Annotated in this window: 81 protein-coding genes; 48 read left to right on the top strand and 33 right to left on the bottom strand. The window is 63.3% G+C overall.

The features are described from left to right. The 5 genes from AC5IJH_RS08555 to AC5IJH_RS08535 all read left to right on the top strand — a co-directional run. A partial coding sequence (locus tag AC5IJH_RS08555) for an aldehyde dehydrogenase family protein (RefSeq protein ID WP_491902397.1) occupies window positions 1–1,186 on the top strand: 1,186 nt, incomplete at its 5' end. 3 nt (window positions 1,187–1,189) lie between these two features. Continuing rightward, window positions 1,190–2,743, top strand: a complete 1,554-nt coding sequence (locus AC5IJH_RS08550) for a phytoene desaturase family protein (protein ID WP_491902396.1) — start codon at window positions 1,190–1,192, stop codon at window positions 2,741–2,743. 1 nt (window position 2,744) lies between these two features. Continuing rightward, window positions 2,745–3,590 carry a lysophospholipid acyltransferase family protein gene (locus tag AC5IJH_RS08545; RefSeq protein ID WP_491902395.1) on the top strand — a complete coding sequence of 282 codons (846 nt, stop codon included), beginning with the start codon at window positions 2,745–2,747 and terminating at the stop codon, window positions 3,588–3,590. Continuing rightward, window positions 3,587–4,723, top strand: coding sequence for a glycosyltransferase (locus AC5IJH_RS08540; RefSeq protein ID WP_491902394.1), 1,137 nt, complete (start codon window positions 3,587–3,589; stop codon window positions 4,721–4,723). The genes AC5IJH_RS08545 and AC5IJH_RS08540 overlap by 4 nt, the downstream gene beginning before the upstream one ends. Before the next feature lie 88 nt (window positions 4,724–4,811). Next, window positions 4,812–5,378, top strand: a complete 567-nt coding sequence (locus tag AC5IJH_RS08535) for a hypothetical protein (protein WP_491902393.1) — start codon at window positions 4,812–4,814, stop codon at window positions 5,376–5,378. A gap of 8 nt (window positions 5,379–5,386) precedes the next feature. Here the strand turns inward: AC5IJH_RS08535 and AC5IJH_RS08530 are convergent, their stop codons facing one another. Further along, window positions 5,387–5,560 (bottom strand): hypothetical protein, encoded by a 174-nt coding sequence (locus AC5IJH_RS08530; protein ID WP_491902392.1) that lies wholly within the window; start codon window positions 5,558–5,560, stop codon window positions 5,387–5,389. 126 nt (window positions 5,561–5,686) lie between these two features. Between AC5IJH_RS08530 and AC5IJH_RS08525 the strand changes: the two genes are divergently transcribed. Next, entirely contained in the window at window positions 5,687–5,908 is a 222-nt protein-coding gene (locus tag AC5IJH_RS08525) for a hypothetical protein (RefSeq protein ID WP_491902391.1), read from the top strand. Between the two features lie 85 nt (window positions 5,909–5,993). On the opposite strand, the gene AC5IJH_RS08520 is transcribed toward AC5IJH_RS08525, so the two are convergent. Further along, window positions 5,994–7,040 (bottom strand): NAD(P)-dependent alcohol dehydrogenase, encoded by a 1,047-nt coding sequence (locus AC5IJH_RS08520; protein ID WP_491902390.1) that lies wholly within the window; start codon window positions 7,038–7,040, stop codon window positions 5,994–5,996. A 159-nt stretch (window positions 7,041–7,199) separates the two neighbouring features. Between AC5IJH_RS08520 and AC5IJH_RS08515 the strand changes: the two genes are divergently transcribed. Together AC5IJH_RS08515 and AC5IJH_RS08510 are read left to right on the top strand one after the other, a co-directional pair. After that, entirely contained in the window at window positions 7,200–7,478 is a 279-nt protein-coding gene (locus AC5IJH_RS08515) for a hypothetical protein (protein WP_491902389.1), read from the top strand. A 94-nt stretch (window positions 7,479–7,572) separates the two neighbouring features. After that, window positions 7,573–9,006 carry an aspartate ammonia-lyase gene (locus AC5IJH_RS08510; RefSeq protein ID WP_491902388.1) on the top strand — a complete coding sequence of 478 codons (1,434 nt, stop codon included), beginning with the start codon at window positions 7,573–7,575 and terminating at the stop codon, window positions 9,004–9,006. 80 nt (window positions 9,007–9,086) lie between these two features. Here the strand turns inward: AC5IJH_RS08510 and AC5IJH_RS08505 are convergent, their stop codons facing one another. Further along, a complete protein-coding gene (locus tag AC5IJH_RS08505; RefSeq protein WP_491902387.1) occupies window positions 9,087–9,884 on the bottom strand; it encodes a hypothetical protein in 798 nt (265 codons plus the stop codon). Window positions 9,885–10,078: 194 nt separating this feature from the next. On the opposite strand from AC5IJH_RS08505, the gene AC5IJH_RS08500 reads away from it, so the two are divergent. After that, window positions 10,079–10,612: a c-type cytochrome gene (locus AC5IJH_RS08500; protein ID WP_491902386.1), complete on the top strand. Its 534-nt coding sequence runs from the start codon at window positions 10,079–10,081 to the stop codon at window positions 10,610–10,612. Window positions 10,613–10,620: 8 nt separating this feature from the next. Here the strand turns inward: AC5IJH_RS08500 and AC5IJH_RS08495 are convergent, their stop codons facing one another. Then, complete coding sequence (locus AC5IJH_RS08495) at window positions 10,621–11,832, bottom strand: DUF481 domain-containing protein (protein ID WP_491902385.1); 1,212 nt, start codon at window positions 11,830–11,832, stop codon at window positions 10,621–10,623. A 103-nt stretch (window positions 11,833–11,935) separates the two neighbouring features. Here AC5IJH_RS08495 and AC5IJH_RS08490 point away from each other — a divergent pair, with 103 nt between their 5' ends. The 5 genes from AC5IJH_RS08490 (at window position 11,936) to AC5IJH_RS08470 (ending at window position 16,719) form a co-directional block, all read left to right on the top strand. Further along, window positions 11,936–12,811 (top strand): hypothetical protein, encoded by an 876-nt coding sequence (locus AC5IJH_RS08490; protein WP_491902384.1) that lies wholly within the window; start codon window positions 11,936–11,938, stop codon window positions 12,809–12,811. Window positions 12,812–12,864: 53 nt separating this feature from the next. Continuing rightward, window positions 12,865–14,520, top strand: a complete 1,656-nt coding sequence (locus AC5IJH_RS08485) for a cellulose synthase family protein (protein ID WP_491902398.1) — start codon at window positions 12,865–12,867, stop codon at window positions 14,518–14,520. A 111-nt stretch (window positions 14,521–14,631) separates the two neighbouring features. Next, a complete protein-coding gene (locus tag AC5IJH_RS08480) occupies window positions 14,632–14,889 on the top strand; it encodes a GlsB/YeaQ/YmgE family stress response membrane protein (RefSeq protein WP_491902383.1) in 258 nt (85 codons plus the stop codon). Window positions 14,890–14,958: 69 nt separating this feature from the next. Then, window positions 14,959–16,302, top strand: a complete 1,344-nt coding sequence (locus tag AC5IJH_RS08475) for an aminopeptidase P N-terminal domain-containing protein (protein ID WP_491902382.1) — start codon at window positions 14,959–14,961, stop codon at window positions 16,300–16,302. Window positions 16,303–16,305: 3 nt separating this feature from the next. Then, a complete protein-coding gene (locus AC5IJH_RS08470) occupies window positions 16,306–16,719 on the top strand; it encodes a hypothetical protein (protein WP_491902381.1) in 414 nt (137 codons plus the stop codon). Between the two features lie 7 nt (window positions 16,720–16,726). Here the strand turns inward: AC5IJH_RS08470 and AC5IJH_RS08465 are convergent, their stop codons facing one another. From AC5IJH_RS08465 to AC5IJH_RS08430, 8 genes are all read right to left on the bottom strand, one after another. After that, window positions 16,727–17,545, bottom strand: coding sequence for a hypothetical protein (locus tag AC5IJH_RS08465; protein ID WP_491902380.1), 819 nt, complete (start codon window positions 17,543–17,545; stop codon window positions 16,727–16,729). Between the two features lie 212 nt (window positions 17,546–17,757). After that, entirely contained in the window at window positions 17,758–20,937 is a 3,180-nt protein-coding gene (locus tag AC5IJH_RS08460; RefSeq protein ID WP_491902379.1) for an Rne/Rng family ribonuclease, read from the bottom strand. 390 nt (window positions 20,938–21,327) lie between these two features. Further along, a complete protein-coding gene (rodA, locus tag AC5IJH_RS08455; RefSeq protein WP_491902378.1) occupies window positions 21,328–22,419 on the bottom strand; it encodes a rod shape-determining protein RodA in 1,092 nt (363 codons plus the stop codon). Between the two features lies 1 nt (window position 22,420). Further along, on the bottom strand, window positions 22,421–24,511 hold the full coding sequence (mrdA, locus tag AC5IJH_RS08450; RefSeq protein WP_491902377.1) for a penicillin-binding protein 2: 2,091 nt from the start codon (window positions 24,509–24,511) through the stop codon (window positions 22,421–22,423). A gap of 13 nt (window positions 24,512–24,524) precedes the next feature. Further along, window positions 24,525–25,034, bottom strand: coding sequence for a rod shape-determining protein MreD (gene mreD / locus AC5IJH_RS08445; protein WP_491902376.1), 510 nt, complete (start codon window positions 25,032–25,034; stop codon window positions 24,525–24,527). 11 nt (window positions 25,035–25,045) lie between these two features. Continuing rightward, the gene (gene mreC / locus AC5IJH_RS08440; RefSeq protein WP_491902375.1) at window positions 25,046–26,428 is read right to left on the bottom strand and encodes a rod shape-determining protein MreC; all 1,383 of its coding nucleotides are present in this window, start codon (window positions 26,426–26,428) and stop codon (window positions 25,046–25,048) included. An 80-nt stretch (window positions 26,429–26,508) separates the two neighbouring features. Continuing rightward, entirely contained in the window at window positions 26,509–27,573 is a 1,065-nt protein-coding gene (locus AC5IJH_RS08435; protein ID WP_491902374.1) for a rod shape-determining protein, read from the bottom strand. Window positions 27,574–27,933: 360 nt separating this feature from the next. Continuing rightward, window positions 27,934–28,287 (bottom strand): hypothetical protein, encoded by a 354-nt coding sequence (locus AC5IJH_RS08430; RefSeq protein ID WP_491902373.1) that lies wholly within the window; start codon window positions 28,285–28,287, stop codon window positions 27,934–27,936. A gap of 240 nt (window positions 28,288–28,527) precedes the next feature. Between AC5IJH_RS08430 and AC5IJH_RS08425 the strand changes: the two genes are divergently transcribed. After that, window positions 28,528–29,310 (top strand): glycosyl hydrolase 2 galactose-binding domain-containing protein, encoded by a 783-nt coding sequence (locus AC5IJH_RS08425; RefSeq protein WP_491902372.1) that lies wholly within the window; start codon window positions 28,528–28,530, stop codon window positions 29,308–29,310. Next, window positions 29,253–31,154: a beta-mannosidase gene (locus AC5IJH_RS08420; protein ID WP_491902371.1), complete on the top strand. Its 1,902-nt coding sequence runs from the start codon at window positions 29,253–29,255 to the stop codon at window positions 31,152–31,154. Before AC5IJH_RS08425 ends, AC5IJH_RS08420 begins: the two co-directional genes overlap by 58 nt. A gap of 70 nt (window positions 31,155–31,224) precedes the next feature. Here AC5IJH_RS08420 and AC5IJH_RS08415 read toward each other — a convergent pair whose 3' ends face one another. Both AC5IJH_RS08415 and AC5IJH_RS08410 read right to left on the bottom strand, forming a co-directional pair. Further along, a complete protein-coding gene (locus AC5IJH_RS08415) occupies window positions 31,225–31,935 on the bottom strand; it encodes a general stress protein (protein WP_491902370.1) in 711 nt (236 codons plus the stop codon). A 33-nt stretch (window positions 31,936–31,968) separates the two neighbouring features. Continuing rightward, a complete protein-coding gene (locus tag AC5IJH_RS08410) occupies window positions 31,969–32,298 on the bottom strand; it encodes a BON domain-containing protein (protein WP_491902369.1) in 330 nt (109 codons plus the stop codon). 330 nt (window positions 32,299–32,628) lie between these two features. Between AC5IJH_RS08410 and ypfJ the strand changes: the two genes are divergently transcribed. Continuing rightward, window positions 32,629–33,471: a KPN_02809 family neutral zinc metallopeptidase gene (gene ypfJ, locus AC5IJH_RS08405; protein ID WP_491902368.1), complete on the top strand. Its 843-nt coding sequence runs from the start codon at window positions 32,629–32,631 to the stop codon at window positions 33,469–33,471. Window positions 33,472–33,478: 7 nt separating this feature from the next. On the opposite strand, the gene AC5IJH_RS08400 is transcribed toward ypfJ, so the two are convergent. Continuing rightward, window positions 33,479–33,646, bottom strand: coding sequence for a hypothetical protein (locus tag AC5IJH_RS08400; RefSeq protein ID WP_491902367.1), 168 nt, complete (start codon window positions 33,644–33,646; stop codon window positions 33,479–33,481). A gap of 226 nt (window positions 33,647–33,872) precedes the next feature. On the opposite strand from AC5IJH_RS08400, the gene AC5IJH_RS08395 reads away from it, so the two are divergent. Further along, the gene (locus tag AC5IJH_RS08395; RefSeq protein ID WP_491902366.1) at window positions 33,873–35,369 is read left to right on the top strand and encodes an aldehyde dehydrogenase family protein; all 1,497 of its coding nucleotides are present in this window, start codon (window positions 33,873–33,875) and stop codon (window positions 35,367–35,369) included. Between the two features lie 47 nt (window positions 35,370–35,416). Continuing rightward, window positions 35,417–36,532 carry an alanine dehydrogenase gene (ald, locus tag AC5IJH_RS08390; protein WP_491902365.1) on the top strand — a complete coding sequence of 372 codons (1,116 nt, stop codon included), beginning with the start codon at window positions 35,417–35,419 and terminating at the stop codon, window positions 36,530–36,532. 68 nt (window positions 36,533–36,600) lie between these two features. Here ald and AC5IJH_RS08385 read toward each other — a convergent pair whose 3' ends face one another. Further along, window positions 36,601–37,347 (bottom strand): hypothetical protein, encoded by a 747-nt coding sequence (locus AC5IJH_RS08385; RefSeq protein WP_491902364.1) that lies wholly within the window; start codon window positions 37,345–37,347, stop codon window positions 36,601–36,603. A gap of 207 nt (window positions 37,348–37,554) precedes the next feature. Here AC5IJH_RS08385 and AC5IJH_RS08380 point away from each other — a divergent pair, with 207 nt between their 5' ends. Both AC5IJH_RS08380 and AC5IJH_RS08375 read left to right on the top strand, forming a co-directional pair. Then, the gene (locus tag AC5IJH_RS08380; RefSeq protein ID WP_491902363.1) at window positions 37,555–39,846 is read left to right on the top strand and encodes a sensor histidine kinase; all 2,292 of its coding nucleotides are present in this window, start codon (window positions 37,555–37,557) and stop codon (window positions 39,844–39,846) included. Then, on the top strand, window positions 39,843–41,198 hold the full coding sequence (locus tag AC5IJH_RS08375; RefSeq protein ID WP_491902362.1) for a sigma-54-dependent transcriptional regulator: 1,356 nt from the start codon (window positions 39,843–39,845) through the stop codon (window positions 41,196–41,198). Before AC5IJH_RS08380 ends, AC5IJH_RS08375 begins: the two co-directional genes overlap by 4 nt. 6 nt (window positions 41,199–41,204) lie before the next feature. On the opposite strand, the gene era is transcribed toward AC5IJH_RS08375, so the two are convergent. From era to AC5IJH_RS08355, 4 genes are all read right to left on the bottom strand, one after another. After that, entirely contained in the window at window positions 41,205–42,257 is a 1,053-nt protein-coding gene (gene era, locus AC5IJH_RS08370; RefSeq protein WP_491902361.1) for a GTPase Era, read from the bottom strand. A gap of 24 nt (window positions 42,258–42,281) precedes the next feature. Further along, window positions 42,282–43,568 carry a hemolysin family protein gene (locus AC5IJH_RS08365; protein WP_491902360.1) on the bottom strand — a complete coding sequence of 429 codons (1,287 nt, stop codon included), beginning with the start codon at window positions 43,566–43,568 and terminating at the stop codon, window positions 42,282–42,284. Continuing rightward, window positions 43,565–44,047 (bottom strand): rRNA maturation RNase YbeY, encoded by a 483-nt coding sequence (ybeY, locus tag AC5IJH_RS08360; RefSeq protein WP_491902359.1) that lies wholly within the window; start codon window positions 44,045–44,047, stop codon window positions 43,565–43,567. Before ybeY ends, AC5IJH_RS08365 begins: the two co-directional genes overlap by 4 nt. Before the next feature lie 109 nt (window positions 44,048–44,156). Next, window positions 44,157–45,170, bottom strand: coding sequence for a PhoH family protein (locus AC5IJH_RS08355; protein WP_491902358.1), 1,014 nt, complete (start codon window positions 45,168–45,170; stop codon window positions 44,157–44,159). Between the two features lie 489 nt (window positions 45,171–45,659). Here AC5IJH_RS08355 and rpsT point away from each other — a divergent pair, with 489 nt between their 5' ends. Then, window positions 45,660–45,935 (top strand): 30S ribosomal protein S20, encoded by a 276-nt coding sequence (gene rpsT, locus AC5IJH_RS08350; RefSeq protein WP_491902357.1) that lies wholly within the window; start codon window positions 45,660–45,662, stop codon window positions 45,933–45,935. A gap of 59 nt (window positions 45,936–45,994) precedes the next feature. Here the strand turns inward: rpsT and AC5IJH_RS08345 are convergent, their stop codons facing one another. Next, window positions 45,995–47,248: a hypothetical protein gene (locus AC5IJH_RS08345; RefSeq protein ID WP_491902356.1), complete on the bottom strand. Its 1,254-nt coding sequence runs from the start codon at window positions 47,246–47,248 to the stop codon at window positions 45,995–45,997. A gap of 146 nt (window positions 47,249–47,394) precedes the next feature. Here AC5IJH_RS08345 and AC5IJH_RS08340 point away from each other — a divergent pair, with 146 nt between their 5' ends. The 5 genes from AC5IJH_RS08340 (at window position 47,395) to AC5IJH_RS08320 (ending at window position 54,255) form a co-directional block, all read left to right on the top strand. After that, on the top strand, window positions 47,395–49,467 hold the full coding sequence (locus AC5IJH_RS08340; RefSeq protein WP_491902355.1) for a M13 family metallopeptidase: 2,073 nt from the start codon (window positions 47,395–47,397) through the stop codon (window positions 49,465–49,467). Between the two features lie 35 nt (window positions 49,468–49,502). Beyond that, entirely contained in the window at window positions 49,503–51,572 is a 2,070-nt protein-coding gene (locus AC5IJH_RS08335; RefSeq protein ID WP_491902354.1) for a M13 family metallopeptidase, read from the top strand. Between the two features lie 135 nt (window positions 51,573–51,707). Then, complete coding sequence (locus AC5IJH_RS08330) at window positions 51,708–52,655, top strand: YeiH family protein (protein WP_491902353.1); 948 nt, start codon at window positions 51,708–51,710, stop codon at window positions 52,653–52,655. Between the two features lie 46 nt (window positions 52,656–52,701). After that, the gene (locus tag AC5IJH_RS08325) at window positions 52,702–53,643 is read left to right on the top strand and encodes a DMT family transporter (protein ID WP_491902352.1); all 942 of its coding nucleotides are present in this window, start codon (window positions 52,702–52,704) and stop codon (window positions 53,641–53,643) included. A gap of 177 nt (window positions 53,644–53,820) precedes the next feature. After that, window positions 53,821–54,255: a hypothetical protein gene (locus AC5IJH_RS08320; protein WP_491902351.1), complete on the top strand. Its 435-nt coding sequence runs from the start codon at window positions 53,821–53,823 to the stop codon at window positions 54,253–54,255. 66 nt (window positions 54,256–54,321) lie between these two features. Here the strand turns inward: AC5IJH_RS08320 and AC5IJH_RS08315 are convergent, their stop codons facing one another. From AC5IJH_RS08315 to AC5IJH_RS08300, 4 genes are all read right to left on the bottom strand, one after another. Then, entirely contained in the window at window positions 54,322–55,326 is a 1,005-nt protein-coding gene (locus AC5IJH_RS08315; protein WP_491902350.1) for a metallophosphoesterase family protein, read from the bottom strand. Window positions 55,327–55,389: 63 nt separating this feature from the next. After that, window positions 55,390–56,562, bottom strand: coding sequence for a DNA polymerase III subunit delta (gene holA, locus AC5IJH_RS08310; protein WP_491902349.1), 1,173 nt, complete (start codon window positions 56,560–56,562; stop codon window positions 55,390–55,392). Window positions 56,563–56,607: 45 nt separating this feature from the next. Next, entirely contained in the window at window positions 56,608–57,153 is a 546-nt protein-coding gene (gene lptE, locus AC5IJH_RS08305; protein WP_491902348.1) for an LPS assembly lipoprotein LptE, read from the bottom strand. Between the two features lie 131 nt (window positions 57,154–57,284). Further along, complete coding sequence (locus AC5IJH_RS08300) at window positions 57,285–58,160, bottom strand: NmrA family NAD(P)-binding protein (protein ID WP_491902347.1); 876 nt, start codon at window positions 58,158–58,160, stop codon at window positions 57,285–57,287. Between the two features lie 97 nt (window positions 58,161–58,257). Between AC5IJH_RS08300 and AC5IJH_RS08295 the strand changes: the two genes are divergently transcribed. Beyond that, window positions 58,258–59,037 carry a TetR/AcrR family transcriptional regulator gene (locus AC5IJH_RS08295; RefSeq protein ID WP_491902346.1) on the top strand — a complete coding sequence of 260 codons (780 nt, stop codon included), beginning with the start codon at window positions 58,258–58,260 and terminating at the stop codon, window positions 59,035–59,037. 134 nt (window positions 59,038–59,171) lie between these two features. On the opposite strand, the gene ftsH is transcribed toward AC5IJH_RS08295, so the two are convergent. Continuing rightward, window positions 59,172–61,091 (bottom strand): ATP-dependent zinc metalloprotease FtsH, encoded by a 1,920-nt coding sequence (gene ftsH, locus AC5IJH_RS08290; RefSeq protein ID WP_491902345.1) that lies wholly within the window; start codon window positions 61,089–61,091, stop codon window positions 59,172–59,174. Between the two features lie 278 nt (window positions 61,092–61,369). Continuing rightward, complete coding sequence (gene tilS / locus AC5IJH_RS08285; RefSeq protein WP_491902344.1) at window positions 61,370–62,824, bottom strand: tRNA lysidine(34) synthetase TilS; 1,455 nt, start codon at window positions 62,822–62,824, stop codon at window positions 61,370–61,372. 74 nt (window positions 62,825–62,898) lie between these two features. Between tilS and AC5IJH_RS08280 the strand changes: the two genes are divergently transcribed. Beyond that, the gene (locus AC5IJH_RS08280) at window positions 62,899–63,372 is read left to right on the top strand and encodes a GNAT family N-acetyltransferase (protein ID WP_491902343.1); all 474 of its coding nucleotides are present in this window, start codon (window positions 62,899–62,901) and stop codon (window positions 63,370–63,372) included. Between the two features lie 7 nt (window positions 63,373–63,379). Here the strand turns inward: AC5IJH_RS08280 and AC5IJH_RS08275 are convergent, their stop codons facing one another. Beyond that, entirely contained in the window at window positions 63,380–64,021 is a 642-nt protein-coding gene (locus AC5IJH_RS08275; protein WP_491902342.1) for a TetR/AcrR family transcriptional regulator, read from the bottom strand. A 115-nt stretch (window positions 64,022–64,136) separates the two neighbouring features. On the opposite strand from AC5IJH_RS08275, the gene AC5IJH_RS08270 reads away from it, so the two are divergent. Both AC5IJH_RS08270 and AC5IJH_RS08265 read left to right on the top strand, forming a co-directional pair. Further along, window positions 64,137–64,757, top strand: a complete 621-nt coding sequence (locus AC5IJH_RS08270; protein ID WP_491902341.1) for an FMN-dependent NADH-azoreductase — start codon at window positions 64,137–64,139, stop codon at window positions 64,755–64,757. Between the two features lie 67 nt (window positions 64,758–64,824). Next, window positions 64,825–65,202 carry a hypothetical protein gene (locus tag AC5IJH_RS08265; protein ID WP_491902340.1) on the top strand — a complete coding sequence of 126 codons (378 nt, stop codon included), beginning with the start codon at window positions 64,825–64,827 and terminating at the stop codon, window positions 65,200–65,202. Between the two features lie 57 nt (window positions 65,203–65,259). Here the strand turns inward: AC5IJH_RS08265 and AC5IJH_RS08260 are convergent, their stop codons facing one another. Beyond that, window positions 65,260–65,772 (bottom strand): DUF1440 domain-containing protein, encoded by a 513-nt coding sequence (locus AC5IJH_RS08260; protein WP_491902339.1) that lies wholly within the window; start codon window positions 65,770–65,772, stop codon window positions 65,260–65,262. Window positions 65,773–66,007: 235 nt separating this feature from the next. Between AC5IJH_RS08260 and ispD the strand changes: the two genes are divergently transcribed. The 12 genes from ispD to AC5IJH_RS08200 all read left to right on the top strand — a co-directional run bounded on the left by ispD (window position 66,008) and on the right by AC5IJH_RS08200 (window position 77,602). Further along, window positions 66,008–66,727 carry a 2-C-methyl-D-erythritol 4-phosphate cytidylyltransferase gene (ispD, locus tag AC5IJH_RS08255; protein ID WP_491902338.1) on the top strand — a complete coding sequence of 240 codons (720 nt, stop codon included), beginning with the start codon at window positions 66,008–66,010 and terminating at the stop codon, window positions 66,725–66,727. Between the two features lie 25 nt (window positions 66,728–66,752). Then, window positions 66,753–67,373, top strand: coding sequence for a 2-C-methyl-D-erythritol 2,4-cyclodiphosphate synthase (gene ispF, locus AC5IJH_RS08250; protein ID WP_491902337.1), 621 nt, complete (start codon window positions 66,753–66,755; stop codon window positions 67,371–67,373). A gap of 42 nt (window positions 67,374–67,415) precedes the next feature. Next, window positions 67,416–69,248 carry a M14 family metallopeptidase gene (locus AC5IJH_RS08245; RefSeq protein ID WP_491902336.1) on the top strand — a complete coding sequence of 611 codons (1,833 nt, stop codon included), beginning with the start codon at window positions 67,416–67,418 and terminating at the stop codon, window positions 69,246–69,248. 114 nt (window positions 69,249–69,362) lie between these two features. Then, window positions 69,363–70,004, top strand: a complete 642-nt coding sequence (locus tag AC5IJH_RS08240; RefSeq protein ID WP_491902335.1) for a helix-turn-helix domain-containing protein — start codon at window positions 69,363–69,365, stop codon at window positions 70,002–70,004. Continuing rightward, a complete protein-coding gene (locus AC5IJH_RS08235) occupies window positions 70,001–70,627 on the top strand; it encodes an NfeD family membrane protein (RefSeq protein WP_491902334.1) in 627 nt (208 codons plus the stop codon). Before AC5IJH_RS08240 ends, AC5IJH_RS08235 begins: the two co-directional genes overlap by 4 nt. A gap of 119 nt (window positions 70,628–70,746) precedes the next feature. Continuing rightward, entirely contained in the window at window positions 70,747–72,168 is a 1,422-nt protein-coding gene (locus tag AC5IJH_RS08230) for a flotillin family protein (RefSeq protein WP_491902333.1), read from the top strand. A gap of 66 nt (window positions 72,169–72,234) precedes the next feature. Continuing rightward, window positions 72,235–72,930: a PspA/IM30 family protein gene (locus tag AC5IJH_RS08225; RefSeq protein ID WP_491902332.1), complete on the top strand. Its 696-nt coding sequence runs from the start codon at window positions 72,235–72,237 to the stop codon at window positions 72,928–72,930. 104 nt (window positions 72,931–73,034) lie between these two features. Beyond that, on the top strand, window positions 73,035–73,514 hold the full coding sequence (locus AC5IJH_RS08220) for a Panacea domain-containing protein (protein ID WP_491902331.1): 480 nt from the start codon (window positions 73,035–73,037) through the stop codon (window positions 73,512–73,514). Beyond that, the gene (locus tag AC5IJH_RS08215; protein WP_491902330.1) at window positions 73,511–73,888 is read left to right on the top strand and encodes a hypothetical protein; all 378 of its coding nucleotides are present in this window, start codon (window positions 73,511–73,513) and stop codon (window positions 73,886–73,888) included. Before AC5IJH_RS08220 ends, AC5IJH_RS08215 begins: the two co-directional genes overlap by 4 nt. A gap of 17 nt (window positions 73,889–73,905) precedes the next feature. Continuing rightward, on the top strand, window positions 73,906–74,265 hold the full coding sequence (locus AC5IJH_RS08210; RefSeq protein ID WP_491902329.1) for a DUF805 domain-containing protein: 360 nt from the start codon (window positions 73,906–73,908) through the stop codon (window positions 74,263–74,265). Between the two features lie 56 nt (window positions 74,266–74,321). After that, on the top strand, window positions 74,322–75,806 hold the full coding sequence (gene gltX, locus AC5IJH_RS08205) for a glutamate--tRNA ligase (protein WP_491902328.1): 1,485 nt from the start codon (window positions 74,322–74,324) through the stop codon (window positions 75,804–75,806). An 11-nt stretch (window positions 75,807–75,817) separates the two neighbouring features. Then, the gene (locus AC5IJH_RS08200) at window positions 75,818–77,602 is read left to right on the top strand and encodes a MutS-related protein (RefSeq protein ID WP_491902327.1); all 1,785 of its coding nucleotides are present in this window, start codon (window positions 75,818–75,820) and stop codon (window positions 77,600–77,602) included. 1 nt (window position 77,603) lies between these two features. Here the strand turns inward: AC5IJH_RS08200 and AC5IJH_RS08195 are convergent, their stop codons facing one another. Genes AC5IJH_RS08195 through AC5IJH_RS08185 form a run of 3 tightly spaced genes read right to left on the bottom strand, consistent with a single transcriptional unit; the run spans window position 77,604 to window position 80,245 of the window. Beyond that, window positions 77,604–79,088 (bottom strand): M20/M25/M40 family metallo-hydrolase, encoded by a 1,485-nt coding sequence (locus AC5IJH_RS08195; protein WP_491902326.1) that lies wholly within the window; start codon window positions 79,086–79,088, stop codon window positions 77,604–77,606. Between the two features lie 42 nt (window positions 79,089–79,130). Then, window positions 79,131–79,637, bottom strand: a complete 507-nt coding sequence (locus AC5IJH_RS08190) for a protein-disulfide reductase DsbD N-terminal domain-containing protein (protein WP_491902325.1) — start codon at window positions 79,635–79,637, stop codon at window positions 79,131–79,133. Further along, window positions 79,634–80,245: a TlpA family protein disulfide reductase gene (locus AC5IJH_RS08185; protein ID WP_491902324.1), complete on the bottom strand. Its 612-nt coding sequence runs from the start codon at window positions 80,243–80,245 to the stop codon at window positions 79,634–79,636. Before AC5IJH_RS08185 ends, AC5IJH_RS08190 begins: the two co-directional genes overlap by 4 nt. A gap of 78 nt (window positions 80,246–80,323) precedes the next feature. Here AC5IJH_RS08185 and AC5IJH_RS08180 point away from each other — a divergent pair, with 78 nt between their 5' ends. The 3 genes from AC5IJH_RS08180 (at window position 80,324) to AC5IJH_RS08170 (ending at window position 84,621) form a co-directional block, all read left to right on the top strand. Continuing rightward, window positions 80,324–81,325 (top strand): KpsF/GutQ family sugar-phosphate isomerase, encoded by a 1,002-nt coding sequence (locus tag AC5IJH_RS08180; protein ID WP_491902323.1) that lies wholly within the window; start codon window positions 80,324–80,326, stop codon window positions 81,323–81,325. A 68-nt stretch (window positions 81,326–81,393) separates the two neighbouring features. Continuing rightward, window positions 81,394–82,305: a hypothetical protein gene (locus AC5IJH_RS08175; RefSeq protein WP_491902322.1), complete on the top strand. Its 912-nt coding sequence runs from the start codon at window positions 81,394–81,396 to the stop codon at window positions 82,303–82,305. Window positions 82,306–82,347: 42 nt separating this feature from the next. Then, a complete protein-coding gene (locus tag AC5IJH_RS08170; RefSeq protein ID WP_491902321.1) occupies window positions 82,348–84,621 on the top strand; it encodes an FG-GAP-like repeat-containing protein in 2,274 nt (757 codons plus the stop codon). Between the two features lie 13 nt (window positions 84,622–84,634). Here the strand turns inward: AC5IJH_RS08170 and AC5IJH_RS08165 are convergent, their stop codons facing one another. After that, window positions 84,635–85,063 carry a hypothetical protein gene (locus AC5IJH_RS08165; RefSeq protein WP_491902320.1) on the bottom strand — a complete coding sequence of 143 codons (429 nt, stop codon included), beginning with the start codon at window positions 85,061–85,063 and terminating at the stop codon, window positions 84,635–84,637. A 272-nt stretch (window positions 85,064–85,335) separates the two neighbouring features. Between AC5IJH_RS08165 and AC5IJH_RS08160 the strand changes: the two genes are divergently transcribed. Together AC5IJH_RS08160 and AC5IJH_RS08155 are read left to right on the top strand one after the other, a co-directional pair. Next, window positions 85,336–87,078: a proline--tRNA ligase gene (locus AC5IJH_RS08160; protein ID WP_491902319.1), complete on the top strand. Its 1,743-nt coding sequence runs from the start codon at window positions 85,336–85,338 to the stop codon at window positions 87,076–87,078. Window positions 87,079–87,358: 280 nt separating this feature from the next. Then, window positions 87,359–88,688: transglycosylase domain-containing protein (locus tag AC5IJH_RS08155; protein ID WP_491902318.1), on the top strand; the 1,330-nt coding region annotated here is incomplete at its 3' end.

The raw sequence follows: 88,688 nt of genomic DNA, 5'->3' as shown, positions 1-88,688 counted from the left end.
TTTTTTTCAGCGGCATGTGGAGGCGACCGTCGAGCGCGTGCCGCTCGGTGTGGTTCTGATTCTGGGACCCGGAAACTACCCGCTGTTCCTGCCGGGTGTGCAGGCATTGCAGGCGATCGTTGCCGGCAACGCGGTGCTATGGAAGCCGGCGCACACTGGAGTCGAATGCGCGCATGAAGTTGGCAAGATGCTTGAACGAGCCGGCATGCCTCCAGATCTGCTGACCGTTCTTGACTCGAGTGTCGAAGCAGGACGCGCCGCGCTTGATGCTGGCGTCGACAAAGTTGTGCTAACGGGGCATGTCGCGACCGGCCGCGCGGTTCTCGCGCGACTCGCGGAGACTGTAACGCCTGCTGTGATGGAACTCTCCGGCTGCGATGCGGTCTTTGTCCTGCCCGGAGCAGACCTTCTCCACGTCACCGAAGCCCTTGCATTTGCAGTGCGCTTGAACGGCTCGGCCACCTGCATGGCTCCGCGACGTCTCTTCGTTGCGGCGAGCGAGTTGGAGCCTCTGCGCACAGCGCTGCTGGATCGCTTGCGGAGCATGCCTCCCATTCCGCTCTCTCCTGCTGCTGCACGCGAGCTGGCTGCCATCGTGCAGGATGCACAGCATGCCGGTGCCGTTGTGAATCGAGCGGCTCCGGACACCGCGGCGGGCACGTCTGCCATCCTCATCGACAAGGCACAGCCCGAGATGCTCGCCATGCAATCCGATATCGCCGCGCCCCTGTTGAGCTTGATGGCGTTCGATGAAGTCGAACAGGCGCGTATTGCGCATCGCATGTGCCCGTACGCACTGACCGCCAGCGTGTTCGGGCCGGAGCGCGAGGCGCGCGCGCTGGCCGCACAGCTTCAGGCGGGCACCGTCATGATCAATGATTGCGTTGTGCCCACGGCCGATCCGCGGTTGCCCTTCGGGGGACGACGGCAGAGCGGGTTCGGCATCACTCGCGGTGCGGAAGGGCTGCTCGAGTTCACAGCAGTCCGCACATTGGCTGTGCAGAAGGGTGCCGACCGGCGCGCGTATCAGCCAACCGGCGACATGCATGTGCCCTTCTTCTCCACCTACATCGCTGCCGCGCACGCTGCCACGTGGGGCGGCCGACTGAAGGCGATGCGCCGCTTTGTTGCGGCCGCGCGGAGGGTGTCGAGTGCGGCTCAACAAGAAAAGCAACACGAGGAGTAACACATGAAGATTGCAGTCATTGGCTCGGGGCTCGGCGGATTATCCGCCGCTTGCACACTTGCCGCGCGTGGCTACGATGTCGAGGTCTTCGAGAAGAACCCCTGGCTGGGCGGCAAGGCTGCCGTGTTGCGGGAGCAGGGCTTCCGCTTCGACATGGGACCGACCATCCTCATCATGCCCTCGGTCCTCGAGCGCGTGTTCCGTGAGGCAGGCCGCAACATGGCGGACTACCTCACCCTGCTCCGGTTGGACCCGCAGTGGCGCTGCTTTTTCGAGGACGGAACGATTCTGGACCTTCGCGACGACGCACGCGCCATGCGCGATGCGCTCAACGCGAACGAGCCCGGCATGGGCGACCGCTACCTCGAGTTCCTGAACATGTCGGAGCAGTTGCACGGCATCTCCGATCGTTTCTTCTTCTGGCGTTCGATCGGCTCCATGCGGGACACCTTTGACTTCGGCGGCGCGATGAACGTCGCCGTGCTCAAGGACGTGATGCGCATGCGCCTGGGCCAGACGGTGGGCAGCACGATTCGCTCGTTTATCAAGGATCCGCGCGTAGCGCAGATGCTCGACCATTACGTGCAGTATGTCGGATCGGCGCCAGACGCATCACCAGCGATCCTTTGCTCAATCGGCCATATGCAGGCTGAGGAGGGCGTCTGGTATCCGATGGGTGGCACGCGCGCTGTGCCCGAGGCGCTGGTCAAGCTTGGCGGTGAACTCGGCATTCGCTTTCACACGTCGACCGAGATCGAGCGAGTCCTCCTGAATCAGGGCAAGGTCGCAGGACTCACCACGACGACTGGTGAGCGTTACGAGTTTGACGCTGTCGTCTCCAACGAAGACAGCGTGCGCACCTATCGTGAGCTGATCGGCGGCCCTGTGGCTTCAGCGTTTGACAAGCGGCGCACCTACGAACCTGCCTGCTCCGGTGTGGTGCTGTATCTTGGCCTGAACCGTCGCTACGAGCACCTGGCGCACCACGACTTTGTCTTCTCGCGCGACCCGCAGGAAGAGTTCCACCACATCTACGATCTGGGCGAGCCCGCGCCCGACCCAACCTGCTATCTCGCGTCTACGTCACAGACCGAGCCCGCAACTGCTCCCGACGGCGGAGACGCGCTCTACGTGCTTGTGCACACGCCGTATTTGCGGCCCAAGCACGACTGGTCGAAGATGTTTCCTGCCTATCGACAGACGATTCTCGATAAGCTGAAGCGCACTGCCGGTCTCACCGACATCGAAGACCGCATCGTGTTCGAGCGCGCCCTCACCCCGGTCGACATTCATAACCGCTACAAGGTGCTGAACGGCGCAATTTACGGGCTCTCCAGCCACGGCCGCATGACTGGCGCGTTCAAGCCAGCGAATGCCAGCTCCGAGGTTCCGGGCTTATTCCTCGCCGGCGGCGCGGCCCACCCCGGTCCGGGCATGCCGATGGTGCTGATGAGCGGCTGGATCGCGGCAGACACGCTCGATCAGCAATATCGCGGAGTGGACACCGCGCATAGTGCGCGCATCCGGGCTGACGCCTCGCTCGCACACACAGGCTGACATGACACGACTCGGGGCAGCAGGCCAGTCGAATTCTGACCTCCCCCTGCCCTCGCTTGGGCTGCTCGCGTACTTCCGTCGCTATCTGCGGTGGTATGTGCCGCGTGCATTCCATGCGGTACGCCTGGCGCACGCTGAACGTTTTCCGGCGCTGGCACCCCACACCCACACCATCATTTGTCTCAATCACGCATCATGGTGGGACCCGCTGATCGCGCTCCTGCTGGCGCAACACCTCATGCCGCGCGCTCATCACTACGCGCCCATGGAAGCCGCCGCCCTACGCCGATACAGTTTCTTCCGGCGAATTGGCATGTTCCCCGTGGACACGCAGTCGTCGCGCGCAGCCGCGGCCTTCCTGCGCACTGCGGAGGGGATTCTTTCGCGTCCCAACACTACATTGTGGATGACGCCGGAGGGTCAGTTCACGGATGTGCGTCAGCGGCCGGTGGTGTGGCGCCCTGGCCTCGCCGCGTTGGTCGCGCGCCTGCCGCACTGCACGGTCATTCCCATCGCGCTGGAATATACGTTCTGGGACGAGCGGCTGCCCGAGGCCCTCGCGCTCATCGGCACACCACTGCACATCGCGGATGGGGCGCGATTCGATCGAGACCATTGGCAGAGCATTCTGACCGCTGCAATGACCCAAGCGCAGAACGAGCTAGCAACCCTGGCGATCGCCCGCAGCCCTGACAACTTCACCACCATGCTGCGCGGTCGAAGCGGCATCGCATTCATCTACGACGCGTGGAGCCGCATGTCGGCGCGCTTGCGTGGACGGCGTTTCCATCCGGAGCACAGCAGCGTCACGCGCCCGCGTATCGAGCCGAGAAGGGCGCCGCGATGAACTGGTCCACACTGGTCCACCTCTCGTTCTGGTGCGCGCTTATGCCAGCCGTGCTCTTCTGCTGGAACCTCGCGCTGTTCCGTCGGCCTCCTCTCGCGAAAGGCTCGCTGCCGGCGGTTTCAATTCTCATCCCGGCGCGCGATGAAGAAGAAAACATTGCAGCGGCGCTCGAAGGGGCACTCAGCACGTCCGGAATAGTGTTTGAGGTGGTGGTGCTCGATGACGGGTCCACCGATCAGACCGCAACGATCGTGGAGGGTTTCGCAGCCCGTGATCCGCGCGTTCGACTCGAGCACGGGCCGCAACTGCCCGCAGGCTGGGCGGGTAAGGCACATGCCGCGCATGTGCTCTCGACGCGCGCGCGCTACGACCTGCTCTGCTTCGTCGATGCGGATGTGCGGCTCACGTCGGACGCAATATCGCGCATGGCGGCACTGCTGGTGGAGCGCAGTGCGGGCCTGGTCAGCGGATTTCCCGAGCAGGAGACGCTTACCACGCTCGAGTGGCTCCTGCTGCCGCTGATCCACTTCCTTCTTCTGGCGTATCTGCCGCTCGCTGGATTGCGCTACACGCGCCTGCCCGGCTTCGGCGCGGGCTGCGGACAATTCCTGCTAGTGCGCCGCGACGCATACCAGGCGGCGGGCGGGTACGCAGCCATCCCAGCCACGATGCATGATGGCCTGCGCATGCCAGCGCTGCTGCGCAGGCACGGATACCGCACCGACATCGCCGACCTGACCGCCCTGGCACGCTGCCGGATGTACCGCAGTTCGCACGCGACGTGGAACGGTCTGCTGAAGAATGCGACGGAGGGGTTGGCCGCACCGGCCCGCATTGTGCCGTTCACCATCCTCTTACTTGCCGGGCAAGTGCTGCCCTGGTTGCTGCTGATTACTCAGCTACTACGTCCCGCAGCCTGGAGCTCGCGCGATGTCACCCTCACGATGCTGGCCTGCGCGTTGTCTCTGCTGCCCAGGGTGATTGCGATCCCGCGCTTTCATCAGCGGCTCAGTGGTGCGGCTTTTCACCCGGTGTCGATCGTCTTACTCCTAGTCCTGCAATGGTGGGCGCTCGTGCGCCGCATCCTTGGTGTGAAGGTTCAGTGGAAGGAGCGCGCATTCCGTGTTGGTTAATGCACATCTTCTGTTACGTATGAGGCGAGCCTGCGCGATGTTCGCAATGGCTGCGGCCGTTTGCAGCACACTGCATGCGGGTGCTGACATGGCTGCCAGGGGCGACTTCCAGCAGCAGTTCGAGAGAGCGCGCGTCGAGTACTTCAACGGCGTGGAAGGCGACAGCGACGCTACTGATCGTGCAGAGCAGGCGTTCGCCTCACTTGAACAGGCGCATCCCGAAAACCCGACCGTGATGGCCTACAGCGGCAGTCTGGAGTTGCTAGAAGCAGCCCGAACATGGGCTGTATGGAACAAGCACAGGCTCGCAACCGACGGTCTATCCAAGCTGGATCGCTCGCTCCAATTGGCTCCCGACAACCTCGAGGTGCGCTACATCCATGGCGAGACCAGCTGGCACCTGCCGTTCTTCTATCATCGCAAGCAGAATGCCGAGCAGGACTTCGCGTTCATCGCACCGCGAGCAGAAGATGCGGCGCACAGCGGCGTGTTAAAGCCTGAGTTGGCCGCCGCAGCGCTTGACCGGTATGGGCACATTCTCGCCGAGCGGAACGACGATGCTGGCGCGCGTCACGCCTTCGAAGCTGCGGTCCGCATCGATCGCGCCAGCCCGGGCGGCCGCGATGCCTCGAAGCGGCTGAAACCACCGAGCTAACTGCGGATCTACTCTTCCTTGCGCAGCAGATCCGCCAGCGTCTCTTTGTGGCGGCGCGCCTGGCGAGACTGCTCCGGTTCCGGAACGATCACCTTCTCCGGCCGCGGCTGCCCTACGCGATCGCGGGCATTGCGTTTCACCGCCTTGGTGACAGAGAACGTGCTCTTTTTCTTCTTCGTCATCTCATTCGCTCCCACTGGCCGCCACGCGACACGTATGGAATACTTCCAAGGTTAGGCGGAGAAGAAAGGCCCTGTATGGAAGAGCGAGAATTTTTTGATGAGCGACCGGAGCAGCGGACCCACAGCTTGACCTGCCCGCACTGTGGCACGCCCGACGAGTATCCGGTGAGTTGGCTGGTCCGGCGCAAGAAGGCGTCGCCGCCCCGCCACGCGGATGAACGCGATCGTGCGCGCTTTGCAAAGGCTCAGTCGTACATGGTGCGACGGGACGATATGGTGGCTTGCAAGAACATCCGTTGCCGCAAGCGCTTCGAGATCACATCGGTGCAGTCGGTCGCGTTCCTCTAAGGCCGACTCCGACCTTCGTTGCAGCAAAGCATGAGCGCAGAAGGGGGCTGCCCGGGCATCCATCCCATGGCAGCCCTCCGTGGGCTTACTTCGTGTTCAGCGTGGCCATGTCAATCACGAACCGGTACTTCACATCGCTCTTCAGCACGCGCTCGAAGGCTTCGTTGATCTGCTGAATTGCGACCTCCTCAATATCGGAGACGATGTTCTTCTCCGCGCAGTAGTCCAGCATCTCCTGCGTCTCGGGCACGCCGCCGATCGCCGAGCCGGCAACAGAACGACGCGGGATGACCATGTTGAACAGCGGGAGGGCCATCGGCTTCTCCGGCAGACCCACCATCACCAGCGTGCCATCCAGTTTCAGCATGCCGAGGTACGGTGCAAGATCGTGCTGCGCTGAGACGGTGTCAAGAATCATGTCGAAGCTGCGCAGGTGTTTGGCCACCTGATTGGCATCGCTCGATAAGACAACTTCGTCCGCCCCGAGGCGCCGCGCGTCCTCGGCCTTGTTCATGGAAGTCGTGAACTGCACTGTGTGTGCGCCGAGGCTGTGCGCGAACTTCAGTCCCATGTGACCCAAACCACCCAGGCCTACGATGCCGACCTTCTTGCCCGGCCCTGCGCCCCAATGCTTCAGCGGCGAGTACGTTGTAATGCCCGCGCAAAGCAGCGGGGCCACGGCGGCCTTGTTCAGCTTGGGAGAGATGCCGTACACAAAATGTTCGTCGGTGACGATCACATCCGAGTAGCCGCCATACGTGATCTGACCGTGGCGATCCGTCGCGCCGTAGGTGCCGACCATCCCCTTCTCGCAGTAGACCTCGAGCCCGCTCTTGCAGGCGGAGCATGTGCGGCAGCTATCAACCATGACACCGACAGCCGCAGTGTCGCCCAGCTTGAAACGGGTGACCTCTTTGCCAACGGCGCGGACGGTGCCGACGATCTCGTGGCCTGGCACCATCGGGAAAATGGACCCGCCCCATTCATCGCGCACCTGGTGGATGTCGGAGTGACAGACGCCGCAGTATTCGATGTCGATAACAACATCGCGCGGCCCCGGATTGCGCCGGGTGAAGGCGTAAGGCTGCATGGGCGTGGTGGGCGACTGGGCTGCGTATCCGTTGGCGTTCATAGGTGCAGTGATGCTCCCTCCGAATGGGTGACTCTCCCAGCATATCTGCTTCGCGGCAGCCGACTGAGACGGTGCTATGCCGGGTTTCAGCCATGCACAGGATCGTGGTTAAATGGTGTCGGGCTGCTGGTCTCCCGCAGCCGCCAGAGGATCACGACGATGCCGAACATGAGCCTGCCCCCCGAAGAGCGCAACCTCACTCCAGCCCAGGTGGAGTCGCTCGATATGCGTCGCCGCCGCGGGACGGTGCTGCTCACCATCGCAGGCATGTTCTCTGTTATCGCGCTGCTGCTGACCCTGTGGGTAGGTCAGGATCTGACCTACTCGCCCGGTGCGTCGCGGCCGATGACCTACTACTTCATCGTTGCGTGCGGCATTATCGCGGTGGCCGGCCTGTCTGGACTGTACCTGCGTCGCGGCACCCCAGAACTTCAGTAGGCGAGCGGCTCGCTCCTCCAGAGATAGCAGGCACAAGGCTGCCCTATACTGATCGGTTGACTTACCCTCACCCGATTAGCAAGGAGCACGCCTGATGTCCGCTGTCCGCAAGGAAAAAGACTCCCTCGGCTTTGTCGAAGTGCCCGAGCGCGCCTACTACGGCGCACAGACCGCGCGCGCGGTTGAGAACTATCCCATCTCTGGCATGCGAGCACATCCCTTGCTCATCCGCGCCTTCGGCATGGTGAAGCGCGCCGCCGCGGAAGCGAACAAATCACTCGGCCTCATCTCTGACAGGCGCGCGGATGCAATCGTGAAGGCAGCGCAGGAGGTGATCGAGGGCAAGTGGAATGACGAGTTCGTCGTCGACGTCTTCCAGGCCGGCGCCGGTGTGTCCTTCCACATGAACACCAACGAAGTGATCGCGAACCGCGCCAACGAGATGCTGGGCGGCAAGCTGGGCGAGTACAACGAAGTACACCCCAACGATCACGTCAATTACGGGCAGTCGACGAACGATGTCTTTCCCACGGGCATGCGCGTCGGCGCACTGCTGGTCCTCGAGACGCTCTATCCCGTGCTCGACACGCTGGCGACCACCTTCCGTAGTAAGGCTGCGGAGTTTGACGGCATCCTCAAGTCGGGCCGCACCCACATGCAGGACGCCGTGCCGATCCGTCTGGGCCAAGAGTTCGCCGCCTATGGCATCGCCATCGAGAAATCGAAACGCAGCCTGCTCCTTGCCAGCGACTCTCTCCGCGAGCTCGGCCTCGGCGGCAGCGCCGTCGGCACCGGCATCAACACGCATCCCGACTACCGCGACTTGGCAGTCACCAACCTCGCCCGCATCTCCCGCGAAGAGCTGAGACCCGCAGCCGATATGCGTTGGGCGATGCAGTCGAATGCGTCGATGGGCGAGGTCAGCGCCGCGCTGCGCGGCGTTGCGCTTGAGGTGATCCGCATCTCGAACGACCTTCGTCTGCTATCTTCGGGGCCCAATACCGGCTTCGCGGAAATCTATTTGCCCAGTCTGCAGCCAGGCTCCTCGATCATGCCGGGCAAGATCAACCCGGTCATGCCGGAGTTGGCCGCGATGGTCTGTTTTCAGGTCATCGGCAATGACACCGCCGTCGCACTCGCCGTGCAGGGCGGTCAGCTCGAGCTGAATGTCATGATGCCGACCATGGCCTATAGCGTGATGCAGAGCGCCACGATCCTCGCCAACATGCTGCGCCAGTTCAACGACCGCTGCGTGGCCGGGATCACGGCGAATAAAGACCGGTGCGACTTCTACGCGCAGAGCACGGTGTCGCTCGCAACGGCGCTCAACCCCTACATCGGTTACGCCCAGGCAGCCGATATCGTGAAGGAGTCGGTCTCGACAGGCGAGTCGATCATCAAGATAGCCCGCGCGAAGAAGCTCCTCAGCGAGGACGAGATCAGCGCGATTCTCGACCCGGTCAGCATGACGGAGCCGCAGTATCCGCGCGAATCCGCTAAGGGGCGTGACCAGCGAGTGAAAGCTTAGCGCACCACGAAGCCACAGCAAGAAAGCGGGCCGCAACTCCAGGGTTGCGGCCCGCGTCTGTTTGCACATCAGGAAGTGAGCTAGTGGCCGAAACGGTAACTCAGACCCGCTGTGAAGCCGACGTTGTGCTGCTGATCGCCGCCGAAGGTCGTCAGGTTGTAGCTCGGCGCGATCCGCACGGCCAGCCCGGGTCCCAGGTTGATGTCCACTGGCAGGTTAGCGGAAACATCAAGCCGCGTCTGGTTAGGGTAGAGCCCGACATAGACACCCGTCAGTCCAGCCGAGTTGGTATAGAAGAGGTTGCGCGTCACACCGGCGAGCACATTTGCGCTCACTGCGTAGTTCTTGCGCTTGCGCAGGTAGTATTGGGGTCCTGCCATCACGGAGTAGTTGCTGATGAAGGGTTTGAAGCCGCCCTGGTAAGTGCCGCCCGTAGGAAGCTGGGGACGCACGTGGCCCGTGAACGCGTTCGAGTAGTAGCCACGCAGATCGACCGTGATGCCGAGCTTGGAGTTCAAGTAGCGCGTGACGCCAGCATCCCACCCGTACTCCGTCGTGTGCTGCAGAGAGTGGCCGGGGCGGAAGCGCAGATAGGCGTATCCGAAGTAGATGTCGTACTTGTGACTGTAGGTGTCGTTGATGACAGCCTGGGTGCGCGCCGCGCGTCGCGCCCGTACACGGTCCTGCGCCTCACGCGCAAGCCGGGCCCGCTCCTGCTCGTTCGGATAATTTGGCTGTGCCTGCGAAGAACTCGCGGCAGGCGCAGGGCTCTGCGTCTGCGGCGTGGCATCCGGTGCCTGCTGCGCGGGCGGATTCGCGGTGTCCGCGGCGCCGCCGGGGGTCTGCGCCGCAAGCGAGAAGCCGGCGCAAAGGGTCAAGATGAGAAGCGAATACGCAAGGTATCCGGCACGGCTACTGCATTGCATGTACGGTGGTGCCTCCACTACTCTGCTGCAAACTGGCAACGGGTGCTCACTGTATTAAAACATCCCTGCGCTTCGGACCCCTCTCCGGCGCTGCTCCTGGCATCTGTTTTAGCGAATTGCTTTCAACTGTCTTTGGGAGGATCTGCATGCGCTTTCTTCTTGGGCTGATCATCGGTGTGGTGCTTGCGCCGGTGGCTATCTATGCGTATCTGAACTACGGGCCAGTCCCGGTCGCTGTGACCGACGAGCCGTTCCCGTTGGAGCGCTCGATTGCGCACCACGCCCTCGATGCACGCATCCAGCGCGAAGCGCCGAAGACCGCACCGATTGAGCCCAGCCCCACCAATCTGCTGATCGGCGCCCAAATCTATCGCGACAACTGCTCCGGCTGCCATGGCTACTACGGCCAGGCGTCGCCGTTTGCCAAGCAGATCTTCCCGCGTGCGCCGCAACTCTGGGCGCCACACGGCCGCGGCGTCGTCGGCGTCAGCGATGATCCCGTCGGCGAAACTTATTGGAAGGTGAAGAACGGCATTCGCCTGAGCGGCATGCCTGCCTATCAGACGCTGCTCAACGATACGCAGATGTGGCAGGTCTCGATCCTGATGGCCTCTGCAGACAAGCCGCTGCCCGCCGAGGTGATCCAGACTGTCAAGCCGGGCGCCACGCCCGCTCCGTAAGCCACGGCTCACTTCAGCGAATACGTCACACCGGCGGTGAACTGGAACGTGTTTTTCTTGTAACCCGCCGGTGGATTGTTGATGAAGTTGTCCTGCGTTCCGAGCGAGAACCCCAGGTTCTTGTAGACGGGAAACAGGAGCGCTGCCAGCACCTGTGCGGTGTACGCAGATGGACTGTTCGCGGGCGTGTTGAACGCTGGCTGAATCTGCCCGCTCTCCGTGAACACGAGGCTCCGTGGCAGCTTCTGCAGCAATGACTCAGCGATCGTCGCGCCAACCAGGTTGAGTGTGCGCCCGCGCGGAAAGGCAGTCGATGCGTAGAAATCTTGCTTCTCGTAGTGAATGTCGCCCTTGACGTCAAACAGACGCTGCTTGGTCTTAACCAGCGTTGCGCCCACACCGGCACCGTAATCCTGCTGCAGTTGCAGGCCGGAGCCGATGTTGTGATCCGCGCTCGCGTCAAACAGGTAGTACAACCGCGACGTGACGTACTGATCCCGTTCCAGATCGCCGTGCAGGATGCTGGTCTTCGCACTCGACGCGCTCTGCACGCCCGGGATGAACGGCTCGCGTGTAAGTCCGTAGGCTGCGCTTGCATCGAACAGTGTCTTGTCGCGCAGTCGCAGCCAGTCCACCGTCGGAACGGTGCGGACCAGCGCGATGGCTCCCGTGAACGTCTCGCTCGTCTGCGTGGCTTCCACCAGAGTCGCGCCCAGTGTGAGCGGACCCGTCCAGCCGTGCAGCAGACCGGGTTCACGCGCGATGGCGGACGAGAACTGATCCGCCGGCACGAAGTAAGCCGCTTCTTTCATCGGAATGGTTTTCTCACCCGATGAGCTGGAGACATTAACCATGTCTGGCGAGACGGCGAGCGGACCGATCGGAATCTGCGGCGCAGGCTTGCCGATTCTGAGCACCTCTCCCGAGCGGATTACAGCGAAGCTGCCGGTCGTGCGCAGCGACTGAACCTTGTCCAGGCTGATCTTCACGTCACCCGACATATCGCTGTGAAAGACGACAGTACCGTCGCCCTCGCTCACCAGCGTGCCCGTCAGGTGATCGCCATTGATGAAAGTGAGTACATCGGTTCCCGTCTTCGCATCTGCAGCCCTCAGGACGGGGGCCGACACACACAGCGCGATGGCAAGCCAACCTCGGTACGGTAGGCCACTCTCGCGGGCCACGCGCATCGCACTTCGCAGCAGATGAAGGAGCTTCATGTCGAATCCTCTTTCGTCCCACCGTAACCCACCGGCGTGAATCGACAAAGCACGATCTGCCACACCCGCCTCTACGTCGAGCCACGTTGTTACGATATGAAGCATGAAGCGTGACGAAGCACTGAGCCTTCTCCGGGATGGCGATCTGTTGGAGTTGGGGATGCAGGCCGATCGGGTGCGACAGCGGCTCCACCCTGATGACGCGGTGACCTACGTGCTCTCCGCACCTTCCGGGCTGAGCCTGCAGAACGCTCTCCGCAGTGCTACCCTGCACGGCGGCACGCATGTCTGCCTGTCGGCAGTGGCAGAAGCCGACACACTAAGCTTGTCGCTGCTTGAAAATACACTGGCCGGCGACGCGTCTCGTGCCGCGATCATCTTCTCCGACCTGCCCATCGCGGCTCACGACAGCCAACGTGTGAGCGAGCTTGCCGCATACCGCCGCGCGGGTGTGCACTCGGTCCTGCTCTCGTTCGATACAGCCGACGCGCGGCATGACTCCGCACTGGGTCATGCACTCGAGTCCGCGCGCTCTCTCGATCTGACGATCCGCGCCTCCATCAGCATAAAAAGTGGGGAGCCTTTGGAGCAGCGTGTCGACGGGCTGCTCGCGCTGCGCGCACTCTCCGCCGATCCGGTAGATGCCCTCGAGTTGAAGGTGGACCACCCCAGCGGCCCGGATGCGAGACGCGAAGACGAGGCGACTGCCGCCGACTACCTGAAGACGCTCGCCGTCGCGCGATTTCTGCTCGATGACGTGCCCCACCTGCAGGCCTCGTGGAGCGTGCAGGGACCGAAGGTACTCGAGTTGGCATTGCGCTTCGGCGCAGACGATGCAGGCAGCGTTCCCTGGACGCAGGCGGGTAGCGCGGAGCCTTCTCACCACGGCGGCGAATCTGAACTGCGGCGCATCATTCGCGACGCAGGCTACCGGCCAGTGGAGCGCGATCCCCTCTTCCGCGCGAGTTTGCTGCACTAGCGACGCAGCAACCACGTACAATCGGCGTGGGCCCGCGTGGCTCCGACGACCGGATGCACAACCTCCTTGAGTATGCTGCCGCCCACATCGGACTCTGGCTCCTCTCCCAAAGAGGCCTGAGCCACTATCTCCGCACGCATTACAGCAATGATCCAGTCAACAATCCGTTCCGCTATCTCTACCGCTGGAACCTGTTCGACACGACGCTCCTGATTCCCTACTTCGTAGTCATGATCGTGCTGGCGTTTTATGGCCTGCATCGGTACCAGCTCGTCTATCTCTATTACAAGCACCGCAAAAATGCTGTTCGAGAGCCGCGGCAGCACTTTGCCGAGCTGCCGCAAGTCACCGTGCAACTGCCAATCTTCAATGAGCAGTACGTGATCGACCGCCTGATCGAGGCCTGTTGCCGGCTTGATTATCCGGCGGACCGGCTGCACATCCAGGTGCTCGATGACTCGACCGACGAGACACAACAGGTCGCCAGCGAGCTTGTGGATCGTTATCGCGCACTGGGCCACGACATCGTGTATCTGCATCGCACAGACCGATACGGCTACAAGGCAGGCGCGCTCGACGCCGGCCTGATGCGGGCAAAGGGCGATCTGGTCGCCATCTTCGATGCCGACTTCGTGCCCCCACCCGAGTGGCTGCAGCAGGTGGTGCATCACTTCGCTGAGCCGCATATCGGCATGGTGCAGACGCGGTGGACCCATCTCAATCGTGACTACAGCTTCCTCACGCAGGTCGAAGCGATTCTGCTGGACGGTCACTTCGTGCTCGAGCACGGCGGCCGTTCGCGCGCTGGCGTGTACTTCAACTTCAACGGCACTGCTGGCATGTGGCGGCGCTCCGCCATCGACGAGGCAGGCGGATGGCAGCACGACACACTCACGGAAGACACGGACCTGAGTTATCGCGCACAGATGAAGGGTTGGCAGTTCCGCTATTTGCAGGATGTCGTCTGTCCCGCCGAAGTGCCGATCGAGATGACAGCGTTCAAGACGCAGCAGGCCCGCTGGGCCAAGGGACTCATCCAGACCTCAAAGAAAATCCTGCCCCGCATCCTCAAAACAGACGCTCCACTCCACACAAAAATCGAGGCCATCTATCACCTGACGGCGAACATCAGCTATCCGTTGATGGTGATCCTCTCGCTGTTGCTAATGCCGGCAATGGTCATTCGCTTCTATCAGGGTTGGTTCCAGATGCTGCTGATCGACGTTCCGCTATTTATGGCATCGACATTTTCCATCTCTTCCTTCTATCTCGTCTCGCAGAAAGAGCTTTTTCCTCGTAGCTGGCCGAAGACCCTGATTTATCTGCCGTTCCTCATGGCGCTCGGCATCGGCCTGACTGTCACCAACACGCGGGCAGTGCTTGAGGCTCTGTTCGGCATCCAGAGCTCATTCAAGCGCACGCCGAAATATCGTGTGGAGAAGAAGGGTGAACGCTCGCAAGCCGCGAAGTACCGCAAGCGCCTCGGTATCGTGCCCTGGATCGAGTTGCTCATCGGCTGCTATTTCGCATTGACCATCGCGTACGCGATCAGCAACGAGAACTACTTCACGATCCCCTTCCTGTTACTCTTTGTCGTCGGCTACTGGTACACCGGGTTGCTTTCGCTGTTGCAAGGCCGGTTCGATCGCTGGCGAACTGGGGCGAATCTGGATGAGTCTTCGCCGAAGCCCTTCCCTGTCGGGATCTGAGACAACGCGGCCCGCTCGTCGACCCATCTGATCGGACGTACTCACAGGCAGGGCCAAGGCAATTCATTGCCTCCCGGCCGCCTGATTTACGAGCGAAAGGTTGGGGGAGTTATGGCACACGGATTCATCTGGTGGATTCTCGTAGGACTGATCGCCGGTTTTCTCACCGGTAAGTTAATGCGCGGCAGCGGCTACGGCGCGCTCGGCGACATCATCGTCGGCATCATCGGCGCAGTAGTCGGCGGCTTCATTATGCAGGCACTCGGACACACGGGCAGCGGTGGCTTGATCTACACCATCGTTGTGGCGGTCATCGGTGCAGTGCTGCTCACCTGGATCCTGCGGCTAATCAGCGGACGACGAGCCTGATCTTGATCCTCGGCAGACTGGCTGTGGTGGCGCGCGGCTGCCAGTCTGCCATGCTCTACACTGGGGCGCATGCGCGCCGCCCTCTCTGCAGCTCTCGCCCTGTTACTTACAATTGCCGCACCCTCGCTTTCCGCACTCGAACGCCAGCCTGAAAGCGTCTATCAGGGCCGCCGAGCTGCCCTCGCGTATGAACTCCACGGCGGCGTCGCCATCCTCTTCGGCAACTATGAGCCGGCGATGGAGTACCAGGACTATCGCCAGGATGAGGACTTCTACTACCTCACCGGTTGGAATGAGCCCGGCGCGGCGCTCCTGATCGCGGATGCAGCGCCAGCCCGCGGCAGCAGGCCCGCACACGCTTACCGCGAGATCCTTCTACTGCCGGAGCGCAACCTGCGCCAGGAGCTCTACACCGGTCCCAAGCTCGATGCTGCCTCTCCGGATGCTGTCGCGAAGACCGGCGTTCGCGAGGTACGTCAGGTGCGCGAGCTGCCATTGCTCATGCACGAGATGATGAGTACAGACGTCTGGACCCAGCTCGATAGCGATTCGGCGAAGTCCGCACTCGCCTTCGTCGCGAGCAGCTTCGGAACCGATCAGGTGCCGGCCGCGAAGGACGTGCGCGAGCTCACCAAGAAGCTCCGCTGGATCAAAGATGCAGGAGAGATTGAGCTGCTGCGCAAGGCTGCCGACGCTTCGGTGAAGGCGCAAATCGCAGCTATCCAGGCCATTCACCCCGGCGTGAATGAGCGCGCTGTCTCGGGGGTGATCACCGGCACACTGCTCGCAAACGGTTGCGAACGCCCGTCCTATCCATCCATTGTCGGCAGCGGCAGAAATTCGACTGTACTGCACTACTCCGCAGATGACGCGATCATGGAGAGCGGCGATGTGGTGGTGATGGATGCGGCTGGCGAGTACTCGATGTACGCCTCAGACGTGACACGCACAATGCCCGTGAATGGCCATTTCACGGACAGGCAGCGCGAGATTTACAACATCGTCCTCGGCGCACAGCGCGCGGCCGCAGAGGCGTTCGCGGTTGGCAAATCGAAGCTCTACGATACGGAGCACCCGGAGAACTCACTGGACGGCGTCGCGCGACAGTACATCCGTACACATGGCAAGGATCTCCATGGACAGCCTCTGGATAAGTACTTCATCCACGGGCTCAGTCACCCTGTTGGCATAGACGTGCACGATCCCTTCGATCGCAGTGCCGTGCTCGATCGGGGAACGGTCTTTACGATCGAACCGGGCATCTACATACCCGAGGAAAAGATCGGCGTGCGCATCGAAGATACGTACTACGTCGACCAGAACGGCAAGCTGCAGGACTACATCGCCGGGCTGCCGCACACTCCCGAAGAGGTGGAAGCGTTGATGCAGCATGGCAAAGCGACTGCACGTTGACGCATGCTGATACGTTCGCTGATCGCGGTCGCAGCGGGCTTCGCCATGATCGCCGGACTGACTGCCGTCACGACGCTGCTCACACGATGGCTCATTCCCAGCTGGACGCGCATGCCGCCCTCGCGGGATGCGCGCATCTTCAATCTGGCGGCAAGCTGCCTCTATAGCGGCATTGGCGGCACGGTCGTGGCCCGGCTCGCGCCTGTCAGTCCGCTCGTCCACTCACTCATCCTTGCGCTGATCGTGCTGCTTCTCTCATTCCTCGCAGTGAGCGAACTGCACGCGCCTGCGGAGGATGCCCCGGATTCGGAGAAGACCGCGAGTACGCCGGCCGCATACAGCCTTGCGCTGGCCGTCCTGCCCGCGGTGGCTACCCTCGGCGCCGGCATCCTCACCGTGCTCGCGCGTCTAGGGTAGACGCCGGTTAGAAACGAATCCCGAACGTGACCGGGATCATGCTCACGGTACCCGTTCCGACGGTGTTGCCGCTCGACCGCGGAGAGTTGATCCAGAGGTAGCGCGCCTCGCCGTACAGCTTCGCATTCCCCTCGCCCAGTCGGTGCGTAAAGCCAGCGCCGATATTCAAACCACCCTGGTTGCTCGAGAAGTGGCTGATCGTCTGGCTCCCGTACGCGGGGTAGCAGCCGTAGTAATAGTCGCAGATCGTGCCCTCGTAAATCGGCTCCGTGAACGAGGTCAGCTTGCGATAGAATCCACCACCGCCAGTTACGTATCCGCCCCACGACCCGCTGTTCTTGAAATAGAAGATCGGGTCGAGCGTGATGCCCCACATGTGCACGTTGCCATTCGGAATCGTGCCGTCGGGCGCCTGGTTCGCGGCCAGCACAGAGTTGGGAATGCCCGTCCGGTTGAACTCGTACTCGAGCAGCAGACCCACCTGCTTGCTGAAATTCCAGCCGCCGCCAAGCTTGACGTTGTAACCGAACGTCTGCGAGTTTTTCGTGTTTCCGATGGGCGCATCAAAGCCAGCGCCGGCCTCGATGGCCAGATGTTGCAAGCGCGACTGGCCGTACTGCGGATTCTGGCGGTAGCCACCATTGCCATACCCGCCGCTATTCTGACCGTCGCTGACCAGGTTGAGCGTCTCTGCAGAGCTCGAATAGGAGGTCAGCGCAGCACTCTGCGCGTGAGCGACGGTACCGAAGGCTGCAAACGCACAGGCCAGCAGGGCGAAAGAGCGCCTGCGGGCGCAAGAACAGGCAGAAGAACCAACACTGGACATGACAAGCCTCAGAGAAAGAGTACGGGTCGGCGGTACACACACGTCCACTAACCCTACTTGCTAGGACACGCAGCCCTGCGCAAAAGTTTCTCTGGTCGTCGCTGATTTGTGACCACCCGGTAAAACTCCCGGGGGAGCCGCCCAAAGCAGAGGGCCGGCGATGTAGCCGGCCCTTCGCGTGCCTCCAATGCTCGATTGCTTGCATCGAGCTTCTAGTGGATGTCGAACTGCTCTGGATGAAGCGCAGGGTCGCTTTTCACGATGACGGTCCGGCCTGTCATCTCTTCAAGTTCGTTCAGCCAGCGTGCATTGTTGCCCTTCAGCGTCTTTACTACCTCAGGATGCACGCGCAGCATGACATCATGCCGCTCGAAATGCTTCTGCATCTTGCGCATCTCCGTGTAGATCTCGTTCGCTACCGTGATCGGACCCTTGACCATGCCGGTGCCCGCACAGATGTTGCACTGCACGCTCAAGGTGCGCTCGAGTGACTGCTTCACACGCTTGCGCGTGATCGCCACCAACCCGAAATCGTTAAACTGCAGCACCTTCGATGGAGCGCGATCCTGCTTCAGCTCCTCTTCGAGCGCCTGCATTACCTTGTGGCGATTCTTGCGCTCATCCATGTCGATGAAATCGATGACGATGATCCCGCCGAGATCGCGCAACCGGATCTGCCGCACAATCTCCGGAATTGCATCGAGGTTCGTCTTCAGGATGGTGTCTTCGAGGCGCGCGGTCTTGCCGACGTACTTGCCCGTGTTGATATCGATCGCGACCAGGGCCTCTGTCTGGTTGATCACGATCGATCCACCCGACTTGAGCCACACCTTGGACTTCAGTGCCTTGGATATCTCATCCTGGATCCCGAAGTGCTCGAATAACGGCGTTTCCTTCGTGTAGAGCTTCACACGCCGAACCAGCGAAGGCTGGAAACGGTTGAGGAAGCGCACGATGCGCTCGTACTCTGCCTCGGAGTCAACCCAGATGGTCGAGAAGTTATCGGAGACCTGATCACGCAGGATGCGTTCGATCAGGTTGAGATCGTGATAGATCAGCGCCGGCGCTTTCGCGCTCTCTGACCGCTGCTTGATCTCTGTCCACAGGCTGATCAGGAAGCGCAGATCGGCACGCAGTTCATCTTCGCTTGCGTTCTCGGCAGCCGTGCGCACGATGAAGCCGCCCGTCGCCTCGCCCTTCTCGCTGATCAGGATGCGCTTCAACCGCTGGCGCTCCTCATCGGACGAAATCTTGCGCGACACGCCGACGTGGTTCACCGTTGGCATGAAGACCAGGAACCGGCCGGGCAGCGCGATGTGACTGGTGATGCGCGCGCCTTTCTTTGCAATCGGCTCCTTCGCAATCTGCACCAGGATCTCCTGGCCCTGCTTCAGCAGCTCGGAGATGATCGGCAGGTCGCTGGTCTGCGCAGACTGTCGCCGTCCATTGCGACCGCGGCCGCGCCGCTCGCGTCCCTTCTGGCGATCATTGCGCCCGCCGCGTCGCGCCGGAGCTTCTTCCTCTCCGGCAACGGCCACGGTGGCCGGCTCTTCCACTGCGTCTTCTTCCTCGTCGCCCTCTTCGAAGTCGTCATCCTCGCTCGAAGTGATCTCGCGATCGATCTGCGCATCGCGAATGGCTTCTCCGAAGTCTCCGCCGTTTGAGGTCTGCGTCTCTTCTTCCAGTAGATCGCTGGAGTCCTGGTCTTCATCGTGCGCCATCGCGTGCTCGGGAAGCGGTGCGAAGTCGTACTCCTCTTCGTCGATGACCTCTTCCTCGACTTGGCCATCACCAGGGGTGAACGCATGCAGATGCTCAAGCGCACGCGCCTCCGGGGAAGGAGCACCGCCATGCGAATCATGCGCGGTAGCATCGAGAGACGTGCCGTTCGCCGCATCGAGCTCGCTTGCGTGTGCCGGCTCGTACACGGAATCGTGATGGGCAGCGTCGTGATGCGGCGTGTCCTGATGGGCAGCCTGGTGAGCAGAGTCGTGGTCAGCGTGTTCCGCTGCGTCCGGCGACTTCCCGTCCGGCTCAAGGCCCGTGTCAGAAGCCTTATCATCCGGCTCCGGATCGCGCCCGAACAGTGAAGACAAGCGGAACTCGCTCGGCGAGGATGGGTCGACGCGGTGCGACGCCGATGCGTTGTTCGGGTTGTACTCGGTCGTCTCTTCCTGCTCTTCGAGCACGAGCGGTGCCAGCGGCTCGGCTTCGCCAAGAACAGATGCGCCGGGCTCGGCTTCGTCTGCAACTGGTGCGGCCGTATGGGTTGGCGGAGGAAAGATCGAATCGATCGGTTCCGTCTCGCTCATCACCCCATGCAGTTCGCCGATCGGCTCTGCAAATACCGGCTCAGGCGCGGTGTGTGCATCCGCAGGAGTGCTCGACCTTGGCTCGCGATGACGGGAGAGTGTCTCGCCGGGCAGGGCGACGCTGACGCCGTCCCACTCGATCGAATGCTCGACCAGAGTGGAGGGGCGCACGGTGACCTGCGCCGTGCGGGGCCGAGCGGCCGGCTGGCTTGCAGCCGAAGCCGCGGGCGCCTCAGCGGGCTGCTGCCCATACTTCTGCAATGCCTCGCCGGGAAGCGTGATGGTTGGGGTGCGGGGTGAGGACTCGCGATCGCGGCGCCCGTCACCTCGACCTTCGTTCCGGCTCTCGCCGCGCGGTTCGTTGCGTGGGCTGCGCTCGCGCCGCGGCTCGGCCGCGGCACTGGGCTGTGCAGCTTCGGCGTCGATGTGGACTCGCCCGGAGCGCTGCGTCTCGCTGCCTTCGGCAGCGGCCTCGTTGCTGACCGGCTCACCGTCCCGTACGCCGCGGAGTCCCCGGCGGCGTCCGCGGCGACCGCGCCAGCGGCGCGTGCCTTCCTCAAACTCTTCGCCTTCCTGTGCCTCGCCTGCTGGCCGGCCCGTGGCCTCGCCCAGTGCGCTGCCTTCAGGCTCGATGCTCAGATGACCAGCAGCATAGGAGTCAGACGGGCTTGCGGCTGCCGGCTCGGGGCTCCGCTCGCCACCGCGCTCCCGTTGACGGTCGCCGCCTCGTTCTCCGGCTCTCTCGCCGCCCCGTTCGCCGCCTCGACGGCCACGGCCACCACCCTCATTGCGCTCCCGGCCACCGCCGCCACTGGTGGCCTTGACGGCCTCATACTCCTCCGGGTTTTCCTGCTCTTCGAGGAAATCGGTGACGTAAAGGAAGGCGTCGCGCTCCAGGCCAAGGTCAACGAATGCCGACTGCATGCCAGGAAGCACGCGCGTGACTTTGCCTTTGTAAATGGAGCCTGCGAGCGTGTACTCATTCTCGCGTTCGTAGTAGATCTCGGTCAGTTGATCGTCTTCGACGATCGCCAGCCGCGTCTCATGCGGCGTGCTCGAGATACAAATCTCTTTTGCCATACTGCCTCTTTCTTGCCCGGAGCGTTCGAGCGCCCGGGCAGCGGACGAGGCAGATCAGAACAGGATGCATCCTGTCCCCGGGGTACCGGACCGAGATGCTGGGCAGGACGAGTGCAGATGTAGGAGAGCCGGTGTGATTCCGCAGGGGAGCGCACCGCGCACAGGTGTGCGGCGTTGCTCACTGTAAAAATCGTTGTAGCTGGGGCTTTCCACGCGCTGAGAGTCTGTGACCGCTCGTACCCGAAGTTGGGGCGGGGTCGTTCCCCGTCTCTGCGCGTCCATTCCTGATCCTGCCCGGCCCCGGTGATCCGCCAGGCCGGTTCCATTGCAAGTTATAAACTTCCAGAGATCGGAGCCGGACCTCTGCCGGCACACAGTCTCTTGCGTTCCTTAGTTCACAAACCTGTTCATCCGGACATTCATAACAATGCCGAGTGCAAGGAACGTGAACAGCACCGAAGACCCGCCATAGCTCATCAGCGGTAGCGGAATTCCGGTTACAGGCATCAACCCCACGACCATTCCCACGTTGACCGCGATCTGAAAGATGAGCACTGCAACAATGCCCATGATCAGCAAGGTGCCGGAGAGGTCTGCGGCCGTCTGAGCGTTCTGAATCAAACGCATCAGTATGAAGAAGTATAGCAGCAGGACCACCACCGCACCGACGAAGCCGTGCTCCTCGCTCCAGGCGGCAAAGATGAAGTCCGTATAGGGGATCGGCAGGAAGTCGCCCTGGGTCTGGGTGCCCTTGGCCACCCCTCGGCCCCAGACGCCGCCGTCGCCTACCGCGATCAGCGACTGACGAATCTGGTAGCCCGACCCGCGGGGGTCATCTTCCGGCGATAGGAAGCTGGTCAGGCGCGCCTTCTGATAGGGCTTTAGACCGGCCTTCCACACAGGCACGATCAGCATCAGGCCGGCACACACAATGATCAGCGCCTTCTTCCAGCTAATGCCGCCCAGGAAGAGCCCGACCAGCAGCACCGGCAGATAAGTAAGCGCAGTGCCGAGGTCCGGCTGCTTCAGAACCAGCGCCATGGGAAGCCCCACCAGCAGGAAGGCCTTGCCGATGTCCTTCCAGTCAAGATCCCGACCCGCCATGCTGGTGAAGTAGCGCGCCACCGCCACGATGAGGATCAGCTTCACCCACTCAGACGGCTGAAAGTGGATCCCGCCCATGCGGATCCAGCGCCGCGCACCTAGCACCTTCTGGCCCACCGCGAGCACCGCTACCAGCGACACCACGCAGAACAGGTAGATCCAGTGAATGACATCGAGCAGCACGTGGTAATCGATGAAGGACAGCAGCAGCATGGCTGCCGAGCCGCCCACCAGCCAGAGCACCTGTTTGCTCTCGAAGCCGTGAAACTTGGTGTTGATGGTTGCCGAGTAGATCTCGAGCACACTGAGCGCCGACATCAGGAACACGAGCCCCATCAGCACCCAGTCGAAGTCGCGAAAGCGCAGAAAACGCTGCATGCTATCGAGTTCCTCCCGCGGCCGGTTTGGTCATCGGTCGCCCTGCCGCATCGATGTAGAAGTGACCGCCGCGCTCACTGCCCGGAGCGCCAGGCTTACCCTTTGCCGAGGTGCGCAACGGCCGGCCACCCATTGCGTCTGGAGCTGAGGGATCCGACCAGATCGCTCCAACCTCGGTCGGCCGGCCAGCAGGCTTGGCAGGAGTCGTCGACGCGGGCTGCGCCGGAGACTTCGGCTGCGACGCAGGCTGAGCCTCTCCCGGTGCGGCTTCGACGATGTTGTGCTCCAGCCGGCGGTGCTTGTTCACGTAGGCCTGGATCACCTGCGCCGCCAGTACGGACGAGCCTGCGCCCCAGCCGCCGTGCTCCCACAGCACCGCGACCACGATGTCTGGATTGCGACGGGGAGCCACACCGACGAACCAGGCATTGCTTCGCGTGCTCACGTCCTTCGATACGGACTTGGCGCCGAAACTGTGGTTGACCACCTGCGCCGTGCCGGTCTTGCCTGCGAAGTCGACACCTTCCAGGTGCGCTGCGTGCGCAGTGCCACTGGCGGAGGTCACGGCGGCCATGCCATCCGTGATGCGCTCCCACGTCTCTGTCGAGATGGGCACGTACGAATCACCTGCGCCCGGATAGGAATCAACAATGGCCTGGCGGAAGTTGGGCGTGAGCTGATCCTGCAGCATGACGTGCGGCCGCCGCAGGTAGCCGCCCGAGGCAATGCCCCCCACCGTCCGCGCCAGTTGTACCGGCGTGACCGCGGTGGCGCCCTGGCCGATGCCGACCGAGATCACCTCACCCGCGTACCACTTCTCGTGGTAGTTCTTCAGTTTCCACTGCTCCGAGGGCACTACGCCCGACGCTTCGTTCGGCAGGTCGATCCCTGTCTTCTGTCCCAGCCCGAGCGCGTGCGCCCATTTCGCGATCGGCTCAATGCCCAGCCGCTGCGCGAGCGTGTAGTAGTAGGTATCGCAGGACACGGGTATGGCATTGTCGATGCTCACCGCGCCGTGCCGCGCGTCGCAGGCGAAGAAGCGTCCATAGAAGTTCGCTCCCCCGGTGCAGTTCACTCGGAGATCCTGCGCAACGTGCTCCTGCAGCCCGGCCACTGACATCACCAGCTTGAACGTCGAGCCGGGTGCAAGCTGATCCTGAATCGCCTTGTTCATCAGCGGATGGTTCGGATCGGTGATCAGCCGCGCCCACGTATCTCGCTGAATGCGAACCGCGAAGTCGTTCGGGTTGAACACAGGATGGCTGACCAGCGCCAGCACCTCGCCCGTATGTGGATCCATCGCCACCATGGCGCCGTTGCGATCGCCCAGTGCGAGCTCCGCCGCACGCTGGATGTCGAGATCGATGCTCAGCTTCAGGTCTGTGCCTGGGATGGCGCGCTCATACCCCAGTCGCCCAACCTCGCGGCCGTGGCTGTCGACCAGCACGTCACGCGATCCATCAGTGCCACGCAGCAGCGCGTCGTAAGTCTCCTCCACACCTGACCGCCCGACAACATCGCCCGGCTCGTAGTAGGCATAGCGCGACTGGTTCAGCATGTCCTCGCTGACCTCGCCGGTGTAACCAATCAGGGCCGCGGCGAAACCGTTGCGCGGATACAGGCGGCGCTGCTCGTCAATGGTCTCGAGCTCCGGCAGTTCATCGCGATGCGCTTCGATGAACTCCTTTTCGTCCGGCGTGATGTCGCTTTTGAGCGGGATGGGCTGGTATTTCGGGCTGCCACGGTACTTGGCCAGCACTGCACGGATCTGATCGACAGGCATGTCGAGGCCCCGCGCGATACGGGGCAGGTCGGCTTCGAGTGACTGCGCCTGATCCGGCACCAGAAAGCAGGACACAGACGGATAATTGTCGACCAGCAGACGGCCTTCGCGGTCGAACAAGCGTCCGCGCGGCGCCAAAATCGGCACCTTCCGGATGCGATTCGCCTCCGCAAGCTCGCGATAATTGGTGGCGCCCAAGATCTGCAACCGCCACAGTCCGGTAATCAGGACCGCAAGTACGGCGACGATGGCGTACTGAATCACCGCCAGCTTGATCGCGGGGACCTTCTCCTCATGCATGCCTGGCATGTGGGCCTCCCGCTCAGTCCCGCAACCGTGTGCGATCGAGCACTGCGAACAGGACAACGCCGAGCACCACGTTGATTGCCGCACGGAGCACCTGGTGCATCCAGCTCCACAGCAGCGGCTCGGCGATCAGGTGGCGCACGATCACCAGGTACAGAAAGCGATCGAGCAGGGTGAAGAGGAAGATCATGATCGCCCGTGTCAGCGGGTTATCGACGTCGATCTTCACGCCGATCGAGGCAGCAAGGAAGCCGACGATCGTGTTCGCGATTCCGTGGATGCCGATCGGCCGGTGCGTCACGCCGTCCTGCAACAGACCGACGATGGCGCCACTGATAGTGCCGCCGATGGGGCTGCGCCGCGAGACCGCGAAGTAAATCACGACCAGCAACGGCAGGTCAAAGACATCCAGCCGTGGGTAGCGCAGCGGCAGATACGCCTGCAGAAACACGGCGAGCAGCGGTGCTGCGAACAGAATGGGCCACGGGAACTCCTGGATTTCCAGGTCCCGCCGAGAACTTGCCATCAACGTCGCCATTACTGGTGTTGCTCCCCGCTCGCCCGCGTTGGCGTGATGGCTGCCCTGGTCTTTTCGGCAGCGGTCTTGTCTGCAGCAGCCTTTTCAGCAGCGGCCTTCTCCGGTCCCATCAGCGGCTTATCCGGACCGGTCGCCGTGCCGGGAATGATGAAGCTCTCCTGCTGTGCGTGGGGCACAGGCTTCGGCGTCGTGCTGGCCGGCGTTTCCGCCCCGTCGATCGCTGCGGCAGGGCGGCGCGGCTTCGGACGCACGACCTGTGCATTGTCCGGCGGCGCCACATAGACAGCCTTGCCGGGCGTCAACTGCGTGGCCGCGGGAACCTCACCCGGCGAGAAGCGGTCCACATGGGCTGCAGCCAGCGGCTTCAGCGGCGGCAGGTCAATGACATCGGCTTTCTTTCCGTCGGCCTTGGGAGCACTCGGATCCGTCAAACCGGGCAGCTTCTCTGCGAGCACGTCGGAGGCGCGCTGCATCTCTGCGGCTTCGGCGCCAGCGGCTTCGCTCTTCGCGATGTCGCGCTGCGCAGGCGCAGGTATCTGGTCACTGGTCTCGGTCACCACCAGAACCTCTTCGAGGTGCTGCAGGTTCGCGGCCGGTCTAATAACGACGCTCACATACGGCTCGTGCTCGGGGTCGTTCACGACCTCTTTCACGGTGCCGACCGAAAGACCGCGAGGAAAGATCTGGTCGCCGCCGCTGGTCAAGACGCGCTCGCCCGCCTTGATGCGTTCATCCGGCAGCACATCGATGATCTGCGGCTGTCCGTACGCATTGCCGCGCAGCACGCCGCGGAGCCGCGTCTGCTCCAGCAGCACGCCCGCCCCACTGGTCTGATCGTTGATCTCAAGCACCTGGGCGGTGTGCGGGAAGACGTCCTTCACCTTGCCCACGATGCCGTCCGGCGTGATCACCGGCTGATCCTGCTTCAGGCCGTCCTTCGAGCCCTTATCGATGTAGAGAATGCGAGACTGGTCGCTGCCGGCGGTGCCGATCACCTGCGCAGGCACGGTCTTCGCGATGTACTTCTCGCGAAACGAGAGCAATGACTGCAGCCGCTTGCCCTGGCGCGCATCTTCAAGCAGCGCAGCCTGCTCCAGCCGCAACTGCTCTACCTGGCCACGCAGCGCGTCGTTCTCTTCACGCGCGTGCCGCAGATCGACATAGCTGCCCCAGAAGCCGCGCACTCCCGAGCCGGTGTGCGACATGACCTTCTCCGGCGGAGACATCATCGCCACTACCCAGTACCGCAGCAGGCGCACGCCTTTGCCATCGCCGGTCTTCGCGGCCGGCGTCCGCACCTGCACGGCGAGACCCAGGAACTGCAGGATCAGCACCGCCGAGAGAACCATGATGTTCTTGTAGCGCTCGAAGAAGGTGTCCATGGTCCGTCACATCCAGCAGTTACACATCACCGACATAGGCAGAGGCCCCGATCCAACGTGGCAGCGCATCCCGACCCCGATTACTCGATCTTGATCTTGCGCAGCAGCCGGAAGTCCGACAGCATCTTTCCGGTCCCCAGCACGACGGACTTGAGCGGATCGTCAGCGATCGAGACGGGCAGGCCGGTCTCCTCGCGGATGCGCTTGTCCAGGTTCTTGATCAAAGCGCCACCACCAGTGAGCACAATGCCGCGGTCGCTGATGTCTGCCGAAAGCTCCGGCGGGGTGCGTTCGAGTGCCACGCGGATCGCATTCAGAATCACGGCGATGCACTCGCCCAGCGCTTCGCGGATCTCCGAATCGTCGATCGTGATCGTCTTCGGCACGCCTTCGATCAGATTGCGGCCCTTGATCTCCATCTGCAATGGCTTGTCCAGGGGATACGCCGAGCCGATCTCCATCTTGATCTGCTCTGCCGTGCGCTCGCCGATGAGCAGGTTGTACTTGCGCTTGAGGTAGTTCATCACTGCCTCATCCATCTGATTGCCGGCCATGCGGACCGACCGCGAGTACACAATGCCGGAGAGCGAAATCACGGCGATATCGGTCGTGCCGCCCCCGATATCGACGACCATGTTGCCGCTCGGCTCCGTAATGGGCAGCCCGGCGCCGATCGCGGCCACCATCGCCTGCTCCACAAGGAACACTTCGCTGGCCTTGGCGCGGTAGGCCGAATCTTCGACCGCGCGCTTCTCGACCTGCGTGATCTCCGACGGCACACCAATCACGATCCGCGGATGCACCAGCATCTTGCGGTTGTGCGCCTTTCGGATGAAGTAGTTAAGCATCTTCTCGGTGACTTTGAAGTCGGCGATCACGCCATCCTTCATCGGCTTGATAGCGACGATGTTGCCGGGGGTGCGGCCAAGCATCTCCTTGGCCTCGATCCCGACCGCCTCGATTTCGCCGGTGTTCTTGTTAATAGCCACGATGGAGGGTTCGTTGACAACGACCCCCTTACCTCGGGCATACACCAAAGTGTTGGCCGTGCCCAGATCGATGGCCAGATCCGACGAGAACACGCTGAAGAGCGATCGCATGCCATGCGAGCGCGAAGAACGCGAATGAAATCCGTTACTTGCCATCGGAGCGGCCTGTCTAGTCTTCCTTGCTTATGGAATCTAGTACGGATTGTAAGGGAGCAAAATTGAACGCGCCTATGACACAAAGGTGGTTCCCGCAAAGTCAACCTGCGGGTTACCTACCCCCTTTCGTCATTGCCGACTGGCATTCACCCTCCCGAAACGGCACTCCAGGGCGCCACGATGCATACCAATCCGGGACTGCGGAGGGTACCGCCGTTTGTGCAGGGCTCAATCGCTGCTTGCACTTACAGGCTTTTCTAAGCGGAATATCAGTTCCGTCACCCACCGCGACGGCGGCTCCTTCGCAGCGCAAGGCCGGCCTTACAGTGAAGCGGAGGCCGGCCTTGCGGGTCCTCTTCTTTACTTCTGTACGCGGGTGTTGTGCTTGTCACGATAGATACGGCGCGATTCCTGGTTCTGCTGGTGGTGGATCGTCTTGCGGTCCTGCCTCGTCAGGTGACCGTTGTCCTGAGCGCGCATCGCATGCTCCTCGTGATTGATTGCGACCTCCTGCTTCTCCAGGTGCTTGGTCTCCCCTGCTGTCAGTTGGCCGCTCTTCACACCATTCGCGATGCGGTCCTGCTGCTTCTCCTTGCGCTGGTGGATGTTCCAGTCGTGCTTGCCGGGTGTCGGGGTCGGGGCAGCAGTCTGCGCATAGACAGCGAAGGGCGCGAGGACGAGAGCGGATGCAAACACTACGTGTGTGAGTTTCATGATTCCCTTCTTCTCCTGGCGGCTTTCTGCCGCTCGTGCATGCTGAACCCACCCTAAGCGAGCAAGTTTCGCGGCCCCGTTCGACTTTCGGGGGATCGCACGGTACGGACGCGCACATCAGCAGCCAAAATGTGGCCTGCCAGTGAAGGCACGGACGGTCACGCTGCTCCACCCGAAGTACAATTGCGCCGTGTTCGCGGCATACCCGGAGAACGCCCCAACCCCTTCACGAGAGACTGCATGTCATCGTTACGTTTCGTTCGTCTGCTGTTCGTTCTGGCCCTCGCTGGTATCGTTCTCAACGTGGCGCACGCTGCCCCCCGCACCAGCACGGAGCTGAACACCGGCTGGCAGTTTCGGCAGCGCCTTGCTGAAGGCGCTGCCGCCGCGTCGGCAAGCAGTGCGGGCGATTGGCGCCCGGCCACGGTGCCAGGAGATGTGCACCTCGATCTGCTAGCGAACAAGCTGATCCCCGATCCGTACTACCGCGACAACGAAGCCAAGCTGCAGTGGATCGGCGATGCGGACTGGGAATACCGCACCACCCTGAACGTGACGGCGGCGACACTCGGCCATCAGCATCTGGATCTGGTCTTTGACGGTCTCGATACCTATGCCGAGGTCTCGCTGAACGGCCACCTCGTGCTCACCGCAGACAACATGTTCCGCGGCTGGCGCGTCGACGCAAAGCCATGGCTCAAGCCGGGCGCGAACGAGTTGACGGTCGTCTTTCCGGCGATTGCGAAGGAAGCACAGCGCATCGCTTATGCCGACAAGTGGCAGGGGCAGACGCCTGCGGCCGCGAAGAGCTACATCCGCAAGGCTGCCTACGAATACGGCTGGGATTGGGGCCCAACCTTTGTCACAGCCGGCATCTGGCGCGCCGCACACCTTGAGACCTGGGACGCGGCCGCATCGAGAGTCTGTATGTTCGCCAGCGCGAGATCACGGCATCCGTCGCACGCGTGGACGCTGAGGTTGACGTCGTCGCGTCGGCATCAGGAAGTAGTACAGTCACTGTAGCGTGGGAGGGTAGCGGTAAGCGCCACGAGCAGAAGGTGCAGACGACGCTCGTCGCCGGCCACAACCATATCGTGGTGCCGAGCGAGATCGCCGATCCCGCCCTCTGGTATCCGGCGGGCTACGGCGCACAGCCTCTTTATACATGGACCGCGAAGGTCGGCAGCGAAGACACCGCGACCACGCGCACGGGACTGCGCTCCGTCGTGCTGCGCCGTGACAAGGACCAGTGGGGCCGCTCGTTCGAGTTTGTCATCAACGGCGTACCGGTCTTTGGCAAGGGTGCGGATGTGATTCCGTTCGACTCGTTCCCCTCGCGGGTCACGACCGCACAGTACCGCCGCATCCTCCAATCGGCGCGCGATGCCAACATGAACATGATTCGTCACTGGGGCGGTGGCTATTACGAGACGGACGAGTTCTACGCGATGTGCGACGAGCTCGGCATCATGGTCTGGCAGGACTTCATGTTCGGTAATGACTGGCAGCCCGGCACTTATAGCTTCCGCGAGGGAGTCACGAAGGAAGCCGAGTACCAGGTGACCCGCCTGCGCAATCACCCCAGCATCGTGATCTGGTGCGGCAACAACGAAACAGAAGAGTCGCTGGGCTGGGCGAAGAACAAGATCTTCACCGGGCTCGACGCCAAGGGCCAGACGCGCGTGTGGCAGGACTACTTATTGCTTTTTGACGAAACGTTGCCGCGCGTGGTCGTGCAGCTCGATCCCGCAACACCCTATTGGCCAAGCTCACCCAGCGCCAACTACGAAGACGATCTCGCCCCGGGTCAGGCCTCCGGCGACATGCATGACTGGAGCGTGTGGCACGGCCGCGTGCCCTTCTCTACTTATGAAGAGCACCATCCGCGCTTCATGACCGAGTATGGCTTCCAGTCGTTCCCCGAGATGAAGACGATTGAGGCCTTCACCGAGCCTGCCGACCGCACCGGCATCTTCACACCCGTCATGCTTGCGCACCAGAAGAATGACGAAGGCAACTCGATCATTCACGACTACCTGCTCAAGGACTACACGGAACCGAAGGACTTCCCGTCATTCCTTTACGTGAGCCAGGTGCTGCAGGCAGAAGGCATCAAGATCGGCGCAGAGCACCTGCGCCGCGAACGCCCTCGCACCATGGGGTCTATCTATTGGCAGCTGAACGACTGCTGGCCGGTGGCGTCGTGGGCCTCCATTGATTACTACGGACGCTGGAAGGCTTTGCAGTACTATGCGCGCCGCTTCTACTCACCCGTCCTGGTCTCACCGCATCTTGAGGACGGGGCGGCCGCGGTGTACATCGTCTCTGACCGCACGAGCAAAGCCACCGGACAACTGCGAACGCGGTTGATGAAGTTCGATGGCACCGTGGTGAGCGAGAAGACTTTGCCCGTGGAGGTTCCGGCTCTTTCGAGTGAGGTGTACCAGACGATGCCGCTCAGCAATCTCGTGCCGAACGGCACGGACGCAGCTTCGGTCTTCCTCGATGCCGAACTGACGATCGACGGCCAGGTGGTCTCACGCAACATGGCTTATCTTGTGCCCACGAAGCAGGTGCAATTACCTGCGACGATGGTGCAGGCAGATGTGCAGCAGACTGCGGGCGGCTACACCGTGCGCCTCACCTCGCCGGTGCTGGCTCGCGACGCGTATTTGAGCTTCGGCTCGCTGGATGTTGACGCCTCGGACAACTACGTCGACCTGTTGCCGAAGCAGCCGGTTGAGATCACGCTGAAGACGTCGGCATCGCTCGATCAGGTGAAGCAGCAGATGAAGGTCATCTCGCTGGTGGATGCTTTCGCGCCGGGGCAGATTTCTGCTGCGCCATCCGCATCGCCTGCTCAGTAGCGGGTGCAGTAGCCAAACAGAAGGCGCTCCTCGATGAGGAGCGCCTTTTCATTTCAACGATGCTGACAATTTACAGATCGCGCGGCCGTACCGGGGCTGCCGGCTCGTCTACCACCGCGTCGTCGTAGGTGCGAGTGACACCTGCGGACGTGCCCGGGGTAGTGCGGTTGACCACGACATCTTCACGATCGACTCGACCGGTTTCGGCGCGCCGCAGGTCCGTGGTGCGTTCGTGATCGCTGCCCATGGTATGCGTGCTCACACCCTTCTCGCCCGAGGAGGAAATGTCTTCCGCGCCTGTCGCCTTCAGCACTTCCTTGGCGCGCGAGATCTCATCCGAACTGTCGCAGTGCACCGAGACGAGAATGCCACCATCCTTCACGCGGCCTTCGTAGCGCTTCGCCTCGTATTCCGGAATGCCCATACCAACCAGCAGGCCGACGAGGCCGCCCACAACGCCGCCCGCGCCCAGACCCGCGAGCGTACCCATGATCGGACCTGCTGCGATCAGGGGACCGACGCCGGGAATGGCCAGCGCACCGATGCCTGCCAGCAGGCCGAGTGTGCCGCCGACGGCGCCGCCCAGGACGCCACCTGTTGTCGCGCCTTCAGGCGCCTTCGTGTTCTTCTCGGCGGCGAAGTCACGTGAGCCGCGCTGGTCCGCCATCAGGACCGATACATCCTGGTTCGAAAATCCCGCTGCGACCAACTGATCCACTGCCGACTCGGCCGCAGAACGTGTGGGATAGATGCCGAAAGCTGCTGTATTTTTTCCTGCCATAATGATTTTCCCTTCTCAGAGCAGACTGGTGCGTCACTGCTTGACGGTGAGTTGATCGGTGACCTTGTCCTGGCCACCGGCTGCCTCGGCCGCCTTGGAGGCGATCGTGGTCTTCTCTTCCTGCGACTTCACAGGACCTTTCAACGTGACCATCCCGTTGCGGGTAATGATCTTCACGTTGTGTCCATAGGTAGAGATCGATTTATCTGACACGATCGATTTGCGAATTTGCTGCGTCATCTCGCGATCGGAGGTAGCCTCCGACTGCTGATCCGCGGTGCGGCTGTGAGCCTTATTCTTGGCTGTGTTGTCCGGCTGGGTTGCTGCCGGCGTGCTCTGGTCCTGAACTGCGTAAGCCGGCAACGCAAGCGATAGCGTGGAAGCAGCCAGCAGTCCGCACAAAGCGGCCGGAAGAAGACGGGATGATCTCACGGGGGACCTCTGGATACGGGGAATGCGCCGCATTCACAACTGCGACGGTTACGTGGAGGACGGGCGCCCAAGCGCCTCAGGGTTTCCCTCACTTTGTTGGAAGCAATCGCCCCAGTATGGGTGGTACGCGCGTGCGAACAACCAACGGTGCCGCAGTTGCCTGCAAGTTCACGAAATTGAGCTCACGTAAGATGACCGCGCCTGCATTCATCCACTTCCAACAATGCAAAGGCAACATCTCAGAGGGCAGAGGAGTACCGGATGGACTGGACACCAGGAGGGCTGAGCGGCGACGTTGAAGACCGGCGCAGTTCGGGCGGCGGCGGCTTTGGGTTCGGCGGAGGTGGACTGGGTATTGGCGGCCTGCTTCTGCTGCTCGTCATCAGCCTGATCACCGGACGCAATTTCATTGGCGCTTATCTGCTGGGCAACGGCGGTGTCACGCATACCGCGCCGGCAGCACCGCCGTCCGCGGATGAGCAGCGCTCTGCCCAACTCGTGTCATTTGTTCTTGATGACACACAGAAGACGTGGAGCCAGATACTGCCGAACTATCGCCATGCACGGCTGGTGCTCTTCCGCGGAGCAACCTACTCAGGCTGCGGATCAGCGCGAGCCGCCACGGGCCCGTTCTACTGCCCGCAGGATGAGAAGGTCTACATCGATCTCGGCTTCTGGAATGACCTGCGCCGCTTCGGCGCCTCGGGAGACTTCGCCCAGGCGTATGTAGTCGCGCATGAGATCGGCCACCACGTGCAGAAGATCGTCGGGACCGAGCAGAAGGTGGAGCAGTTGCGCGACTCAAACCCGGAGGCCGGCAACAAGCTATCGGTGGCGGTCGAACTGCAGGCCGACTGCTACGCCGGCGTTTGGGCGCACAGCACGGAGCAGCGCAACATCGTCGATCGTGCCGATGTGCAGCAAGGCCTGCAGGCAGCCGCAGCGGTTGGAGACGATCATCTACAGAAGATGACGCAGGGCTACATTGCGCCGGACAGCTTTACGCATGGCACGTCGCAACAGCGCATGCAGTGGTTCGAACGCGGGCTCGACAGCGGCGACATGCGGCAGTGCAATACGTTTGCCAGCCGCGACGCGGAGTAGAACCTGCTCAGATCCGCTTCAACACGCGGCCGGGCAGCAGGACAACCCCCGAGATGAGCTCGAGCACTCCATGCACGGCGATGCCCACGACGTGAAACGGCAGCAGCAGGAGCCAAACGAGCGGATAGAGCACTGCCGCCAGCAGTGCAAGCGGCCAGCAGAACACCAGAAGCACACACCAGAGTAGGAAACGCACGACTTTTCAGCCTCCCAGACAACAGCGCCCAGACGACAGCTCCCCAACAAGCCCCAGGGCCGTTCCATCAAGGGGCAATCAGAGATACGCGCCCTGTGCCTTCGCGGTTCCAAGCCGCGGTCCGGCGAGCCGATTGGTGCTCTTGTCCCGGCTCGGCTATGCTCAACTGTTTGGCCAAACCTCTCTCCCTCCCTAAGGACCGTCCATGGCATCGGTGAAGACGTATGGCAATTTAATCGCGGGCAAGATGCAGCCAGCCCGCAGTGGCAAGACGTTCGAGAACCTGAACCCCGCAGACACTCACGATGTGATCGGCGTATTTGCCGCCTCCGACGCCGCGGATGTCGACGCAGCGGTCGAGGCGGCAAGCCGCGCCTACCAGACCTGGCGTCTGGTTCCGGCACCCAAGCGTGCAGAGATCCTCTACCGCACTGGCGAGCTGTTAATGAAGCGCAAGGAAGAGTTCGCGCGAGACATGACCCGCGAGATGGGCAAGGTGTTGCGCGAGACACGCGGCGACGTGCAGGAGGCGATCGACACGGCCTTCTATATGGCCGGAGAGGGCCGTCGGCTCTTCGGCCAGACGACGCCTTCGGAGTTGCAGAATAAGTTCGCGATGTCCGTACGCATGCCGGTCGGCGTCTGCGGCATGATCGCGCCGTGGAACTTCCCGATGGCCATTCCATCGTGGAAGATCTTCCCCGCGCTGGTCTGCGGCAACACCTGCGTCATCAAGCCGGCAGAGGACACACCGCTCTCCACCTTTCATCTCGTCGAGATGCTCATGGAGGCCGGACTGCCCGTGGGTGTCGTGAATATCGTCACCGGCTTCGGTCCGGAGGCAGGTGCGCCACTGGTTGAGCATCCCAAGGTGCGCGCCATCTCCTTCACCGGCTCGAGCGAAGTGGGTCGCATCGTCGGGCAGGCAGCAGCAGGCCGCTTCAAGCCATGTTCGCTTGAGATGGGTGGCAAGAACGCCATGATCGTCCTCGAAGATGCGAACCTAGATCTCGCCATCGATGGCGCAGTGTGGGGAGCCTTCGGCACCAGCGGTCAGCGCTGCACCGCAACCAGTCGCGTCATCGTCGATAAGCGTGTGGCCGGCGTGTTCACGGAACGGATCGGCGCGCGGGCACGGGCGCTACGTGTCGGCAATGGGCTTGAGGAGACGATGGAGATGGGGCCGCAGATCAATCGGCAGCAGATCGAGACCTCAACCCGCTACACGAAGTCTGCGCAGGAAGAGGGCGCCACGCTGGTGCAGGGCGGCGTCGCCTTGAGCGAGGGCACGCACGCACGCGGACACTTCTTCGCGCCCACCGTCTTCGCGAAGGTGAAACCCGGCATGCGCATCGCGCAGGAAGAGGTCTTCGGCCCGGTGCTGAGCATCCTCGAATGCGACGGCATTGAAGACGCGATCCAGATCGCGAACGGCATCGAGTACGGCCTGTCGACTGCTCTCTATTCGCGCGACGTGAACAAGGCCTTTCGCGCGATCCGCGATCTCGAAGCGGGCATCACCTACATTAACGCTCCCACCATTGGCGCGGAGGTGCACCTGCCCTTTGGCGGCGTGAAGCAGACCGGCAACGGACACCGCGAAGGCGGCACCGGCGCTCTGGATTTCTACACCACCTGGAAATCGGTTTACATCGATTACTCGGATAAGCTGCAGCGCGCGCAGATCGATAACGCAGAGTAGAGTTCGCGGCTGCTTGCCTCTACTCACAATTTCGTTCAGGAGAATGCATGATCATCGGAGTTCCAAAGGAAGTCAAAGATCACGAGAGCCGCGTCGGCATCACCCCTGCCGGTGTGCGCGCCCTCTCGGAAGCCGGGCACAAGGTGCTGGTGGAGACGCACGCCGGCGAGCTCTCTGCCTTCCCTGACGACGAGTACCAGGCCGCCGGCGCGGAGATCGTCGGCTCGGCGCACAATGTCTGGGCCAACGCCGACATGGTGGTCAAGGTTAAGGAGCCGGTCGAGAAGGAGTATGTCTTCTTCCGTCCCAGTCTCACGCTCTTCACCTATTTGCACCTTGCGCCGCTGCCAGCTTTGACGGACCAGCTGCTCAAGAACAAGGTGACCGGCATCGCGTACGAGACGATCCGCGACCGTAGCAACACGCTCCCGCTGCTCACGCCCATGTCTGAGGTTGCCGGTCGTATGTCCGTGCAGGTCGGCGCGAACTATCTGGAAAAGGAGCGCGGTGGTCGCGGCGTGCTACTCGGCGGCGTTCCAGGTGTGCCGCCCGCGAACGTCTGCATCATCGGCGGCGGCATCGTCGGGACCAATGCAGCCAAGATCGCGCTCGGCATGGGAGCGAAGGTTACGCTGGTCGATCTGAACCTCAATCGGCTGCGTGAGCTCGACGACATCTTCGGCGGTCGCGTCTTCACGCTCGCGTCCAACTCCTACAACGTCGCACACGCGACGCGCGAAGCCGACCTCGTCATCGGCGGCGTCCTCATCCCCGGTGCGTCAGCGCCAAAGATCGTCACCGAGGCCATGGTGTCGAAGATGAAGAAGGGCGCAGTCATCGTCGATGTCGCTATCGACCAGGGTGGCTGCATCGCGACCGCACGCCCTACCACGCACAGCGATCCCTCTTATGAACTGCATGGTGTGGTGCACTACTGTGTAACGAATATGCCGGCCGCGGTGCCGAACACCTCAACGCTCGCGCTCACCAATGCCACCTTCCCCTACGTCATGCGCATCGCGCAGCACGGACCGAAGCAGGCGATCGCCAGTGATGCGGGCCTGGCGGAAGGCGTGAACACGTGGGACGGCACGCTGACCTGCATACCGGTCGCACAGTCGCAAGGCAAGCCCTACCGCGCTCTCAACGAACTGCTCACCTGATCGCGCCTCGACAGACAAGAAAAGAGCGTGGCCGCGGCCACGCTCTTTTTGCTTCGGCGCAGGATCGTTTACCGCGTAACTGTGACGCTGTTGCGCAGCGTAAACGTCATCGGCGACTCCGCGCCGATAATGACCTGCTTGTTGCCGGTATAAGCGCCTGCCGCAGTGCCCGCGCCGCCGCCAGCCAACGCCCCAATCAGCGCACCCTTGCCGCCACCGGCCAGACCACCGATCAGCGCGCCAGCGCCAGCGCCGCCGCCGATAAAGCCGGCCGTCCGCTTGCCCTTGCCGGAGATGCTGCGCGTCCAGACGCTCGAATCTACGGGCATGCTCTGCCCATTGACACGGAGAGCGGTAAGCCGCAACGACAGGATGGCTGCGCCCTTAAAGCGCCCACGCGAGTTAGCATCCGTGACTTCACCGCTGGCCGATGATCCTTCCGCCACCAGCGTCTTCCCCTTCACCGCGATCTGTGAGGTCACCGTGGCATTGAACGAGTCACCCACATGCGCGGTCTGCGAGCTTAGGCTCTGACCCAGCCGCACCGTGACACGCGTCCCAGCGGGGATCGTGTAGCTGACCGGTGCGGCTGCTGCCGCAGGGGCCGAGGCCATCTGTCCTGCCGACTGCGCCCCTCCGGCCGACGTCGACGGCGCGGGCGTGCTCGGCATCGGTGTCGCCTGCCCGGACTGCGGCTGCGCTGCCGCCGGCTGCTCCGGATTCTGCTGCGCGGGCTGATTCTTGTTGCAGCCCGAGACGAGCAACAGCATCGAGAGCGAGATGGGAAGGGTCAGGTGCATCAGCTTGGTGTGCATCGTAGCGTCCTCTTCTATAGGTCACAGCGTCCGTACGAAGTTGTCACCACAGATGTCCGGATCGCGTCCCTAAGGATGCCACACCCTTGTAAGAAATTGACCAAAAAGTCAGCACATCCATTTCACACAATCCGGGCATGCCTTCCGCGCAACCTCCGCGCCTATAATCACGTGTTTACGGAATCTACGATCGGGGTGAGTAGGTCTGTGCTTCGCAGCCGCCGCATGACCGTGCTTCTGCTCGCCATCTGCGTCGCCCTGGTCGGCATCCTGCTGCTCGCACTTAACGCCTTCAATCTTCGCTTTCTCGATCCGCACGACAGTAACGGCGTCTTCCTCTTTACCGCGCTCACCATCCTTGTCTTCCTGCTTCTGGTGGTGCTGGTCGTCCTGCTCTTCCGAAATGTGCTCAAGATGTATGGCGATGGCCGGAGCCGCCTGCTCGGATCGCGCATCCGCACCCGCCTGCTCAGCGGTGCGCTCATCCTCAGCTTCGCGCCCACGCTGTTCATGTTCCTATTCAGCTATCTCCTGCTGAACCGCTCCATCGACCGCTGGTTCTCGCACCCGGTCGCGCAGGTGCGTGAGGATGCAACACGGGTCGCGCTCGAGCTGTCGCACTATGCCGCGGAGAATGCCCGCTCGGAAGCGGAGGCCATCGCCAGTTCTCCCGGCCTGGAGCGCAACTTGCGCCGCAAAGACACCGCTGCTGCGCTGAATATCGTGCGCAGCCACCGACTCACTTTGTCCGGCGGCTTCGTGATGATCTACAGCGACGGCACGCCGGTGGTGCAATACGCACTGCCGCACGGCGCGGCCGCCGAACACGTCAGCATGCGCTCGTGGATCGACGACGCGGATATGGCGCGTTCCACCGGCACAAGCACCCTGCCAGAGCTGGTGCTGAGTGCGGCTCGGCGCAGCGATGAGCCGATCCTTTCCGCCGGTGAAGCAGAATATGTGCTCGGCACCTCGGCCACGCCCTCCTCGAGCCTGGTGGTGGTCGGGCTCCCGCTGCCCGCAGGTCTGTCCCGCACCGTCAGCAGCATTCGCTCTGAATCCGACAGCTATTGGGAGCTGTTCCGCAATCGCAATCGCGTGCGCGGCACCTACTTCCTCCTGATGTTGCTGCTCACAGCGCTCACCCTGTTCGCCAGCAGCTGGCTCGCGCTCTACCTCGCCAAGCAGGTCACGCGTCCGGCGGAGACGCTGGCTGAAGCCATGGAGCAGATCAGCGCCGGGCACTACAGCCATCGCGTCACTCTCGGCGCGACCGAGGAGTTGGGCGAGGTCATTCACTCCTTCAACGCGATGGCGGCGGATCTGGAGCAGAGCCGCGCACTTGCCGAGACATCGTCGGCGCAACTCTCCGAAGTGAATCGCGCACTTGCTGACCGGCGTCGCGAACTCGAGCTGATCCTCGACACCATCCCCAGCGGCGTGGCTACGCTCGACAGTCAGCTCTGCGTGCTGCTCTCGAATCGCGCCATGCTCGACCTGCTCGACCTGCACACCAGCGTGCCGCACGTGGAGCGTGCGCTCGCTGACCTGCCGCTCGATGTCGCGTTTCCACCAGCCATTAGCGAGGAGGTGCGCCGGCTGCTGCGACGCAGTCAGCGCATGCGCATCGCCGGCTCGGAGATCGACTTTGCACGCCCCAGCGGCTCCCGCCGGCTGGCGGTCACCTTCGCCGTGCTGGACCAGCCGCATCAGCGCCGCGGCTACATCCTGGTGCTCGAAGATGTGACTGAGGTGCTGCGCGCGCAGCGGCAGGCCGCGTGGAAGGAGGTGGCGCAGCGCGTCGCGCACGAGATCAAGAACCCGCTCACCCCGATCTCGCTCAGTGCGGAGCGCATCCGCCGCCATACCGACCGGCCCACGCCCGACTCGCCCTCCGTGATCACACACTGCACCGACGTGATCCTCAACTCAGTCGAGACCGTCAGGAACCTCGTGGATCAGTTCGCCGCGCTTGCGCAGTTCCCTGTCTCATCGCCGCTTCCCGTCGATCTCAACTCCATCGCGGATGCGGCGTTGATGATCTTTGCCGGCCGGATGGATGACATCCGCGTGGAGCGCCGTTTCATGCACGACCTGCCTCCCGTCATGGCGGATAAGGAAGCGCTGCGGCGCGCCATCGCCAACCTCATCGACAATGCCGCCGAGGCGATGCAGGGCACGCTGCATCGCCAACTCACGGTCATCACCGGCGAAAACGCCAGCCGCACCATGGCAGAGATCATCGTCGCCGACACTGGACCCGGCGTGACCAGCGATATGCGTGAACGGCTCTTTCTGCCCTACTTCTCCACCAAGCAGCGCGGCACGGGCCTCGGGCTCGCCATCGCGTCGAAGATCGTGCAGGAACACCAGGGCACGATCCGCGTCGAGGACAATCAGCCCGCAGGCGCACGCTTCATCATCGAGCTGCCATTCGCCGACGCCATGGATGGCAGCAGCGCCATGCCTTCGCCCGCCTCGTTGGAGCTACCCTCGTGAGCCATGTCCTGATCGTCGACGACGAGGCAGAGATTCGCGACTCCCTCGGCGCGATCCTTGCCGAAGAGGGCTACACCGTGACCACTACCGCGACTGCCGGCGAGGCGCTGGTGCTGATGCGCGACGCCAGCTACGAGGCGGTGCTGCTCGACATCTGGCTGCCGGACCGCGACGGCATGAGCGTGCTCCAGGACATCCGCCAGTTTGAGAGCGAGGTGCGGCCGGAGGTCATCATCATCTCCGGCCACGGCACCATCGAGAGCGCTGTGCGCGCCACCAAGCTGGGCGCATTTGACTTCCTCGAGAAGCCGCTCTCGCTCGAGCGCACTCTGATTCTGCTCAAGAATGCGATCGAGGCGCGCCGGCTCCGCTCAGAGAATGAAGAGTGGAAGCGGCAGTCCTCGCCTCGTGCCCGCATCTCTGGCGAGAGCGTGCCGATCAAGGCGCTACGGCAGCAGATCCGGTTGATGGCGCCTACAAATGGCCGCGTGCTCATCTTCGGCGAGTCCGGTTCCGGCAAGGAGCTGATTGCGCGCGAAATCTACGCGGAGAGTTTGCGGCGCGAGGGACTCTTCGTCGAGCTGAACTGCGCCGCGATCCCTGAGGACTCGATCGAAACGCAGCTCTTCGGCTATCGTCACGGCGCGGTGCCCGGCGGACCACCAGAGAAGCGGGGCACCTTGGAGCGCGCGAACAACGGCACACTGTTCCTCGACGAGATCGGCGACATGAGCCTGAAAACCCAGGCCAAGGTGCTGCGCGCGATGGATGAGCAGCGCTTCACGCCGGTCGGCACCACGCAGCCGGTGAGCGTGGATGTCCGGATCATCGCTGCGACGAACAAGAACCTCGAAGAGGAGATCGCGCGTGGTAACTTCCGCGAAGATCTCTTCTATCGGCTAAACGTCATCCCCTTCTACGTGCCACCCCTGCGCGAGCGACGCGAGGATATCCCGATCCTCGTGCGCGAATTTCTCGCCGAGTTCGGACGCGAGTACGGTCGTCCGCGTATCGAGATCAGCGACGATGCGATCGCCACATTGAAGCAATATCAGTGGCCGGGCAATGTGCGGGAGCTGCGCAACCTGGTTGAGCGGTTGGTCATTCTGAATCCGCAGGTCACACGCATCGACCGCAAGCATCTGCCGATGCTGGTGCATCGGGATCCAGGCCGCCTGGCCGCGGACTTCAACTCGCTGCAGGAGGCGCGCAACGCTTACGAGCGCGACTTCATCCTGAAGAAGGTGGATGAGTGCCACGGCAACATGAGCCGCGCCGCAGAGGCGCTGGGGCTGGACCGCACACACCTCTACCGCAAGATGAAGGCGCTCGGCATCAGCGCACGCGAGTAGCTCACGTCAGCTCTTGTCCGGCGACTCGTCCTTCGGCTCTTCGCTGTCTTGGTGACTTGCCAGCTCGGTGATCTGCTTGCGCCAGTCCAGCGACTCGACAAAGCCGCGCGACTCACGCCAGTTCTCTTCGACAATCACGTGAAGCTCGAGGAAGACGCGCGTGCCTAGCAGCGACTCGATCTCTTTGCGGGCCGATGCCCCGATGCTCTTCAGCTTCGAGCCGCCCTTGCCGATCAAAATCGCCTTCTGCCCCGAGCGCTCGCAGTAGATCGCTGCTGCGATACTCGTCACTGGCAGCTTGCCGTCCTTGCGTGGCCGCGCATCCACAGGCGGCTCCTCGAAGCGCTCGATCACCACGGCAGATGCGTACGGCACCTCTTCGCCCGTCTCCATCAGGATGCGCTCCCGGATCAATTCCGCTACAAGGAAGCGCTCCGGCTGATCGGTGTATTGCTCGGGCGGGTAGTAGCGCTGGCCCTGCGGCAGCCGGCTGACAATCTCTTCCAGCAGGCGCTCCAGCCCGTCGCGCTTGCGTGCAGACAGCGGCACCACCGCGGCGAAGTCGTGCAGCGCACTGAGGCGCGCAATCAACGGCAGCAGCGTCTCGCGATCGATCAGGTCGATCTTATTGATCGCGAGAATCACCGGGCAGTCCAGCTTGCGGACCATCTCGAGAGCGAACTGGTCTTCTGTGGAGCCGCGGCGATTGCCCTTCTCGACAGGTTCGCCCTCGCTCTCCAGTCGCAGCTCGCGAGTCGCATCGAGCATCAGGATCACGAGGTCGCGCTGGGCGAGGGCTTCGTGCACCTCCTGCATCATGCGGCGGTCCAGTTGCGTGTTCGGCTTGTGTACACCCGGCGTATCGACAAACACAATCTGCGCCGCGGGTGACGCATGCCGTCCCTTGCGCGCCGGCACCTCCACTACGCCCTGGATACGCGTACGCGTGGTCTGCGGCTTCGCGGTGACGATCGCCACCTTCTCGCCAGTCAACGCATTCAGCAGCGTGCTTTTGCCCGCATTCGGGCGGCCGATGATTGAAACAAAGCCGGATCGCAACAGTAGGACTCCTCCTCTGCGATCCTACGCTGCCGGCGTCTCAACGGCGGAGATGCGCAGCCGCTCCACGCGGCGGTCCGTTGAGGCAAGCACCTCCAGCCGCGTCTTGCCCACCACGATCACCTCGCCTGCCATCGGGATCCGGCCGGCGACTTCACTCACCAGTCCGGCTACCGTCGTGGCCGCGAAATCGCCGTCCCTCAGCGCCTCATCTCCGGTCAGTGCCTCGAGCGACTCGAGTTCGAGCGTGCCCGGCACCACCCAGACACCCTCGCTCTCCTGCGTCGGCTGATGGTCTTCGCTGTCGGCCTCGTGCTCGTCCGTAATCTGGCCAACGATCTCCTCCAGCAGGTCTTCAATCGTCACCAGTCCCGACACGCCGCCGTATTCGTCGATCACTACACGCATGTGCTGCTTCTCCCGTTGCATCTCGCGCAAGAGATCGTCCACCGGTTTGGTCTCGGGGACGAAGGCAGCGGGCCGCTGCAGGCTGGCGACGGTGCGCCGCTCTGCGTCTTTATCCGCCACCTGCAACAGATCGTGTGAAAAGACGATGCCAGTGATGTTGTCGAGCGTGCCCTCGTACACGGGGACGCGCGAAAAAGGACGTGACTCCAGCATGCCGAGAAAGTCCGCGAGCCTGGTCTCTGCCGGGACTGCGAAGACGGACGGCCGCGGTGTCATCACTTCGCGAACGACCTTGTCTCCGAACTCGACGGCCGAGCGGATCAGGTCGCGATCGCTCTCCTCGAGGATGCCCTCCTCCTCGCCGGCTTCGATCAGTGCATCGACAGCATCGCCGGGATCGGCGGCCTCCTCGCGCTTCTCGGGCTGCGCCAGCGACACGATCGAGAGCAGGAACTCGAGCGACAGCTCCACTGGAAGCACGAGGAAAAAGCAGAGGCGCAGCAGCCACCGCCAGCGCAGCACCCATGCACCCCGGGTACGCGTGAAGAATGCATAGGGCAGCAGCCGGCTGAAGATCAGGACAACCAGCACGATCGCAAGCCCCGCTTGCAGCACGCCGACCAGCGTGGGCGGTCCCACCTCACCCTCGCGGCCAAACAGGATCGCGCCGATGATGAGCACGATTGCGGCAAGCGAGAGCTGCGCAAGCACCGCGGCGCACAACGCCAGCCGTGACCGCGAGAAGCCGAGCGTGGGTTCGATCTCCTGCTCCCACACCTCCATGTTGTCCTGGAACTCGCGCGAGAGAAACTTGCCCAGCTCGGAGTAGAGGCGATCGACATACGCCGCCAGCGTATGAATCATCAGCAGCACAAGGATGAGGCCGAAGTAGAGCCACTTCATCGCGCTGCCGCCTTCTTTGCCTTCACCGGCCCGGTCGTCCGCTCAATCAGGCCAGCGGGTAAGCCAAGCTGCCGCCGCAGGCGCTGCTCGCGGCGACGCATCGCGCCATCGTCGGTCTCGTGGTCGTAGCCGGCGAGGTGCAGCAGTCCGTGCAGTAGCAGGATGCGGATCTCCGTGTCGAGTGTGTGGCCGCGCTCCGTGGCCTGTCGCATTGCGATGGGGAGCGAGATCACCAGATCACCAGCGATGCCCTCACTCTCCGCCGATGCAGGGAACGAAAGCACGTCGGTCGTCTTGTCCTTGCGGCGATATTGGCGGTTCAAGGTGCGGACCGTGTCATCGCCGGCGATCAGCACACTAATCGCGCCGTCGAGGCGGATCGCCGCGAGCGCCTCGCGCAAGAAGGTGGCAAGCGCGCGTCGTCCAGGACGCGCTGCGCGCGGTAGCTCTGCTTCCACGCCCGGTTCATACACGATCATCGTTCGATCAGCTCGCCTTGCTGCCGGAGTGGGAAAACAGAAGAGGAGGGCCGCGACCCTCCTCTTCTGCGTCTACCGAAGCCGGTAGCCATGATTGTACCGGGCAGTCTTACTGCGGCTTGGCTGCAGGCTGCCTCGCGCCTTCGGCCATGCCCAGCGGCAGCTCCGCCTGCTGACGACCGAAGCTGTCGTAGGCTCGGATGATGCGCTGCACCAGGTGGTGGCGCACCACATCGCCGTCCTCGAAGTGAATGAAGCGGATGCCGTCGACCCCCTTCAGGATCTCCATCGCCTCCAGCAAGCCGGAGCGCCGCGGGTTTGGCAGATCGATCTGCGTCACATCGCCCGTGATGATCGCCTTTGCGTTGTTGCCTAGGCGGGTCAGGAACATCTTCATCTGCTCGCTGGTGGTGTTCTGCGCCTCGTCCATGATGATGAACGCGTCATTTAGTGTGCGGCCGCGCATGAAGGCGAGCGGTGCTACTTCGATCACGTTGCGCTCGATCATCTTGTCGACCCGCTCCTGATCGAGCAGGTCATAGAGTGCGTCGTAGAGCGGGCGGAGATAAGGGTCGATCTTCTCCTGAAGGGTGCCGGGCAGGAAGCCGAGCCGCTCACCGGCCTCAACCGCAGGACGTACCAGGATGATCCTGCTCACCCGCTTTGCCATCAGGGCGGAGGCGGCCATCGCGACGGCGAGATAAGTCTTTCCGGTGCCGGCGGGGCCGATGCCGAACACCATGTCCGCCTGTTCGATCGCTTCGACATAGCGCTTCTGATTGACGGAGCGCGGCTGCACCATGCGCTTGATGCCGCCCGCCGAGCGCTGCTTCCCGCTCTCGACCAGGGACTTCAGGGACACGCTCGGGTCGGCGGCCACGATCTTCAGAAGGCTGTTCAGCTCGCCATTCTGCAGGCTCACGCCGCCTTTGCGCAGTTGTTCGTAGTCGGAAAAAATCCGCTCCACGCAGGCCACGCTCTCCTCTGGGCCGGAGACATGGACAGCGTCCGATCGGAGATCGATCCGGGTTTGCAGCTTGTCTTCAAGCAGTCTCAGATTTTCGTCGCGGGTCCCGAACAGGGCCTCAATGTTAGGCGTGATGTCGAGCGCTTTTCTGATCAAGCGGAGAATGGACCTCCTGCGACCCCATGCGTCCTCAGAAGCCAAGGGGCTGCGGCTGCGTGCGTGGTAGTGGCTTTCGTGGACGGGGAGACAGGCTGCCTGGGCATCACATCGGCGCACTCAGGATGGACGTTTGGCCGCCCTGCCCGGTGCTCTCCGCGATGGAAAATCCCTCGGATGCGCAAAGACTAGCCCCTCCCGCCTGGAGCGTCAACGATCAAAGTGATGAATGTTTCTCAACACTCCGCGATATCGGGAAAGAGCTCCTCGTGCGTTCTCCAATCCCGCTCCAGACTCCTTTTTGGATGCACATGCCCGTCCTCGGATGCAGTCCACCAGGCCCCGGTCAACGCCGGATTGACCCGTTCAAGCGCCCGCAGGTACACTAAGTGCTTGCGGCGGATGCGGCGTGGGTCCAACCGTGTGCATCGCCTGCAACTCCTGGACATAGCTCCAGAGATTTCCAACAGGTTCTGAGCAAGGAAGCAGATGGCTAATCACGTTTCATCGCTGAAGCGCGCCCGTCAGACGGAGCGCAAGACCACGGTCAACCGCGCCAACAAGAGCCGCGTCCGTTCCAGCCTGCGAGCACTCCGTGAGGCTCTGCAGAAGGGCGATGCCCAGGGCGTCGCAACCCAGTATCGCGCCACAGTCTCCGCGCTCGACAAGAGCGTGCAGAAGGGCATCCTGCACAAGAACACCGCGTCGCGCTACAAGAGCCGCCTCAATGCGCGCGTGAAGGCCATCGTCACCAAGGCCGCCTAGCAGCGCCGGGCGGCACCCCGCCGCCCCGGTCAACACCGACAGTCCCGCACCCGCACTGCCTACTTTGCTGCCCGTTGGTTCCCCGTCGGGGCTGCCGCGGGTGTCGGCAGGTCGTAGATCTCGACTGCTCCCTTGTTGATCACCGCCAGCCGGTTCCCGTCCCCGGACAGCGCGAAGTTCGCGCCTGCGGACACGATCGGGTCGACCGCCAGCCCCAGGCGCAGCGCTCCTGTGTGGGCATCCAGCACCGTCAGCACCTGCGTCTGCACCGATTCATCATCGATCGACTCCTGCGAGCCCACCGGCCGGTTGATCGCCAGCCATGAGATCGCCACACTTGCGCTATTGGCTGATACGCGAAATGCCGGCCAGGTGAAGTTCGACTGCCATCGTCCATCCCACAGCTTTTGCCCGCTCAGCGTGTAGACCTCGACGAAACGGTCATTGTGCTTCGGCGGACAGGTGAGCACAAGGACGCTCTGCTCGCTCAGCACCTTCTCCTCCGGCGCGCAGGTTGAGTCGACTTGCGTGACGACCTGGCCAGGGTCTGGCTGCGGCTTTGAGAATGGGTGGAAGCGGATCGCCCAGTGCTGCTCGCCTGTCTTCACCTGCCCCAAATATCCGTTCAGGGTGGCAGGCAGGTCACCGACCTGGTCGGCACGCGCGCTCATCAGGAGCCGCTTCTCGTCCAGGCGCGCCAGCCGGATCTCCACGTCCTCCGCGGGCGGGTCGGCGCCTATCAGCTCGGCATGCAGCACCAGCTGACGATGCTGCTCCGGGGTATGCCGCTCCCGTTCGCTTTCGATCAGCAGCAGCTCGCCATCGGGCGATGCCTCAACAAGCTTCAGGTGGCTGGGCGAATCAAAGACCGGCCGCATTTCCAGGTCGTCGCCGGTCTCAAAGAGCCGTGAGCCGATGCGCACCAGCGCACGACCCTCGCCCAGCCGCCACACGTAGCGGCCGCGATCCCGCAGAACCCACTCTTTCTCAGCCACAACGCGACCACCCGGCAGCTCGAGCACGTCTGCCTGCACCACCTGGTCCAGGCCAACGGACTCTGGCTCGCGCGTCAGCAGGTGCGGTCGCCGGAAGGTGAGCAGCAGATGTGTTGCATCCAGGAAGTCGAGCGACGACGACGTGTAACCCGACAGTAGATAGAGCTTGCCCGGAACGCGGTAGCCCAGCGCATCGACCGGAATGCGCAGCACCGGCTTCGGACCGCTCTCGCGTGGTCGGCTGGCGGGCACGGCCCGCAGTGGCAGGAGCAGCAGGACGAGCAAACCGGCCAGGCCGGAAGCTGGCCAACGTGCCACGAACTGCGCAGGGCGTCGCACCTCTTCATTTTGCTACAACCGGCCCGGCCCCGGCGCGCGCCAGCTATTTGACTTTGGCCGTTTGAAGCCGTTTCATTGGCGTCTCCGGCTGTTCTGGTTTCCCTTTGAAGGAGTGCCTTTCACACATGGGCCGCCGCCTCTCCGTATTCGTCGTCGCCTCGTCCTTTCTGGTTGCCTTCTCCGCCGCTCCCAGCCTCTCCGCGCAGGCCCAGAGCGCCGTCAGCGAGCAGACACGCGTGCAGTTGCACGGGCTTGACCCGTCGCTGCGCGACACCTCGGCCGATCCCTGCGTGAACTTCTTCCAGTACGCCTGCGGCACTTGGCTGAAGCGCTATCCCATACCCGCCGATCGCTCCTCCTACGGCGTCGACACGCAGTTGAGTGAAGACAACGACCTCATCCTCAAGGCCATTCTCGAGAAGGCCAGCGACCCGAGCAGCACCCGCGATGCGGACACGCAGAAGATCGGCGATTTCTACGCCAGCTGCATGGACACCGCAGCCATCGAACGCGCTGGTCTCAAACCATTGCAGCCGCTGCTGGACCGCATCGCGCAACTGAGCAGCCTGCATGACCTCGCGCCCTTGATGGCCAGCCTCGACCAGGCCGGCATCACGACTTTGTTCGATCTCAGCAGCGACGAAGACTTCAAGGATGCAAGCCGCATGATCGCGCTGGTGAGGCAGCCAGAGTTGGGTCTGCCCGAGCGGGGTTATTACCTGCGCTCGGACGCCGCCTCACTGAAGCTGCGCCAGGAGTATGTCAATCACATCGCGCGTACATTCACGCTGGCCGGTGAGCCGGTTGCGGATGCGAAGCGGGATGCCGAGCAGGTGCTCGCGCTCGAAACCAGGCTCGCGACCGCGTCACTGAGCCCGGTCGAGTTGCGGGATCCCGGCAAGCTCTACCACCCGACTGAACTTGCAAACTTTCGCACGCAGCTCAGCAGATTCGACGTGAGCCAGTACACCAAGGCCTTGCAGACACCTGTCTTCACCTCGCTGAACGTCGCAACGCCGGCCTACTTTGACGCGTTAAACACGACCCTTGCGCAGACCCAGCTGCCGACGCTCCAGTCGCTGCTTCGCTGGGATGTGCTGCGCTCCGTCCCGGGCATCGGTCTGCCTGCCGCGCTCGATGCGGAAAGCTTCGCGTTCTACGGCAAGACGCTCTCCGGTCAACCAGAGCAGCGCGAACGCTGGAAGCGCTGCGTCAGCGCAACGGATCACGGGCTCGGGGAGGCTCTGGGTCGCGTTTACGTTGCCCAGCGGTTCAGCCCCGAAGACAAGGCGCGCAATCTGGAGATTCTCCAGAACATCGAGGCCGCGATGGGCCGCGATATCCAGACGCTCGACTGGATGAGCCCCACCACCAAAGCGCAGGCAGAAGAAAAGCTGCATGCGGTAACCAACAAAGTCGGCTATCCCGATCACTGGCGCGACTACTCGAACCTGAAAATCGTCCGCGGCGATGCAGCGGGCAACATCGAGCGTGTGGGTGGCTTCGAACTGCACCACGAGCTCAGCAAGATCGGCAAGCCCACCGACAAGCTCGAGTGGTCGATGAGCCCGCCCACCGTCAACGCCTACTACAATCCGCAGGCGAACACCACAAACTTTCCCGCCGGCATTCTGCAGCCGCCCTACTACGACCCGCAGATGGGCGATGCCGTGAACTACGGAGAGGGCGGTGGTCTCGAAGGCCACGAGCTGACGCACGGCTTCGATGACGAGGGCCGCCAGTTCGACGGTCACGGCAACTTCCATCAATGGTGGACCGCGACGGATGAGCAGAAGTTCAAGCAGCGTGCCGATTGCGTGGCCGATGAGTACAGCAAATTCGTTGCAGTGGATGACCTGCATGTGAATGGCCGGCTAACCCTGGGCGAGAACATCGCGGACATCGGCGGCGTGCGGCTGGGCTACCTGGCATGGCAGCAGAAGCTGCAGCAGGGCGGGAAGCCTGATCCCGATCTCGCCGGCATGACGCCTGCACAGCAGTTCTTCACCGCTTACGCGCAGAGCTGGTGCTCGCATTCACGCCCAGAGGAGATGCGCGTCCGCGTGCAGGCTGACCCACACTCGCCCGAAGAGTACCGCGTGAACGGTGTGGTGATGGATCTGCCCGAGTTTCAGCAAGCCTTCCAGTGCAAGCCCGGTCAGGCCATGGCGCCGCAGCAGCGCTGCAGCATCTGGTAAGCCCCATCGCAAACAGTTCCATCGAGGAGATCCCCGTGTTGCAATACCGCTCTGTCCTGCGCTTCGCCTGCGCAGCTCTGACCTTCGCTTCTGCTGCATCTGTAGTTACATTTGCGCAGACCGCAGCAACTGTCCGCACCAACCCGGGCTTCGACAGGTCCGCCATGGACACCACTGCCGATCCTTGCGTCGACTTCTACAAATACGCCTGCGGCAACTACGCGAAGCAGCATCCCATCTCCGCAGACTTGCCCGCTTCCAACCAGTTCACCAATTTGTACGAGTTCAACCAGCAGGCCCTGCACGGATTGCTCGATACAGCCGCCGCTGCGCATGGCGCGCCCGGCTCGGACAATCAGAAGATCGGCGACTACTACTCGAGCTGCATGGCCACAGACCGCATCGAGAAGGCAGGGCTCGCGCCGATTCAGCCGGAGCTCGACCGGATCGCCGCACTTCGCTCCGCGACAGAGCTGCCGCCAGAGATCGCGCACCTGGGCCGCCTCGACGTAAACGTCTTTCTGAGCCTCGGTCCCGAACCGGACTTCAAGAACGCAGGCCAGGAGATCGCCGCCGTAGACCAGGGCGGTCTTGGCCTGCCCGAGAAGGACTACTACCTCCGCACCGGCGCGCAGGACGAAACACTGCGCCAGCAATACAAGCAGCACATCGCGAACGTGCTGAAGCTGCTTGGGGAACCACCCGCCGATGTCACTCGGCACGCCGATGCGATTCTCGCGTTCGAGACCTCGCTCGCCAAGCTCTCGATGGGCAACGTCGAGCGGCGGAATCCTGATGTGGTGTACCACAAGGAGCCGCTCGCGAAGCTCGCCGCCGACACGCCGAACCTGCATATGTCGGAGTTGCTGAAAGCAGCCGGCGTACCGGCCATCACAGACCTGAACGTGGCGAACCCCGGCTTCTTCGCGGGCCTTGATCCGCTGCTCACTTCCACCGATCTCGACACGCTGAAGGCGTACATGCGCGTTCACCTTGTCGATGCCTTCGCGAGCCAGCTCCCAAAGGCGTTCGATGACGAGCAATTCGACTTTTACAGCCACAAGCTTCAGGGCATACCCGAGCAGCAGGCGCGCTGGAAGCGCTGTGTCGATTCTTCAGACAAGAATCTGGGTGAGTTGCTGGGCAAGTCGTATGTCGCAAAGTACTTCCCCGGCGACAGCAAAGCCCGCACCTCGGACGAGGTGAGGCAGATCGGAGCCGCGATGAACCACGATCTCGACCAACTCACGTGGATGAGCCCGGCGACGCGAGCGAAGGCACACGAGAAGCTGGCCGCCGTGGTCGACAAGATCGGCTACCCGAGCAAGTGGCGCGACTACTCGAGCCTGCAGGTCGCAGCGGCTGAGCCCTTCAGCAATACCGTGCATGCGCGCGAGTTCAACACCGACTACGAACTGCACAAGATCGGCAAACCGGTCGACAAGCTGGAGTGGGGGATGACGCCGCCCACCGTGAACGCCTACTACGATCCGACGATGAACGACATCAACTTCCCGGCGGGCATTCTGCAGCCTTCGTTCTACGACCGTAGCGCGAGCGATGCGACCAACTACGGCCACATCGGCGCAGTCGTTGGCCATGAGCTGACGCACGGCTTCGACGACGAAGGTCGCAAGTTCGACGCGCAGGGCAATCTGCGCGACTGGTGGACGCCGGAAGACGCAAAGCAGTTCGACGAGCGGACGGACTGCGTCGTGAAGGAATACAGCAGCTTCGTCGCAGTGGACGATCTGCATGTGAACGGCAAGCTCACCCTCGGCGAAAACACAGCCGACAATGGCGGCCTGCGACTGGCGTGGATGGCGCTGGTGGCCGATGCCGCGCAGCACGGGCGCTCGCTCGATGCAAAAGACCAGACTGGCTACACGCCGAAGCAGGAGATCTTTCTCGGTTGGGCGCAGAACTGGTGCTCGGATGAGCGGCCAGAGCTGCTGCGGCTCTCTGTGCAGACCGATCCCCATTCGCCCGACGCACTCCGCGTCAAAGGCGTCATCCTGAACATGCCGGAGTTCGCGCAGACCTTCGGATGCAAGGTGGGGCAGCCCATGGCGCCAGCGCCGGCACAGATGTGCCGGGTCTGGTAAGGGCTCGGCAGGCGTGATTAGCGTGCACGAGACTCCAGGGATACCGGTCTGTACTGAGGTGGCGGCGCGGTCTGCGCCTCCACCCAGAGCAGCTACTCTTGACACGGCAGTTCACCGCGCTCGCGTTGTGACACGGTGAGCCGATCCCCGCAGGACCCGCTAGCCGCAAAGCGCATCTTCTTCATCGCGCTCATCCTTTGCGCAACCGGCTTTCTCTCCCCTGCTGTCGCGCTCGCCGGCGGCATCGCTTTTGGGCTGATCTTCGCGCACCCGTTCGCGCAGGAGAGCCGCGATCTCTCCCGCCTGCTGTTGCAGGCCTCGGTAGTAGCGCTTGGCTTTGGCATGAACCTGCGCGAGGTGCTGCGGGCCGGGGCAGCAGGCTTCGCCTATACGGCGATCAGCATCGCGGCGGCACTGGTGCTCGGCACCGTGCTCGGTCTGGCGCTGCGGGTGCGACGCAAAGCGTCCTTCCTGATCACCTGCGGCACGGCCATCTGCGGCGGCAGTGCCATCGCCGCGATCGCGCCCATCATCGGGGCGGATGACGAGGAGATGACCGCCTCACTCGGCACTGTCTTCACCCTGAACGCCGTCGCGCTGGTGACGTTCCCGGCGATCGGCTTCTACCTGCACATGACGCAGCCGCAGTTCGGCCTCTGGGCGGCGCTCGCCATTCACGACACGAGTTCAGTCGTCGGCGCGTCCGCTCACTATGGGGTGGAGGCGCTCCGCATCGCGACCACCGTCAAGCTGGCGCGCGCCCTCTGGATCGTGCCACTCGCCGTCGTCACGGCCGCGGCGTCGAAGAGCCGTGCACGCATCCAGTGGCCGTGGTTCATCCTCTATTTCTGCCTGGCCGCGGTCGCGAACACGACACTGCCCTTGGGTGCCCCCCTGTTCGCTGCATTTGCGAAGCTGGGCCGCATCGGCATCTCTGTCACGCTGTTTCTGATCGGCAGCGGTATCTCGAAACGCACACTGAGACAGGTCGGCGTTCGCCCAATGATTCAGGGTGTCGTCCTCTGGCTCGTGATCGCGACGCTGTCACTGTGGGTCATTCGCTCCGGCCTGATCCGGATGTAAGCGCCTCGCGGGCAAACCCATGGGAGCAAACCACTAGAGTAGAGCTATGCCGACCACCGCCATGACACAGGCGCGCTCGACCACGCACTGGCTCGGCTATGGAGCCTGCGCGCTCGCGGGCTGCTTCTGGGGCACTGGGTTCTACTTCGGCAAAATCGTCCTCGCGCACCTCGCCGTGGGCCACATGGTGCTCTACCGCTTCCTGTTCGCCTGCATCGGGCTGATCCCCTTTGCGCTCCAGCATCGGCCCCGCTTCACCGCGGCGGAGTGGCGCGTTTTGCTCTGGGCATCGTTCCTGGGAATCCCAGTGCAGTACCTTGTCCAGTTCTATGGTCTGTCCCTCACCACGGTGTCGCACGCCTCACTAATGGTGGGCAGCATGCCGGTGCTGCTCGGAGCGGCCGCGACTCTGTTCGCAGGCGAGCGCCTCGACGGCATCGGATGGCTGGCGCTGGTCGGCTCGAGCGCCGGCGTCGCGCTGATCGTCCTTGGGGGCCATCACGGAGCATCCGGCGGGCACGGCCCGTCGCTGCTAGGTGACGTTCTCGTGCTTGCGGCTCTGCTCGTCTCCCTGTTCTGGATTCTGATCAACAAGCGCCTGATGCGCCACCATCCGCCCGCAGTGGTCACCGTGTACGGCATCTACACCGGTGCGCTGATGATGGCCGTCTGGGTCTTCTGGCGCGATGGACTGCCGCCCGTGCATGGGCTGCCCTCGTCTGTGTGGCTGGCATCGGCCGCTGCCGGGCTGTTCTGCACCGCTGGCTCCACGCTGCTCTGGAACTGGGGTATTCACCACGTTCCGGCGTCGCGCGCGGCTGTGTTTCTCAACATCGAGCCACTACTCGGCTCGCTCCTTGGAGTCGAGTTGCTCGGCGACCGCCTGGGCCCGCTGGCATGGGTTGGCGGAGGGCTGATCCTGGCCGCTGCGGTCACCCTGACTACCCGGCCGGCCGCGGCTGAGGCCGCAGCAGCCGCACTCGAGTAACCAGCCACGCGGCGACCCCGCTCCCCGTCATCAATGGCCAGCTAAGTACCACTTTTGCAGTAGCTTAGCTGCTGCACCGCGGACGGTGCATGCTCATCCTAAGATCCGTCGATAGTTACTTCCGGAATGTTGCTGGACTTGGTACGATGGGCGAACGAAAGGCGAATAGGTGCTGCCATGGTTGTCAACGCGTCCGCCGCAATTCAGGGCATACGGGAGATCGCTGACCTGGTCCGCAAGTACAACGACTACCCCCTCTACGAAAAGATCGTCCACCTGCAGGAGCAGTTGATCGACCTGTCCACGGAACGCGGCCACCTGCGCGATGAGAATGCCGCCCTGCGCGAGCAGCTCGACCACCGCAGCCAAACCGTCTTCCGCAACCCGTACTACTACGCCGAGGGCGACGAGGTGCCGCTCTGCCCGCGCTGCTACGAGACCAGCAGCAGCACGCTCCGGGTCCACCTCACCCACCCGGCAGTCGAGATGCAGAACGGCTTCGGCCGGGTCTGCCGTGGCTGCAAGTGGTTCTTCCTCGAAGGGCCGGAGCGCCCGCACACCGCGCGCACCCGGCTGCGGCGTACACCGCGCGCAGGAACCACGAATCACTAACCCGCACCAAAACAGATGCCGCCGGCGGTTGCTGGCGGCACTGTCGTGTTCAGACACACGTCAGGGTCAAGGGCGCAGCGGGACGTCGAATTTGTCCTTCTTCTCCCACACCGGCTTGCTCGCGCCCGGATCGGCCAGCCGCACCATGGTGGCGTGCAGCGCCTTGCCATCGAAGTCGAAGCGGACATAGTGGAAGTTAGGGAACGCCGGATCCTGGTAGAGATCGCGCGGCGTGCGGCTGACCGGATACGGCCGCGCGCCGCCACCACCGCTCACCAGGTAGATGACTCCGTTCTGGTTGAACCGCTCGTAGTTGTGGATGTGGCCCGCGATCACGACAAAGGCGGCATGCGTGCTCGGCTGCCTCGCTTCGAGCAGCGCTGCCAGCGCCTGCTCGTTCGGCCGCGCGTCATGCGAGTGCGTGTCCACGATACTGTCCGCGATCGGCGGATGATGCAGCGACACGAAGACGTACTGCGTGCTCGCCGGCAGGTGGTCGAGTTGATCCTTCACCCACATCTGCTGCCGGCTGCCCTCGGTCAGCGGCAGGTCGGAGTCGACCGACAGGATCAGGTTGTTGCCGAACGCGACCGAGTACCAGCGCCGGTGATTCAGCTCTGGAAACGCGGCCCACCAATTGGTTGGCGCGATGTCCTGCCCACGCTTTAGTTCGTGGTTGCCGAGCGCCGGGTACACACGCAAACCCGCCTGCCGCCAAGCCGCGGTCTCGTCATGAAAGACGGTGTAGTCGTTCGCCACCGAGCCATCGAGCGGCAGGTCGCCCGAGATGACGAGCGCGTCCGGCTTCTCATCAGCGATCTTGGCCACCAGCGCGCGGCGCGCATCGGGGTCCGTCGCCTCATGGTTCGCCGGGTCGGTGAACCGCGTGTCGCCATAGGCGATGACCGACCAGTGCGCAGGCAGCGCGCTCACCGGCACCGTGAAGGTCGGGCCGGATCCGCTAAGCAGAGTCGTCTCTTCCTGTTGCGCACCGCGCGCGGCGTGATGGCAGGCGGAAAGAGCAGCGCAGGCAACCAGGGCCAGGCTGACGGACAGGCGGGTTCGTATCACGGTAGGACTCCTAGCAGTACGGTCTTTCAAGGTGAGCGACGACGCTCGATCAGGACACCCGGATCAGGACAGCTCCATCGCGTATTGCTGGTTCAGCAGCGCCGGCAACAGGCTGGCCGGCTCTTCACTGGCCAGCCCAAGTACCAGCCGCTCCAGCACCAGCCGTTTGTCGGGCGGCGAGGAGCGCAGCTCCAGGTCGGCGCGCGCAATCAACCGGAGCGCGCGGGTCAGCTCGCGCCGGCTCTTGTAGCGGCGGGCCTGGCGAATCAGGTCGTCCGCGGCGAACGGTGGCATGCGGAAGCCCTGCCATAGCGCCTGCCAGATCGCGCGCGAGTCGCGCACGTTCTTCTCGAGGATGACCAGCATCTGCCGGTAGGTGCGCGCCAGCATGTAGAGGTGCCCGATCGCGGAATCCTCCCCGCCGTCCGACGCATTGAGCAGCCCGTTGAGCAGCGCCAGTGCGCGCGGCCGATCTTTCTGCGAGATCGCGTCCGTCAGCTCGTACAGCGAGCGCTGTTTCGCGCCGAGCACCATGGTCTCCACATCACCCAGCGTGATCGGCCGGCGAGCGCCTGCGCTTGTAGTGAACAGCAGCAACTTCTCCAGCTCGCTCGCCATCAGCATCAGATCCGCACCCAGCGCATCGGCCAGTTCACGCGCGGCATCCTGCTCCAGCGCTCCGCCCTGGCGCTCAGCCTCCTGCAGCAGCCAGCGCATGGCATCGCCTTCCTCCACGCGCACCAGCTCCACCATGCCGCACCACTCGCCCAGCGTCTCGCGCAGCCGCTCGTAGCGGTCTTTGTCCTGCATGTCCATGCGGCGCAGGTCGGCCGGCAGATGCAAGTGGTCGGCAACAAAGAGCAGCAGCGCCTGCGGATTCGGACGACGACCATAATCGTCCAGCGCGGCAAACTCGTCCTTTTTTGCGCCGCGCCCGTAGAGCGTCTTCACATTGCGCAGGAAGATCACCTGGAAGGGCGCCATCAGCGAAGGCGTCTGCGCCCGATCGAGCGCCTCGAAGATGCTGGTCTCGCCCAGATCGATCTCGGCCAGCGAAAAGTCGCGCATCACCGGATCGACCAGCGCATCGAGCACCGCGCGCCGGCAGCGATCGTAAAGGTACGCTTCATCCCCGGCGAGCACATACCCGGGACGGAGTGCACCGCCGGTGCGGGCAGCTTCGATCTCCGCAAGAAAGCGGTCCGACGAGGCAAAGCTGCGCAGGCCGCTAGCCATGCCGCGCCTTCAACCGGCGACTATCTCGGCGATGTTCTCTGGACCTCAGAAGGACTCCAGCATATCGCTCACTAGCGACTGGGCAAAGTCTCTCGAAAGGCGCGCCACCGCGGGGGAATCTTCCTGCACAAAGGTGGGCAGGTCGAGCGTGGCCTCGTACTGCTGGTGAAATGTGTAACCGTCGCGGCGATAGAGCACGCGCCCTGCGCGATCGACGAGCTGCACGCTCGCCCGGATCGTCACGAGGTAGCTCGACGACTGCCCCGTCACGGCGTTGTAGGTGTAGGGAACGATGGTCTCCTGCAGCACCGTGCCCTTGAGCACGGCATCCGTGGCTTCACCGTTCTCGGTCGCCAGCACGCGGAACTTCGTGCGGGTGTTCAGCTCATGCACGGTGGCATCGGTCAGCGCGACCTCGGTGCGGGAGAACTGCGTGCGATTGACGAAGAACGGGACCGCGATGGTGTGCACATCCGCGGGCACATGGGTCGCGGTGGCGAGTGTGTGGTAGCCGCAGGCGCCCGTGCACGAAACGAGCGCAACCGCCACCACACAGGCAGCCATCAGCCGGGAACGAAGGGGTGCGCGCATCGCTGCACTGATTGTCGCAGAGGTCCTCGCACGGGTGTCGACCACCGTCCGGCAAGCTGCCGGAACACCGGCGAGAATGGGCACTCAGAAAAACTGTGCCCACTTGCGGCCGGCAAGGTATGCGCGGTGCTCTACGATCTGCTTTCGGGGTTCGACAGGAACTCGGTCACAACATCCCGCAGAGACGTCGGTTTGCGGCCGAGCAGGCGCTCGAGCGTGGGATCGGTGACCGCGAACTCACCCGCTCGGGCGGCTTTGTACAGGCTGCCGAGTCCATCCGCTATTACGTCCGGAAGGCCGTGCTGGAGCAGCGATGCCCGATACTGTTCGTCGCTGATCGTCTCCCTTGCGACGGTTTGGCCAAGAACTTCTGTCGCGACCTGTGCGATGCCGGCAAGATCCAGTGCCTGCGAGCTGGTCAGTGGTGGGGAAATCCCCTCGAACAGGCCGCTCTGTGTGAGTGCCGCGACAGCGGCCTCGGCAAGGTCAGCGCGTGCGGTCCAGGAGACCGGCCCATCCTGTGGAACGATGATCCTGCCCGTCTCCCTTATCCCGCCCAGCTGGTACAGAGCCGATTCCGCGTAGAAACCATTCCGTAGCGAGACGAAGGAAACACCCGAGGATTGGAGCAGCCCTTCCGTCGCTGCGTGATCCCGGGCCGGAACAAAGGCGGAGGATGGACTCGCTCCCTGGTGACTGGTGTAGAGGATGCGTTTTGCCCCAGCGGCTTTGGCAGCCTGGATTGCGTTGGCATGCTGCTGCACGGCCTCTTCCCCGAATTTGTTCACGGAGACGATCAGTACCTGCTCGGCTCCGTCGAACGCGTCTTTCAAGCTGGCTGGATCTGCAAAGTCTCCCTTGCACACGCGCATGCCACGCTGCCTGAAATCGTCCGCCAGCTCTGGCTGGCGAACGCTGACTCCGATCTGAGCACTCGGAAGCTTTTTTGAAAGCCCTTCCACGACTTGCCGGCCCAACTGTCCGGTCGCACCTGTCACGACGATCACGATTGTTCACCTGACTCTGGAGTTAAGGAATGCATCTTCTGTTTCCATTGATATCACGGTCCTCAAATCAGAGGAAACAGGTGAGTAGAATCGATTCGTGACGCAGGAAACTGGAACAGGCTTGAAGAAGAGCCAGGAACTCGTTCTGACCGGCGCGCCTTCTTCCCGGCATCGTGAGCCCATCCTGAAGGCGGCACTGCTCTTACTGGCAAAGGGCGGCCGCGACGCACTCACGACTCGGGCAGTGGCCGAGGCCGCGGCAGTGCAGCCGCCCATTCTCTACCGGCTCTTTCAGGACAAAGCGGGCCTGCTGAACGCGGTCGCAGACTACGGCTTCGGCGTTTACATGACGAAGAAGCGACCCGCGCAACCCACGGAAGATCCCGTCGATTCACTCCGCGCCGGATGGAAGCTGCACATTGAATTCGGGCTTACGCATCCTGAGCTCTATCTGCTGATGTATGCAGACCCCCACCCGGGTGCGGAGAGCACGGCCGCCGAACGATCGCACCGCCTGCTGCGAGACCACATGCAGCGCGTGGCGGCGTCTGGACGGCTGCGTGTCAGCCAAGAACGGGCAGCGCGTCTCTTTCATGCAGCCGCTTGCGGGACCGTCATGACATTGCTCGGCATGATGAGCGAGCAGCGCGACATGTCGCTGTCGGATACAGCATGCGAGGCAGCCCTAGCAGCGATTGTTACGGATCGATCTATCCTGCCTGCTGGAACCCTCCCGGCGGCAGCAACAACCTTGCGGGCTCTCGTCACTAGCGCCGATGCCACGCATGGGTCCGCAACGAGGGTCTTCACTGATGCAGAACGTATCTTGCTGATTGAGTGGCTCGATCGTCTTGCGGATGAGTCCTCACGCGATTGAGCGAGGCGGACTGCCGGTCTCCTCGCTGCTCAGGTGTGCAGCGGGGGGCCTGCAGGAGCGGGTGTCACGTGCAAAACTCAACGAGAAGGGCCGCTCCGAGAAGCGGCCCTTCTGTTTGTTGCGTCTGCGTTGGCTTACGCCGGGGAGGGGCTGCCTTCCGGGAAGCCAGGAGCGCGGCCGGGCTCCGGCTTCAGCACCTTGACCTCCGGGTCGCCACCGACGGCAGAGCCATTGGACGGCGGGTTGAGCGGTGGCAGGTCCTGGCCTTCGAGCAGCATGCGAATTTCGTTCGCATCGATCGTCTCGCGCTCGAGCAGCGCAGTCGCCATGCGGTGCATGACCGGCTGGTTGTTCTCGAGTATCGAGTAGGCCGACTGGTAGCCCGCATCGACCAGGCTGCGAACCTCGGCATCGATCTGCCGGGCCGTCTCCTCGGAGAAGTCGCGATGCTGTGCGATCTCGCGCCCGAGGAAGATCTGCTCTTCCTTCTTGCCGAAGGTGAGCGGACCCATGCGGCTCATGCCGAACTCGCAAACCATCTTGCGGGCCAGCTCCGAAGCACGCTCGATGTCGTTGCCGGCGCCAGTGGTCATCTGCTTGAGGTAAATCTCCTCTGCGCAGCGTCCGCCCATCAGGATGGCGAGCTGCGTTTCGAGGTAATCCTTGGTGACTGTGTGCTTGTCATCCGTCGGCAGCTGCATGGTCACACCCAGCGCCATGCCGCGCGGGATGATCGTGACCTTGTGCAGCGGATCGGCGTGGTCGCGAGTGGCTGCCACAAGTGCGTGGCCGGCTTCGTGGTACGCCGTCACGCGCTTCTCCTCGTCGGAGAGCAGCATCGACTTCCGCTCAGCGCCCATCAGGACCTTGTCCTTGGCCAGCTCGAAGTCGAACATGTGCACTGCCTTGCGATTGGAACGGGCAGCGGTCAGTGCGGCCTCGTTCACCATGTTCGCCAGGTCGGCGCCGGAGAAACCCGGTGTGCCCCGAGCCAGGACGCGGAGATCGACATCGTCCGCAATCGGCACCTTCTTCGAGTGCACGCGGAGCACTTCCTCGCGACCGCGCACATCCGGACGGCCGACCACCACGCGGCGGTCGAAGCGACCCGGGCGCAGCAGCGCCGGATCGAGCACGTCGGGCCGGTTGGTCGCTGCGACCAGGATGACGCCATCGTTCGATTCGAAGCCGTCCATCTCGACCAGCAACTGGTTCAGCGTTTGCTCACGCTCATCATGACCGCCGCCAAGACCGGCGCCGCGATGGCGACCGACTGCGTCGATTTCGTCGATAAAGATGATGCAGGGGGCATTCTTCTTGCCCTGCTCGAACAGGTCGCGCACGCGGCTCGCACCGACGCCGACGAACATCTCGACGAAGTCCGAACCGGAGATGGAGAAGAACGGCACGTTCGCCTCACCGGCAACAGCACGCGCCAGCAGGGTCTTGCCGGTTCCCGGAGGTCCGACCAGCAGGACGCCCTTCGGAATGCGGCCGCCCAGCTTTTGGAACTTCTGTGCCTCGCGGAGGAACTCAATGATCTCCTTGAGCTCTTCCTTGGCCTCGTCCACGCCGGCGACGTCCTTAAACGTCACCTTCTTCTGTTGCATGGAGAGCAGGCGCGCGCGGCTCTTGCCGAACGACATCGCCTTGTTTCCGCCGCTCTGCATCTGGCGGATCATGAAGTACCAGACCGCCGCGATGATCAGGATGGGCGAGAACTGCAGCAGCAGCGGCAGCCAGGAGTTGCCTTGCGTGTCCTTCACCGTGATCGAGACCTTGTTGTCCTGCAGGGTCTTGAACATGTCCGGGAAGTTGGCCGGCACGGTGGTGTGGAACTGCGCATTCTGGTTGTTGCGGAAGTGGCCAGTGACCGTGCTGTTGGTGATCACCACGTCCTGCACCTGACCAGCGCGTGCATCGTCCATGAATGTGGAGAACGAGATCTCCTGGTCCTTGCCACTGTTCGTGCTCTTCTGAACGATCTGCCATAGCAGCACCAGGCAGGCCAGAATGAAGACCCAGAAGAGGATCGATTTGACCGTCGAATTCACGAGATAACCCTCATTTCTCACGCCACAGCAGCGGTTCCCGAAGGCTACTTCGGAACCCCCAAGGGTTCACCGACCCACCTGCTCGTCGTCGTGTTTCCCTGGGGATTAGACGTGGCTCGCCGGTCTTCGGTGCAGGATCCGGTTTCGCCGGACACACTGCTGATGGGGGACACCGAGGCCTTCAAGACGCCGAGGACGCCCTGTGACCGTAAGTGGGATTCTACTCCCGGCCTCTCGCGCGGGTGACAAAGAAATACCTTGTGGTCACGACAGGCTGATTACCCCTCCGGAGGCTCAATCACCGCGTCCCGATCGGGATCCGCGGCTAACTCCAGCCCGGACTGTGTGGCGCTTCCTTCGGTGACGAGCACCGCCAAGCCGGGCTCCGGCTCGACGTCCACGCCGCGCAGCCAGGCAATTCGCCCGGCGCCGACAGTTGACTCGATGGCGATCACAGGGCAATGAGCGCGCTCCTCGGCAGACCAGCCGGCTCTTTCGAGCACATCTTTGACGCTCTTGGGGCTCCGGCTATGCCGAAGTACGACGCGATCGCCGGCCTTAGGAGTGCGCAGCACCAGTCTGGTCTCAGGGAGCAGTTCGCCCTGCGTGGTGACGTGCAGTCCGTACTTCTCCGCCAGCATTGCTCCCGGAACAGGAATTGTGATCGCGGGCAGCGCCGCTGTGAGGGGCGTCCCGCCGCGGCGCAACTGCAGTTCGCGAGCGGTTCGCTCGGCCACCACGCCGCCGGCCAAGCCAAGCAGGCGTCGACCCCGGCCGCTGCCGTCCGCGGCAAGCGCACGCAAGGATTCCGTCTCGTCAAAGCTGAGTGGATGCCCAAGTTGCTCCGCGGCTGCCCGTAGCACCCGACGCGCCACCGCGGGATGGAGTGCCGCCAGCCGATCGAGCTCGATCGACAGGCTCTGCTCGCCGGGTCTCGTCGAGTTGGCCCTGCCGCCACCACGAACGGGCCGCCCGGGCAGCACCAGCCCGGGTAGGAGGCGTGCGAGTTCGCGCGTCCACCATGCCTCCTCGTCACGGGCGATCGCGGCCACCCGCGCCAGCTTGATCGCCGCATCCGGCGCAAAGGCCGTCACCTGCGGCAGCAGCTCGTGTCGCACGCGGTTGCGGGTGAACGCCGGGTCACGGTTGCTCGCATCCTCACGCCAGGTCTGGCCGAGGCCCTCAAGATAGGCGATCACGTCAGCGCGCGTCACAGTGAGCAGGGGCCGCACGATGCGTCCGCGTGGCTGACTCATGACGGGCGCAATCCCGCTTAGCCCCTCGGTCCACGCGCCGCGCAACAGCTTCATCAGCACCGTCTCAGCCTGGTCGTCCAGCGTGTGCGCGGTCACCACCGCGTCCACCTCGCCGGCATCGAGCATGCGGCGGAACAGGTCATAGCGCAGGGCGCGTGCCGTCTCCTCGATGCCCTTGCCGTGGCGGGCGGCTGCCTCCTGCACATCGGCACGATGAATGGTGACCGGCAGCTGGTGCTGCTCCGTCAGGCGGCGGACGAACGCGGCGTCTTCGTCCGACTCCGCGCCGCGCAGGCCATGATTGACATGGACGGCCGAGAGCACCAGTCCAGCCGCGGCGCGTGCGGCCACCATTGCCCGGAACAACGCAACCGAATCGGCACCGCCCGAGACGGCCGCAGCCACGCGCTCGCCGGGGCGAAACTGCGCGCGATCCCAGCGGAGCTCAGGCGCTCGCTCGTCTCTACCCTGCGTCATGGAGCCCAGTCTACTGGCCGTCCGCGCCGAGGAACCGCATCAACAGCGCGGCGGAATCCTTCTATACTCACCGCATGATTGCGACGCGCGCTGCCACGCCAGCCGATGCCGGCACCATCACCCACCATCGCCGGCGCATGTTCGTCGATGCAGGCCGCACGGACAACCACCTGCTCGAGGTTATGGCGGAGCACTTCCAGCCCTGGGTCGGGCACCAGATCGAACGCGGCACCTATCTGGGCTGGCTGGCGCTCGACGATGCAGGCGGGGTGATCGGGGGCAGCGGGCTGATGATTCTCGACTGGCCGCCGCATCCGCTGGACCCAACCTCGAGCTATCGCGGCTATCTGCTGAACGTCTACGTGGAACCGGCGCACCGCCGCAAACACATCGCGAGTCAGCTCATCGAATTGGCGCTTGCCGAGGCACGCCGCCGCCAGGTTCGCGTTGTCGCGCTGCATTCGACCGATGCTGGGCGTGCCCTGTATGAGAGCAACGGCTTCCGCGCGACCAACGAAATGTTCTACGTCGAGCCGATCGAAGGCTAGGCCGGGCCTAACGACCGGCGGACTGTGCCCGTTCCAGCGCCTGCTCTGAAGCCGGAGAACTGTTCGCGAGTCCCGCCTCGAGCAGCGGTCGCACGAGCTGTACGATCTCTGGCACGATCTGATCCGAACCCCCACGCTCCGGCGTGTGCAGCCACTGCTTCACTGCACCGTGAATGGCGCTGCTGACGGCGGCTGCCTGCATTGCCAGCTCACCGTACGCGGCGCCGGCGTGCCGTGCCAGCCCCGGTTCCACTACCCGACGGATGGCTGCAACCATGGCGGCATCCTGCAAGGGCTCCATCAGGCTGCGCCCCTCGCGGCCCGCACACCCGGAATGCCGCGCGGCCAGGTAGTCGCAGGCGGCAAGGATGATGGACGCGATCTGGCCGGGACACGTTCCCTCGTAGCGCACCGAACGCTCGGCAAGCAGCATATGAAAGCCGCCAGCGACCCAGGCGTCGAGCAGCGCGAACTTGTCCGTGTAGTGGTCGTAGAAAGTCGCGCGGTTGACGGTCGCCGCCTCGGCAATGTCCTGAACAGAGATCTCCTCAAAGCTGCGGCTTTCCAGCAGCCTCGCCAGAGCTCCCTGCAGAAGCTGGCGGGTTCGACGTACCCGGGGATCGCGCACTTCACAGTCAGAGATCGGCATCGCGGTCACCTCATTGTGCACCCGCAAGAGTTTTGCATCCGGTAGACGACACGTGTCGTCTACTCCCTGTACGACACCTGCTGCTTTGACGGCAGATGTCGCCATGGAGATACAAATGCCGCATCTACTACACATCGACGCCAGCCCCCTGGACAACTCCGTCACCCGCGAGCTGGGCCGCGAGTACCTCGCTACCTGGAAGTCCGCCCATCCAGACGGGACCGTCACCTACCGCGATCTGGCGCTGGAGACCCCGAGCCCGGTCCGTCAGCCCTGGGTGTATGCCAATTTCACGCCAGAGGACAAGCGGACACCCGACCAGCAGGCCGCCCTAGGTGAGTCAGACCGCTTGCTGGATGAGGTGTTCGCTGCCGACGAGATCGTGATCGGCGCGCCGATGCACAATTTCGGCATTCCGGCGTCCCTGAAGCTCTGGATTGACCAGGTCGTGCGCACCGGCCGTACCTTCCGCTATGGCGCAAATGGCCCCGAAGGCCTGCTGAAGGGGAAAACGGCGACCCTTCTGGTGGCAAGCGGCGGAGATTATGGCGCGAACTCGCCCGCAGCGGGTTACAACTTCGTCGAGCCGTACCTGCGCTCTGTCCTGGGCTTCCTCGGTGTTCCGGTTGTGCGCGTGTACACGGTTGCAAATGTGGCAAAGGTAATGGCTGGCGCCGTCGACCGCGGTACCCTGCTCGAACCAACGCTGGCACAGATTCGCGCACACGTCGCCTGAGGCGACTCGGCCTCCAGCTCCCAGCAGTATCGGTCCACGCATTTCGACTCGACTTCGCGGAGGAAGCATGAAAATCGCTGCACTGATCGCACGCATACTGCTGGGGCTGGAGTTTCTCATCTTCGGCCTGAATGGCTTCTTCCACTTCATTCCGATGCCGCCGCCGCCCGGCGTCGCCGGCCAGTTTATGGGCGCCGTCTTCGTCTCCCATTACTATGTGCTGATCTTCCTGCTGCAGGCGATTGGCGGGCTGCTGCTGCTCGCGGGACGTTATGTGCCGCTGGCGCTGACGCTGCTGGCGCCGATCATCGTGAACATCCTGCTGTTTCACACGACGATGGCGCCGGCTGGCCTGCCGGTCGCAATCCTCACGGCGGTGCTCTGGTTTGTTGTGTTCTGGAGCGTGCGGCCAGCCTTCAATGGCCTCTTCGCCGCGCGGGCCTGAAAGTGCACGCCCAGGCCGAGCAAGGCCACGCGCGGTTCTTACCGGCGTGGCCTCGTGTCAGGCAGCAGCCAGGATGGCGCGGCGCACCAAATCGGTGCTTGCGCCATAGACCAGATGCGCTGCCAGTGGAGTGGCTTGTGCTGCCGCCGGCTGATCGAGCCGCGACGGGGCAAGCTGCAGAGCTGGTACCGCAGCCATGTCTCCGGCCGCGAAAAGCGCCAGTCCGAACGCGGTTCCGAAGCCGGTTGTCGTCCGATCCGAGTACGCGCTGAGCGCTCCGTATAGGCCGCCCATCAACGCACCGAAGGTGTAGTGGACGATGTGGCCGCCCTTGCTGCGAGCCTCGTAGGAAAGGTGCTCGCCACCGGTCGCAGCATTGACCACTGCGTCCGCGGCGTTCATCGTGTCCTCTGCCCTGCCCCTTTCTTGCTCGCGTGGCAGCGCACGCTGCCATTTGTCACGGCTCATCACCTTCTCTGACAGCGGGCTTCCCACTTGGGTGATGAATCCGTCCATGATCCACGATGCCGCCAGTCCGCCTGCGATGCCGGCCAGAGTGCTGTGGAGCATCCGTCCTTTTCTCCTGCCTCGAAGTGCCATCCGTCCCTGCTTTCTCTGCGCTCGACGCTAGTTCCGTTGCGGAACACATCTCTCCCAGTCAGGATGCGAGAAACGAGGCTGGTGCCACCCGGCGGGACGCTTCGATAGGGGAAGCTCTGGGGAGCCACAGGAGAGACGTGAAGCGTAGCGCGCCTTCACGCCGAACGTGAGCGGGTTCGGGACTGCCCGGTATACTCGTTGTCTTATGCGCGTCTTCGTTATTCTGCCCGCCGCTGGGCTGGGCACCCGCATGGCGCCGGGTCAATCCACACCGAATGCAGCCAAGCAGTTTCTGGAACTTGCCGGGGCTCCCATCCTGATCCACAGCCTGCGCGCCTTCGCTGCCGTGCCGCAGGTGAGCGCGATCGTTGTTGCGGTGCGCGGCAGTGAGATCGAACGCGTGCAGAAGCTGATCGCCGAGCACCAGCTTGCCGGCCGGGTCACGGTCGTCGAAGGCGGCGACACGCGCCAGGAGTCGGTCTCGCATGCGCTCGCCTCCGTGAAGGCGGAGGATGAGGACATCGTGCTGGTGCACGACGCCGTGCGGCCGCTGATCGACTCGGCCACGATCGGCCGCACCATCGAGGCAGTGACTGAGCACGGGGCAGCCATCGTGGCCCTGCCCGCGATCGACACCATCAAACAAGTCGAGCGGACTGCGCACGGCGCGATCATTCGCACCACCATTCCACGCGAGTACATCGTGCAGGCACAGACACCGCAGGGCTTCCGCTGGTCGCTCTTGCGCCGCGCCTTCGCGGAGGCGGAAGCGGACGGCTTCACCGGAACGGATGAGGCCAGCCTGGTTGAGCGTGCCGGACTTGACGTGGCGGTGGTGCCGGGCTCACCTGCCAATTTGAAGATCACGCAGCCGGGTGACCTCGAACTCGCCGAGTTCTACCTCTCGCGCCGTCAGAGCGCCTAACCCGCCGCACAGGAGAGAAGATCGGATGAACATACGGATCGGTCACGGCTGGGACTCGCATGCCTTTCAACCAGGCGTGCCGCTGCGCATCGGCGGCATCGCCATCCAGCACCCTGAAGGCCTCGCAGGACATAGCGACGGTGACGTATTGCTGCATGCCATGACCGATGCCCTGTTGGGCGCGGTTGCGGCCGGTGACATTGGCACCTTCTTCCCTCCGGGTGATCCACGCTGGAAGAATGCCGACTCGACCGTGTTCCTGAACCTGGCGCTCGAAGAGATTCAGCACGCCGGCTACCGGATCGTGAATGTCGATGCGACGCTGGTGCTGGCCCAGCCGAAGATCTCGCCCATTGCGGCGGAGATGCGCGAGAAGCTGGCCGATCTGATGAACATCGACGCCAAGGCCGTCTCTATCAAAGCAAAGACGCCGGAGGGGCTTGGTCTGGACCACGTTGCTCAGGCGCACGCCACCGTGCTGCTCGAGAAGGTCGAGGATCCGGAAGAGACGAACCAGATGACGGCGGTAATCGAGAGCCAGCGCCACCTCGAAGATGTGGTTCGCGACCTGCTCGCAGAAGTCCATGGCACGCCGCAGCAGCAGCAGATCAAGGTGAAGGTCTTCGACACGGAAGACATTACGTAATAGATCCGCACGCCGCGCATGGGGCCGCTGCTACGCTGTCGCATGCGCATCCTGCTCTCGCTTGCCCTGGCCGCAATCGTGGCCCCGGCGTTTCTGGCCCAGTCCTGCCTTGCTGAAGCGAACGATTGGGCCACCCCCGCCGAGCAGTCGAACTACCGCACCACACCTGACTACGCTGCCACCATGGCGTACTTGCGACGCCTCGCGGCGGCGCATCCGCAGCAGATTCGGATCGAGCCGTTCGGGAAAACAGGTGAAGGACGCGAACTCGACCTGGTGATCGCGTCGCGTGATGGCGTCTTCGATCCGAGCGCGCTGCATCGAGCGAAGCGGCCTATCCTGCTGGTGCAGAACGCCATCCATGCGGGCGAGATGGACGGCAAGGACAGTTGCCTCGCGCTGCTGCGCGACATGGTGGTCACGGGCAAGTATGCGAAGCTGCTCGATCGCGCGGTGTTCGTCTTCATCCCGATGTACAACGCCGACGGACACGAACGGCGCTCCCCTTACAACCGGATCAACCAGAACGGTCCGGAGGAGATGGGCTGGCGCGGCAACGGGACCAACATCAACCTGAACCGCGATTACATGAAGGCCGATGCGCCAGAGACGCGCGCGTTCTTAGCGATGTTCCATCGCTGGCTGCCGGACTTCTTCGTCGATGACCACGTGACCGACGGTGCGGATTTCCAGTATGACGTGACCTACTCGATTGAGCATGGGCCAAACCTACATGCCGAGACAGCGCGATGGAGTGAAGCGATCACGCCGGAGCTCGAGAAGGCAGTCGATACGGCGGGCCATCTGGCGTCGCCGACATATATCGATCTGCTTGATGAGACGGACCCATCGAAGGGCCTGGCCTACAGCGGTTTCGCACCACGCTTTTCAACCGGCTACACAGACCTGGAGAACCGGCCCGGCATGCTGGTCGAGATGCATATGCTGAAGGACTACAGGACCCGCGTGACCGGCAACTATGAGTTACTGCGTGCACTTCTCGCGATCATCAATCGCGACGCTGATACGCTGATCGCGCTGAATGCCGCAGCCGATCGCGAAGCTGAGCAGCTTGGCGATCATTCACTCGGGAATGTGGCGTACCCGCTTGCGCTCGCTGCCTCAGGCGAGACGACGCCGTTCCTGTTCCGCGGCTATGAGTTCAAGCGTGAGCTCAGCGCCATTTCAGGCGGCGTCTGGATTCAGTATTCGCACGAGCCGTGGAACCGGACAATTCCGCTCCAGACCGGAGCGAAGGTGACCGTGGCAGCCGTGCCACCCGCGGCGTACATCGTGCCCCCCCAGTGGACGCACGCGATCGCTGTGCTTGCCGCACACCAGGTCACAATCGACCGGACGACCAGTGCCTGGTCCGGTCCGGTCGAGACATACCTCTGCGACGGTGGCAATTGGCAGCAGCATCCATTCGAGGGACATCACCCGATGTTCGCAGGCGAAGGCAGTGACGGTCACCCTGGGATACCGCCGCATTGCACAATCGTCACCGAGACGATGACGTACCCTGCGGGCTCCGCCGTGGTTAGACTGAATCAGCGGCTTTCTCATTTCGTGATGGCGTGGCTGGAGCCGATGGCGCCCGACTCCGCGATGGCGTGGAATGCCTTCGACCCGATCTTTGAACAGCGCGAGTACGGCGAACCGTATGTAGTCGAGAAGCTGGCGAGGACGATGCTGGAGCGCGACCCGAAGCTGAAGGCTGAGTTCGAGCGCAAGGTGGAGAACGATCCGGAGTTTGCAGCCAACCCGCGCGCGCGGCTCGCGTTTTTCTACGACCGCTCACCATGGCACGACACGCAGATCGGGCTTTACCCCGTGGGCCGCCTGACGAAGCTCGATGGCCTGCCGTTGCGCTAGCTGCAGTCCAGTGTTCTTGGTTGGTACCGAAGCATCTGCTCATGGATGGTGACTAAAGAGTGTGAGCACCTATCGCAAATTGCGATACATTGATCGCGGATTGCAATACCACCTATGAAGCTGGGCGAGAAAATCCGCTACTTGCGCGAGATCGAAGGCTCGCTCCGCGGCCTGAATCGCGCGATGACACAGCAGGAGCTGGTCCGTGCGATCCGGGCTGAGATGAGCACTGCGGTCAGCCAGTCCTACCTTTCGCAGATCGAGAGCGGCGCGCGGCCGCACCTGACCAACACGACGCGACTGCTGCTGGCGCGCTTCTTTAAGGTGCACCCCGGCTACCTCGTCGATGACCCGGAGGGCTACCACGCCGAGCTGCTGTCCGAGGCGCGCACGCTGCACGAGCGCACTGGCGAAGAGAAGCTCGACCTATGGCTGATCGCCGGTGCCGAGCGCTTCCGCCGCGACCCGGAGCTACGGCGGGCGCTGCTGACCGCCGCGCAGCACGACGACACGCGGCGGTGCCTGCTGCTGCTCGCGTCGATTCTGGAGACACCCTCGCTCGCGGACCGGTTGCTTGAGGTACTGCGGCCGGAGCTGGCCAACGGTTCGGCGCGCGGCAGCAACGGCGGGAGCGTTCAACGTGGACCTACCCTCGCCGCGAGTACGCGAGCGCAGGTCTCTGGCGACGCGGCGCCACCGGGGCGCGGCAAGAAGAGCAAGCCCGGGCCGGCGCGCAGAACGAAGAGGAGGTCATGACCATGCAGCTATTCGGATTGAGTGCGGAAGAGTGGTACCTGGTCTGCTTTGCTGTCGGGCTGGTGCTGACGATGGTATCCGCGTTCAGCGGACTGGGGCATGTGCCCCTGGGGCATCTCCCCCATCTGCATCTGGGCCGGTTGCATATCGGCTCAGCGCACACGCATAGCGCAGCCCATGGTCATGGAAACAGCAGCCTCTCCCCTTTCAACGGCTTCACGCTGATGGCGTTCCTCTGCTGGTTCGGTGGCACAGGCTACCTCCTGCGCCACCACACCGGGCTGGTCGGAGGCGCTGTCCTGGTGTTGTCGCTGCTCAGCGGCTTCGTCGGATCGGCCCTGGTGTTCAGCTTCCTCACCCGCGTTCTGTTGTCACGCGAGCGAGTGCTGACGGAAGAGGAGACAGCCATGCCGGGCGTTCTTGCACGCGTGACCAGCTCCATCCGCGAGGGCGGGACTGGTGAGATCGCCTACTCACAGGGTGGTGCGCGGCGCGCCGCCGCTGCACGCAGCGAGACCGGCCAGCCCATAGCGCGCGATGCCGAGGTCGTGGTGCTGCGCTACGACCGCGGCGTGGCGTATGTCGAGCCGTGGTCGGATATGGACATACCGCCGCCAGCCTGACGTCACTGTGAGATATCCCTTGCGGAGCCCCCTTTCCGCGGACCGCGTGCATAGCCAGGGCGCGCAGTCCCCAACAGCAGTCCTTCTGGCTTGAGCCCGCTTGTTCAGCAAGGATCGTTATGCCGAACTCTGTCATTGTCATCGCCGGACTGATCGTCCTGGCCACACTGTTCATTTTCATGTTCCTGGGCAGCCTGTTCCGCAAGGCTGGCCCCAACGAGGCCATCATCGTGTACGGCCTGCGCGGACCGCGCATCATCAAGGGCGCGGGCGCGGTCATTCTGCCAGTAGTCGAGACGTTTCGCCAGCTCTCGCTTGAGCTGATGTCCTTCGACGTTGCGCCACAGCAGGACCTCTACACCAAGCAGGGCGTCGCGGTAACGGTGGAGGCGGTCGCGCAGATCAAGGTGCGCTCCGACCGCGAGTCGATCCTGACCGCGGCCGAGCAGTTCCTGACGAAGACGCCGCCACAGCGCGAAGGGCTGATCCGCCTGGTGATGGAAGGCCACCTGCGCGGCATCATCGGTCAGCTCACGGTGGAGCAGATCGTGAAGGAGCCGGAGATGGTGGGCGAGCGCATGCGCGCCACCTGCGCCGAGGACATGAACAAGATGGGGCTCGAGGTGATCTCGTTCACCATCAAGGAAGTTCGTGACAAGAACGAATACATCACCAACATGGGACGGCCGGATATTGCGCGCATCAAGCGTGACGCGGACGTTGCTGCCGCGGAGGCGGAGCGCGACACGGCGATCCGCCGCGCCATCGCAACGCGGGAGGCCGCCGTCGCCAAGGCAGCCGCCGACCAGGAGCGTGTGCTCGCCGAGACACAGTCGCTGGCCAAACAGGCTCAGGCACAACGCGATCTCGATATCTCGAAGGCGCAGTACACCGAACAAAGCCGCCGGCAGGAGGCGCAGGCCGATAAGGCATACGAGCTGCAGACCAACGTCATGCAGCAGCAGGTAGTGGCCGAGCAGGTCAAGATCATGCAGATCGAGAAGGAGCAGCAGGTGAAGGTGCAGGACTTCGAAATCCTGCGTCACGAAAAGGAGCTGATCGCGACCGTGCTGAAGCAGTCCGAGATCGAGCGTCAGCGCATCGAGAACATCGCCGCCGCGGAGAAGTCTCGCCTGATCGTCGAAGCCGAGGGCCGCGCCTCTGCCATTCGCGCGCAGGGCGAAGCGGAAGCCGCTGTCATCTTCCAGAAGGGCGAGGCTGAGGCAAAGGCCATGAATGTGAAGGCTGAGGCTTACCAGGAGTGGACGCAGGCTGCCGTTGTCGATCGGCTGATCACCAACATGGCCGATGTGGTCCGCGCCATGGCGGAGCCGCTGTCGAAGGTGGACAAGATCACCATCATCTCGACTGGGGGCGACGGGCAGATCGGCGCCAACAAGCTGACCGGGGAGATGACGAAGATTGCCGCGCAGGTGCCGGCGCTGTTCGAAGCGCTGTCCGGCATGGACATGCGTGAACTGATGTCAAACGTGAAGAGCATGCAGTCGCGGCCGAATGGCAACGGCACGCCGCAGAGCTAACTCTGAAGGAGCGGGTTCTTCGCGGGCCCGCTCCATAACGCATCACTCCTGAAAGGAGACACCGCCATGGCACTGCTCGAACGAGTCGCCACGCTGCTGCGCGCCAACCTGAACGACCTGGTCGCGCGTGCCGAGGATCCGCAGAAGATGCTTCGTCAGCTGATTGTCGACATGGAGAACCAACTGCTGCAGGTAAAGACTCAGGTCGCCATGGCGCTGGCCGACCAGCACCTGCTCGAGAAGAAGCAGGCCGAGCACGAAGAGGCCGCGGGAAGCTGGCAGCGCAAGGCCGCGCTCGCCGTCTCCCGCCAGCAGGACGAGATGGCACGCGCCGCGCTGCGCCAGCAGCTTAGCCATCAGCAGATGGCGGGGAGCTTCGCGCAACAGCTCAACGATCAGCGCGCAGAGACGGACACGTTGCGCCAGGCGCTGGGCCGGTTGCAGCAGCGGCTGAAAGAGACAGAGTCGCGCTGCGAACTGCTGGCGATTGAGCATCGCCGGGCGCGGCTGAGCGAGAGGGTGAATGGCAATGAGCCGAAGACGGCGGCCACGCTGGCCCGGGTGCGCGGCCGTATCGACGAGGCCACCGCAACCGCTCGCGCCCATCGCACGCTCGCGGCAGGTGAGGACGTAGCGCAACTCGGCGAGTTGGATCTGGAGGAACGCTTCCAGGCCTTTGAGCGCGAAGACCAGATCGAGGAACTGTTGCGTTCCTTGAAGGCCGAGCACGAGGAGCAGCCCCGGCTGCCGCGCCCGGCCTGAACATACCTGCCACAACCGTGGCACACTACTCGCACGAGGCGCTTCGCTGCACGGGCGCCGGGGTCCCACCTATGCCATTTGATCCACGCGCGGTGGCAAATCGAATGCTCGAGACCGCAGCCCGGCGCGGACTGCGGCTCGACCCTCTCAAGCTGCAGAAGCTGCTCTACTACGCGCATGGCTGGCACCTTGCGCTCACCGGACGGCCGCTGCTCGATCGAACGGTGGAAGCCTGGCAGTACGGGCCAGTGCTGCCGGATGTGTATCGCGCCTTTCGCAGCTACGGTGCACAGCCCATCACGGCGCCAGCGCGTGACCTGGTCCGCAGCGGGACGAAGCTCCTCATCGCGCCGTATGAGCTGCCCCCGGAAGATGCTGCGGTTACCTATGCAGATCGCATCATTGAGCGCGTGGTCGAGCAGTATGGCAATTACTCCGGCGTGCAGCTCTCTGCCATGACTCACGGCTCCGCCACACCCTGGGCGCGTGCATGGCAGCAGCACGCGGGCAAACGCTTCGTACCAATCCCCGACGCGGACATTACTGCCTACTTCCGCGAGATCCTGAAGCCGGTGGCCGCATGAGCACACCCACACCTGGTCCGACGACCGCGCCCGACCCGCAGACCATCACCGACTCAACGCTGACGAGCTTCGCACCCCGCGCCGCAGTCGCCACGGCCGATCCCGCAGCGCTGGCCGAACGTGATCAGTACGACGACGAGCGCAAGGCGCAGTTCCTCGGCTTCCGACGTTGGCTGGTGCCCAGCCTCTTCGTACTCACCGTTGGCTGGCTGGTCTTCGTGGGCGCGATCATTCTTCGTGAGGAGCTGCACCAGCGTCGCCTCTCGGACGCTGTTCTGATTGCGCTGCTCGGCACCGCGACCGCCAACGTGCTTGGGCTGCTCGTGATCGTGCTCAAGTCGATCTTCCCGGTCCAGTTCGATCGCGACATCTGAACGAGCGAGCTGTATCGTTGACCGCACCAGCCGGCCTGCTGGCCCGCTGCGAACAGGAGCTATCGATGGACCCGAACCAGATCATGCACGATCCGCACTTCCTCTACCTCGCTCCGCTGTTCCTGTTCGTCTCGGTCATCGGCGTGCTGGTGTATGTCATCCCGTTCTGGATGATCTTTAAGAAGGCCGGCTTCTCACCTTGGCTCGTGCTGCTGTTTTTCGTGCCGCTGGCGAACCTGATCGTGCTCTACATCGTCGCGTTTTCACAGTGGAAGGTCGTGCCCATCGCGCAGGTGTCAGCCGGAGCGTACCCGCCCGTCGTGATCCCGCCCGGCGGCTACCCGGCCACCTACAGCGGGCCCGACCCGCGGCGTTAATCGGGCGCGGTCGCCCCACTCGGCAAGATCGTCTAGCATCGAGGGTGATCCAACCTATGGCTGCTATCTCGTCACCCCGTGTTCGCTTCGCTCCCTCGCCCACCGGCTATCTTCACGTCGGTGGCGCACGTACCGCACTGTTCAACTGGCTGTTTGCGCGGCATACCGGCGGCACGCTGATTCTGCGCATTGAGGACACCGATTTCGAGCGCTCCTCAGAAGCCATGGTGGAAGGCATCCTCGAGGGCATGCGCTGGCTCGGGCTGAACTGGGATGAGGGCCCGTTCTTTCAGTCGCAGAGGCTCGATCTCTACAAAGCAACCGCGCAGAAGCTGGTCGACTCCGGCCACGCCTACCGGTGCTTCTGCACGAAGGAAGACCTGGAGCATCGCCGCAAGGTGGCGTCGGAAGCGGGCAAGCCGCCGATGTACGACCGACGCTGCAGCGTGATTGCGCCAGCGGATTCAGCTTCGCGCGTGGCCAAGGGCGAGGCGGCGGCGATTCGCTTTCGCGTGCCTGAAGACGGGGTCACGGCATTTGACGATGCCGTCGTTGGACGCGTCGAGTTCGCAAACCAGGAGATTGAAGACTTTGTCCTGCTGCGCTCGGATGGCATCCCGACCTATCACCTGTCCGTGGTTGCTGACGACATCGACATGCGGCTGACCCACATCATTCGCGGAGCGGATCACATCTCGAATACGCCCAAGCAGGTGCTGCAATACCAAGCGCTGGGTGCGCCGCTGCCCATCTTTGCGCACGTGCCGCTCATCCTTGGGCCGGATAAAACACGCCTGTCGAAGCGCCATGGCGCCACCTCCGTGATCTCGTACAAGGACATGGGCATCGTGCCCGAGGCGTTCCGCAACTTCCTCGCGCTGCTCGGCTGGAGTCCCGGCGTTGCCGGGAAGGATGAGCAGGGGCGCGATCGCGAGATCTTCAGCTCCGACGAATTGACCCGCCTGTTCACGCTCGACGGCATCTCGAAGTCGAATGCCGTGTTCGACAATGACAAGCTGGCGTGGTTCAACACGGAATGGATTCGCATCATGAGCGCGAGCGATCTGCTGCCCCTGATCGAGATGGAGTGGCAGAAGGCAGGATTCACGCCAACCCGGGGTCGCGATGACGTGCTCGCAGCGATCGAACTGCTGAAGCCGCGTGCCCGCAGCCTTACGGACTTCGCCACGACCTTCCGTGCTTATCTCAGTGACGTCTTCACGATCGAGCCGGCGGCCATTGCGAAGTTCCTGAAGGATGATGCTGCACGCGACCTTCTCGTTCAGTTGGGCAGTCGCTACTCCGTGGCGCAGGAGTTCACCGAAGCGAGCGCCGAACAACTGCTGCGAGCATTTGCCGAAGAGAAGGGCCTGAAGCCGGGCGTGCTAATCAACGGAGCGCGTGTCGCGCTGACCGGGCAGGCAGTCGCGCCCTCGCTCTTCGCAGTCATGGTCGCGCTTGGCAAAGATCGCGTCGTGCGGCGTCTGGCTGCGGCACCCAGCATCGCGCCGGCAAGCACCGAGGCTGCGCAGTCCGCTTGAGTGCCGCGCAGATGACCGCTTCGGGCGCGGCACCGGTCTACGAGCAGCGCCTGCGTGGGTTGAGCGCTGACGAGACGCGCCTGCGTGGCCTCGATCGCCGCTTCGGCATTGCCAAGCTCCTGCTGGCGGCAGCCACAGTAGTGCTTGGCCTGTGGCTGGCACGAGAACATCCAGATGCGCTGGCCTGGGCACTTATCCCTATCCTCTTCTTTGCCGCTTTATGGATCAGCCATGAGCGGCTGCTTCGACGTCTGCGTGCGGCTCGGAGCCTGCATGCGTTCTACACGCGAGGCGTCGATCGCCTCAACGATGTGTGGGCCGGCAAGGGCGACAGCGGCGCGCGCTTCTTAAAGGCAGACCATCTCTACGCGCGCGATCTCGATATCTTCGGCGAGGGCAGCCTGTTCGAGTTGCTGTCACAGGCGCGCAGTGCACCCGGGCAGGAAACGCTCGCGTCCTGGCTAGTCTCACCAGCAGAGCCCGAGGTCGTCGAAGTGCGTCAGTCCTCTGTTCGCGAGCTTGCACCACGCGTGGATTTACGTGAGCGGCTCGCCATGACCGCGGCAGCCATCGAAAACGGCACGCCGGACTCACTCATCGCGTGGACAGAGACGCCGCTCGCCCACACCCCAGTCTGGGCGCTTTGGCTTGCGCTGCCTTTGGCTGTGCTCTGGATTACCGCGCTCTTCTACTGGATGGGGGCCGGCGTCGTTACGTGGTTCTTGCTGCTGACGGTGGTCAATGGCATCTTCAATGCGCGCGTTTTCGGTGAACTGCGGCACCGCGCTGAGCAGACGCTGCCGATCTCTCCCCTGCTGCCGCCGCTGCGGCAGGTGCTGTCTGTGCTCGAAGCAGAGACATTCACGAGCGCAGGGCTCGTGGCGCTGCAAAGCGCGGTGCAGCATGGCTTAGCGCCGTCGCGCGCCATCGCGCAACTCGAGCGCACGCTGCACTGGCTGGAATCGAATGACAATCTCTTCGTCAAAATCGCAGATCGCTTCGTCTTCTGGACGCCGCTCTGCATGATCGCCATCGAACGCTGGCGGGCGCGCCACGGCCAGCAGATGCGGATGTGGGTCAGCAGTGTCGGCGAGTTCGAAGCGCTCAGCTCGCTCTCATGCTTCGCGTATGAGCAGCCGGAGTGCACGTATCCCGAGTTGCGCAGCGGATCGCCGAGGATCGTCGCGCGCGCCCTCCGGCATCCGCTGTTGCCGCAAGCGAAGGCCGTGTCCAACGACCTGGAGCTCAACCCGGAACATTCACTCCTTATCGTGAGCGGCCCAAACATGGCGGGGAAGAGCACGCTGCTGCGCGCGCTCGGACTCAACGTCGTCCTCGCACAAAGCGGCGCCCCGGTGTGCTGCGACAGCATGTCGCTCGCGCCTGTCAGCATCGGCGCCTCCATCCAGGTGCAGGACTCACTACAGGGCGGGCTCTCGCGTTTCTACGCAGAGATCCAACGACTGAAGCACATTGTCGATCTCGCGGCACAAGGACCCACGCTCTACCTGCTCGATGAGCTGCTCTCGGGCACGAACTCGCACGACCGGCGCGTCGGGACAGAGGCGCTGCTACGCAGCCTCGTGGCCCGGCACGCGATTGGCATCATCACGACGCACGATCTCGCATTGACGGAGATTGCAAAACAGATGGGCTGCCGCGCCAGCAACGTGCATTTCGGCGATCAGTTCGCTGGCGGCGCACTCCACTTCGACTACCGGCTCACGCCCGGCATTGCGAACAGCACCAACGCGCTTGCACTCATGCGTTCAATCGGCCTCGAGGTCTCGGAATGAGCTACCGCGGCGCGGGTGTCTCCGCATCCGCCAGTGCGTAGGCGGTCACAGCCATCACGGCCGCGTTCTCGGCCAGTTCACGGGCGTTCACCTTGTCGAAGGTGTCGGCCGGCGTGTGGTGATAGTTGAAGTAGTAGCGACTGTCCTGGATCGGCGCAAAGCCAGGCACACCTTTCGATGTGATTGTGTTGATGTCTTCGCCCGTCTCCGGACTGCGCACCAGCAATGGCGCACCAATCGGCGCGAGCACGCGCGAGATCGGCTGAAGCCAGTCCTCAAGCTGCGCGCCGCCCTGGAACGCCAGCCCAGTGGGGTGGCCCGCGCCCAGGTCGGACTCGATCGCACCGATGTGATTCGCGATCTCGCCCGCGTAGTCCTGCGCATAACTCTGCGCGCCATCGGAGCCCTGCTCCTCGTCCATCCACGCGACGAAACGAATCGTGCGCTTTGGATGAATTCCGAGTTTCTGCAACAGGTGAATGGCCTCCATGGAGACAACAATGCCGGCGCCGTCATCGATCGCGCCGGTGCCCAGATCCCACGAGTCAAGATGGCCGGACACGATTACCACCTGCTCCGGGTGCTCGCTTCCCTTCCAGTCGGCCAGCACGTTCGCGCTCTCGACACGCGGTAGCGTCTCCGGCGTCAGCGTCAGGTGCATGCGCACCTCACCTTGGGTTGTCAGGTTTTTCAGCAGGTCCGCGTCTTCGGCCGTGACCGCGGCTGCCGGGATTTTTGGCACGCCAGGCATGTAGTACGTCATGCCGGTGTGGGGCAGTCGATAATCCGCACCGCCGACGGAACGCACCAGCACAGCAGCGGCGCCCACCGACGCCGCAACAGCCGGCGCTGCCCCGCGATACACGACGGCTTCTCCATACGCCTCACCGCCGCGCCCTTGTGCAGCCAGCTCCTTGTCGAACTTTTCGTTGAAGAGCAGGATCTTTCCCTTCACCGCGTCCGCAGCCAGCGCCTTCAGATCAGCGAACGAGTCAGCGACAACAACTGCCGCGTCCAGGCCGGTCTTCGGTGTCCCAACACTGCTGCCGAGCGCCGTCAGCACGATCTTCTGTGTCGTTTGTGGCGCCATGCCGGGCCACGCGGTCAGCATGCCCGTCTCTTCACCGCGCACCCAGTGCGGCACCGTCGTCTTCTCGATCGTGACCGTCGCACCGAGTGCACGCATCTGCTGTGCCACCCAATCCACAGCCTGCGTTGCCTGTGCGGAACCAGCGAGACGTGGACCGATGTTATCCGTCATGTGGCGCAGCTCCGTATACGCATAGGGATCCGCGAGCGCTGCATCCCGCAGTCGCTCCATCGTCGCAATCTGTGCGGGCGTCCACGCACCGGGCGTAGCAGAAAGAAGCTTCGCGATGCGCGCCTGCGGCGTCTGAGCGGTTGCGTCGGCTGATGTCTGGGCGAATGCGGAGCCGGCAGAGAGTGCAAGCAGCAGCGCTGCCTGCAACGAATGGGGTCGGAGCATACGCGGGATGCTACCACGCATGTACGCCCGCACTGGCCGCTACTACTTAGCGTTGAGGCTGATGGAAACCGGCAGCTTGCGGGGCGGGAGACATGCGTTCGCATCGCACGCCTGATAGCGCAGCGCTCCATCAAGTTCATGTGTGCCCGGCGTGACCCGCACATGCGTACGCAGCGTCAGGTCGCCGGTATAAACGCTCAGCTTTTCGTTCGGCGCGAAGCTCAGCCCCATGTCCGAGCCGACGGGAAAGTCGACAGCAGAGACAGTCAGACCGGCACCATCCACGACGAGCAGCTGAGTCGGGATCAGGTTCTTTTCGTGCGGCACGTGCGAATTGATGTGATAGCCGTCCTGGATGCGGAAGTGCAGCTCAATGGTCTGCGGCTTGCCAGCAGCTATCGTGGCTGTGCCCGGGCCGTCAAAGCGCACTGTCGAGGAAATCTGATCCGCGCCCGTGGTGGGCGTGTTCTGCCACGGCAGCTTCTGCGCTGTTGCGATCGCGGCGCTGGCCAGCATGCAAAGAGCAATCCCGCAGAGAATGCGCATCATCGCGCCGCCAGAGACTTCTTGATGTTGGCCTCAATCTCGTCGCGCGAGACCAAACCCGCCGTCTCTTCGATTACCTTGCCATTCCTCCCCACATAATAGGAGGTCGGCAGGAACTCGACGCCACCGTAGGCCTTGGACGCAGCGTCATCGCCAAGCAGGATGGGATAGTTCACGCCGATCTTCTGAGCAAATTTGCCAATCTCCGGCCGGTCGCGCGGCTCGTCTTCGCTCACCCCGAGAATCTCAAACCCCTCCGGCGCGTACTGCTTGTGGAGTTCAACGAACCACGGCATCTCGAGCTTGCAGGGAGCGCACCATGTCGCCCAGAAGTTGATCAGCACGGCTTTGCCCTTGTAGTCCTCGAGCGAAACCTTGCGGCCTTCCGTGTTGCGCAGCGTGAACTGCGGCGCCTTTTTGCCACGCAGGTTCGGCAGCCCCTCGTCGGAGGCTACATCCTGCTGCACCGTCTGGTTTGACTGGTCGAGCAGCGTCACATGCGGCTGTGCCTTCTGCGCGGCACGCCGGCGTTCCAGGTTCTGGTAGCCGGACCAGAACATCAGCCCCAGTGCCGCCAGCACGACAACCACCACTCCAGCATTTCGCTTCAAGGGATTGCAGCCCTCCCGCTCGATTCTAACTGGCCGTCTCCGTGCCGTGCGATCTGCCTGCTATGGTTTGGTGACGTTATGGTGAGACCCACAAAGCCCTCCACGGTGACGACGCCGGCCAGCCTTGTGCGTACTGAGGCCGAGGGGCTGCTCGCGCTGGCGGCGCGCCTCGAAGGTGCGATGGCGGCACCCTTTGCCGCTGCGGTCGAGCTGGTGCTGCGCTGCGGAGAGTCGCGCGGCCGCGTGGTCGTCACCGGCATGGGCAAGAGCGGCATCATCGCGCAAAAGATCGCTGCCACGCTCTCGTCTACCGGCACGCCGGCGCTGTTTCTCCACCCCGCTGAGGCGGTGCACGGTGATCTCGGTGTCCTCGCCAAAGGTGACCTTGTGCTCGCACTGTCAGCCTCAGGCGAGACCGAAGAGATCCTTCGCCTGCTCGCCACACTGAAGCGCATCGGCGATGCACTGATCTCGTTCTGTTGCGACCTGAATTCGACGCTCGCGCGAGCCAGCGATGTAGCGCTCGACTGCTCCGTGCCCGGCGAGGCCTGTGGATTGGGGCTGGCGCCCACGGCATCCACCACAGCCATGCTGGCGCTGGGCGATGCCCTGGCGATCGCCGTGTCGCTGCGCAAGGGCTTCCGCGCAGAAGACTTCGCATCGCTGCACCCCGGCGGCAAGCTGGGCAAGAAGCTGGCCTCCGTCCGCGACCTGATGCACGCCGGCGATGGGCTGCCGGCCGTTGGCGCGGAAACCCGGATGCCCGACGTGATCTACGAGATGTCGCGCAAAAAGCTCGGCGTGACGACGGTGGTGGATGCGGAGGGCCGCCTCGTCGGCCTGATCTCTGACGGCGACCTGCGTCGCCTCCTGGAGGCGCGGGGACCGGAGTCGCTATTGCTGAAAGCGCGTGACGCAATGAACCCCGAGCCGCGCACCATCACGCCGGACGAGCTGGCCGCGCGTGGCCTCGCCGTCATGGAAGAGCGGCGCATTACCTCGCTCGTGGTGACAGATGAGGCGCAGCGCGCGCTGGGCATTCTCCATCTGCACGATCTGTGGGGGATGGAACTGCTTTAGTTCGCCCCTGGTCTGATCTCTGAATTTCCCTGCCGCGCGCCCACTGCCGTTGCACTAGCATGGGGGGCGTGCAGCACGCGCATTCCATCGTGGCCCTGGCGGCCGTTCTATTGCTGGTCGGCGGCTGCCGTCGCACTGCGCCGACCGCACACCAGGGGCCGCGTGCCTTCGACCTGAACGAGGCGATGCAGCACTGGTACGGCCGCTGGGACGCGAGCACCCGCACGGCCCGTGCCAACCTTCCCGATCATCCGGATGTTGATCTGGCGGGGTCGTGGTTCGCCCCCAAAGATCCTGTCGACATCGTCGTCATCTTCGAAGCCGGGTACGACCAGTCGGGTCATCCTCGCCACGTTGTCATAACTGCTGCAGTTCCTCATCGCAGCGACAAGCCGGGCCGTCCGGGGGACGATTTCTTCCGCTGCTTCAGTTGCCAGCCCGTCCTCGGCATGGCCGTGTTCACGCGCCGGCTGAATACCTGGGTGCTGGAAAGTGAGAACGAGGCGGTCGATCTGCGCGGCAGCCGTGGCCTGCCACCTGCGGTTCGAATTGTCCCACTCGGCGGCGGGCTCCACGGCGTGCGGCTTGAAAGCCACATCACCGCGAGCGATTTCTCAAGCAGCAGCATGAGCCTGCTGGTTCCCTGGCAGGACGATGTGGAGCGCGCCTTTGCCGGCGAGACCGGCTACAGCAACAGCCCCGCATGCGGCGCGCAGAGTCCCCTGGGCGATCCCTGCTATGCATGGCAGCGCAGCGATCGCTTTGCCGACGTGCCCGGGCAGGACTACGACGATCTCGTGCTGACGGGCAGCGGCACGCAATTGGGTCTGCCTGCGCCAGCTTCTGTTCGCAAGCCGAAGAAAGGCGAAGCACATCCGGCACCCGCAGTCGTCCCTTACACAGCGATAGAACGGCTTCGCTTCCGCGAAGGTCAGTATCTGCCGCTGCCGGAGACAAACGCATCGGTTCCCGCACACTGACAGCCGTCTTTCTGCTGCGTTAAGCTCAGTCAGCCTCTCGTGATGCTGTCTCCTCATCTCAGCTTTTTCCTGGCCCGGTTTTCCCTCATCGTGCTGCTCGCGTTACCGACTTACGCGCAGACCGCGCCTGCGAACGCAACGGGTGACTCGACGCGTGAGATGGGCGCGACGCTCCGCTCGCTCTTCCTCGCTCAGGACTGGAAAACGGACCCAAACAAGCAGGAGTCGCGCGCCGCCTACTACCGCGCCGTGCTGAAGCGCCCGCTCGATCTGCCAACCGAGATTACGATTCGCGAGACGTTGGCAAACGAACTGCTCGGTGCAGGCGACAGCGCAGGCGCGGTCAGCACGCTGACCGCCCTGCTCGAGAAGGCCGCCACGGCGCAGCCTGCGATGCCACGCGAGACAATGCATGCGCTCGACGCGCAGCTTGGCCTGGCTTACCTGCGGCTCGGCGAACAGCAGAACTGCCTTGCGCAGCACGCGACAAAGTCATGCCTGTTCCCCATCGACGCGAGCGGCATGCACCACCGGCCGGATGGCGCGGAGGGCGCTGTGCGTGCGTTGAACGCGGCACTGGCCATCGATCCGAATGACGCGAGCGCTCGCTGGCTGCTTAACCTGGCTTACATGCAGCTTGGCCGCTACCCCGACCAGGTGCCGCGCGCCTTCCTGATTGCACCCGCTCTCTTCCGTTCGGAATACCCTCTGGCTGCGTTCGAGGACGTCGCGCCGGAGGCTGGTCTGGCAACGATGGGTCACGCAGGTGGGGCGATCCTGGAAGACTTCGATGGGGACGGTTTGCTCGACCTTGCGGTATCGAGCTCGGGTCCCATGGACCAGATGCATCTGTTCCACAATCGCGGCGATGGCACGTTCGAAGACGTAACCGTGCGCGCTGGCCTGACCGGCGAGGTCGGCGGCCTCAATATGATCTGCGCCGACTACGACAACGACGGCTACCCCGATCTTGTCGTGCTGCGCGGCGGGTGGTGGGCAAAGCATGGCGCATATCCCTTCTCGCTGCTGCATAACCGCGGCGATGGGACGTTCGAAGATCTGACTCGTCGCGCTGGCGTCTTCTCGCCACACCCCACGCAGACTGCTGTCTTCCTCGACTTCGATGGCGACGGCTGGCTCGACCTGTTCGTGCCGCACGAGTCCACACCGGGCGATGCGCATCCCTCGCAGCTCTTCCACAATAATCACGACGGCACGTTCACCGACATCGCTTCTGCCAGCGGACTCGCCGATCTCGGCTTCGTGAAGGGCGCAGCTGCGGGCGACTACAACAACGACGGCCGTCCCGACCTCTACTTGTCCGTGAAGGGCGCATCGAACCGGCTCTTCCGCAACGATGGCTCATCCCCCGGTGATAACGCGGCGCACCCCACACGCTGGCGCTTCACGGACGTGACTGCGGCCGCTGGTGTGGCCGAGCCTCGTGAGAGCTTCACCACCTGGTTTTTCGACTACGACAACGACGGCTGGCCTGACCTGTTCGTCGCGGGCTACTCCTCAACACCGGAGGAGATCGGCGCATTTGAAGCGGGTCTGCCTTCGCACGCCGAGACGCCGAGGCTTTACCACAACGAGCACAACGGCACCTTCCGCGATGTTTCGCACGAGATGCATCTGGACCGCGCGATCCTCGTGATGGGCGCAAGCTTCGGTGACCTCGACAACGACGGCTGGCTCGACGTCTACCTCGGCACCGGCGACTCGCTCTACACATCCCTGCTGCCGAACCGCATGTTCCGGAATGATCATGGCCGCCGCTTTGAGGACGTGACGACCGCGGGCGGCTTCGGCCATTTGCAAAAGGGCCATAGCATCGCCTTCGGCGACATCGGCAACAAGGGCAGCGAAGACATCTTTGAAGAGATGGGCGGCGCGCTGCCGGGGGACAACTATCGGAGCGTGCTCTATCGCAACCCCGGTACACCCGGCATGCACTCAATCACGCTGCTGCTGGAAGGCACACGCAGCAACCGCTCTGCTGTTGGAGCAGTCGTACACGTCACCACACCAGGCACATATGGCGCGCAGGAGATCTACCGTGCCGTCGGGTTCGGTTCGAGCTTTGGGGGCAACCCGCTGCGTCAGCACATCGGCGTCGGCCGCAGCGCCGGGCCGGTCACGATCACGGTGGAGTGGCCGGCGTCAAACACAACGCAAGTGTTTCGTGGAGTCGCGGTGGATCGCGCCTACCGCATCGTCGAAGGACGCGAGCAGCCGGAGCCGCTCGCGCTTAAGCACTTCACGTTACCGCAGGCGGCCATGCCTGCCTCGATGAATGAGTCCGCCGGGCCCTAGTTGTCCCGAAGCATCAGGGCGCCGGGGGAGCAGTCACGGCCAGCGTCAACGTTTGCGTGTGCGTGATCGATGCAGACGACAGCGGATTGCCGGAGGTGCCAGTCGCCGTCAGCGTCAGCGGCGTTGTCGTCACGGTAGCGTTGGACGCGGCGGTCACGGCAAAGACCTGCGTGGACCCGATGCCGACTGTCGCCGACCCGGGAGACACGCCCACGTTTGCGGGGAGCCCGCTCAGCACCAGAGTGATGCTGCCCGCAGAGCCCTTCACCGCCGCAACGGTGAACGACAGATTTGTGGTTCCGCCCTGCGGCACGGTTGTCGCCGCGGTTTGACCGCTGGCCAGCATCAGGTTGAAGTCAGGCGGCCCGCTGTTGCCGCACGCTGTCATGCTCAACGCCGCGACCAGCCCCAGCCCCAGCAGCACTCCTCGTCCCTTCCTCACCTGCGTTTGCCCCCTCATCATTGCCTGTTGTGTTCAGATGCAGCTTGCGAAGCCGTGCCGTATCTCCGGCTGCCAGCTACCGTACCATTCCCAGTAGACTGCCTGGTCTTTGAGCGATTCCTTCTGAACACGGCGCTGTCGTAGGCGATGAGTCGATTCATCGACCACGTCCGACTCCTATCACGACATGGGTATCCATCCGGCAGTCCGCTACACTTGAGGGAATCGCTACATTCAAAGATCTGCCGCGCGAAAGAGACGACCCTACCCGCATGCATCGTTGGTCCCAGCTCTTCATCCCTACCCTCCGCGAAGCACCGGCCGACGCCGAGGTCGCCAGTCACAAGTTTCTGCTTCGCTCCGGCTATGTCCGGCAGCTCGGCGCTGGCCTTTACTCATATCTCTTTCTCGGCCAGCGGTCATTCAACAAGATCATCGCGATCGTGCGTGAAGAAATGGACCGCATTGCGCAGGAGTTCTATCTGCCTGCGCTGCTGCCCCGCGAGCCCTGGGAAGAGAGCGGCCGCTGGACCGGCATGGGCGAGAACATGTTCCGCCTCAAGGACCGCAAGGGCGCGGATCTGTGTCTCGGCATGACGCACGAAGAGATCATGACGATGATCGCGCGCAGCGAGCTGCGCAGCTACAAGCAGCTCCCGCAGATCTGGTATCAGATTCAAACCAAGTTCCGCGATGAGCCGCGTCCCAAGTCCGGCCTGTTGCGCGTCCGCCAGTTCACCATGAAGGACGCCTACTCCTTCGACCTGAACGATGCCGGCCTGGACGAGAGCTACCGCAAACACGATGCGACCTACCGCGCGATCTTCCGCCGCTGCGGTCTGTCGTTCGTCGCGGTTGAAGCAGACTCCGGCGCGATGGGCGGTTCGCAGTCGCAGGAGTTCATGGTCTACACCGACGCCGGCGAAGACCTGATCGCCTCCTGCGCACAGTGCGACTATGCGGCAAACATCGAGAAGGCGACGTCGAAGCTGGCGGATGTCGAAGACCTGGCGCCCACGGCCGACGGCAAGCCCGAGCGCATCCACACGCCGGGCAAGGCGGCCATCGCCGACATCGTCGCCTTCCTGAACATCAAGCCGGAGCACGACATCAAGTGCCTGGCTTACATGGCGCTCGATGACAAGGGCGTCTGGACGCCGCTCGCAGTGTTTCTGCGCGGCGATCACTCGGTGAATGAGACCAAGCTGATGTCCGTGACCGGTGCACGTGAACTGCGCTACATGCAGGCAGAGGAACTCGCTCGCTGGTTCGGCGGTCCGGCCGGTTATCTCGGCCCCGTGGGACGGCCCACGTCGGCAATGAAGACCGTGATGGATAAAGCCCTCGAAGGCCGCACGAATCTTGTCGCCGGCGCCAACGAACTCGACTATCACTTCCGCAACGTCACGCCGGGTCGCGATTTCCAGGCGACTGTCACTTCAGATATCCGCAACGCCGTCGAAGGCGAAGGCTGCCCCGAGTGCGGCGCGCCGCTCAAGATCGCGAAGGCCGTCGAGATCGGTCATATCTTCAAGCTGGGCCGTCGCTACTCGGAGTCGATGGGCGCGCGCGTACTCGATCCGAACGGCAAAGAAGTAACGCCGATTATGGGTTCTTACGGCATCGGCATCGAGCGCATTCTGACGTCTGCGATCGAGCAGAGCAACGACGCGAACGGCTTCTGGCTACCGCCGTCCATCGCCCCGTTTCAGGTCGTCGTGACTGTGACGAATATCGCGGACGCTGGACTGCTCGCAGCCGGCGAGCAGATCGCGAAGGACCTCGAGTCAGCCGGCTTCGATGTGCTGCTGGACGATCGCGACGAGCGCGCAGGCGTGAAGTTCAAGGACGCCGACCTGATCGGCATCCCGTACCGCATCAATGTCGGGAAAAAGACTGCCGACGGACTGGTCGAGTTAGTCGTCCGAGCCACCGCCGCGGACCGAACCGCCACCCGGGAGATACCCCTCTCGGATGCAGCCACAGCGCTTCGGGAAGTCCTGCCCGTCGACTGAACCAGCCGTTCTTCGGCATGTTCCGCCGTGACTGGCGTTAACGTTCCTGCCACGCCGGAGCCTCGCTCCGGGCGCAGCTTTCTGTCTTTCAGGTATCTCCGGCCATCTCGCCGCCAGTCGAGCTCTCGACGCCGGTATCATGTTGGAGTCTGCGGCAACGTAGGACGCCGGAGGCGCACCCGTCGGGGCGGCGCTTCGCGTCCAATCAGGAAACTCCCTCGTTCTTTCGGGAGAGACCGGCTCTGCGGAGCGCACGTTCCGGCAATGAAGCCGGGGAGAAATGGATACATTGGCAGTCAAACTGAAGCTACCGCCCGCCCGCCACACTGCCCAGCGTCCCCTGTGGGAGACGGTGCTGACCATCACCGCGATCGCGGTCACGTTCGTCCTGCTGATCCTCGGCATCACCTTCAGCTACTACTCCAGCAAGTACAAACAGGTGGTTGACGAGCGGCTGCGCGGCCCCGTCTTCACCCAGACGCCGCGCATCTACGCCGCGCCGCGCGAAATCCGCACCGGGCAAAAATTGACGGCTGCAGCCGTCGCCGAACAGCTCCGCTTTGCCGGCTACTCCGATGGCCGCGGCAAGGAATCCCCGATGGGGAGCTACCAGTTGCGCGGCGAGACGATCGCCGTGCACCCTGGCCCCCAGTCGTACCACACGCAGGAAGGCGCCACCATCCGGTTCAGTGACGAGCGCGTCACTGCCATCGCCGGCGATGGTGGCCAGTCGCTGGTTGCCTATGAGCTGGAGCCCCAGCTCATCACGTCACTCTCAGAAGGCGCGAACCGCGCCCGGCGTCGCCTGGTGACTTACGACGAGCTGCCCCCCGCCCTGGTCCAGGCTGTCACCTCGATTGAGGACCGTCGCTTCTTCTCCCATGGTGGAGTCGACTACTACTCGCTTGTCGGCTGGATGTATCACGACCTGGTCGGCGATCGTCGCTACCGCGGTGGCGCGTCCACACTGACCATGCAGCTCTCGCGCGGCCTGTTCCTCTCGCCCGCGCGGCATATCAAGCGCAAGCTGATTGAGATCGCGATCACCTTCCAGCTCGAGCAGCGCTTCACCAAGCAGCAGATCTTCGAGATGTACGCGAACCAGGTGCCGCTGGGTCAGCAGGGCTCGTTCGGTATCTACGGCGTGGGCGAGGCCGCACACGCCTACTTCGGCAAGGATGTCCGTCAGCTCGACCTGGCTGAATCTGCACTGCTGGCCGGCATGATCCAGCAGCCCAGCGGCCTGAACCCCTACCGCCACGCCAAGCGCGCCATCACCCGCCGCAACGTGGTGCTGGGCGCGATGGTCGAGACGCATGCGATCACCGAAGCGCAGGCCCGGGCCGCCAGCCAGGAGCCACTGCGGCTCGCACCCGGCACCATCGATGGTGGCCTTGCCCCGTACTTCATCGACATTGTCCATGACCAGCTCGTCCACAGCTACGGCGAGGCGCAATACAGCTCGCAGGGGCTGCGCGTCTATACGTCACTCGATCCGGACCTGCAGTCCGCAGCGAACGACGCCGTTGCCGACGGCATGAAGGTCGTCGACAAGCTGGTCGACCGCCGTCGTGCGAAATCCAAGAACCCCGACGCGATCGCCACCCCCC

It is taken from the genome of Candidatus Dedyshia acidiphila (assembly GCF_051025295.1).
Taxonomy (GTDB): domain Bacteria; phylum Acidobacteriota; class Terriglobia; order Terriglobales; family Acidobacteriaceae; genus KBS-83.
Note: the sequence above shows the minus strand (reverse complement) of the source record. Positions and strands in the feature narration are given on the sequence as shown.

What these genes read in the sequence shown, in the direction of transcription:
- AC5IJH_RS08550 (WP_491902396.1), top strand. Translation starts at nt 1,190, where the DNA reads ATGAAGATTGCAGTCATTGGCTCGGGGCTCGGCGGATTATCCGCCGCT.
- AC5IJH_RS08545 (WP_491902395.1), top strand. Translation starts at nt 2,745, where the DNA reads ATGACACGACTCGGGGCAGCAGGCCAGTCGAATTCTGACCTCCCCCTG.
- AC5IJH_RS08540 (WP_491902394.1), top strand. Translation starts at nt 3,587, where the DNA reads ATGAACTGGTCCACACTGGTCCACCTCTCGTTCTGGTGCGCGCTTATG.
- AC5IJH_RS08535 (WP_491902393.1), top strand. Translation starts at nt 4,812, where the DNA reads ATGGCTGCCAGGGGCGACTTCCAGCAGCAGTTCGAGAGAGCGCGCGTC.
- AC5IJH_RS08530 (WP_491902392.1), bottom strand. Translation starts at nt 5,560, where the DNA reads ATGACGAAGAAGAAAAAGAGCACGTTCTCTGTCACCAAGGCGGTGAAA.
- AC5IJH_RS08520 (WP_491902390.1), bottom strand. Translation starts at nt 7,040, where the DNA reads ATGAACGCCAACGGATACGCAGCCCAGTCGCCCACCACGCCCATGCAG.
- AC5IJH_RS08515 (WP_491902389.1), top strand. Translation starts at nt 7,200, where the DNA reads ATGCCGAACATGAGCCTGCCCCCCGAAGAGCGCAACCTCACTCCAGCC.
- AC5IJH_RS08510 (WP_491902388.1), top strand. Translation starts at nt 7,573, where the DNA reads ATGTCCGCTGTCCGCAAGGAAAAAGACTCCCTCGGCTTTGTCGAAGTG.
- AC5IJH_RS08500 (WP_491902386.1), top strand. Translation starts at nt 10,079, where the DNA reads ATGCGCTTTCTTCTTGGGCTGATCATCGGTGTGGTGCTTGCGCCGGTG.
- AC5IJH_RS08495 (WP_491902385.1), bottom strand. Translation starts at nt 11,832, where the DNA reads ATGAAGCTCCTTCATCTGCTGCGAAGTGCGATGCGCGTGGCCCGCGAG.
- AC5IJH_RS08490 (WP_491902384.1), top strand. Translation starts at nt 11,936, where the DNA reads ATGAAGCGTGACGAAGCACTGAGCCTTCTCCGGGATGGCGATCTGTTG.
- AC5IJH_RS08485 (WP_491902398.1), top strand. Translation starts at nt 12,865, where the DNA reads ATGCACAACCTCCTTGAGTATGCTGCCGCCCACATCGGACTCTGGCTC.
- AC5IJH_RS08480 (WP_491902383.1), top strand. Translation starts at nt 14,632, where the DNA reads ATGGCACACGGATTCATCTGGTGGATTCTCGTAGGACTGATCGCCGGT.
- AC5IJH_RS08475 (WP_491902382.1), top strand. Translation starts at nt 14,959, where the DNA reads ATGCGCGCCGCCCTCTCTGCAGCTCTCGCCCTGTTACTTACAATTGCC.
- AC5IJH_RS08470 (WP_491902381.1), top strand. Translation starts at nt 16,306, where the DNA reads ATGCTGATACGTTCGCTGATCGCGGTCGCAGCGGGCTTCGCCATGATC.
- AC5IJH_RS08465 (WP_491902380.1), bottom strand. Translation starts at nt 17,545, where the DNA reads ATGTCCAGTGTTGGTTCTTCTGCCTGTTCTTGCGCCCGCAGGCGCTCT.
- AC5IJH_RS08460 (WP_491902379.1), bottom strand. Translation starts at nt 20,937, where the DNA reads ATGGCAAAAGAGATTTGTATCTCGAGCACGCCGCATGAGACGCGGCTG.
- rodA (WP_491902378.1), bottom strand. Translation starts at nt 22,419, where the DNA reads ATGCAGCGTTTTCTGCGCTTTCGCGACTTCGACTGGGTGCTGATGGGG.
- mrdA (WP_491902377.1), bottom strand. Translation starts at nt 24,511, where the DNA reads ATGCCAGGCATGCATGAGGAGAAGGTCCCCGCGATCAAGCTGGCGGTG.
- mreD (WP_491902376.1), bottom strand. Translation starts at nt 25,034, where the DNA reads ATGGCAAGTTCTCGGCGGGACCTGGAAATCCAGGAGTTCCCGTGGCCC.
- mreC (WP_491902375.1), bottom strand. Translation starts at nt 26,428, where the DNA reads ATGGACACCTTCTTCGAGCGCTACAAGAACATCATGGTTCTCTCGGCG.
- AC5IJH_RS08435 (WP_491902374.1), bottom strand. Translation starts at nt 27,573, where the DNA reads ATGGCAAGTAACGGATTTCATTCGCGTTCTTCGCGCTCGCATGGCATG.
- AC5IJH_RS08430 (WP_491902373.1), bottom strand. Translation starts at nt 28,287, where the DNA reads ATGAAACTCACACACGTAGTGTTTGCATCCGCTCTCGTCCTCGCGCCC.
- AC5IJH_RS08425 (WP_491902372.1), top strand. Translation starts at nt 28,528, where the DNA reads ATGTCATCGTTACGTTTCGTTCGTCTGCTGTTCGTTCTGGCCCTCGCT.
- AC5IJH_RS08415 (WP_491902370.1), bottom strand. Translation starts at nt 31,935, where the DNA reads ATGGCAGGAAAAAATACAGCAGCTTTCGGCATCTATCCCACACGTTCT.
- ypfJ (WP_491902368.1), top strand. Translation starts at nt 32,629, where the DNA reads ATGGACTGGACACCAGGAGGGCTGAGCGGCGACGTTGAAGACCGGCGC.
- AC5IJH_RS08395 (WP_491902366.1), top strand. Translation starts at nt 33,873, where the DNA reads ATGGCATCGGTGAAGACGTATGGCAATTTAATCGCGGGCAAGATGCAG.
- ald (WP_491902365.1), top strand. Translation starts at nt 35,417, where the DNA reads ATGATCATCGGAGTTCCAAAGGAAGTCAAAGATCACGAGAGCCGCGTC.
- AC5IJH_RS08385 (WP_491902364.1), bottom strand. Translation starts at nt 37,347, where the DNA reads ATGCACACCAAGCTGATGCACCTGACCCTTCCCATCTCGCTCTCGATG.
- AC5IJH_RS08365 (WP_491902360.1), bottom strand. Translation starts at nt 43,568, where the DNA reads ATGAAGTGGCTCTACTTCGGCCTCATCCTTGTGCTGCTGATGATTCAT.
- ybeY (WP_491902359.1), bottom strand. Translation starts at nt 44,047, where the DNA reads ATGATCGTGTATGAACCGGGCGTGGAAGCAGAGCTACCGCGCGCAGCG.
- rpsT (WP_491902357.1), top strand. Translation starts at nt 45,660, where the DNA reads ATGGCTAATCACGTTTCATCGCTGAAGCGCGCCCGTCAGACGGAGCGC.
- AC5IJH_RS08340 (WP_491902355.1), top strand. Translation starts at nt 47,395, where the DNA reads ATGGGCCGCCGCCTCTCCGTATTCGTCGTCGCCTCGTCCTTTCTGGTT.
- AC5IJH_RS08325 (WP_491902352.1), top strand. Translation starts at nt 52,702, where the DNA reads ATGCCGACCACCGCCATGACACAGGCGCGCTCGACCACGCACTGGCTC.
- AC5IJH_RS08320 (WP_491902351.1), top strand. Translation starts at nt 53,821, where the DNA reads ATGGTTGTCAACGCGTCCGCCGCAATTCAGGGCATACGGGAGATCGCT.
- holA (WP_491902349.1), bottom strand. Translation starts at nt 56,562, where the DNA reads ATGGCTAGCGGCCTGCGCAGCTTTGCCTCGTCGGACCGCTTTCTTGCG.
- lptE (WP_491902348.1), bottom strand. Translation starts at nt 57,153, where the DNA reads ATGCGCGCACCCCTTCGTTCCCGGCTGATGGCTGCCTGTGTGGTGGCG.
- tilS (WP_491902344.1), bottom strand. Translation starts at nt 62,824, where the DNA reads ATGACGCAGGGTAGAGACGAGCGAGCGCCTGAGCTCCGCTGGGATCGC.
- AC5IJH_RS08280 (WP_491902343.1), top strand. Translation starts at nt 62,899, where the DNA reads ATGATTGCGACGCGCGCTGCCACGCCAGCCGATGCCGGCACCATCACC.
- AC5IJH_RS08275 (WP_491902342.1), bottom strand. Translation starts at nt 64,021, where the DNA reads ATGCCGATCTCTGACTGTGAAGTGCGCGATCCCCGGGTACGTCGAACC.
- AC5IJH_RS08270 (WP_491902341.1), top strand. Translation starts at nt 64,137, where the DNA reads ATGCCGCATCTACTACACATCGACGCCAGCCCCCTGGACAACTCCGTC.
- AC5IJH_RS08265 (WP_491902340.1), top strand. Translation starts at nt 64,825, where the DNA reads ATGAAAATCGCTGCACTGATCGCACGCATACTGCTGGGGCTGGAGTTT.
- AC5IJH_RS08260 (WP_491902339.1), bottom strand. Translation starts at nt 65,772, where the DNA reads ATGCTCCACAGCACTCTGGCCGGCATCGCAGGCGGACTGGCGGCATCG.
- ispD (WP_491902338.1), top strand. Translation starts at nt 66,008, where the DNA reads ATGCGCGTCTTCGTTATTCTGCCCGCCGCTGGGCTGGGCACCCGCATG.
- ispF (WP_491902337.1), top strand. Translation starts at nt 66,753, where the DNA reads ATGAACATACGGATCGGTCACGGCTGGGACTCGCATGCCTTTCAACCA.
- AC5IJH_RS08245 (WP_491902336.1), top strand. Translation starts at nt 67,416, where the DNA reads ATGCGCATCCTGCTCTCGCTTGCCCTGGCCGCAATCGTGGCCCCGGCG.
- AC5IJH_RS08240 (WP_491902335.1), top strand. Translation starts at nt 69,363, where the DNA reads ATGAAGCTGGGCGAGAAAATCCGCTACTTGCGCGAGATCGAAGGCTCG.
- AC5IJH_RS08235 (WP_491902334.1), top strand. Translation starts at nt 70,001, where the DNA reads ATGACCATGCAGCTATTCGGATTGAGTGCGGAAGAGTGGTACCTGGTC.
- AC5IJH_RS08230 (WP_491902333.1), top strand. Translation starts at nt 70,747, where the DNA reads ATGCCGAACTCTGTCATTGTCATCGCCGGACTGATCGTCCTGGCCACA.
- AC5IJH_RS08225 (WP_491902332.1), top strand. Translation starts at nt 72,235, where the DNA reads ATGGCACTGCTCGAACGAGTCGCCACGCTGCTGCGCGCCAACCTGAAC.
- AC5IJH_RS08220 (WP_491902331.1), top strand. Translation starts at nt 73,035, where the DNA reads ATGCTCGAGACCGCAGCCCGGCGCGGACTGCGGCTCGACCCTCTCAAG.
- AC5IJH_RS08215 (WP_491902330.1), top strand. Translation starts at nt 73,511, where the DNA reads ATGAGCACACCCACACCTGGTCCGACGACCGCGCCCGACCCGCAGACC.
- gltX (WP_491902328.1), top strand. Translation starts at nt 74,322, where the DNA reads ATGGCTGCTATCTCGTCACCCCGTGTTCGCTTCGCTCCCTCGCCCACC.
- AC5IJH_RS08200 (WP_491902327.1), top strand. Translation starts at nt 75,818, where the DNA reads ATGACCGCTTCGGGCGCGGCACCGGTCTACGAGCAGCGCCTGCGTGGG.
- AC5IJH_RS08195 (WP_491902326.1), bottom strand. Translation starts at nt 79,088, where the DNA reads ATGCTCCGACCCCATTCGTTGCAGGCAGCGCTGCTGCTTGCACTCTCT.
- AC5IJH_RS08190 (WP_491902325.1), bottom strand. Translation starts at nt 79,637, where the DNA reads ATGATGCGCATTCTCTGCGGGATTGCTCTTTGCATGCTGGCCAGCGCC.
- AC5IJH_RS08180 (WP_491902323.1), top strand. Translation starts at nt 80,324, where the DNA reads ATGGTGAGACCCACAAAGCCCTCCACGGTGACGACGCCGGCCAGCCTT.
- AC5IJH_RS08170 (WP_491902321.1), top strand. Translation starts at nt 82,348, where the DNA reads ATGCTGTCTCCTCATCTCAGCTTTTTCCTGGCCCGGTTTTCCCTCATC.
- AC5IJH_RS08160 (WP_491902319.1), top strand. Translation starts at nt 85,336, where the DNA reads ATGCATCGTTGGTCCCAGCTCTTCATCCCTACCCTCCGCGAAGCACCG.